At 67.2% G+C, this 108,032-nt stretch carries 121 protein-coding genes, 3 tRNA genes and 1 pseudogene (2 of these 125 only partly in view); 63 read left to right on the top strand and 62 right to left on the bottom strand.

Features of this window, described 5'->3' with window-relative positions; genetic code table 11:
• Positions 1–780: the 3' portion of a sulfatase family protein gene (locus NDI56_RS05700; RefSeq protein WP_310918453.1), read on the top strand. The gene continues 663 nt to the left of window position 1, outside the view; the window shows 780 of its 1,443 coding nt (coding positions 664–1,443); the start codon falls outside the window, past its left edge; its stop codon occupies positions 778–780.
• Between the two features lie 16 nt (positions 781–796).
• Here NDI56_RS05700 and NDI56_RS05695 read toward each other — a convergent pair whose 3' ends face one another.
• Together NDI56_RS05695 and glyA are read right to left on the bottom strand one after the other, a co-directional pair.
• The gene (locus NDI56_RS05695) at positions 797–2,029 is read right to left on the bottom strand and encodes a glycosyltransferase family 2 protein (protein ID WP_310918451.1); all 1,233 of its coding nucleotides are present in this window, start codon (positions 2,027–2,029) and stop codon (positions 797–799) included.
• Positions 2,030–2,176: 147 nt separating this feature from the next.
• Positions 2,177–3,424 (bottom strand): serine hydroxymethyltransferase, encoded by a 1,248-nt coding sequence (glyA, locus tag NDI56_RS05690; RefSeq protein WP_310918450.1) that lies wholly within the window; start codon positions 3,422–3,424, stop codon positions 2,177–2,179.
• Between the two features lie 161 nt (positions 3,425–3,585).
• On the opposite strand from glyA, the gene NDI56_RS05685 reads away from it, so the two are divergent.
• The 3 genes from NDI56_RS05685 (at position 3,586) to NDI56_RS05675 (ending at position 8,426) form a co-directional block, all read left to right on the top strand.
• Positions 3,586–5,661, top strand: a complete 2,076-nt coding sequence (locus NDI56_RS05685) for a CHAT domain-containing protein (protein WP_310918449.1) — start codon at positions 3,586–3,588, stop codon at positions 5,659–5,661.
• 208 nt (positions 5,662–5,869) lie between these two features.
• On the top strand, positions 5,870–6,688 hold the full coding sequence (tbsP, locus tag NDI56_RS05680) for a transcriptional regulator TbsP (RefSeq protein WP_310918448.1): 819 nt from the start codon (positions 5,870–5,872) through the stop codon (positions 6,686–6,688).
• A gap of 31 nt (positions 6,689–6,719) precedes the next feature.
• Positions 6,720–8,426, top strand: a complete 1,707-nt coding sequence (locus NDI56_RS05675) for a YcaO-like family protein (protein WP_310918447.1) — start codon at positions 6,720–6,722, stop codon at positions 8,424–8,426.
• A gap of 7 nt (positions 8,427–8,433) precedes the next feature.
• Here NDI56_RS05675 and NDI56_RS05670 read toward each other — a convergent pair whose 3' ends face one another.
• The 4 genes from NDI56_RS05670 to NDI56_RS05655 all read right to left on the bottom strand — a co-directional run bounded on the left by NDI56_RS05670 (position 8,434) and on the right by NDI56_RS05655 (position 11,256).
• Positions 8,434–9,582, bottom strand: coding sequence for a DUF63 family protein (locus NDI56_RS05670; protein ID WP_310918446.1), 1,149 nt, complete (start codon positions 9,580–9,582; stop codon positions 8,434–8,436).
• An 87-nt stretch (positions 9,583–9,669) separates the two neighbouring features.
• The gene (locus tag NDI56_RS05665; RefSeq protein WP_310918445.1) at positions 9,670–10,506 is read right to left on the bottom strand and encodes an inositol monophosphatase family protein; all 837 of its coding nucleotides are present in this window, start codon (positions 10,504–10,506) and stop codon (positions 9,670–9,672) included.
• Between the two features lie 59 nt (positions 10,507–10,565).
• Positions 10,566–10,757, bottom strand: coding sequence for a hypothetical protein (locus NDI56_RS05660; protein WP_310918444.1), 192 nt, complete (start codon positions 10,755–10,757; stop codon positions 10,566–10,568).
• Between the two features lie 415 nt (positions 10,758–11,172).
• Positions 11,173–11,256 (bottom strand) — tRNA-Leu (locus tag NDI56_RS05655).
• Positions 11,257–11,362: 106 nt separating this feature from the next.
• On the opposite strand from NDI56_RS05655, the gene NDI56_RS05650 reads away from it, so the two are divergent.
• Positions 11,363–11,839: a DUF309 domain-containing protein gene (locus NDI56_RS05650; protein WP_310918443.1), complete on the top strand. Its 477-nt coding sequence runs from the start codon at positions 11,363–11,365 to the stop codon at positions 11,837–11,839.
• A gap of 10 nt (positions 11,840–11,849) precedes the next feature.
• Here NDI56_RS05650 and NDI56_RS05645 read toward each other — a convergent pair whose 3' ends face one another.
• Entirely contained in the window at positions 11,850–12,641 is a 792-nt protein-coding gene (locus tag NDI56_RS05645) for a hypothetical protein (RefSeq protein ID WP_310918442.1), read from the bottom strand.
• A 129-nt stretch (positions 12,642–12,770) separates the two neighbouring features.
• Between NDI56_RS05645 and NDI56_RS05640 the strand changes: the two genes are divergently transcribed.
• A complete protein-coding gene (locus tag NDI56_RS05640) occupies positions 12,771–13,559 on the top strand; it encodes a M14 family metallopeptidase (protein WP_310918441.1) in 789 nt (262 codons plus the stop codon).
• Positions 13,560–13,622: 63 nt separating this feature from the next.
• Here NDI56_RS05640 and NDI56_RS05635 read toward each other — a convergent pair whose 3' ends face one another.
• On the bottom strand, positions 13,623–14,075 hold the full coding sequence (locus NDI56_RS05635) for a UPF0179 family protein (protein WP_310918439.1): 453 nt from the start codon (positions 14,073–14,075) through the stop codon (positions 13,623–13,625).
• A 32-nt stretch (positions 14,076–14,107) separates the two neighbouring features.
• Entirely contained in the window at positions 14,108–14,485 is a 378-nt protein-coding gene (locus NDI56_RS05630; RefSeq protein WP_310918438.1) for a DUF5820 family protein, read from the bottom strand.
• A 439-nt stretch (positions 14,486–14,924) separates the two neighbouring features.
• Between NDI56_RS05630 and NDI56_RS05625 the strand changes: the two genes are divergently transcribed.
• The 7 genes from NDI56_RS05625 to hisD all read left to right on the top strand — a co-directional run bounded on the left by NDI56_RS05625 (position 14,925) and on the right by hisD (position 26,038).
• On the top strand, positions 14,925–16,997 hold the full coding sequence (locus tag NDI56_RS05625; protein ID WP_310918437.1) for a PrkA family serine protein kinase: 2,073 nt from the start codon (positions 14,925–14,927) through the stop codon (positions 16,995–16,997).
• On the top strand, positions 16,998–19,280 hold the full coding sequence (locus NDI56_RS05620) for a PrkA family serine protein kinase (RefSeq protein WP_310918436.1): 2,283 nt from the start codon (positions 16,998–17,000) through the stop codon (positions 19,278–19,280).
• A complete protein-coding gene (locus NDI56_RS05615) occupies positions 19,271–20,590 on the top strand; it encodes a YeaH/YhbH family protein (RefSeq protein ID WP_310918435.1) in 1,320 nt (439 codons plus the stop codon). Before NDI56_RS05620 ends, NDI56_RS05615 begins: the two co-directional genes overlap by 10 nt.
• Positions 20,587–22,620, top strand: coding sequence for a SpoVR family protein (locus NDI56_RS05610; RefSeq protein ID WP_310918434.1), 2,034 nt, complete (start codon positions 20,587–20,589; stop codon positions 22,618–22,620). Before NDI56_RS05615 ends, NDI56_RS05610 begins: the two co-directional genes overlap by 4 nt.
• 78 nt (positions 22,621–22,698) lie before the next feature.
• Positions 22,699–23,988 carry an outer membrane protein assembly factor BamB family protein gene (locus NDI56_RS05605; protein ID WP_310918433.1) on the top strand — a complete coding sequence of 430 codons (1,290 nt, stop codon included), beginning with the start codon at positions 22,699–22,701 and terminating at the stop codon, positions 23,986–23,988.
• Positions 23,989–24,058: 70 nt separating this feature from the next.
• Complete coding sequence (locus tag NDI56_RS05600) at positions 24,059–24,727, top strand: J domain-containing protein (RefSeq protein WP_310918432.1); 669 nt, start codon at positions 24,059–24,061, stop codon at positions 24,725–24,727.
• Positions 24,728–24,772: 45 nt separating this feature from the next.
• Complete coding sequence (hisD, locus tag NDI56_RS05595; protein ID WP_310918431.1) at positions 24,773–26,038, top strand: histidinol dehydrogenase; 1,266 nt, start codon at positions 24,773–24,775, stop codon at positions 26,036–26,038.
• Here hisD and NDI56_RS05590 read toward each other — a convergent pair.
• Positions 26,035–26,202, bottom strand: coding sequence for a hypothetical protein (locus tag NDI56_RS05590; protein ID WP_310918430.1), 168 nt, complete (start codon positions 26,200–26,202; stop codon positions 26,035–26,037). The two genes, hisD and NDI56_RS05590, sit on opposite strands and share 4 nt — an antisense overlap.
• Complete coding sequence (locus NDI56_RS05585) at positions 26,202–26,684, bottom strand: DUF2243 domain-containing protein (protein WP_310918429.1); 483 nt, start codon at positions 26,682–26,684, stop codon at positions 26,202–26,204. The genes NDI56_RS05590 and NDI56_RS05585 overlap by 1 nt, the downstream gene beginning before the upstream one ends.
• Before the next feature lie 227 nt (positions 26,685–26,911).
• Between NDI56_RS05585 and NDI56_RS05580 the strand changes: the two genes are divergently transcribed.
• Positions 26,912–29,137 carry an alkaline phosphatase D family protein gene (locus NDI56_RS05580; RefSeq protein ID WP_310918427.1) on the top strand — a complete coding sequence of 742 codons (2,226 nt, stop codon included), beginning with the start codon at positions 26,912–26,914 and terminating at the stop codon, positions 29,135–29,137.
• 72 nt (positions 29,138–29,209) lie between these two features.
• The gene (locus tag NDI56_RS05575; protein WP_310918426.1) at positions 29,210–29,581 is read left to right on the top strand and encodes a HesB/IscA family protein; all 372 of its coding nucleotides are present in this window, start codon (positions 29,210–29,212) and stop codon (positions 29,579–29,581) included.
• 69 nt (positions 29,582–29,650) lie between these two features.
• Here NDI56_RS05575 and NDI56_RS05570 read toward each other — a convergent pair whose 3' ends face one another.
• Positions 29,651–29,851: a dodecin gene (locus NDI56_RS05570; RefSeq protein WP_310918424.1), complete on the bottom strand. Its 201-nt coding sequence runs from the start codon at positions 29,849–29,851 to the stop codon at positions 29,651–29,653.
• A 193-nt stretch (positions 29,852–30,044) separates the two neighbouring features.
• Here NDI56_RS05570 and NDI56_RS05565 point away from each other — a divergent pair, with 193 nt between their 5' ends.
• Positions 30,045–31,205, top strand: coding sequence for an outer membrane protein assembly factor BamB family protein (locus tag NDI56_RS05565; protein WP_310918423.1), 1,161 nt, complete (start codon positions 30,045–30,047; stop codon positions 31,203–31,205).
• A 43-nt stretch (positions 31,206–31,248) separates the two neighbouring features.
• Here the strand turns inward: NDI56_RS05565 and NDI56_RS05560 are convergent, their stop codons facing one another.
• The 5 genes from NDI56_RS05560 to NDI56_RS05540 all read right to left on the bottom strand — a co-directional run bounded on the left by NDI56_RS05560 (position 31,249) and on the right by NDI56_RS05540 (position 34,248).
• Positions 31,249–31,908, bottom strand: a complete 660-nt coding sequence (locus tag NDI56_RS05560; protein WP_310918422.1) for a DUF2238 domain-containing protein — start codon at positions 31,906–31,908, stop codon at positions 31,249–31,251.
• Positions 31,905–32,519: a hypothetical protein gene (locus tag NDI56_RS05555; protein ID WP_310918421.1), complete on the bottom strand. Its 615-nt coding sequence runs from the start codon at positions 32,517–32,519 to the stop codon at positions 31,905–31,907. Before NDI56_RS05555 ends, NDI56_RS05560 begins: the two co-directional genes overlap by 4 nt.
• 42 nt (positions 32,520–32,561) lie before the next feature.
• Positions 32,562–33,476: a metal-dependent hydrolase gene (locus NDI56_RS05550; protein ID WP_310918420.1), complete on the bottom strand. Its 915-nt coding sequence runs from the start codon at positions 33,474–33,476 to the stop codon at positions 32,562–32,564.
• 166 nt (positions 33,477–33,642) lie between these two features.
• Entirely contained in the window at positions 33,643–33,936 is a 294-nt protein-coding gene (locus tag NDI56_RS05545; protein WP_310918419.1) for a DUF7116 family protein, read from the bottom strand.
• A gap of 72 nt (positions 33,937–34,008) precedes the next feature.
• A complete protein-coding gene (locus NDI56_RS05540) occupies positions 34,009–34,248 on the bottom strand; it encodes a DUF5816 domain-containing protein (protein WP_310918418.1) in 240 nt (79 codons plus the stop codon).
• 272 nt (positions 34,249–34,520) lie between these two features.
• Between NDI56_RS05540 and rpl7ae the strand changes: the two genes are divergently transcribed.
• From rpl7ae to NDI56_RS05515, 5 genes are read left to right on the top strand one after another with little or no spacing between them, the layout of a single operon-like run.
• Positions 34,521–34,883, top strand: coding sequence for a 50S ribosomal protein L7Ae (gene rpl7ae, locus NDI56_RS05535; protein ID WP_220587525.1), 363 nt, complete (start codon positions 34,521–34,523; stop codon positions 34,881–34,883).
• An 11-nt stretch (positions 34,884–34,894) separates the two neighbouring features.
• Positions 34,895–35,122: a 30S ribosomal protein S28e gene (locus tag NDI56_RS05530; RefSeq protein WP_310918417.1), complete on the top strand. Its 228-nt coding sequence runs from the start codon at positions 34,895–34,897 to the stop codon at positions 35,120–35,122.
• A gap of 2 nt (positions 35,123–35,124) precedes the next feature.
• Positions 35,125–35,502 (top strand): 50S ribosomal protein L24e, encoded by a 378-nt coding sequence (locus tag NDI56_RS05525; RefSeq protein WP_310918415.1) that lies wholly within the window; start codon positions 35,125–35,127, stop codon positions 35,500–35,502.
• A gap of 29 nt (positions 35,503–35,531) precedes the next feature.
• Positions 35,532–35,996 (top strand): nucleoside-diphosphate kinase, encoded by a 465-nt coding sequence (gene ndk, locus NDI56_RS05520; protein ID WP_310918414.1) that lies wholly within the window; start codon positions 35,532–35,534, stop codon positions 35,994–35,996.
• Between the two features lie 47 nt (positions 35,997–36,043).
• Positions 36,044–36,283 (top strand): glutaredoxin family protein, encoded by a 240-nt coding sequence (locus tag NDI56_RS05515; RefSeq protein ID WP_310918413.1) that lies wholly within the window; start codon positions 36,044–36,046, stop codon positions 36,281–36,283.
• Between the two features lie 9 nt (positions 36,284–36,292).
• Here the strand turns inward: NDI56_RS05515 and msrB are convergent, their stop codons facing one another.
• Positions 36,293–36,700 (bottom strand): peptide-methionine (R)-S-oxide reductase MsrB, encoded by a 408-nt coding sequence (msrB, locus tag NDI56_RS05510; protein WP_310918412.1) that lies wholly within the window; start codon positions 36,698–36,700, stop codon positions 36,293–36,295.
• A gap of 119 nt (positions 36,701–36,819) precedes the next feature.
• On the opposite strand from msrB, the gene NDI56_RS05505 reads away from it, so the two are divergent.
• Entirely contained in the window at positions 36,820–37,854 is a 1,035-nt protein-coding gene (locus NDI56_RS05505) for a YihY/virulence factor BrkB family protein (protein WP_310918411.1), read from the top strand.
• Between the two features lie 193 nt (positions 37,855–38,047).
• Here the strand turns inward: NDI56_RS05505 and NDI56_RS05500 are convergent, their stop codons facing one another.
• On the bottom strand, positions 38,048–38,617 hold the full coding sequence (locus tag NDI56_RS05500) for a YbhB/YbcL family Raf kinase inhibitor-like protein (RefSeq protein ID WP_310918410.1): 570 nt from the start codon (positions 38,615–38,617) through the stop codon (positions 38,048–38,050).
• Between the two features lie 193 nt (positions 38,618–38,810).
• Here NDI56_RS05500 and NDI56_RS05495 point away from each other — a divergent pair, with 193 nt between their 5' ends.
• A complete protein-coding gene (locus NDI56_RS05495) occupies positions 38,811–41,396 on the top strand; it encodes a heavy metal translocating P-type ATPase (protein WP_310918409.1) in 2,586 nt (861 codons plus the stop codon).
• Here NDI56_RS05495 and NDI56_RS05490 read toward each other — a convergent pair whose 3' ends face one another.
• On the bottom strand, positions 41,397–41,723 hold the full coding sequence (locus tag NDI56_RS05490; protein WP_310918407.1) for a cupin domain-containing protein: 327 nt from the start codon (positions 41,721–41,723) through the stop codon (positions 41,397–41,399).
• A 76-nt stretch (positions 41,724–41,799) separates the two neighbouring features.
• Between NDI56_RS05490 and NDI56_RS05485 the strand changes: the two genes are divergently transcribed.
• The 3 genes and pseudogenes from NDI56_RS05485 (at position 41,800) to NDI56_RS05475 (ending at position 43,621) form a co-directional block, all read left to right on the top strand.
• Positions 41,800–42,243, top strand: a complete 444-nt coding sequence (locus tag NDI56_RS05485) for a universal stress protein (RefSeq protein WP_310918406.1) — start codon at positions 41,800–41,802, stop codon at positions 42,241–42,243.
• A 116-nt stretch (positions 42,244–42,359) separates the two neighbouring features.
• Positions 42,360–42,983: pseudogene (locus NDI56_RS05480) on the top strand (GAF domain-containing protein); the annotation flags it as partial.
• A 464-nt stretch (positions 42,984–43,447) separates the two neighbouring features.
• On the top strand, positions 43,448–43,621 hold the full coding sequence (locus tag NDI56_RS05475; protein WP_310918405.1) for an ATP-binding protein: 174 nt from the start codon (positions 43,448–43,450) through the stop codon (positions 43,619–43,621).
• Positions 43,622–43,825: 204 nt separating this feature from the next.
• Here the strand turns inward: NDI56_RS05475 and NDI56_RS05470 are convergent, their stop codons facing one another.
• From NDI56_RS05470 to NDI56_RS05460, 3 genes are all read right to left on the bottom strand, one after another.
• Positions 43,826–44,869 (bottom strand): hypothetical protein, encoded by a 1,044-nt coding sequence (locus NDI56_RS05470; protein ID WP_310918404.1) that lies wholly within the window; start codon positions 44,867–44,869, stop codon positions 43,826–43,828.
• Positions 44,870–45,097: 228 nt separating this feature from the next.
• A tRNA-Thr gene (locus NDI56_RS05465) sits at positions 45,098–45,171 on the bottom strand.
• A 28-nt stretch (positions 45,172–45,199) separates the two neighbouring features.
• On the bottom strand, positions 45,200–45,667 hold the full coding sequence (locus NDI56_RS05460; RefSeq protein ID WP_310918403.1) for a GNAT family N-acetyltransferase: 468 nt from the start codon (positions 45,665–45,667) through the stop codon (positions 45,200–45,202).
• Between the two features lie 46 nt (positions 45,668–45,713).
• Between NDI56_RS05460 and NDI56_RS05455 the strand changes: the two genes are divergently transcribed.
• Positions 45,714–45,896, top strand: a complete 183-nt coding sequence (locus tag NDI56_RS05455) for a hypothetical protein (protein ID WP_310918402.1) — start codon at positions 45,714–45,716, stop codon at positions 45,894–45,896.
• Positions 45,897–45,898: 2 nt separating this feature from the next.
• Here the strand turns inward: NDI56_RS05455 and NDI56_RS05450 are convergent, their stop codons facing one another.
• The 8 genes from NDI56_RS05450 to NDI56_RS05420 form a co-directional block, all read right to left on the bottom strand.
• Entirely contained in the window at positions 45,899–46,474 is a 576-nt protein-coding gene (locus NDI56_RS05450; RefSeq protein ID WP_310918401.1) for a CBS domain-containing protein, read from the bottom strand.
• A gap of 152 nt (positions 46,475–46,626) precedes the next feature.
• The gene (locus NDI56_RS05445) at positions 46,627–47,388 is read right to left on the bottom strand and encodes a GTP cyclohydrolase III (RefSeq protein ID WP_310918400.1); all 762 of its coding nucleotides are present in this window, start codon (positions 47,386–47,388) and stop codon (positions 46,627–46,629) included.
• A 45-nt stretch (positions 47,389–47,433) separates the two neighbouring features.
• A complete protein-coding gene (locus NDI56_RS05440; protein WP_310918399.1) occupies positions 47,434–47,769 on the bottom strand; it encodes a DUF7344 domain-containing protein in 336 nt (111 codons plus the stop codon).
• A gap of 68 nt (positions 47,770–47,837) precedes the next feature.
• On the bottom strand, positions 47,838–48,137 hold the full coding sequence (locus NDI56_RS05435; RefSeq protein WP_310918398.1) for a DUF5785 family protein: 300 nt from the start codon (positions 48,135–48,137) through the stop codon (positions 47,838–47,840).
• A 51-nt stretch (positions 48,138–48,188) separates the two neighbouring features.
• Complete coding sequence (locus tag NDI56_RS05430; protein WP_310918396.1) at positions 48,189–49,586, bottom strand: PGF-pre-PGF domain-containing protein; 1,398 nt, start codon at positions 49,584–49,586, stop codon at positions 48,189–48,191.
• 91 nt (positions 49,587–49,677) lie between these two features.
• A complete protein-coding gene (locus NDI56_RS21715) occupies positions 49,678–49,887 on the bottom strand; it encodes a hypothetical protein (protein ID WP_417935943.1) in 210 nt (69 codons plus the stop codon).
• A gap of 310 nt (positions 49,888–50,197) precedes the next feature.
• Positions 50,198–50,281 (bottom strand) — tRNA-Ser (locus NDI56_RS05425).
• A 40-nt stretch (positions 50,282–50,321) separates the two neighbouring features.
• The gene (locus NDI56_RS05420) at positions 50,322–51,053 is read right to left on the bottom strand and encodes a hypothetical protein (RefSeq protein ID WP_310918395.1); all 732 of its coding nucleotides are present in this window, start codon (positions 51,051–51,053) and stop codon (positions 50,322–50,324) included.
• Positions 51,054–51,380: 327 nt separating this feature from the next.
• On the opposite strand from NDI56_RS05420, the gene NDI56_RS05415 reads away from it, so the two are divergent.
• A complete protein-coding gene (locus NDI56_RS05415; RefSeq protein ID WP_310918394.1) occupies positions 51,381–51,893 on the top strand; it encodes a hypothetical protein in 513 nt (170 codons plus the stop codon).
• Between the two features lie 150 nt (positions 51,894–52,043).
• Here the strand turns inward: NDI56_RS05415 and NDI56_RS05410 are convergent, their stop codons facing one another.
• The 11 genes from NDI56_RS05410 to NDI56_RS05360 all read right to left on the bottom strand — a co-directional run bounded on the left by NDI56_RS05410 (position 52,044) and on the right by NDI56_RS05360 (position 60,074).
• The gene (locus NDI56_RS05410) at positions 52,044–52,670 is read right to left on the bottom strand and encodes a uracil-DNA glycosylase (RefSeq protein ID WP_310918393.1); all 627 of its coding nucleotides are present in this window, start codon (positions 52,668–52,670) and stop codon (positions 52,044–52,046) included.
• Position 52,671: 1 nt separating this feature from the next.
• Positions 52,672–53,871: a chorismate synthase gene (gene aroC / locus NDI56_RS05405; RefSeq protein WP_310918392.1), complete on the bottom strand. Its 1,200-nt coding sequence runs from the start codon at positions 53,869–53,871 to the stop codon at positions 52,672–52,674.
• Positions 53,872–54,074: 203 nt separating this feature from the next.
• On the bottom strand, positions 54,075–55,361 hold the full coding sequence (gene aroA / locus NDI56_RS05400) for a 3-phosphoshikimate 1-carboxyvinyltransferase (RefSeq protein ID WP_310918391.1): 1,287 nt from the start codon (positions 55,359–55,361) through the stop codon (positions 54,075–54,077).
• A 66-nt stretch (positions 55,362–55,427) separates the two neighbouring features.
• Positions 55,428–55,856 (bottom strand): DUF6069 family protein, encoded by a 429-nt coding sequence (locus tag NDI56_RS05395; RefSeq protein WP_310918390.1) that lies wholly within the window; start codon positions 55,854–55,856, stop codon positions 55,428–55,430.
• 151 nt (positions 55,857–56,007) lie between these two features.
• Positions 56,008–56,886: an ABC transporter permease gene (locus tag NDI56_RS05390; RefSeq protein ID WP_310918389.1), complete on the bottom strand. Its 879-nt coding sequence runs from the start codon at positions 56,884–56,886 to the stop codon at positions 56,008–56,010.
• On the bottom strand, positions 56,883–57,974 hold the full coding sequence (locus NDI56_RS05385; protein WP_417935942.1) for an ABC transporter ATP-binding protein: 1,092 nt from the start codon (positions 57,972–57,974) through the stop codon (positions 56,883–56,885). Before NDI56_RS05385 ends, NDI56_RS05390 begins: the two co-directional genes overlap by 4 nt.
• 22 nt (positions 57,975–57,996) lie before the next feature.
• Positions 57,997–58,362 (bottom strand): ArsR/SmtB family transcription factor, encoded by a 366-nt coding sequence (locus tag NDI56_RS05380; protein WP_310918387.1) that lies wholly within the window; start codon positions 58,360–58,362, stop codon positions 57,997–57,999.
• Positions 58,359–59,021 carry a sensor domain-containing protein gene (locus tag NDI56_RS05375; RefSeq protein WP_310918386.1) on the bottom strand — a complete coding sequence of 221 codons (663 nt, stop codon included), beginning with the start codon at positions 59,019–59,021 and terminating at the stop codon, positions 58,359–58,361. Before NDI56_RS05375 ends, NDI56_RS05380 begins: the two co-directional genes overlap by 4 nt.
• A 77-nt stretch (positions 59,022–59,098) precedes the next feature.
• Entirely contained in the window at positions 59,099–59,377 is a 279-nt protein-coding gene (locus tag NDI56_RS05370; RefSeq protein WP_310918385.1) for a DUF7521 family protein, read from the bottom strand.
• On the bottom strand, positions 59,374–59,727 hold the full coding sequence (locus NDI56_RS05365; RefSeq protein WP_310918384.1) for a hypothetical protein: 354 nt from the start codon (positions 59,725–59,727) through the stop codon (positions 59,374–59,376). The genes NDI56_RS05370 and NDI56_RS05365 overlap by 4 nt, the downstream gene beginning before the upstream one ends.
• A complete protein-coding gene (locus NDI56_RS05360) occupies positions 59,724–60,074 on the bottom strand; it encodes an ArsR family transcriptional regulator (protein WP_310918383.1) in 351 nt (116 codons plus the stop codon). Before NDI56_RS05360 ends, NDI56_RS05365 begins: the two co-directional genes overlap by 4 nt.
• Before the next feature lie 109 nt (positions 60,075–60,183).
• Here NDI56_RS05360 and NDI56_RS05355 point away from each other — a divergent pair, with 109 nt between their 5' ends.
• The 4 genes from NDI56_RS05355 (at position 60,184) to NDI56_RS05340 (ending at position 62,744) form a co-directional block, all read left to right on the top strand.
• The gene (locus NDI56_RS05355; protein ID WP_310918382.1) at positions 60,184–60,915 is read left to right on the top strand and encodes a sensor domain-containing protein; all 732 of its coding nucleotides are present in this window, start codon (positions 60,184–60,186) and stop codon (positions 60,913–60,915) included.
• A gap of 54 nt (positions 60,916–60,969) precedes the next feature.
• Entirely contained in the window at positions 60,970–62,145 is a 1,176-nt protein-coding gene (locus NDI56_RS05350; protein WP_310918381.1) for a M24 family metallopeptidase, read from the top strand.
• A gap of 162 nt (positions 62,146–62,307) precedes the next feature.
• Positions 62,308–62,463, top strand: a complete 156-nt coding sequence (locus NDI56_RS05345; protein ID WP_310918380.1) for a hypothetical protein — start codon at positions 62,308–62,310, stop codon at positions 62,461–62,463.
• A gap of 71 nt (positions 62,464–62,534) precedes the next feature.
• The gene (locus tag NDI56_RS05340) at positions 62,535–62,744 is read left to right on the top strand and encodes a ribbon-helix-helix domain-containing protein (protein WP_004593281.1); all 210 of its coding nucleotides are present in this window, start codon (positions 62,535–62,537) and stop codon (positions 62,742–62,744) included.
• Between the two features lie 14 nt (positions 62,745–62,758).
• Here the strand turns inward: NDI56_RS05340 and NDI56_RS05335 are convergent, their stop codons facing one another.
• The 3 genes from NDI56_RS05335 to NDI56_RS05325 all read right to left on the bottom strand — a co-directional run bounded on the left by NDI56_RS05335 (position 62,759) and on the right by NDI56_RS05325 (position 66,180).
• Positions 62,759–63,169 (bottom strand): JAB/MPN domain protein-containing protein, encoded by a 411-nt coding sequence (locus tag NDI56_RS05335; RefSeq protein WP_310918378.1) that lies wholly within the window; start codon positions 63,167–63,169, stop codon positions 62,759–62,761.
• Positions 63,170–63,209: 40 nt separating this feature from the next.
• Positions 63,210–63,884 carry a hypothetical protein gene (locus NDI56_RS05330; RefSeq protein ID WP_417935950.1) on the bottom strand — a complete coding sequence of 225 codons (675 nt, stop codon included), beginning with the start codon at positions 63,882–63,884 and terminating at the stop codon, positions 63,210–63,212.
• 88 nt (positions 63,885–63,972) lie between these two features.
• On the bottom strand, positions 63,973–66,180 hold the full coding sequence (locus NDI56_RS05325) for a beta propeller repeat protein (RefSeq protein WP_310918376.1): 2,208 nt from the start codon (positions 66,178–66,180) through the stop codon (positions 63,973–63,975).
• Between the two features lie 155 nt (positions 66,181–66,335).
• Between NDI56_RS05325 and NDI56_RS05320 the strand changes: the two genes are divergently transcribed.
• Positions 66,336–67,022 (top strand): VOC family protein, encoded by a 687-nt coding sequence (locus NDI56_RS05320; protein ID WP_310918375.1) that lies wholly within the window; start codon positions 66,336–66,338, stop codon positions 67,020–67,022.
• A 50-nt stretch (positions 67,023–67,072) separates the two neighbouring features.
• On the opposite strand, the gene NDI56_RS05315 is transcribed toward NDI56_RS05320, so the two are convergent.
• The gene (locus NDI56_RS05315) at positions 67,073–67,378 is read right to left on the bottom strand and encodes a DUF5779 family protein (RefSeq protein ID WP_310918373.1); all 306 of its coding nucleotides are present in this window, start codon (positions 67,376–67,378) and stop codon (positions 67,073–67,075) included.
• 438 nt (positions 67,379–67,816) lie between these two features.
• Between NDI56_RS05315 and NDI56_RS05310 the strand changes: the two genes are divergently transcribed.
• The 14 genes from NDI56_RS05310 (at position 67,817) to NDI56_RS05245 (ending at position 82,179) form a co-directional block, all read left to right on the top strand.
• Positions 67,817–69,049, top strand: a complete 1,233-nt coding sequence (locus NDI56_RS05310) for an orc1/cdc6 family replication initiation protein (protein ID WP_310918372.1) — start codon at positions 67,817–67,819, stop codon at positions 69,047–69,049.
• Positions 69,050–69,374: 325 nt separating this feature from the next.
• Positions 69,375–70,586, top strand: coding sequence for a LeuA family protein (locus tag NDI56_RS05305; RefSeq protein WP_310918371.1), 1,212 nt, complete (start codon positions 69,375–69,377; stop codon positions 70,584–70,586).
• A 339-nt stretch (positions 70,587–70,925) separates the two neighbouring features.
• Positions 70,926–72,689 carry a biosynthetic-type acetolactate synthase large subunit gene (gene ilvB, locus NDI56_RS05300; RefSeq protein ID WP_310918370.1) on the top strand — a complete coding sequence of 588 codons (1,764 nt, stop codon included), beginning with the start codon at positions 70,926–70,928 and terminating at the stop codon, positions 72,687–72,689.
• 14 nt (positions 72,690–72,703) lie between these two features.
• Positions 72,704–73,291 carry an acetolactate synthase small subunit gene (gene ilvN, locus NDI56_RS05295; protein ID WP_310918923.1) on the top strand — a complete coding sequence of 196 codons (588 nt, stop codon included), beginning with the start codon at positions 72,704–72,706 and terminating at the stop codon, positions 73,289–73,291.
• Positions 73,284–74,306 (top strand): ketol-acid reductoisomerase, encoded by a 1,023-nt coding sequence (ilvC, locus tag NDI56_RS05290; RefSeq protein ID WP_310918369.1) that lies wholly within the window; start codon positions 73,284–73,286, stop codon positions 74,304–74,306. Before ilvN ends, ilvC begins: the two co-directional genes overlap by 8 nt.
• Before the next feature lie 4 nt (positions 74,307–74,310).
• On the top strand, positions 74,311–74,526 hold the full coding sequence (locus tag NDI56_RS05285; protein WP_310918368.1) for a DUF7989 family protein: 216 nt from the start codon (positions 74,311–74,313) through the stop codon (positions 74,524–74,526).
• Positions 74,523–75,944, top strand: a complete 1,422-nt coding sequence (gene leuC / locus NDI56_RS05280; protein ID WP_310918367.1) for a 3-isopropylmalate dehydratase large subunit — start codon at positions 74,523–74,525, stop codon at positions 75,942–75,944. The genes NDI56_RS05285 and leuC overlap by 4 nt, the downstream gene beginning before the upstream one ends.
• Positions 75,941–76,585 (top strand): 3-isopropylmalate dehydratase small subunit, encoded by a 645-nt coding sequence (leuD, locus tag NDI56_RS05275; RefSeq protein WP_310918366.1) that lies wholly within the window; start codon positions 75,941–75,943, stop codon positions 76,583–76,585. The genes leuC and leuD overlap by 4 nt, the downstream gene beginning before the upstream one ends.
• Positions 76,586–76,823: 238 nt before the next feature.
• Positions 76,824–77,468, top strand: a complete 645-nt coding sequence (locus tag NDI56_RS05270) for a hypothetical protein (RefSeq protein WP_310918364.1) — start codon at positions 76,824–76,826, stop codon at positions 77,466–77,468.
• A 173-nt stretch (positions 77,469–77,641) separates the two neighbouring features.
• On the top strand, positions 77,642–78,889 hold the full coding sequence (locus NDI56_RS05265; protein WP_310918363.1) for an outer membrane protein assembly factor BamB family protein: 1,248 nt from the start codon (positions 77,642–77,644) through the stop codon (positions 78,887–78,889).
• A 64-nt stretch (positions 78,890–78,953) separates the two neighbouring features.
• Positions 78,954–79,937: an isocitrate/isopropylmalate dehydrogenase family protein gene (locus NDI56_RS05260; RefSeq protein ID WP_310918362.1), complete on the top strand. Its 984-nt coding sequence runs from the start codon at positions 78,954–78,956 to the stop codon at positions 79,935–79,937.
• Positions 79,938–79,999: 62 nt separating this feature from the next.
• The gene (gene glpR, locus NDI56_RS05255; RefSeq protein WP_310918361.1) at positions 80,000–80,758 is read left to right on the top strand and encodes an HTH-type transcriptional regulator GlpR; all 759 of its coding nucleotides are present in this window, start codon (positions 80,000–80,002) and stop codon (positions 80,756–80,758) included.
• Positions 80,758–81,690, top strand: a complete 933-nt coding sequence (gene pfkB / locus NDI56_RS05250; RefSeq protein WP_310918360.1) for a 1-phosphofructokinase — start codon at positions 80,758–80,760, stop codon at positions 81,688–81,690. Before glpR ends, pfkB begins: the two co-directional genes overlap by 1 nt.
• Before the next feature lie 45 nt (positions 81,691–81,735).
• On the top strand, positions 81,736–82,179 hold the full coding sequence (locus NDI56_RS05245) for a type IV pilin N-terminal domain-containing protein (RefSeq protein WP_310918359.1): 444 nt from the start codon (positions 81,736–81,738) through the stop codon (positions 82,177–82,179).
• 30 nt (positions 82,180–82,209) lie between these two features.
• Here NDI56_RS05245 and NDI56_RS05240 read toward each other — a convergent pair whose 3' ends face one another.
• Both NDI56_RS05240 and NDI56_RS05235 read right to left on the bottom strand, forming a co-directional pair.
• Positions 82,210–83,301, bottom strand: a complete 1,092-nt coding sequence (locus NDI56_RS05240; protein WP_310918358.1) for a DoxX family protein — start codon at positions 83,299–83,301, stop codon at positions 82,210–82,212.
• Positions 83,302–83,325: 24 nt separating this feature from the next.
• A complete protein-coding gene (locus tag NDI56_RS05235) occupies positions 83,326–84,417 on the bottom strand; it encodes a DUF502 domain-containing protein (protein WP_310918356.1) in 1,092 nt (363 codons plus the stop codon).
• Positions 84,418–84,506: 89 nt separating this feature from the next.
• Here NDI56_RS05235 and NDI56_RS05230 point away from each other — a divergent pair, with 89 nt between their 5' ends.
• The 5 genes from NDI56_RS05230 to NDI56_RS05210 all read left to right on the top strand — a co-directional run bounded on the left by NDI56_RS05230 (position 84,507) and on the right by NDI56_RS05210 (position 87,978).
• Entirely contained in the window at positions 84,507–84,986 is a 480-nt protein-coding gene (locus tag NDI56_RS05230; protein ID WP_310918355.1) for a GNAT family N-acetyltransferase, read from the top strand.
• Between the two features lie 76 nt (positions 84,987–85,062).
• A complete protein-coding gene (gene priS, locus NDI56_RS05225; protein ID WP_310918354.1) occupies positions 85,063–86,256 on the top strand; it encodes a DNA primase small subunit PriS in 1,194 nt (397 codons plus the stop codon).
• Positions 86,253–87,188: a DNA replication complex subunit Gins51 gene (locus tag NDI56_RS05220; RefSeq protein WP_310918353.1), complete on the top strand. Its 936-nt coding sequence runs from the start codon at positions 86,253–86,255 to the stop codon at positions 87,186–87,188. The genes priS and NDI56_RS05220 overlap by 4 nt, the downstream gene beginning before the upstream one ends.
• A gap of 49 nt (positions 87,189–87,237) precedes the next feature.
• A complete protein-coding gene (locus tag NDI56_RS05215) occupies positions 87,238–87,435 on the top strand; it encodes a hypothetical protein (protein WP_310918352.1) in 198 nt (65 codons plus the stop codon).
• A 57-nt stretch (positions 87,436–87,492) separates the two neighbouring features.
• Positions 87,493–87,978, top strand: coding sequence for a TspO/MBR family protein (locus NDI56_RS05210; RefSeq protein WP_310918351.1), 486 nt, complete (start codon positions 87,493–87,495; stop codon positions 87,976–87,978).
• Between the two features lie 12 nt (positions 87,979–87,990).
• Here NDI56_RS05210 and NDI56_RS05205 read toward each other — a convergent pair whose 3' ends face one another.
• The gene (locus NDI56_RS05205; protein WP_310918350.1) at positions 87,991–89,103 is read right to left on the bottom strand and encodes a S1C family serine protease; all 1,113 of its coding nucleotides are present in this window, start codon (positions 89,101–89,103) and stop codon (positions 87,991–87,993) included.
• Between the two features lie 87 nt (positions 89,104–89,190).
• On the opposite strand from NDI56_RS05205, the gene NDI56_RS05200 reads away from it, so the two are divergent.
• Entirely contained in the window at positions 89,191–89,454 is a 264-nt protein-coding gene (locus NDI56_RS05200) for a hypothetical protein (RefSeq protein WP_310918349.1), read from the top strand.
• 53 nt (positions 89,455–89,507) lie between these two features.
• Entirely contained in the window at positions 89,508–90,218 is a 711-nt protein-coding gene (locus tag NDI56_RS05195; RefSeq protein WP_310918348.1) for a metal-dependent hydrolase, read from the top strand.
• Here the strand turns inward: NDI56_RS05195 and NDI56_RS05190 are convergent, their stop codons facing one another.
• The gene (locus NDI56_RS05190; RefSeq protein ID WP_310918347.1) at positions 90,219–91,109 is read right to left on the bottom strand and encodes an NAD(P)-dependent oxidoreductase; all 891 of its coding nucleotides are present in this window, start codon (positions 91,107–91,109) and stop codon (positions 90,219–90,221) included.
• Between the two features lie 157 nt (positions 91,110–91,266).
• Here NDI56_RS05190 and NDI56_RS05185 point away from each other — a divergent pair, with 157 nt between their 5' ends.
• A complete protein-coding gene (locus NDI56_RS05185) occupies positions 91,267–91,662 on the top strand; it encodes an OsmC family protein (protein WP_310918346.1) in 396 nt (131 codons plus the stop codon).
• A 105-nt stretch (positions 91,663–91,767) separates the two neighbouring features.
• A complete protein-coding gene (locus NDI56_RS05180) occupies positions 91,768–92,211 on the top strand; it encodes a DUF5799 family protein (protein ID WP_310918345.1) in 444 nt (147 codons plus the stop codon).
• A 78-nt stretch (positions 92,212–92,289) separates the two neighbouring features.
• Here the strand turns inward: NDI56_RS05180 and NDI56_RS05175 are convergent, their stop codons facing one another.
• The gene (locus tag NDI56_RS05175; RefSeq protein ID WP_310918344.1) at positions 92,290–92,439 is read right to left on the bottom strand and encodes a DUF7557 family protein; all 150 of its coding nucleotides are present in this window, start codon (positions 92,437–92,439) and stop codon (positions 92,290–92,292) included.
• A 118-nt stretch (positions 92,440–92,557) separates the two neighbouring features.
• Between NDI56_RS05175 and NDI56_RS05170 the strand changes: the two genes are divergently transcribed.
• The 3 genes from NDI56_RS05170 (at position 92,558) to NDI56_RS05160 (ending at position 95,474) form a co-directional block, all read left to right on the top strand.
• On the top strand, positions 92,558–93,340 hold the full coding sequence (locus NDI56_RS05170) for a class I fructose-bisphosphate aldolase (protein ID WP_310918343.1): 783 nt from the start codon (positions 92,558–92,560) through the stop codon (positions 93,338–93,340).
• Positions 93,341–94,456 carry a hypothetical protein gene (locus NDI56_RS05165; protein ID WP_310918342.1) on the top strand — a complete coding sequence of 372 codons (1,116 nt, stop codon included), beginning with the start codon at positions 93,341–93,343 and terminating at the stop codon, positions 94,454–94,456. It begins immediately after the preceding gene.
• Positions 94,457–94,622: 166 nt separating this feature from the next.
• Entirely contained in the window at positions 94,623–95,474 is an 852-nt protein-coding gene (locus tag NDI56_RS05160; protein ID WP_310918341.1) for an eIF2B alpha/beta/delta subunit family protein, read from the top strand.
• A gap of 5 nt (positions 95,475–95,479) precedes the next feature.
• Here the strand turns inward: NDI56_RS05160 and NDI56_RS05155 are convergent, their stop codons facing one another.
• Positions 95,480–95,686, bottom strand: a complete 207-nt coding sequence (locus tag NDI56_RS05155) for a DUF8106 domain-containing protein (RefSeq protein WP_310918340.1) — start codon at positions 95,684–95,686, stop codon at positions 95,480–95,482.
• A 114-nt stretch (positions 95,687–95,800) separates the two neighbouring features.
• Entirely contained in the window at positions 95,801–96,547 is a 747-nt protein-coding gene (locus NDI56_RS05150) for a proteasome assembly chaperone family protein (protein WP_310918339.1), read from the bottom strand.
• 77 nt (positions 96,548–96,624) lie between these two features.
• On the opposite strand from NDI56_RS05150, the gene NDI56_RS05145 reads away from it, so the two are divergent.
• Complete coding sequence (locus tag NDI56_RS05145; protein ID WP_310918338.1) at positions 96,625–97,671, top strand: mechanosensitive ion channel family protein; 1,047 nt, start codon at positions 96,625–96,627, stop codon at positions 97,669–97,671.
• On the opposite strand, the gene NDI56_RS05140 is transcribed toward NDI56_RS05145, so the two are convergent.
• A complete protein-coding gene (locus tag NDI56_RS05140; protein WP_310918337.1) occupies positions 97,644–98,087 on the bottom strand; it encodes a universal stress protein in 444 nt (147 codons plus the stop codon). The genes NDI56_RS05145 and NDI56_RS05140 overlap by 28 nt on opposite strands.
• Positions 98,088–98,208: 121 nt before the next feature.
• Here NDI56_RS05140 and tmcA point away from each other — a divergent pair, with 121 nt between their 5' ends.
• Genes tmcA through NDI56_RS05125 form a run of 3 tightly spaced genes read left to right on the top strand, consistent with a single transcriptional unit; the run spans position 98,209 to position 101,139 of the window.
• A complete protein-coding gene (gene tmcA / locus NDI56_RS05135) occupies positions 98,209–100,485 on the top strand; it encodes a tRNA(Met) cytidine acetyltransferase TmcA (RefSeq protein ID WP_310918336.1) in 2,277 nt (758 codons plus the stop codon).
• Between the two features lie 7 nt (positions 100,486–100,492).
• Positions 100,493–100,981: a DUF456 domain-containing protein gene (locus NDI56_RS05130; protein WP_310918335.1), complete on the top strand. Its 489-nt coding sequence runs from the start codon at positions 100,493–100,495 to the stop codon at positions 100,979–100,981.
• Positions 100,978–101,139 (top strand): DUF8014 family protein, encoded by a 162-nt coding sequence (locus NDI56_RS05125; RefSeq protein ID WP_310918334.1) that lies wholly within the window; start codon positions 100,978–100,980, stop codon positions 101,137–101,139. Before NDI56_RS05130 ends, NDI56_RS05125 begins: the two co-directional genes overlap by 4 nt.
• Here NDI56_RS05125 and NDI56_RS05120 read toward each other — a convergent pair.
• The 8 genes from NDI56_RS05120 to NDI56_RS05085 form a co-directional block, all read right to left on the bottom strand.
• A complete protein-coding gene (locus NDI56_RS05120; protein WP_310918333.1) occupies positions 101,136–101,867 on the bottom strand; it encodes a GNAT family N-acetyltransferase in 732 nt (243 codons plus the stop codon). The two genes, NDI56_RS05125 and NDI56_RS05120, sit on opposite strands and share 4 nt — an antisense overlap.
• A 73-nt stretch (positions 101,868–101,940) precedes the next feature.
• Complete coding sequence (locus NDI56_RS05115; RefSeq protein WP_310918332.1) at positions 101,941–102,300, bottom strand: DUF8055 family protein; 360 nt, start codon at positions 102,298–102,300, stop codon at positions 101,941–101,943.
• Positions 102,301–102,305: 5 nt separating this feature from the next.
• Positions 102,306–103,958: an FAD-dependent monooxygenase gene (locus NDI56_RS05110; RefSeq protein WP_310918331.1), complete on the bottom strand. Its 1,653-nt coding sequence runs from the start codon at positions 103,956–103,958 to the stop codon at positions 102,306–102,308.
• Entirely contained in the window at positions 103,951–105,603 is a 1,653-nt protein-coding gene (locus tag NDI56_RS05105) for an electron transfer flavoprotein subunit alpha/FixB family protein (RefSeq protein ID WP_310918330.1), read from the bottom strand. Before NDI56_RS05105 ends, NDI56_RS05110 begins: the two co-directional genes overlap by 8 nt.
• Positions 105,604–105,605: 2 nt before the next feature.
• Positions 105,606–106,460 carry an electron transfer flavoprotein subunit beta/FixA family protein gene (locus NDI56_RS05100; RefSeq protein ID WP_310918329.1) on the bottom strand — a complete coding sequence of 285 codons (855 nt, stop codon included), beginning with the start codon at positions 106,458–106,460 and terminating at the stop codon, positions 105,606–105,608.
• A gap of 101 nt (positions 106,461–106,561) precedes the next feature.
• Positions 106,562–106,891, bottom strand: a complete 330-nt coding sequence (locus NDI56_RS05095; protein ID WP_310918328.1) for a 4Fe-4S dicluster domain-containing protein — start codon at positions 106,889–106,891, stop codon at positions 106,562–106,564.
• 108 nt (positions 106,892–106,999) lie between these two features.
• Entirely contained in the window at positions 107,000–107,464 is a 465-nt protein-coding gene (locus tag NDI56_RS05090; protein WP_310918327.1) for a pyridoxamine 5'-phosphate oxidase family protein, read from the bottom strand.
• Positions 107,465–107,525: 61 nt separating this feature from the next.
• Positions 107,526–108,032: the 3' portion of a DUF5803 family protein gene (locus tag NDI56_RS05085; RefSeq protein ID WP_310918326.1), read on the bottom strand. It continues 285 nt past the right edge of the window; 507 of the gene's 792 nt are visible here — the last part of the coding sequence; its start codon lies off the right edge, out of view; it ends in the stop codon at positions 107,526–107,528.

The following is a 108,032-nucleotide window of genomic DNA, read 5'->3' as shown; positions in this document are numbered from 1 at the left end:
GTCCCGGAGCCCTACGCCTCGATGTACGACCCCGAGGAGCTGGGGGCCTGGCCCTCCTACGCGGAGACTTTCGACGGGAAGCCACAGGTGCAGGAGAACTACCGGTCCTACCGCGGCGTCGAGGACCTGACGTGGGAGGACTGGGCGACGCTCCGCGCGTTGTACATGGGGTTCATGCACCACATCGACGACCAGATCGGTCGCATCCTCGACGCGCTCGAAGAGTTCGGCGTGGCCGACGACACGGTGGTCGTCCACGCCTCCGACCACGGCGATTTCACCGGCGGCCATCGGCAGTGGAACAAGGGCCCGTTCATGTACGACGACACCTACCGCATCCCGCTTGTCGTGCGCGGTCCCGGTGTCGCCGGTCGGGGTCGGCTCTGTGACGACCTCGTCTCGCTCATGGACCTGATGCCGACGTTCCTCGAACTCGCCGACGCGCCGGTACCCGAGGACATCGACGCCCGCAGTCTCTGGCCGACGCTGCGCGGCGAGGAGACCGACGCCCGCGAGGCCGTCTTCGCCGAGTACCACGGCGACGAGATGGGGTTTCACTCTCAGCGGATGATCCGGACCGAGCGGTACAAGTACGTCTTCAACGCGCCCGACGTCGACGAGCTGTACGACCTCGACGCGGACCCCCACGAGCTGCAGAACCTCGTCGACCACCCGGACTACCGCGACGTGCGGGCCCGGTTGCGCGACCGGCTGGCCGAGTGGATGCGCGAGACCGAGGACCCCATCGCGGAGTTCACGACGCGGCATCTCGGCGAGTGACCGAGACAGCGCCAGCTCAGTCGTCGAAGAGATAGGAGTCGTAGGCGCTGGAGGAGTTGCGGACCAGGCGGCCGGTCCCCTCGTGGTCGGCCAGGTCACCGTCTTCCAACCCGTCGTTGACGGCCTCGATAGTCTCCGGCAGGACCTTCTCGGTGACTTCGAACTCCGCGATGGGGCTGAGCAGCCCCCACGCCGCGCCCAGAGCGTGCAACACGACTGCGACCGGCGTCAACAGGAGGAAGACGGGCCACAGTAGCGGGTGCTTGCGGTAGCCGACGACCCCGTACGTCATGTACAGAAAGAGGATTCCGAGTAACGCGGTCGAGAAGAGCTCGAAGAGTCGGAGGCCGACCCCGGCTCCGGGAACGAGACCGGCGCCCACGACCACGAGCGGAATCACCGGCGAGAACCCCCAGGTCACCGCGCGGGTAAAGGCGATGGGCTGGTAGCCAAGCGGCAGGATGTGGTTGTCCGTGAGCGTCCCCGACATCCAGCGCCGTCGCTGCTTGAACATCGCCCGGAGCGACGGCGGCGCCTGATTCCGGAAGCGAGCGTCGACGAGCCGGTAGTCGAGGTCGAACCGGTCGGCCGCCCGCCAGACGAGGTTCGTGTCCTCCGTTATCGTCGCCACGTCCCACGTGAGTTCGTTCTCGACCGACTGCCGGATGGCGAAGCCGCCGCCCCAGGCGTACAGCGGATAGGACAGCCGGTGGAAGGCCCGCTGTTCGTACTGGTAGCCGACCCGGAACACCTCACAGAGATAGGCCAACCGGGAGCCGGTGTAGATGGGTTTCTCGCTGAACTGGACGAAGTCGGCGTCGGGGAGACCGGTCAGGTCAGTGACGATGGTGTCCTCGTCCAGATAGAGCACGTACTCGACGTCAGAGGGAACGTTTCTGCGCGCCCACTCGACGGCTCGGCCCTTGTTGGTCGCCTCGCACTCGAAGGACTCCGGCACGACGTGTACGGACGCGCCGTCGACGTCGATATCGCGCTCGGCGATCACTTCGACGCTCGCGACCGCGTCCGGAATCGCGTTGACCGTTCCCTGCACGACGCCCGCGGCGTCGACCGTGAGGACGCGAACCTGGATGTCGGGCAGGTCCCAGGCGTCTCCGTCACTCGATTCCCAGCCGTATCCCATGACGAACACTTCGAGGAGCCACCACAGCGCGGAGCACCCGTAGACGAGCGCGACCCACACCAGAAGGGTGACCGTGGCGAACAACAGCGTCGTATCGAGGACCATGTGTACAGTGCCCGCGCGGAGGAGCTATTGAAACTGGTGGTGGCGCGACACCGTCCACTCGGCGCACGAAACAGGCGTTCGGCGAACAGAAGTCGCGACGGGACAGACGGCGAAGTCGTCGAGGAGAACCGAGAGCCGCGGGAACCCCTACTCGTACAGCGGGTACTCGTCGGTGAGTTCGTCGACGCGCTCGCCGACTTCGGCGACGACGTCGTCGTCGTGGGGCGCCTCGACGACGTCGTAGATGAGGTCCGCGACCTCGCGGCAGTCGTCCTCGTCGAAGCCACGCGTCGTCAGGCCGGGCGTGCCCGCGCGGATGCCCGAGGGGTTGAACGCCGAGCGGGTCTCGCCGGGGACGGTGTTGGCGTTCAGCACGATGCCCGCGTCCTCCAGTGCGGCCTCCACGTCCTTGCCGGTCGTGTCGGGATGGGACGGCCGGAGGTCGACGAGCACGAGGTGGTTGTCGGTGCCGTCGGAGACCAGGTCGAGGCCGTGCTCCTTGAGCCGGTCGCCGAGCGCGACGGCGTTGTCGACGGTCTGCTGGGCGTACGCCTCGAACTCGGGTTCGAGGGCCTCCTTGAAGCCGACGGCCTTGCCGGCGACGTTGTGCATCAGCGGACCGCCCTGCGAGCCGGGGAAGACGGCGGCGTCGATGTCGTCGGCGTACTCGTCGTCGCACATGATGATGCCACCGCGGCCGGCGCGGATCGTCTTGTGCGTCGAACCGGTGACGAAGTCGGCGACGCCGACCGGCGACTCGTGGACGCCGGCGGCGACGAGTCCGGTGATGTGAGCGATGTCGGCGAGGTGGTAGGCGTCGACGGCGTCGGCCGCCTCCTGAATGCGCGCGAAGTCGACTTCCCGGGGGTACGCCGAGTAGCCCGAGACGATGATGTCCGGCTCGTACTCCTCGGCGTGTTCGTGCAGGCCCTCGTAGTCGACGTAGCCCGTCTCCTCGTCGACCTCGTACTGCTCGACCTCGTACACCTGCCCGGCGAAGTTCGCCGGGTGACCGTGAGAGAGATGACCGCCGTGGGTCAGGTCCAGCGAGAGAATCTTGTCACCGGGTTCGAGCACACCGAGGTAGACCCCCATGTTCGCCTGCGAGCCCGAATGCGGCTGGACGTTGATGTGGTCGGCGCCCCACAGCTCTTTGGCGCGGTCGATGGCCAGTTGCTCTACGTCGTCGGCGTACTCACAGCCGCCGTAGTAGCGCTCGCCGGGGTAGCCCTCGGCGTACTTGTTCGTGAGTTCGGAGCTCTGGGCCTCCATGACGGCCTCGGAGACGTGGTTCTCCGAGGCGATCATCGCCAGCGTGTCGTTCTGGCGAGCCCGCTCACCTTCGAGCGCGTCTGCAACAGCAGGGTCCGTCTCGCGGACGGTGTCGTAGCTCATATGGTGTGGTCAGCACGCGCCCGTCAATAATCTACCCTTTGCCCGCAGGCGTGTGAGCAACTGGCAGATACGGGGCACTTACGAGGAGGTTACCTGTCGGAAAGAAATGCATACTATGTTATCAGTACGTATATAATGCATAAGCCCACAGTTGTTACCACATGGTCACTTGGGGGGTGGCAGACGCGGCCGCGGACCGGGGACCCGCGACCGGAACTGCACGGCAGGGTCGCTCGGGGCTGTCGACAGTGCTCGCGCAACTCGACGAGCGCCGCGAGTGTTCGCCGGAGTCCGTGCCACGGGCCACGACCAACTGTTTCAGCGGCCGGACCGCGCGGCTGCGCGTACCGGGGGCCGCGCCCACGGTCGCGGCGCTGGACTGTGACGCCCAGTACACACTGACTACCGCGTCCGAACTGCCCGAAGGGTCCTATCTCCTCTCGACGACCGTCGAGACGACAGAGGGGGCAGGTGCCCGCAGTCCCCTCGCCGCGGAACAGGGGCGCGTCCACATTCGGTTCGACGGGCCCGCCTCGCTGCGGCCGACCGATAGCGACACCGTGCTGTCGATGTGGGACCAACAGCGGGTCGTCGTCGGCGTCGGCGAGTCCACGTCTATCGGGCCGGCCCACGTTCAGGTCCGGGAGAGCCCGGCGGGACTCGCGACCGGGCTCTCGCATCTGAGCGCGGCACACCACACGCTCACACCCTCGCGCTCACATCCCGGACAGCGGGGTCACCCGCCCCTGTTGACGACCGGCGAGTCGACGTCGATTCCGACTGAGCTCGCCAACACGAAGCCCGAGACGGGAATCGAGCTCAGGTCGCCACCCTGCGTGGAGTCGCTGTTCGTCGTCGCGCCGCTCGCGTACTATCTCGGCGCGGACGTGACAGTCGGGGACCGCAAGCGGGTGGTGCTCACGGCCGAGGGGACAGACGTCCACCACGAGTTCGGCCAGTTCCCCGATTTCCAGAACGAGGTGGCCGAGATGCTCCAGCGACAGTTCTATCTGGACTGTCTGGTCAGGCGGATGAACCCCGAATCGGACCCCGAACTCCTGGACCGGTGTTCGATGGACCCCGAGACCGTCCGCTCGCTATCGCCGGCCGACCGCCTCGAACGGTACATGCAGGCGCCGACAGCGGCCGTCGACGAGGCAGTCCCGGAGTGGCACCTCTCGACGCACACGGACCCGTCGCTCGCTCGCGCTCGCTGTCTCCCCTTCCTGCTCGACAAACTGAGTCTCATCTGTCTCTCCGACGGGTCGGAGCTGGACCGGCGTGACCTCCTCGAAAAGACCCTCTCTGACACCTATACGCGCGGGGCCGCCGAGCCGACGGCGATGGTGGAACCACAGGGCGGTGTCGGCCGGGTCACCGGCTGGCTGGCGCCGGGCACGCCTATCGACGCGTTCAAGACGACGCCGTCGGCCTACGAGAACCGGTACCGCTACCGGAAAAAGGAGACCGACCACCTCCAGCTCTCCGTGGTGTTGAACGATATGGAGATGTCGGACGAACGCCACGCCGTCTCCGAGATATACCGGGCGGCCGACCTCCCGATGGACGTCACCGTCTCCGACCAGTTGACCACTGGTGCCCTCGCGGACGTGTTCGAGTCGGAGAACGACTTCGTCCACTTCATCGGTCACTGCGAGGACGACGGCCTCCGCTGTCCCGACGGGAACCTCTCGATGGAGTCGCTCTCGGAGTCCCGCACCCGGACGTTCTTCCTGAACGCCTGTGGCTCCTACGAACAGGGGTTGGCGCTCATCGAACAGGGCTCGGTCGCGGGGGCCGTGACCTTCGCGGACGTGCTCGACAGCCACGCCGCGATGGTCGGGACGGCCTTCGCCCGGCTGCTCTCGAACGGGTTCAGCATCCAGCGCGCGCTCCAGCTGGCGCGGCGTCGCATCATGATGAGCAAGGACTACGCGGTGGTCGGCGACGGGACCTACGCGCTGTTACCGGGCCCGACCGACCCCGTTGTCGTCCAGGTCAGCAACGGCGACCGCGGCTACAACCTCACCTGCGAGGTCATGACGCCACAGGGGGCCGGTGAGAGCTACGACCTCCCCTTCGACGGCCAGATGGCGCTCAACGGGACCGAAACCGAACTCTCGGTGTCGGCGGAGACGCTGGTCGAGACGCTGGAGTCGGCTTCGCTGCCGGTCATCTTCGAGGGCGAGTTCCACTGGTCCGAGGACCTCGCTGCGAGATTGGACCCAAACTTTTAGCAAGTTACGTACCAACTGGCCGGTAGCTACTGCGTATCAAATTATTGTGTTCAGCCATTGTTATTATCAAGAATACCTGCATAATATTGGTATCTGATAGATATATTTGTACTGATTTGATGGTCGATATGACACAATCAGCGACGAATTCAATCGGTTGCGGCCGATGAAATTAAATGTTTCACGCGTCAATAGACATAATAGGTCAATGAGTACCACCCTACTGCAAGATGACATCGGTTCGATGCTATCCTCGGTGTTCGACGAGACAGACACGCCGATTTACGTGGTCAACCCCTCGCAGGAGACGATTTCGTCGCTGATGTCGACGCTGGAGCGACAGGACGGTGCCCCCGAAGTCCGCGTGCTCGCGGACGAGCGAACGCTGAAAGACGTGATGGACGACTTCCTCGTCGCGAGTACGGCGGCCGACCTCGTCGAGGCCGGCACACTGTCGATGCGACTGCTCGATACGGTGCCGAACCACTCGGTCGCCGTGACGGCCGACGGCGTCTACGCGCTCGTCACCATCGGCGACATCGTCGGCGGACTCGGCACCGACGACGACGAGTTCGTCGACGACGCGGCGGAGTACTACGAGAGCACGTGGGAGAACGCGGCGGAGTACACGCTCCGGACCCCCGCCATCTCTCGCGTCCGCTCGACGCTGGAGACGGAGATCGGCCCGGAGACCGCCGAGGACTTCGACAGCGTGCTCGGCTCGCTGGCGACCGCCCGCGGCGACGGCGACGGTCTCGACGAGGTGACCATCAGCCTGCTCGTCGCTGCCCGCAACAACGAACTGCTGTACGACATCAGCAAGTGGGGCGAGGACGTCGGGCTCGCGAGCAAGGCGACCTTCTCGCGGACGAAGACGAAGCTGGAGGACATGGGCCTCATCGACACCGAGAAAGTCCCCATCGACGTGGGCCGACCGCGACTGCGTCTGATGCTGGGCGACGAGCGCCTCGAAGACGCCGACGGCGACGAGCTGGCGACGGTCGCACAGAGCATCCTGGCAGCCTAGGTTTTTCTCCCCCTGTCGTCTTTTTGCGGTCATGACTACTGTCGAAGTCGTCGGGAGCGGCCCGGCGGTCGAGTCTCTCGTCGCGGCGCTGGGCGATAGCCCCGCCACCGTTCGCCGGGCGGACGACCCGCTCGTAACGCCCGCCGACCTCGCGGTCGTGGTCGACCAGGTCACCTCGGAGCGGTTCGAGACCGCCGGCGACCGGGCGCGCGAACTGGCGACGCCGTGGGTCGCCGTGGAACTCGGGGGTATCGGGGGCGTCCCGGTCGCCGACGCCTCCGTCGCGGGCTTTGGCCCGGGGACCGGCTGTTACCGCTGTCTCACCGAGCGAGTACGCGCGAACGTCGACCAGCGACAGCCGCCCGCCGAGGCGCCCGCGAGCGGGACCCAGCGGTTCGCGGGCGCGGTCGCCGGCCGACGAATCGAGCAGGCGCTCGCGGGGACCGGCGCCCTCGCCGGAACGGTCGTCGAGCTGCCACACACCGAACGGCAGTTCCTCCCCGTTCCGGGGTGTTCCTGTGGCGGGTCCCGGACGTGGACGCTCCGGCACGGCGGGGACCCCGAGTACGAACGCGAGGCCCTCGACAGAGCCGAGGGCGGGCTGGACGAGCGCGTGGGTATCGTCAGCGAGGTCGGCGAAGCCGAGTCCTTTCCGGCGCCGTACTACCTCGCGACGGTGGCCGACACCGACCGCTTCAGCGACGTGACGGCGCCCCAGCAGGCCGCCGGCGTGGCAAGCGACTGGGACACGGCCTTCATGAAGGCGCTCGGCGAGAGCTACGAGCGCTACGCGGCGGGCGTCTACCGCGCCGACGGCCTCCCGCGGGGCGCGGCCGAGCAGGTCGCCGACGCCGTCCGACCGTCGGCCTTTGTCAGGCCCGACGACTGGCCCGTCGACGCGGAGCTACACTGGCTGCCCGCGGAGCATCTGGGGACTACACGGGAGGTCGACGTCCCCGCCGAGACGGTCCTCTATCCGCCGCCGACCCGGATGGTCCGGCCTCCGGTGACGACCGGGCTGGGGCTGGGCGGTTCGGAGACCGACGCGCTCCTGTCGGGGCTGTACGAGGTCGTCGAGCGCGACGCCGCGATGCTGTCGTGGTACTCGACGTACGAGCCACTGGAGATCGTCGTGGAGAACGCCGACGGGTTCGACACGCTCCGCCGTCGCGCCCGCTCGGAGGGGCTGGACGCGACGGCGCTGTTGCTGACACAGGACGTGGACGTGCCGGTCGTCGCCGTGGCCCTGCACGGCGAGGCGTGGCCCGAGTTCGCCATCGGCTCGTCGGCGGGGCTGGACCCGGAGGCCGCCGCTGTCGGCGCGCTGGAGGAGGCGCTACAGAACTGGCTCGAACTACGCGGGATGGGGCGCGACGGTGCGAGCGACGCCTCCGGGGCTATCGGCCACTACGCCGGCCGGCCCGACGCCGTGTCGTCGCTCACCGACGCGGCGACCGCGGTTCCGCTCTCCAGTATCGGTCCGGACACCGTCCCGGAGGGAGCGGCCGAGCTGTCGACGCTCGTCGAGCGGGTGACCGAGGCCGGACTCGACCCGTACGCGACTCGGCTCACGACCCCGGACCTCGAACAGCTGGGGTTCGAGGCCGTTCGAGTGCTGTGTCCCAGCGCCCAGCCGCTGTTCTTCGAGGACGCGTACTTCGGCGAGCGAGCCGAGCGGGTCCCGGAAGAGCTGGGCTTCGAACCGCGGCTGGACCGGGCGCACCACCCGTTCCCGTAGCCGGCCCTCAGATACCGAACGTGGCCCGCAGCATGTCCCTCGTGCCGGGGCCGAGTCCGACGGCGGTGACGGCGATGAGCAGGAGTAGCGCGTAGCGCGGACTCTCGTCGAGGAACTCCTCGTTGAACAGCCAGACGACCAGCGAGGCGACGGCGAGTTTCACGACGAGGAAGGGCCAGGAGGTGCCGATGGCGGCGGTGAGGCCGGCCGGCTGGAGCGCTTCAGTCGTCGAGATGATGAACGCGTTGGCGGGGTGTTTCGGGTAGTAGGTCAGCGGGACGTTCAGGAGGTCGAGCCAGTCGGCCAGCAGGACGTTGGCGACGCCGTCGATGGCGTGGCCCCAGATGACCAGCAGGCCGATGTAGCCGGTGCCGCTGTTGACCTCGGGGGCGTAGTTCGCGAACAGCCAGTAGAGCCCGTAGGAGAGCCCCGACGCGATAGCCACCGTCGAGACGAGCACGGACGGGTACAGCGTCGAGTACCCCGTCGTCAGCGCGCCCGCGGTGAGGTAGGCGAGCGTGAACACGACCAGTGCGACGCCCACGCCGGCGGTGGCTCGGTAGTAGCTGTCGACGACGCCGCGGCGGTCGAGTTCCAGACAGGCCAGCAACGACATCAGCGTCACGAGGAAGACGGTGCCGTAGATGACCGGGCTGATGATGAGCGAGCTCAGGGGGTACTGGACGAGGGGCTCCATGCCGACTTCCACGGCGCGGTCAGTGCCGTCCTCGACGACGCGTAGCGCGCCACCGAGCAGCATGAACGGGACGAACGCGAAGTAGAGGTTTGGGTCCTCGGCGACGTCGAGGCGTTCGAGCAGGAGGTAGACGCCGACGAGCATGTACACCAGGATGAGCATGTACCCCACCTCGGAGACGATGGTGTAGCCGGGTTCGGCGACGACACGACCGCCCGCGGCGGCGGCCTCACACCCCTGGTAGAGCGGCTCGGGGCCGCTGTCGGTCATCACCGCACAGCCCGCTGACTTCGCGTCGGCGTACACCGGGCCCCAGAAGAAGTGCCAGAGGAAGCGGTCCCAGACGCGTGTCGGCATCGCGACCGCCGCGGCCGCGGTGCCGACCACGATGGCGACGAAGGAGGCGACCCAGAGCCGGGCGGGCCCGTACTCCTCGCTGAGTCGCTCGTACGTGTTCATGGCCGTGTGACCGGCGGGCGTCGATTTCAGGCTTCCGGTCGCGTGTGCGCGGTCCGCCGAACCCCGCCGGTGCACTGCTGTCCCGCGTCAGTCCAGCGCGGCGTTGGCCGCTGCGACCAGTTCGTCGTGGGCCTGGCCGTTCGAGGCGACCAGCCCGACGCTGTCGTGGCGCCAGCGCTCGCCCTCCAGGTCGGTGACGGTGCCGCCGGCCTGTCGGACCATGTAGACACCGGCCAAGGTGTCCCACGGGTTCGTCCGCGTCGGACAGACGGCCCCGTCGAGTGCGCCGTCGGCGATGAACGCGAGGGTCGCCTGGAAGCTGCCGATGCGTCGCATGTCGCCAAAGCGCTCGGCGACGGCCGTACACAGCCGGCCGAACTCGGCGCGGTCGTCCATCTCCCACCAGCCGACGGGGGTGACGACGAACGTCTCCGGGTCGGTGCGCTCGCTCACCGACAGCGTCGCGCCGTCCCGGGTCGCGCTCTCCGGACCCACCGCGTAGAGGTCGCCCATCGACGGCATGTACGTCGCGGCCCCGACCGTCTCCCCGTCGGAGAGCGCGGCCACGCTCGTCGCCCACGTCCGGAGCCCCCGCACGAAGTTCGTGGTCCCGTCGATGGGGTCGACGACCCACGCGGCGCCGGTCTCGGGCACCGAATCGACGCCCGTCGGCGGCGTCTCGGCCGTCTCGGGACCGGACCGCGTGACCAGTTCCTCCTCACAGAGAAACCGGTCGCCGGGGAACTCCTCTCGCACGGTCGCGACGACCTGTGCCTGGGCGTCGCGGTCGGTCTCGGTCACGAAGTCGTTCTTGCTCGTTTTGGTCTCGACCGCGACGTCGCCACGGAACTGTTGGCGAGCGACGACGCCCCCGGCTCTGGCGGCCCGCTCTGCGACTGCGGCACGGTGGTGTGCATCAGGCATGGGTGCCACTGGCAGCGGGTCGGCTTTAGGACCTCGGTATCCCGCAAACGACGGTGTGGTTACTGGGCGTCGTCGGCGGCCCGCAGGATGGCGTCGGCGATGTCGCGCGCCTCGGACGGCGTGTAGCGCACCTGGTTGCCCAGCGACTGCTCGATTCGAACGTAGTCGTCGTCCGCTTCGATGGCGAAAAAGGCCGTGTTCTCCAGCTCAGGGACCGGAATACCGGAACTATCGGACTGTTCAGTAGCCATGGCTGTGAATAACTACCGAGAACGTATAAAGCTAGTTATTATTCGTTGGATATTACCACTTGTTACTGGCCAGCATCCCCTCCGCTTGGCCCTCACCGGACAGGGACACCACACAGAGAGGTCCGAGCGACGTGTGGCTCCCGGAACTTGCATCCGTCCGACACAGACCACCACCGGGGTCGGACAGCGAACCGCGGTTACAGCGGGCGCTGGCCGAACACCGTTCCAGAAGTTTGCGAGGGAAGACCGCTCCACGCGGACTTCCGCATCGTTCGGCACCGGTCTATGGCGCCTGTGCGATGCGAGGGAAGGGATTTGAACAACGTCCAGACGGTCCGGGGGGTCCGGACTGCGACTGGCCTCGTTCAAAGCCCTTCCGTTGCACTTTGCTCGGCGCGTCTGCGCCTCGCTGCAGTGCGAGGGAAGGGATTTGAACCCTTGGACCTCTACAGGAGCGGATCTTGAGTCCGCCGCCGTTTCCTGGCTTGGCTACCCTCGCACGCGGTCTTTGCATGTCTCACAAACACGCAGGGGTATAAATGTCGTACGGATGCCGGAACGGCCGGACCGCTAGATTGACCCTTCGGGCGACCGACAGTCACTGTATGGACGACCACACGCGCGACGACAGCGTCGGCCCGCCGGCGGGGAGCCCGACGGGGTGGCGAGCGGACGGGCAGTGGGAGCACGCCACGCTCAGGCGGGCCGTCGTCCACGGGATCCGCCTGTACAACGACGGCGACTTCCACGAATCGCACGACTGCTTCGAGGACGAGTGGTACAACTACGGCCGCGGCAGCACCGAGAGCAAGTTCCTCCACGGGATGGTGCAGGTGGCCGCCGGCGCGTACAAGCACTTCGACTTCGAGAACGACGACGGGATGCGGTCGCTGTTTCGGACGTCGCTGCAATACTTCCGGGGCGTACCAAACGATTATTACGGAGTAGACGTGCTCGACGTGCGAACGGTGGTCACGAACGCGCTCGACGACCCGACGGTGTTACACGGCTGGAAGATCCGCCTCGACGACGGCTACCCGGTCGCCGACGAGACTGATTACGCGTACGCAGCGAAGCTATAAGTTGAGAGGGTCAGGCGCCGGGACCGTCGTAGGTCGCGAGCGTCGCAGTCGACCCCTCGGCCTCCCAGACGAGTCGGACCGCACAGTCGACCGTCACGCCCACGGTTATCTCCGTGCCGGCGGTGATATCGCTGACGCCGGTCGCGCCGCCCCAGTCGGTGTCCGGGGCCGTGATATCGGGGGACGCGCCGGCGGTCTCCACGATGCCCGTCCCGCGGACGTAGAGCCGGTCGGCGTCGATAGTGTCGCCGCCCGAATGCGTGATACCCAGGACGGCCGTTTCGGTGTCGTCCGTCGCCGCCTCGTCGAACTCGAAGGTGAACGCCGCCTGCGGTGCCACCGGCTCCGAGGAGCCGTCGCTCTCCGACTCGTACGACCACACCTTCCACTCCCCCTCGTGGCGGCGCAACTCGAATATCTGCGTCGCGGACTCGTTGAGTTCCCCGGAAATGCTGGCTTCGGCCTCGGCTGTAGCGCTGTCCCCGGACCGCGAGACGACTGTCGTGCTCTCGACAGTCACCGTTCCCTGGAAGACGACGTCCGATTCCCCCGGGGCGCTCGGTGAGTCGGGGTGGTACGTCGTGACGAGGGCCGCGGCGTCCTCGTCGTTGTAGGCGCTCCAGAGCTCGTAAATCGGGTCCGTCACCGCCGCGTCGGGTTCTGGCGTCCCTGTCGGGGACTCGGTCGGGGTGCTCGACTCCCCAGTCTCCGTCCCCGGCTCCCCGCCGCCGGAGTCCAGACAGCCGGCGACCGCGGTCGTGAGCGCGGTGCCTGTCAGTCCCAGCAAGTGGCGTCGTCGCATACCGTTCGATTGGTCCGGGATAGAATAAAAGCCTGACTACCAAAGCGATTTGCCGTGAGGACGAGCCTACCCCTACCCCGACATCAAACCCACACATATACTACGACCCGGCTAGTGACCTACAAACAGATGCGAGTGGTCCAACTGGGTGACGGGGAGCCCTCGATAGCCGTCGTCGGCAGTATCCACGGCGACGAACCGTGTGGCCGCGACGGCATCGAAGCGGTGCTGTCTGACCCGCCGGCGCTGAGTCAGCCCGTGAAGTTCATCGTCGTCAACGAGGCGGCCCTCGCCGAGGGCGAGCGGTACCTCGAAACCGACCTGAATCGGGTGTTCCCGGGCGACGCCGAGAGCGACGTCCACGAGATGCGGCTGGCCGCGGCGCTGACCGAGGAGCTGCGTGGCTGTACGGTCCTCTCGCTGCACTCCACGCAGTCCTACGACGGCATGTTCGCGCTGGTCGACGACGTGACACAGCTGGCCCGCGACGTCTGTCCGAAACTCTCCGTCGACGCCGTGGTCAGGACAAAGGGCGCAAACGAGGGGCGCCTGTTCTCGGTCGCCCCCTCGACGATAGAAATCGAGTGTGGCTATCAGGGCTCACCGGAAGCCGCGGCCAACGCCGAGCGGGTCATCCGCGAGTTCCTCGCGGCCCTCGGCGTCACCGACGAGGCGGCCCCCGTCAGGAACGAGTCGCTCCCGGTGTTCCAGCTCGGCGGTCCGATTCCGAAAGACCCCGCCACGGAGTACGAGGTGTTCGTGCGGAACTTCGAGCCGGTGGCCGCGGGCGACCCTGTCGCCGCGGCCGACGACGAGACGGTGTACGCCGAGGAGGCGTTCCATCCCGTGTTGCTCTCCGCGGAGGGGTACGAGGACGTGTTCGGCTACATGGGCACCCACGTCGGGACGCTGGAGTAGCTACGGGCGGTGCTCGGATAGCCGGCGAGTCGACTGACCGGGGCAAAGTGGTCCGTGCGGCGCTCAGGCGTCGTCCGGCGCCTCGAACTCCACCATCGTGAGGTCGCGGTCGAGCATACAGTAGTCGTGTGGCGGGTCGCCGAGGACTTCCGTAACGCGGTACTCTCTGTCGAAGTCGGCGCCGTGTGGCTCGCAGTAGGGGTGGCTCGGACACTCCGTGTGCGGGCAGGGACCGGCCAGTGAGGCCTTGCTGCCGGCGAAGGCGCCTTTGGTGGGGACGTTGACGCGTATCGAGGCCGGTTCGACCTCGACGGCCCGGACGCCGCTGTCGTGGACGGCGCAGTCGAGCGTCTGGCCGCTCTCCCGGACCTCGGTGATGCGGTACCGGCGACCGGGCGTGAGATTGAGACACTGGTCCCGGTAGGGACAGCCGGCACACCCCCCCGCTTCGCCGTGGTAGACGAACTCCTCGCCGGCTTCGGCGAGCCGAGTGCCGACGAGCGTAACGGTAGTCATACCCGTCCCTAGACGGGGGGCGAACGTAAGTGTCAGGCCCGGCCGGTCAGCTCGTCGAGTTCGTCCAGATAGTCGTCGCGCGGGACCTGATACATGGCGCGGAAGTCGAACTCGCCGGCCGCGAACTCGTTGGCGAGGTCGACGGCGGCCGCGACGGCCGCGTCCCGGTCCGGGACTGAGTCGGCCCGGTGGTCGACCTCCGGTTCCAGATACAGCGTCACGTACCAGCCCTCACCGGTTCGGTCGGCCCCCGGTCGGCGCGTTCGCTTGCCCTGCGTGAGATAGATTGTCGGCAGGCAGGGGGCGGGGAAGTTCTCGCTGTCGAAGACGTCGGGGCGGTACGCGAGGATGAGCTTCGCCTCGGTCTGGTTCCACACCGTCCAGTCCTCGGCCAGCGCATCGAGGTCCATACCGACGGCTGTGGCTCGGCGGGCAATACGCTGTCGGCTGGCTGTGACTCCGTTTACTTATAAATTACATACCAGAATACTGCCGTGGTATACCATACCGACGCGTTGCTGTCTCCGGGTTCTCCTATAAATATCGGGGTGAAAGACCCGGTGGTTTATGTACTCTGGCACAAGGCTCTTATTGTTGAAGCACTCATGTAATAAATAGTATCGGAATACAGTCGAAGGCTGTCACCCGTTACCGAATGGGTGGAGCGGTCCCCGCACCCACCCTACCAACACTACCCATGGTATGGTATATCGACCGACCCGAACGGACGGGTCCTGCCGCGGCCACCGGTGACCAACACACGGAGCGGCAGTTGTTACAGTCGAACTGTACCGGAGACGGTGGTATCGAGTCGCCGACACCGTCGCGTGCAGCACTACCCGAGATAGCATGAGCCAGAACAAAGAGACACTCGAAGCACTGAGTCAGGAGTATCAAGACACGATACCAGCGGACCTGCGGACCACGCGGACGTTCGACTGGTATCTCGACAAACTGTACGCCGACCCGCGAATCGCCCGCAACGCCCACCAGCGCGTGGCGGACATGTTCGACTATTACGGGACGGAGTACGACGAAGACGCCGGGGTCGTAGAGTACAAGATAGCGAGCGAGGACCCCATCCACGACGGCGAGAACACGTTCTACGGCCGCGAGGTCCACGAGGCGATTCACGAGTTCGTCAACAAGGTCAAGTCCGGCGCCCGCGGGCTCGGTCCCGAGAAACGCATCAAGCTACTGCTCGGTCCCGTCGGGTCGGGGAAATCCGACTTCGACCGGCAGGTCCGACGGTATTACGAGGACTACACGCGCGGCGACGAGGGACGGATGTACACCTTCCGCTGGACGAACCTCTGTGACGTGGTCCACGACCAGGACCCGGCCGACGACGTGGTCCGCTCGCCGATGAACCAGGACCCGCTCGTCTTGCTTCCCCAAGACCAGCGCGCCCGGGTCATCGAGGACATCAACGAGGAGCTCGACGCCCCCTACACCATCCGCAACGAACAGGACCTCGACCCGGCCTCGGAGTTCTACATGGACCGGCTGCTGGCGTACTACGACGACAACCTCCAGGAAGTGCTGGAGAACCACGTCGAAATCGTCCGCTTCGTCGCCGACGAGAACCAGCGCCAGGGTATCGAGACCTTCGAGCCGAAAGACAAGAAAAACCAGGACGAGACCGAACTCACGGGCGACGTCAACTACTCGAAGATCGCTATCTACGGGGAGAGCGACCCCCGAGCCTTCGACTACTCGGGCGCGTTCTGTAACGCCAACCGCGGCATCTTCTCCGGCGAGGAGCTACTGAAACTCCAGCGGGAGTTCCTCTATGACTTCCTCCACGCCAGTCAGGAACAGACCATCAAACCGAAGAACAACCCCCGTATCGACATCGACCAGGTCATCGTCGGCCGGACGAACATGCCCGAGTACCGGGACAAGAAAGGCGACGAGAAGATGGAGGCGTTCAACGACCGGACGAAACGCATCGACTTCCCGTACGTCCTCCAGTACGAGGAAGAGTCCAAGATATACCGGAAGATGCTCCGGAACGCCGACCTCCCGGACATCCAGGTCGAGCCCCACACGCTGGAGATGGCCGGCCTCTTCGGCGTTCTGACGCGAATCGAGGAGCCCGACACCGAGTCCGTCGAGCTCGTCCAGAAGGCGAAAGCGTACAACGGCGAAATCGACGAGGCCGACGATATCGACGTCAAGAAGCTCCGCGAGGAGGCCGAGAAGGCCGCCGACATCCGCGAGGGGATGGACGGCGTCTCGCCACGCTTCATCGGCGACGAGATAGCCGAGGCCATCATGGACTCGATGCACCGCTCGCGGACCTTCCTCTCGCCGCTGACGACGTTCAACCACCTGGAGGGGAACCTGGAGAACCACGGCTCCATCGACTCCGAGTCCTTCGACGAGTACTACCGGTTCCTCGAACTCGTCCGCGAGGAGTACAAGGAGCGGGCCATCGAGGACGTGCGCCACGCGCTGGCCTACGACATGGACGAGATACAGCGCCAGGGCGAGAAGTACATGGACCACGTGATGGCCTACATCGACGACGACACCGTCGAGGACGAGCTGACCGGCCGGGAGCAGGAGCCCGACGAGCAGTTCCTCCGTTCGGTCGAGGAGAAGCTAAATCTCCCCGAGGACCGCAAGGACGACTTCCGTCAAGAGGTCAGCAACTGGGTCTCCCGTCGTGCACGCGAAGGCGATACGTTCAACCCACAGGACAACGACCGCCTGCGCCGCGCGCTGGAACGCAAGCTCTGGGAGGACAAGAAACACAACATCAACTTCTCCGCGCTGGTCTCGTCGGGGGAGATGGACGACGACGAGCGCAACCAGTGGATAGACGCCCTCATCGAGCAGGGCTACTCCGAAGAGGGCGCACGTGAAGTGCTCGAGTTCGCCGGCGCGGAGGTCGCCAAAAGCGAGATGGAGGAGTAGATGAGCGGCGAGGAGTACATCGACCGCGCCGACGACTCGCTCGACGCCACCTACGAGGAGCCGATGGCCCTCGGGGAGTACGTCGATACCGTTCTGGAGACGCCCGAAATCGCCGCCCACGCCTCGAAATACTTGCTGGCGGCCATCGAGGCCGCGGGCACCCGGACCGTCATCGAGGAGGGCGACGAGAAGGAGCGCTACCGCTTCTTCGACGACCCGCACAACGACGGCGAGCACGCCATCTTGGGCAACACCGAGGTACTGAACGCGTTCGTCGACGACCTCCGGTCGATCGCGGCGGGGCGGGGCAAAGACGAGAAGATCGTCTGGCTCGAAGGCCCGACCGCGACGGGCAAGTCGGAGCTCAAGCGCTGTCTCATCAACGGGCTCAGGGAGTACTCCCGGACCCCCGAGGGCCGGCGCTACACCGTCGAGTGGAACGTCGCCGGCGCTGGCGGCAGCGACAGCGCCCTGACCTACGGCGATACGCCCATCGAGGACGAGGACGACTGGTACGAGAGCCCGGTGCAGGTCCACCCGCTGACAGTGTTCCCGAAGGACGTGCGCGAGGACCTGCTGGCCGAAGTGAACGACCGGCTGGACGACCACATCGATATCCGCATCGAGGGCGAACTGGACCCGTTCTCCCGGGAGGCGTACAACTATCTGGAGGAACAGTACCGCCGCAACGGGGAGGAACAGCTGTTCTCGGCGGTCACCGACCCCGGCCACCTCCGGGTGAAGAACTTCGTCGTCGACGTGGGTCGGGGCATCGGCATCCTCCATTCGGAGGACGAAGGAACGCCGAAAGAGCGGCTGGTCGGCTCGTGGATGCACGGGATGCTCCGCGAGCTCGACTCGCGGGGCCGGAAGAACCCGCAGGCGTTCTCCTACGACGGCGTGCTCTCGCAGGGCAACGGGCTGCTGACGGTGGTCGAGGACGCCGCCCAGCACGCCGACCTACTGCAGAAGCTGCTGAACGTCCCCGACGAGAGCCGCGTCAAGCTGGACAAGGGCATCGGGATGGACGTCGACACCCAGCTGGTCATCATCTCGAACCCCGACCTCGAAGCGCAGCTCAATCAGCACGCCGACCGGGAGGGACAGGACCCGCTGAAGGCGCTCAAGCGGCGGCTGGACAAACACGAGTTTACCTACCTGACGAACCTCTCGCTGGAGTCACAGCTGCTGCGCCGCGAGCTCACGAACGAGACCACCGTCTGGGACCCCGACTCCTGGGAGGAGCTGGAGACGTGGATTCAGGAGCCCGTCACCGTCGATGTCAGGGACGACCTCGACAGCGCGACCGAGAAGGACATCGCGCCCCACACCGTCGAGGCGGCGGCGCTCTACGCCGTGGTCTCCCGGCTGGACAGCTCGAACGTCCCGGCCGGGCTGGATCTGGTCGAGAAGGCGCTGCTGTTCGACCGCGGCTACCTGATGGAGGGCGACGAGCGGGTCGACATCGACGACTACGACGTCGAGACCACGGACCGGGACGGCGACCACGGTATCCCCGTCACCTACGTCCGGGACATCGTTGCCGACCTGCTCCACGAGGCGCAGGACCGCCACCACCCGGACCTGCCGGTCGAACACGTCATCATGCCCCGAGACGTCCTCAACGCCATCGCGGAGGGGCTCCACGACGCGCCGGTGTTCTCGCCCGGCGAGGCGACCGAGTACGAGGAGCGGGTGGTGCCAGTGAAAAACTACGTCTTCGGGGAACAGGAACGGGACGTGCTGGCGGCCATGATGCGGGACAAACGCGTCGACGAGGCCACCGTCGAGGAGTACATCGAGCAGGTGTACGCCTGGGCCTCCGACGACCAGATAGAGAACGAGCGCGGGGAGTACGTCGACCCGGACCCGCTGAAGATGAAGGTGTTCGAGATAGAGCATCTGGGCCGCTTCGACGAGAAGAACTACGACGGCGACGAGCCCGACCACGCGGTCCAGAAGTTCAGGACCGACAAGATAATCACGGCCCTGAACCGCCACGCGTGGCAGCGACGCGACGAGGAGTTCCGCGTCGGTGACGTCTCACCGAAGGAGATTCCGGTCATCAAGACCGTGCTCGGCAGCCACGACTGGGACGACGTCAGGCGGACCTACGAGGACTTCGAGCCACAGCAGTGGGACAACCCGCCGTCGGGCACGGAGACGGCCACGCTCAAGGAGACGACTATTCAGAACATGATGGAACTGCACGGCTACAGCGAGGCCGCCGCGGAGCTGACCAGCCGACACGTGATGAACCAGGTGAGCTACCGATGGGACTGAAAGACGACCTCGAACGGTACCGCGAAGTGGGCGAGGAGCGCCGACAGGACCTGGCGGAGTTCATCCAGTACGGCGACCTGGGCCAGTCCCGCGGCGACGAGGTCCAGATACCCATCAAGATCGTCAACTTACCCGAGTTCGCCTACGACCAGCGGGACAAGGGCGGCGTCGGGCAGGGCGAGGGCGCCGAGGAGGGCGACCCCGTCGGCCAGCCACAGCCCCAGCCCGGCGACGGCGAGGACGGCGAAGACGGCGAGCCCGGCGAGGAGGGCGGCGAGCACGAGTACTACGAGATGGACCCCGAGGAGTTCGCCGCGGAGCTCGACGAGCAGCTCGGCCTCGACCTCGACCCCAAGGGGAAGAAGGTCATCGAGGAGAAGGAGGGCGATTTCACCGACATCACCCGGACCGGCCCCTCCTCGACGCTCGACTTCGAGCGGCTGTTCAAGAAGGGGCTCAAGCGCAAGCTCGCGATGGACTTCGACGAGGAGTACGTCCGCGAGGCGCTGCGAGTCGACGGCTGGGGACCGGCCTCGGTGTTCGAGTGGGCGCGAGAACAGAACGTGCCCGTCTCGAAGGCCTGGATAGAGGACGCCTACGACGACATGACGGCCGAGGAGAAGTCGACCTGGAGCACAATCGAGGAGATGGAGGCCGAGGTCGACCAGGTCGACACCTCGACGCGAATCCGCCGGGAGGGCGTCGACCAGATCCCCTTCCGCCGGGAGGACGAGCGCTACCGCTACCCCGAAATCGTCGAGGAGCGCGAGAAGAACGTCGTCGTGGTCAACATCCGCGACGTGTCGGGCTCGATGCGCCAGAAGAAACGCGAGCTCGTCGAGCGCACCTTCACGCCGCTGGACTGGTATCTCCAGGGCAAGTACGATAACGCCGAGTTCGTCTACATCGCCCACGACGCCGACGCCTGGGAGGTCGACCGCCAGGAGTTCTTCGGCATCCGCTCCGGTGGTGGGACCCGCATCTCCAGCGCGTACGAACTGGCGGCTGCCGTGCTGGAAGAGGAGTACCCCTGGAGTGAGTGGAACCGCTACGTCTTCGCGGCCGGCGACAGCGAGAACTCCTCGAACGACACCGAGGAGCGGGTCATCCCGATGATGGAGGAGATTCCGGCGAACCTCCACGCCTACGTCGAGACCCAGCCCTCGGGCAACGCCATCAACGCGACCCACGCCGAGGAGGTCGAACGCAGCTTCCGCGAGTCGGACAACGTGGCCGTGGCCTACGTCACCTCGCCGGAGGACGTCGTCGACGCCATCTACGAAATCCTCAGCACGGAGGCCGAAGAATGAACGACGACAGATTCGAGAAACAGCGCATCGCAGAGGGACTGTCCGAGCCGGTCAGGGAGGCGAGCAACCTCGCCGAGCGACTGGGACTGACCCCGTACCCGGTGAACTACTGGGTCGTCGACTACGACGAGATGAACGAGCTCATTGCCTACGGCGGGTTCCAGCAGCGGTACCCGCACTGGCGCTGGGGGATGCAGTACGACCGCCAGCAGAAACAGGGGCAGTTCCTCGGCGGGAAGGCCTTCGAGATAGTCAACAACGACGATCCCTCCCACGCGTTCCTGCAGGAGTCTAACACGCTGGCCGACCAGAAGGCGGTCATCACGCACGTCGAGGCCCACGCGGATTTCTTCGCGAACAACGAGTGGTTCGGGCTGTTCAGCGACGGCGCGCCGCCCCGGGCGGCGGGCGGCGAGGACGACGGTCGCGGCCCGGACGCCGCCGGCATGCTCGCGCGCCACGCCGACACGATTCGGGAGCACATGCAGGACCCCGACATCGACCGCAGCGAGGTCGAGCGCTTTATCGATCACGTGCTCTGTCTGGAGGACAACATCGACCAGCACCAGCCCTACCGGCCCGTCGAGACCGCCCGGGACCGGCTGGAGGAGATAGACGGCGTCGACGTGAGCGAGCAGCTGGACGAACTGGACCTCTCCGACGAGGTCAAGCGACAGGTGTTCGACGAGGAGTGGCTCGACGCCCAATCAGACGAGGACAACGGCGCCACCTTCCCGGCCCAGCCGGAGAAGGACGTGCTGGGGTTCATCCGCAAGCACGGCATGGCCTACGACGAGGACGCCGAGAAGGCGGTCGAGATGGCGGACTGGCAAAAGGAGGTGCTGGAGCTCCTGCGGCGGGAGGCGTACTACTTCGCCCCGCAGAAGATGACGAAGGTGATGAACGAGGGGTGGGCCGCCTACTGGGAGTCCACGATGATGACCGGCGAGCGCTTCGCCGGTGACGACGAGTTCATCCTCTACTCGGACCACATGGCACAGGTCCTGGGCTCGCCGGGGCTGAACCCGTACTCGCTCGGCATGGAGATATGGGAGTACGTCGAGAACACGGAGAACCGCCGGGAGGTCGTCGAGCGGCTCCTCCGCGTCGACGATATCACCTGGCGGACGTTCCACGACGTGGTCGATTTCGAGGCGGTCCAGGACCACCTCGAACCGCCGGCGTGGCTGACCGACGTGCCGGGCCGTCTGGCCGAACTCGACCCCGAGGACCCGCGCGTCGACGCCGACGCGCTCGAACGGGCCCGTGCCGGCGAGTTCGACGTCGACAAGTACCCCTGGAAGGTGCTGACCTACGAGGGGCTGGCCCAGCGCCACTACTCGCTGCTCAAGCCCCAGTACCGCGGCTTCGTCTCCCGGGTCGGGCAGGCCGAACTGGAGCGGGTCTCGCGGTACATGTTCGACGACGCGCGCTACGACAGCGTCGAGGCGGCGCTGGACGACGTGGCGTACGCCCGCGGCTGGGACCGGATGCGCGAGATACGGGAGAGCCACAACGACGTGACCTTCCTCGACGAGTTCCTCACTCAGGAGTTCGTCGACGACAACGACTACTTCACCTACGAGTACACCCACGCCTCGGGCGACTACCGGGTCACCTCCACCGACCACGAGGACGTCAAGAAGAAGCTGATGTTGCAGTTCACCAACTTCGGCAAGCCCACGGTCGTCGTGCAGGACGGGAACTACGACAACCGCAACGAGCTCCTGCTCGCCCACCAGTACAACGGCATCATGCTGGACCGGAAGCAGGCCACCGAAGTCATGAAACGGGTGTTCGAGCTGTGGGGTCGCCCGGTGAACCTCCTGACCATCGTCAAGGAGTTCGACGACCACGACATCGAGGTGGCGAAGCGACGCGACCGCGAGCCCGAACCCGAGGAGGTCGGCAAGCGGCTGCGCTACGACGGCGAGGAGGTGACCGTCGAGGACGTCCCCTGGACCGAGGTCGAGCATCTCGCCGCGACGGACATCGACTACAACACCAAGCCCGACGAGTGGCTGGCCTGAGCGGCGCTTCTCCCCGTCGCTCAAACGGCCGTTGTACCGACCAGAAGGGCTGTACCGCTCCCCCGGGGAGTGGTCAGTATGCGAACTCGACGGGCGTTTCTCGCCGCCGCGGCGACCGCCGCCGTCGCGGGCTGTCAGGGGGAACGAGACGGGGAGCCAAGCGGGACGGCGACCGAACAGGGGACAGCGACTGCAACCGGGACCGACCGGCCGAGCACGGGCGACACCCCCGAACACGTCGCGTGGCGCCAGTCCGTTCCGGGCGTGGTGACGTTCCCGCCGACCGTCGACGGTGACCGGCTGTTCGTCGGCACCGAGATGGGGACGGTCGCGTCACTGTCGTCGGCGGCCGGCGACCTCGACTGGACCCGGACGCCGGACGAGCGGATAGCCGGCTCCCCGGTCGCCGGGAACGGCACCGTTCTGGCTATCGGTAGGGCCGACGAGCCGTTCGGGACCGAGACGCTGTACGCCTTCGAAGCCGCCAGCGGGACGCCCCGATGGGAGTTCCCCTCGACGAACTGGTGGCTGGACGTCGTCGGTATCGACGGCGACACCGCCTACGTCGCCACGAACGACGACGCGCTCGGTCCCACCGGCGAGACGCTGTACGCGCTCGCGCTGTCCGACGGCACCCAGCGGTGGTCGGCCGAGATAGGCGATCCCTCCGAGAGTCTCCGCACCGCGGAGCGGCTCTTCGTCAGGGCACCCGCCGCGGTGTACGCTATCGACCGCGACGGCAGGCGGGCGTGGCGCTACCGACCGGAGTCGTACGAACTCCGGTCCCTCTCGGCGGTCGGCGACGCCCTCGCGTTCGTCACGGTCGACGCGTCGGGTCGGGACGTGGTTCGGGGGCTGGACGCCGCGACCGGCGGCGTGTCGTGGACCGTCGGCGAACTCGACCCCACCACGACGGCCGCCGTCGACGGCCAGTTGCTGGTGGGCGGCGAGTCGGTCGCCAGCCTCGACCCGGCGACGGGCGAGCCACAGTGGGACGCCGACGTGAGTGCCCCTCTGAACGACCCGCCACACGCTGACGGGACGGTGTACGTCGCCGGCGACGAGGTGGCCGCCGTCTCGCTCGCCGACGGCACCGTCGAGTGGCGAACAGCCGTCGACGTGTCGCTGGAGGAGGCGTCCGACGGGACCGAAATCACGGCCAGCCCGGCCGGCCTGCTGGGCGACCGCCTGCTGCTCCGGCGCTCGGTCGGCGAGGACGACCGGCGGTATCAGGCGCTCGCGCTCGACGCGGCCAGCGGGGACCCGGCGTGGACAGTCGACGGCGAGTCCGACCTCACGCAGTTCGCCGTCGCGGACGCAGTCGCGTCCGCCGGCGACGGGGAGCGCGTGGTCGCGTTCGACCCCTGAACTCGGCGCGCGTAACCGTCGGTAGTTTCATGTAGGGTATCGGCCAATAACTTTATCAAGAACCTCCAAAATGCAAACGCTCTACGGCGTGCTCGGCGTCGAACCCACCGCTGACGAGCAGCGAATCGTCAGCGCGTATCGGGAGCGGGTGAAGACCCACCACCCGGACGTCACCGACGCGCCCGACGCCCGGACGCAGTTCAGACGGCTCACCACGGCCAGGGAGGTGCTCACGGACGAGACCGAGCGGCGTCGCTACGACCGACTCGGTCACGAGCGGTACGTGCGGCGCCACCTCGACGGCGGGGAGTGGACCGCAACGGCCGGCGGAGGGACCGCGAACGGTTCCAGAGCACCGGACGGGGAGACCGTCAGCGAGGCCGCCCAGCGGATGGCGGACCGAACGGCCCGGACGACCACGGAGCCCCGAACCACCCAGCGGGCGGACGGGAGCGACGGCTACGGGACCGCGGCGGAGTACTACCGGCCGGGCCAGCGCGTCGGCGTCGAGTCCCGGAGCGGGTTCGGACGGACCCTCGACGCTCTCAGCGACGTGCTTCCGTGGCTCCTTGCCCATTTCCTCCTGCTCGGGGCTGCGGTCACGGTTGCGACGGTGTTGCTGACGGGCACCAGTACGGGCGGGCTCCCGCCGGTCACCAGCATCTTCGTGGCCGCGACGATGGTCGGCGTGACCGCGGGCGTTTCGATACTCCACCTCACCTCGACCGTCTATCGCTGACCGACGAAGGGAAACCCGTTTTTCCGCCCGTCTCGAAGCCGACCCATGAACGTACGCACTGTCGCCGACCTCGGACCGGACGAGCGGGCGGCGCTGTTCGACCGGGATTCGGGCGTCGAGGCGGTCAGAGACGACGTGGCCGACATCGTATCGCAGGTGGACGAGGAGGGCGACGTGGCGCTGCGGCGCTTCGCCAGCGAGTTCGACGACGTCGAGGTGGGCAACATCGACATCACAGACGCCGCCGAGCGCGCCTACGAAGAGATCGACGACCACGTCCGGGCGGCCATTGAGGACGCCGCCGACAACATCCGCGCGTTCCACGAGCGCCAGCGGCCCGAGGACTGGCGCGAAGCGTTCGAGGGCCGCGAGCTGGGCCGGCGCTTCCGCCCGCTCGCGAGCGCCGGCGTCTACACCCCCGGCGGCACCGCCGCCTACCCCTCCAGCGCCCTGATGGGCGTCATCCCCGCGAAGGTGGCCGGCGTCGAGCACGTCGCTGTCGCCACCCCGCCGGCCGAGAAGGTCAACCCGGTCACGCTCGCGGCCATCCACGCGGCCGGCGCCGACGCGGTGTATCAGGTCGGTGGCGCACAGGCCATCGCCGCGCTGGCTTACGGCACCGAGACGGTGACGAGTACCGACATCGTCGTCGGTCCCGGCAACCGCTGGGTCACCGCGGCGAAAGCCGAGGTTCGGGGCGACGTAGCCATCGACTTCCTCGCGGGACCGTCGGAGATCATGGTGGTCGCCGACGGCGAGGCCGACCCCGAACTCGTCGCGGCGGACGTGGTCGCCCAGGCCGAACACGACGAGAACGCCTCCGTCGTCGCGGTCACCGACGACGAGGAGCTGGCCGGGGCCATCGCCGACGCCGTCGAGGCGCAAGCCGGCGAGCGCGAGCGCGAGGCAGTCATCCGCGCGGCGCTGGACAACGACGCCTCCGGCGTCTTCCACGCCCGGTCGATGAGCGAGGCCGTCCTCTTCGCCGAGGAGTACGCCGCCGAACACCTCTCGATTCAGGCCGACGACGACGAGGCGCTGCTCGACAGGATTCCGTCGGCCGGCTCGGTCTTCCTCGGCCCGTACAGCCCCGTCGCGGCCGGTGACTACGCCACGGGGACCAACCACGTGCTCCCGACGGGGGGCGCGGCGCGAGTCACCGGCGGCCTCTCGGTAGATACGTTCGTCCGCTCGACGACGGTCCAGCGCCTCTCCGAGGAGGCGCTGGGCGAGCTTCGCGAGACGATTACCACGCTGGCCGAGGCCGAAGGGCTGGAAGCCCACGCCGAGAGCGTGGACAGGCGGTTCTAGCGAGCAATCGACCACAGGAGTCGGTCGAGCGCTATCACGACCCCGCCGATGACAAGCCACAGCAGGGGCACCGCGACGACCAGCACGGCCCAGTGGGGGACCAGTGGCGAGGCGGGCGCGCTGTGAATCACCGCACCGAAGACCGGGGTCGTCCACAGAACCATCACTCGGTCCCCGTGTCCGCCGTACGGTAGACGTAGTAGCCGGCGGCGACGAACAGCAGGCTCACGACGAGCCAGTGCGGGTTGAATCGGCCGCCCCGGGACAGCGGCTGGTGGAGGCCAAGCAGCATGTGGTCGACGACCGCGTCGAAGACGTCGAAGACGCCCAGTCCGATGATGGCCGTGCCGGCCAGCGGTCGGAGCGCCAGTGGTGCGTCCGTTCGCCGCTCTGCCCGCCAGAGGAGACCGGCCCCGGCGGCCATGACGAGGAGCATCCCCAGTGAGAACAGCCCGTCCGCGAGGAGGTTCCGCCGGAGGCCGGCGAGGGTGTCCATCGGATAGATACCCGAGAGGAGGTGGTGCCACTGCAGTACGTGGTGGAGGAGCAACACGTCGACGAGGCCGCTGAAACCGAAGCCGAACACCCCGGTAGCGAACAGCGCCCGCCCGGATACCCGTCCGGGCCCCTCGTCCGGTGCGGTCATACGTCCACTTGCCGACGGCTGGTCTTGCCAGTAGGGCTTGCAGACGCGGCGCCCGCCATCGTGCCACCCTTCTCATTCAGGTGCCTTAGATGACAGGTATCCATCCCTATGGAGGCGGATGTGCGGGCAATTCCCATCCCTGCTCCCGGTAGTTTCACTCGATACGACCCTAATATAACGTATCAATATTATAAAACTACTACACCGGACTGACGGAACTCCCGCCCGTGAGGCCCACTGACCTCCCCGACATCGACACGACGGCACAGGACAGACGGACGTTTCTGCAGCGGACCGGCGGCGTCTCGTTGGCGGCGATACTCGGCGCCTCCGGCGGCGCGGCCGCGATGGTGGACGACGACGGCAACTTCGAGTCGGACCCCTACACGCTCGGGGTCGCCTCGGGTGACCCGCTCCCCGACTCGGTCATCCTCTGGACCCGGCTGGCACCGAACCCGCTCGACGCCGGCGGCGGGATGCCCGACGAGGAGTTCGATATCGAGTGGACCGTCGCGACCGACGAAGCGATGACCGACGTGGTGACCTCCGGGACCGCGACCGCCGAACCCGACCACGCCCACACCGTCCACGTCGACGCCGACGGGCTGGCGCCCGACTCGGCGTACTACTACCGGTTCGAGTGTCGCGGCGAGACGAGCCCAGTGGGCCGGACCAAGACCGCACCGGCGGCCGGCGCCTCCGTCGAGGAGTTCCAGTTCGGCTTCGCCTCCTGTAACCGGTGGGTCGACGGCTACTACACGGCGTTCGAGCACATGGCCGAGGACGAACTCGACCTCGTCGTCCACCTCGGCGACTACATCTACGAGTACGGCATCGACGTGTCGGAGTCGCCCCGCGAGCAGTCGCTCCCACAGGCGTACAAGCAGGAGACGACCGACCTCGACACGTACCGGCTGCGCTACGGGTTGTACAAGTCCGACCCGGACATGCGAGCCGCCCACGCCAGCGCGCCGTGGCTCGTCACGCGGGACGACCACGAGGTCGACAACAACTGGGCCGGCGACGTGCCACAGGACCCGGACGAACAGTCCACCGAGGCGTTTATCGAGCGCCGTGCAGCGGCGCTCAAGGCCTACTACGAGCACATGCCCTTCCGCATGGCCCAGAAGCCCGACGACGCCAGCCAGAAGCTCTACCGCTACTACGCCTTCGGCGACCTGCTCGACTTCAACGTCCTCGACACCCGCCTCTACCGCTCCGACCAGGCCTGTGACGACGTGTTCGACAAGGTCGACTGCGAGGAGCGCTTCGAGGCGGACCGCACCATCCTCGGGGACAGTCAGGAGCAGTGGCTGCTGGACAACCTCGAAGCCACGGAGACGACGTGGAACGTGCTGGCGAACCAGCTCCCCTTCGCGAAGATGGACTTCAAAGCGGGTGAGCAGGAAGGGTTCCGAACCGAGCAGTGGGACGGCTACGTCCCGGAGCAGCGCCTCGTCAAGACCGCGTTCGAGGAGGACGCTAACAACCCCGTGGTCATCACCGGCGACTTTCACTCCCACTGGGCGAACACCCTCGTCAGCGCCAAGGACGGGTCCAGCGAGCCCGTGGGTGCCGAGTTCGTGGGCACCTCCATCTCCTCGGGCGGGAACGGGACCGACATGGACGAGTTCGGTCGGCAGGTCGTCTCCGAGAACGACAACGTGGAGTACTACAACAACCAGCGGGGCTACGTCCGCTGTACGGTCACGCCGGAGACGTGGACCACGGAGTTCCGTGTCCTCGACTACGTGGACGAACCCGGCTCGCGAATAGAGACCGACGCGACCGTCGAGCTCACGGCGGGCCAGCCCGGCATCCCGGCCGAGCGGCCGCTCGTGCTCGCCGACGCCGTCGCCGTCGGCAACGGCAAGACGGCCACGGCCGAACTGACCGGTCGCTGGCTGGACGAGGGGCTCTCGGGCGGAACCATCTCAGTCTCGCTCGCGGACCCCGAGGTCGCGACCATCACCGGAGCGACCGTCGACGACGCCTTCGGCATCGCCGAGACCGAGGTGGCCAGCGACGGCGCCGCCGCCACCGTCCGCTTTGCCGACATCGAGGAGAACGCACAGGGCGCGGTGCCCGGCACCGACACCACCCTCGCCACACTCGACATCCGCGGGACGGGCACGGGGACGACCGATATCGAGGTCACCGTCGACCGGCTGGACGACGACAGCGGGACCAGTCTGGAAGCGACGACCGAGATGGGGCTCGTCATCGTCGGCCCGCCGCCGGCCACCGGCGGCGACGAGCCGACCGACCCGGACGGCGACGGACTGTTCGAGGACGTCAACGGCAACGGGCGGCTGGACTACGCCGACATCGAGACGCTGTTCGACAGCTTCGAGGACGACAGCGTCCGGCTCAACAAGACCGCCTACGACTTCAACGAGAACGGCCAGCTCGACTACGACGACATCGTGACGCTGTACAGCGAGGTCAACTGAAGGCGGCCCCGCTCGCGCTCGACCGTTCGGACCAGCGTCAGGGTTAACACGACCGGGGCCGCACCTACCTGTATGAGCAGCACCGTAGACGGCGAACCCCAACTCGGCGGGGAGGACGTCGGGGTCACCGAGGACGCCGCCGAAGAAGCACTGGCCCTCCTGGAAGGAGAGGGAATGGACACTGACATCGCCGGCCTTCGCCTGTTCGTCCAGCAGGGCGGCTGTGCCGGGCTCTCCTACGGGATGCGCTTCGAGCACGAACCGGAAGACGGGGACACCGTCTACGAGCGCAACGGTCTACGCGTGTTCGTCGACGGCGCGAGCATCGACTACATCGAAGGCTCCGTCCTGGCCTACGAGGGGGGACTGCAGGGCGCGGGGTTCCACGTCGAGAACCCCAACGTGGTCAGCGAGTGCGGCTGTGGCGAGTCGTTCCGGACGTAAACGACTCCTACGCGGGTCGCCGTCGCTCCCGCCTCCAGATTGAGGTGTCTCGCGATGCGAGATACCTCGCTACTCTTCGAGCTCGAACGCGACTGTCACCTCAGCCTGATACTCGCGGTTCTCGACGCTGGCGATTTCGACGCCCAGTTCGTCGACTTCGACCCACATCAGATTGTCCAGCGTGCGCTCGGCGCGCTCGATCGCGTCGTCGGCCGCGTCGTCGAAGCTCTCGGGACTCGTGCCGATGAGCGTGATCTTCTTGAACACCATAGCGTTTTGAACTGTCGCTCGGTTGAAGTATAAAACTACGGTCCTCTGGGGCAGTTCCGTCCCGCGGGGCTGTGAACTGCTGCCGAGAGCGGCGGGCGGCTCCCTGTCACCGGTGTGGCCCGCCCCGGAACTGCCGTGAGATATTTTTCCGCGCGACCGAAACTTGTATTATCATGTGGGGAACGGCATACTTATGACACGAACTCGGCGAGAACTGCTTCGAATCGGTGGGGCCGCGTGTTCGATCGGACTTGCGGGCTGTCTGGGCGTGCTCGACGGGGGCAACGCTGGGACGCCGACAGCGGCGGACGCTGCGGGGCCAGATGCGTGGCGAATGGTCGGTGCCGGGCCGACCGGCACGCGGTCGCTGTCCGTCAGCGGGCCACGCGGGAACGCCACCGAGGACTGGACGGCGACCGTGGGCGACTTCACTGGGAGTCCCGTGGTCGCCGATGGCCGGCTCTTCGTCGTCGGCGGGGACTCCGATGAGCGGACGGGCACGCTCGCCGCCTTCGACGCGGAGAACGGCGACGAGCTGTGGCGCACCGACCTCGAACAGATAAACCCACAGACCCCCGCGGTGACCGGTGGCGTCGTCTACATCGGCGACGAAGAGACGGCGTACGCCTTCGACGCCGAAACCGGCGAGGAGCTGTGGACGGTGGACGCCGGGCGGCTAGTGGAGGGCGATGCGACGGTGGCGAACGGGCTCCTCGTGCTCCCGGACGCAGACGGGGCCGGTCTCACAGCTATCGACACCGAGAACGAGAGCGTCCGCTGGTCGGCGGACCCCGGTGGGAATATGACCGCCGCAGCTATCGCCGGCGGGACGGTGTACGTCGGCGCCGGCGATACGCTGTATGCGTACGCGGCGGATTCCGGCGAGGAGCGCTGGGCGGAGAGGTTCCTCGGACAGGTCACGTCCGCTCCGGCGGTCGCCGACGGCACGGTGTACGCGGGCGTCGAACAGGAAGTGCTCGCGATGGATCCGGACACCGGCGAGACGTTGCTGGACACCGACGGCGGGCGCGGCAACTTCAGGCACATCGCCGTCTCTGACGGGACTATCTACGTCGGTGGGGACGACGGCACGTACGCCTTCTCCAGCGAAGACGGCTCACAGCAGTGGAGTCGGAGCAGCAACGCGAGCAACCCGCCGATACCGGTGGTGGCCGAGGAGACCGTCTACGTGAGGGAACTCTCGGGAGCCGTCGTCGCGCTCGACCAGTCGAACGGAGGCGTGCGCTGGACGTACGACACCGAGCGCCAGACCAGACAGACGCCGGCCCTCGCCGAGGGCGTCGTATACGTGGCGACGAACTCCGGCACTATCGAGGCGCTCCGCGAGTCCTGAAGCTGTACAGGGAGGGGGGCTCCGCCGATAAGCAAGCCGTGTGTCACCCGGCTCGCCCGTCCAGCCACCCCTCGACGAGACCGACGATGTCGGTCAGATGGGCCGTCCCCCAGACGGCCACTACGACGGCGCCGATGGTGTCGAAGACGAGGTCGAGCATCGTGTCGCCGAGTCCGAACTGCGTGAGGACGGTGTCGTTGCCCGTCGCTTCCGCCGCGAGCGTGATACTGAACTCCAAGACCTCCCACGCGACGCCGAAGGCCAGCACGAACAGGAGGATGAACACGAACATGAACCGCGGCGGGACGTAGATGTCCTCGGAGTGACGGTCGAGTGCCCGGACGGTGGTGTAGCCGATGGCGGCGACGATAGAGGAGGAGAGCGCGTGGGTGAGGTGGTCCCACCACCAGATGCTCTTGTAGAAGTTCACGTCCGACCACGGGAGCCCGATGACGCCGACGGCGTGGAGAAACACCGCCGTGGTTATCCACAGCGTCAGCGCCGGGTCGAGCGCGATGCCGTAGTCCCGTTCGAGGAGCGCCGGGAGCTGTGTGACCAGCAACCCGACACCGGTGTTGACGATGACGCCGGTGCTCCCCGTGGCGAGACCGATGGCGAGGATACCGACCAGCAGCAGTTCCATCACGTAGGTCGCCTGTCGCTGCCGGCGGTCGCCGATGCCGACGTAGTCACGGACTCTCACTGGCCGACCTCCTCCGGGAGCCGCGCCACTGCCACCTGCCGGCCGACGTACCACGCGAAGAAGACGCCGGCACCGATACCCGCCACCGTCGAGGCGACGAACTGCCACATCAGCGCCTCCTCGATGGCGTGTTCGGAGAGCGCGGGGTCGAGGATGAACGTCGTTCCGAGCGTCCGGTCGACCGCCCAGCGGGCGACGGCCCAGATGCCGGCGGCCGCCATCGTCGTCACGCCGACGAAGACGACCGCAAAGCGCGGGGTCATCTTCACCGCCGTGAACAGTTGCAGTTCGACCGAGACGATGAGCGCGACGGCGGCGACCGAGAGGTACGTCGCGAGATTGCCGGTGACTGGCACCGTCGTGAAGAGCCGACCGACGACAGGCAGCGCCGCCAGCAGGACGATTTCCCAGGGGAGCATCGCCTGGCTGTTCCGGTACGCGAGCGGCGGGAAGAGGACGATGCACGCGAGCGCGCCCGTGAATCCGGCCCACAGGAGTTCTCCCTGAACGACGCTTCCGGCGGCGACTGCCAGTATCAGTGCGACGACAAGCCACGCGAGCACGGCGTTGACTCGCCGGTCGCGCAACAGGTCTGTCACGTCACCGCTCATGCCACCCACGACTGGTCGCCCGTGCAAAACACTGTCGCCCCGCTACAGGACGCCGTAGGTCGTGGCGTAAGCGACGGCCGCGACGGTGACGGCGGCCAGCCCGGTCACGACGACCCGGAGCGGGTCGACACCGCTGCTGAACGGGCGGACCGGCGCACCGACGACACCGATGGCGAGGACGCTGAAGACGAAGTGGGCGGACCGTTCCATCGTCGGCGCCGGCAACAGCAGGGCGGCCGCGGCGTAGCCCGCGCCCAGCGAGGCCCGGGGACTGACGAGGTCCGTGAGCCGCCGGTCCGTCAGATGGGCGTACGTCCAGACGGCCAGCCATATCGCGCCGAGTTCGACCGCGAAGGCCGCGAGCAACTGCCCCGTCGGGTCGGGGTGTAGCGCCACGCGCTCTGCGACCAGCACTACGTCGAACGGGTACAGGAACGGCGGTGGCGACCCGGTAAAGAGGTCGCCAAAGGGGTGCGACCAGAGGCCGACGAGCGCGGCGGCAAGCAGCGGTCGCGGCGCGAGGCCCTCGCGGGCGGCCAGTTCGCCGACCGCAAAGCCCGAGCCGACGAACACCAGCACGACGACCCCGCCGACGGCACCGCTGAACAGCGCCCCGACGGCGACCAGTGCCGCGGCGAGTGAGAGCGAGAGCGCTCGCGCTCCGCGCGTCCCGACGGCCCACAGGAAGACGGCCAGTGCGAGTGTGCCGGCCATCACCAGCGAGTGCGTCGGGCCCCGATGAATGACGTTTGCCGTCTCCCAGAACACGTCCGGTCCGACCGTCTCGGCCGACTGCATGAGGAGCCCGACGGGGGCGTACACGACGTCGACGTCCGGTATCGCGGCGAACAGAGCCGCGAGGACGCCGAATCGCAGCGCACGCTCGCGTGGGACCGAGAGACGCTCGGCCCCGCGCACGGCGAGAGCGAACGCCAGCAGTGCGTGACCGATGAACATAGCCCGTCTTCGCCCTCGACAGCTATAAATTCCCCGTGACAACGGCTGTAACACTAATTCAGGGCCGCTGGGTCTCATGAGGAGTCGACGAAACACTGTTCGAGAGGCGAACTCCGAGAGCCGGCAGTGCGAAAAGAGGGGAACCCAGTGTCTCCGTGTTCCGGCGCTATCTGACGACGTCGTAGCCGCCGTCCTCGCGGACACCGATGACCGCCCAGTCGTAGGCGACGTTCATCCGCGAGAGGCGGTCACCGAGGTCCTCGGCCTCCGGCGCGCGAGTGACGAAACAGTGCATCTCGCCCGATTCGGGAATCGGTGTGTCCTCGTCGAGGACCGTGACGCCGACCTCGCGCCACTTGTGTGCCGCCCGTAGTCCGTTGTCAGTGCGCGACACGGTGTACCCGATGTCGTCGAATATCGACCGAGCCTGCTCGTCGAGTGATGTGCTAACGGCACCCATCTGTCAATCCATACCAGTGGGTGGGTGATAAACGTTCCTACTAGACAGACGAACAACAGGTGTCAGGGGCCGTTACTCGTGGGCCGCGTCCCACTCCTCGGCCTTCCTGAGGTTGCTACAGTCGTTACAGCGGATTCGGCCCATCGAGTCCATCGCGTTGTTGAACGTCTCGCAGTTGCCACAGAAGTAGCCCCAGCGGCGCTCCCTGTCGGTGTCGAGATAGACGACGTAAAAGGGGCCTTTCGTGCCGATGTCTCCGTCCTCCCGGTCGACGTAGAGGGTCTCGCCCTCCGGACCAGTGCGTTCGTGCATACAGGCGTGTGGTGAGCCACGGGGTAAAGCGTGTGGGACCGGTGTAGCCGCGGTGTCACCGGCCGACCCTGAAGCGCCTGTGTGGCGCGCTGGCATGCGCTTGAGGCTTCGAAAGCGCTTTTAGGGCCCGTAGCACACAGACGATTACAGCCTGCACCGGGTTGATGATGCTCCCAGCCTTCTCAGGACTACGCGCACCGACGGGGTGTGCCGCGGGATTTCCCGCGAACGGCGGGGGAGCCTGAGCCCGCGTGCAGGAGGTGAACATCCAAATGCCAGTATACGTAGATTTCGACGTTCCGGCCGACCTCGAGGACGACGCCCTCGAAGCGCTGGAAGTCGCACGAGACACAGGGACAGTGAAGAAAGGAACCAACGAGACGACCAAGGCCGTCGAGCGCGGCTCCGCCGAGCTCGTCTTCGTCGCCGAGGACGTCCAGCCCGAGGAGATCGTCATGCACATCCCCGAGCTGGCCGACGAGAAGGGCGTCCCCTTCATCTTCGTCGAGCAGCAGGACGACCTCGGCCACGCGGCCGGGCTCGAAGTCGGCTCCGCCGCCGCCGCCATCACCGATGCCGGCGAGGCCGAGGCCGACGTCGAGGATATCGCCGACAAAGTCGAGGAGCTCCGCTGAGGTGATTACGGATGAGCGCTGAGGAATCCGAAAGTAGCGGCTCCACGTCGGCCGAGGTCATCGAGATCGTCGGCAAGACTGGAATGCACGGCGAGGCCATGCAGGTCAAGTGCCGAATCCGCGAGGGCGAGAACCAGGGCCGTATCATCACCCGGAACGTCCTCGGTCCCGTCCGCGAGGGCGATATCCTGCAGCTCCGCGAGACGGCCCGCGAAGCCGACTCCATCGGAGGACAGTAACGATGCCCCGAACCCGAGAATGTGACTACTGTGGCGCTGACATCGAGCCCGGCACGGGCACGATGCTCGTCCACAACGACGGCTCGACCACGCACTTCTGTTCCTCGAAGTGCGAGAACAACGCCGACCTGGGCCGGGAAGCCCGGAACCTCGGCTGGACCGACGCCGGTCGCACGACCACAGCCGCCCAGCAGCAGGAAGCAAAAGAGCAGGCCGAAGCCGCCGAGGCTGCCGAAGAAGCGGAAGAAGCCAAAGCAGACGACACTGCGGACGCTGACGACGAAGAGGCGGGCGACGCCGACGACGAGGACACGGCGGACGCCGACGACGCTGAAGCCGACGACACCGAGGACGAAGAAGCGGAAGAAGCCGAAGCGTAAAAGCCCTCGGCGTCCGAGCGTTTTTCTAGATGACGGAAACCGAACGTACATTCGTGATGGTCAAACCCGACGGTGTCCAGCGCGGGCTCGTCAGTGACATCCTCGACCGGTTCGAGAACCGCGGGCTGAAAATCGTCGGCGCGAAGTTCATGCGGCTCGACCGCGAGCTGGCGGAGGCCCACTACGCCGAACACGAGGACAAGGAGTTCTTCGAGGGCCTCGTCGACTTCATCACCTCGGGCCCGGTGTTCGCGATGGTGCTCGACGGGCAGGACGCGACCCGACAGGTCCGGCGGATGATGGGCGCGACCGACCCCGCCGAGGCCGAGCCCGGCACTATCCGCGGCGACTTCGGGCTGGACCTCGGGCGGAACGTCATCCACGGCTCCGACCACGAGGACGAGGGCGCGAACGCCCGCGAAATCGAGCTCTTCTTCGACGACGACGAGCTCGTCGACTGGGACAAGATAGACGGCTCCTGGCTGTACGAGTAGTCCGGGAAGCCGAACCGATTTTGGGGCGGGCGTCCCTACGTCGGGATATGAGTCGCACACTCTACCAGCTCGACGGCTGTCCGTACTGCGAGAAGGTGGCAGACAGGCTGGACGAACTCGGGGTCGACTACGAGACGATCTGGGTCGAGGCCCTGCACTCGGAGCGCAACGAAGTCAAGGAGGTCTCCGGCCAGCGAGCGGTCCCGGTGCTCGTCGACGAGGACCACGGGGTCACGATGGCCGAGTCCGACCGCATTCTGGAGTTCGTCGAACGCTCCTACGCCTGACGGGCAGTGTTACTCGCCGCTCTCGAACTCTAAGGCCGCACCGTTGATACAGTAGCGCTTGCCAGTCGGTTCGGGACCGTCGTCGAAGACGTGGCCCAGGTGGCCCTCGCAGTTGGCACAGACGACCTCCGTCCGGCGCATGCCGTGGCTCTCGTCGACACGGGTCTCGACGGTGCCCTCGTCGAGGACGTCCCAGAAACTGGGCCAGCCGGTCCCCGACTCGAACTTCTCCTCGCTGTCGAACAGCGCCGTTCCGCAGGCGGCACAGGTGAACACGCCGTCGTCTTTGACATCCAGCAGGTCGCTGCTGAAGCGCGGCTCGGTCCCCGCCTCGCGGAGGATACGGTACTCCTCGTCGGTGAGTAGTTCGCGCCATTCCTCGTCGTTCTCCGGCAGACTATCGGCTTGTTCGCTCATACCCCGCTTACGTGCTGGAGGATGATAAGCCCACGTCGAGCGTGTGGCGTGACGGCCACGTCGGACGGGTGGCCCGGCGGTGACGCTGCCTATTTCAGGGGTGCTCGACAACCCCGGGTATGCGCGAGAGATTTGGTCGGGTCGAGGAGGTGGGACGCGCCGTGGTCCACGAGGCGCGAACCGAGCAGATAACGTTCATGGCGGGGTCGATCGCCTACCACGCGTTCCTCTCGATTCTGCCGCTGTTACTGCTGGTGCTTACCGTCCTCCAGCGAACCCGGAACGACGCGGTCCGCGAGTCCGTCGTCGGCATCATCGAGTCGGTGTTGACCGAGCAGGCGGGCGTGCTCATCCAGCAGGGGCTGACCGACGCCGACGCCTCCGTCTCCCTCCTCGGCGCTGTCTTCCTCGTCTGGGGTGCGCTGCGCATCTTCCGCGGACTCGATACGGCCTTCTCGGACATCTACGAGACCGGGGCGAACAACTCATTTGCCGACCAGCTCGGCGACGGACTCCTGATGCTCGTGACCGTCGCCGTGGCGCTGCTGGGTGTCAGCGCTTTCGGCAACGCCGTCTCGGTGTCGGTCGGCGGGACGCTCGGACAGCTGCTGCGGGCGACGGCGACGACAGTCGGTCTCTTCGTCGTCTTCTACCCGATGTACTACGTCTTCCCGGACACGGACGTCACGCCGGTCGAAGTGGTGCCGGGGACCGCCTTCGCCGCGCTCGGTCTCACCGTCGCACAGGTCGTCTTCACCGCGTTCAACGCCGGTAGCGCGGGGACGAACCTCGTCGCGAGCGTCCTCCTCTTGCTCACGTGGCTCTACATCATCGGGCTCGTGATTCTGCTGGGCGCGGTGCTCAACGCGGTGCTCTCGAACCGGTCGGCGGACGTCGACATCGCACCGGTCCTCGACGGCGTCGAACGACGTGGCCGGCCCGGACAGCGCAGCGTCAGCCGGCAGGCCGTTCTCGGGGGGCTCGACGGGCTCTCGGCGGCACTCGACGGGGCCGAGGAGCTGACCGTGACCGTGGGTGACCGCGAAATCAGGCTCGCCGCGCCACAGTCAGCGACCGTGGACCGCGAGAGCAGCGTCTTCGGACTGGACGACTCGGTCGCGGTGACCCTCCGTTGGTGGCCCGACGAGGAGTGAGTCAGGCGTTCGGCCCCCGCCACTCGCCGAGCTGGCCCGTCCGGTCGCCAGAGTGGGCCGTCCACACTATCCGGGCCGTCGACTGGTTCGGGCTATCGGCGGCGTCGCCGACGAGGCGGAGTTGCCGGCGACTCGGGCCGTCTCTCGATAGGACCCCGTGTCAGCGTTCACATCTTCCGAGGAGCACGCCGGGTCACGCAGGGGCGGGCGTCCGCTCGTAGTCCACGGTAAAGCGCGCGCTGGCGAGCACCGCGTCGCCGATGGCCTCGCCGGCAGTGTCGTGGTCAGTGCCGCCGGCGACGTCTACCGTCTCGCCGAGCGCGTACACCTGGAATCGGTGTTCGTACGGCTGGCCGGTCGGCGGACACGGCGGTTCGTACCCGACTTCGCCGCCCTCGGGGCGGCCCTGTCGGGCGCCGCCGAGCGATTCTACTGTCCCCGTTCGGGGGAGTCCCGCCGGAATCCGCTCGGTCTCCGGGGGGACGTTCCACAGCGTCCAGAACACCGGTTCGTTGATGATTCCGCGGTCGTACTCGGCGATGACGGCGAGTCCCGCCGTCGGCTCGGGGACCCGGTCGAGCACGAACGGCGGCGACCGGCCGGCACCGTCACAGGTGAACCGAGCAGGTAGTTTCCCACCGGATTCGAGCGCCGGGCTCGACACCCTGAACGCCCCGGGCGTGCTCTGTGCCGACTCGCCACAGCCGGCCACCCCGCCGGCCACGGCCGTTCCCAGCGTTCCCAGCAGCTGACGGCGTCGCATACGCGCTCTCAGGGGTGACACTACTTCGCCGCTTTGATATCGGCACGCGCGGGCCGGCGTCGCAGTAACCGAGAGAGCGACGGTGACCCATCCGCTAGTTAATAAATAAGGCGCCGTTATTTATTAACATGCGGCATCAGAACCCGTATTTATAACAGATGAATTAATAACTCGTCGCCGGCTAGGGCCGATAATGAGTTCCGAGAACCCGAGCCCGCCCGACGACGGTTCGGCGACGCCCACAGCGGGCGAGCGGGCCGTCAGTCAGTTCACCGTCCCGGAGATGGACTGTCCGTCGTGTGCCGGCAAGGTCGAGTCCAGTGTCCGCACGCTCGACGGTATCGAGGGCGTCGACCCGCAGGTGACCACCGGGACGCTGACGGTTACCTACGACAGCGACGCGACCACGGAGGCGGCCATCGCCGACCGGATACGGAGCGCGGGCTACGCCGTCGAGGAGACCGCCGAGACGCTGCGGCTCTCGGTCCCGGAGATGGACTGTGCGTCCTGTGCCGGCAAGGTCGAGTCCGCGCTCTCGACGCTCGACGGGCTGGACGGGTACGAGACCCGGCCGACGACGGGGACGGTCGTCGTCACGAAGGGCGCGACCGGTCCCACCGACGAGGCGGTCGTCGACGCGATAGAGCGCGCCGGCTACCCGGTCGCGGACGCGAGGGACGGTGCGGCCGATGCCGGCACCGACGACGACCTCTGGACGAGCCCACGGGCCCTGAAAACGTGGGCCAGCGGGGTCGTGCTGGCGGTCGGTCTGGTGCTCGAATTCCTCCTCACCGGCGGGAACGTACAGGTCGGTGTCCTCTTGGGAAGCGAGCTCTACGTCGCGGACCTGCTCTTTCTCGTGGCGGTCGGCGTCGGCGGACAGGCGATTCTGCGGAACGGCTACTACTCGGCGCGCAACCTGAGTCTGGACATCGACCTGCTGATGTCCATCGCCATCCTCGGAGCGCTGACGGCGAGTCTGGCCTTCGGTGAGGCGCTGTACTTCGAGGCCGCGACGCTCGCCGTGCTGTTCAGCATCGCCGAACTCCTGGAGCGGTACTCGATGGACCGCGCGCGGAACTCGCTGGAGGAACTGATGGACCTCTCGCCGGCGGAGGCGACGGTCCGACGGGACGGCGAAGAGCTGGTCGTCCCCGTCGAGGACGTCGACGTCGGGGAGGTCGTGGTCGTCCGGCCCGGCGAGAAGATTCCGCTCGACGGCGACGTCCTCGACGGGGAGAGCGCGGTCAATCAGGCACCTATCACCGGCGAGAGCGTCCCGGTCGACAAGACCGTCGGCGACGAGCTGTACGCCGGGACTATCAACGAGGAGGGCTACCTCGAACTGCAGGTCACCTCCCTGGCGGACGACAACACGCTCTCGCGCATCGTCGAGATGGTGGAGGACGCCCAGTCGAACAAGACCGAGCGCGAGCAGTTCGTCGAGCGGTTCTCGGCGTACTACACGCCCGTCGTCGTCGCCTTCGCCGTGCTGGTCACGGTCGCGACCCCGTTCGTGCTGGGGGTCAGCGTCTCGACGGCCATCGTCTACGGACTGACGCTTCTGGTGCTCGCCTGTCCCTGCGCCTTCGTCATCTCGACGCCCGTCTCCGTCGTCTCGGGCATCACGAGCGCCGCGAACAACGGCGTGCTCATCAAAGGCGGCAACCACCTCGAAGCGATGGGACAGGTCGACGTGGTCGCCTTCGACAAGACCGGGACACTCACCAAGGGCGAACTCACCGTGACCGATGTCATCCCGTTGAACGGCAACAGCGAGGCGGACGTGCTCCGCTGTGCCCGCGGGCTGGAGGCCCGCAGCGAACACCCGATCGGCGAGGCTATCGTCGCCGAAGCGGGCGAGGGGACCGACCGGGACATCGACGGGTTCGAGAGCATCACCGGCAAGGGCGTCCGGGCCGAACTCGGTGGGATTCCGCATTACGCCGGCAAACCGGGGCTGTTCGAGGAGCTCGATTTCGACCTCACGCACGTCCACGCGACGACCGACGGCGGGCTGGTCACGAAGACCGCCCAGCAGCTGTGTGAGCGCAACAACTGTCTGGACCTGCTCGACGGGACGGTGCCACAGCTTCAGGCGGAGGGGAAGACGGTCGTGCTGGTCGGCACCGAAGACGAACTGGAGGGCGTCATCGCGGTGGCCGACGAGGTCCGGCCGGAGGCCCGCGCGACTATCCAGCGGCTGAAGTCACTGGGCGTCGAGCGGACCGTGATGCTCACCGGCGACAACGAGCGGACCGCCGGAGCCATCGCCGAACGGGTCGGCGTCGACGAGTACGAGGCCGAGCTGCTGCCCGACGAGAAGGTGGCCCACATCGAGTCGCTGGTCGCTGGCACCGACGGCGTCCGTGAGTCACACTCGCGGGCTCGCCGGACGAAGTCCGGCGGCGTGGCGATGGTCGGGGACGGCATCAACGACGCGCCGGCGCTGGCGACGGCGACGGTCGGCGTGGCGATGGGTGCGGCCGGCACCGATACGGCGCTCGAAACCGCCGACATCGCGCTGATGAGCGACGACCTCTCGAAGCTCCCGTACCTCTACGACCTGGCCGACCGGGCAAACGGCGTCATCCGGCAGAACGTCTGGGCGAGCCTCGGGGTCAAGGCCGGGCTGGCGGTCGCGGTACCGTTTGGCTACGTCCCCATCTGGCTGGCCGTGTTGGCGGGCGACGCCGGGATGACGACTGCGGTCACCGGGAACGCGATGCGGCTCTCGAAGGTCAGCCCCGTCGCCGTCTCGACGGAAGAGCCGGAGTAGTCACTGCCCGGGAAGCGGGCAGAGACTCGCCGTCAGGACCGCGACTTCGTCGGTCTCGTTGTGCGCGCCGTGGACCTGGCCGCGCTCGTTGAGGACTACGCCGGGGGCCGAGACAGTCTCCGTCTCCCCGTCGCGTTCGACGGCGACGGTCCCGCGGAGCACGTGAAACACGTTCGTCGCGTCGCCGTGTTCGTGTGGCGGGATACTCGCGTCCGGGCCGAGCGCGAACGCTTTCACCAGCACGTCGTCTGTGACGGCCAGTTCACCGCTTTCGACGGCCCCCGCTTCGGGCGTCGCCTCGAACTCTGAGAGCAGGTCGAACACCATACCAGCCCGTCACGCCGCGCCGTCTTATCGGTGATGGACGCAAGCGGTTAGTCGGTAGAAATATTAGTTTCTCTATATGTATGGCGCAGTACTCGTTCCGACCGACGGCAGCGCAGGCACGCGCGGCGCTGTCGACCACGCGATCGACCTCGCAACGCGGTACGACGCCTCGCTCCACGTGCTGTACGTTGTCGATGCCCGCATCGGGCTCGCCAGGGAATCGACGCCCGAGGATGTCTTCGAGGAGCTCGAGGAACAGGGCCAGCGGGCTATCGACGACGTGACCTCCCAGGCCAAAGCCGCCGACCTGGAGACCATCGAGGGCGTCGTGGCCCGTGGCGACCCCCACCGTGCGATTCTCGACTACGTTTCGCGGGAAGATATCGACCTCGTCGTCATGGGGACCCACGGTCGCACAGGCCTCGACCACTATCTGCTGGGGAGCGTCACAGAAAAGATCGTTCGACTCTCCGACGTCCCGGTTCTCACTGTTCCCCTCGCGGCTGCCCGGGGAAGCTGACCAGTGGCTGAGACCGACAGTGCGTCGAGAGACCGCTCCGACGACCGACCGGTGCCGTCGTCTCCCTGCGAGGGCGCTGCCCCACGTTTATATTTGAAGCCGAGAAAGAATCCCTGATGCATAGTGCGGACAACGCTGAGTCGGAACTCGACGCGCTCTATACGGTCACCCAGCGGCTCGTTGACGCCGAAGCCGAAGGGGAGATATGCGAGGTCGCAGTCTCCGCAATCCCGGACGTCTTCGGCGTCGTCTTCGGCGGCCTGTGGCTCTACGACGCGGAGGCGACCGAACTCCAGTTGACCGCGGAAACGGAGGGGTCGAAACGGCTGCTCGACGGGGACGTGGTGTACCGCCCCGGCAACAGCATCTCGTGGGAGGCCTTCGAGGCCGGTGAGATGCGGCAGTACCCGGGCACGAACGCCGCCGGGAACGAATACAACGCCGACTCCCGTATCAACAGCGAGCTCATCCTGCCACTGGGCGACCACGGCGTGTTGAACATCGCCTCTGAGGCGGCCGACGCGTTCACACAGCGGCAGGTCCGGGTCGCGCGCATTCTGGCGGCCAATATCGAGTCGGCCCTCTCAAGAGCCCAGCGGGAACACGCGCTCAGAGTCCAGAACGACCGGCTGGAGGAGTTCGTCGGCATGGTCTCACACGACCTCCGGAACCCGCTGACGGTCGCCGATGGCCACCTCGAACTGGCGCGGGAAACCGATAGCGACGGCCATCTGGACAGCGCCGCAGACGCGCTGAACCGAATCGACACGCTCATCGAGGAGCTCCTGACGCTGGCCGAACAGGGGTACGTCGTCGAGAGCCGGACCAGGCTCGACCTCCGGAGCCTCGCCGAGACGGCTTGGTCGAACGTCCACACGCCGGACGCGACGCTGCAGACCGACGGGACGGTCGATATCTTCGGCGACGAGTCGCGGCTGCTTCAGGTGTTCGAGAACCTCTTTCGGAACAGCGTCGAGCACGGGACGACGGACACTCGGCCGGACGCCGACGACGCCGTCACGCACGGGCCGACGAACGGCCGGCCGGAAGCCGGGGACACCGGCGAACACGCCGACAGCGACGTGACGATACGCTCGGCCCGCTCGAATCGCTGCACACCTCGACACGCGTCTCCGCGGCGGAGTACAGCGACGGGTTCTACGTCGCCGACGACGGCCCCGGCATCCCCGACACCGACCAGTCGGTGGTGTTCGAGTCCGGCCACTCGACGGCGGGCACCGGCCTCGGGCTCGCCATCGTCCAGCGCATCGTGGACGCCCACGGGTGGGATATCACGGCCGGCGAGAGCGTCCAGCGAGGCGCTCGGTTCGAGGTCCACGGCGAGGCGAAACCCGTGACGCCGTTCGAGAACGGCTGATGTCGTCCCGGAACCGTCGATGGTCGCGACAGTGGCGCCGTCGTGCTCGCGCGTTCCGTCCGACGTGGCTCCACGGGCTCGGGTCGCGTTCACACTCCTGGTTTCGGCGACAACCGCTCTGGTGACGCTGAGACCGGATACCGAAGAGCCCTGATTGACTGAACCGAACCCCCAGCTGCGGAATCGGTCCCGGCACGGCCGAACTCAGACGATCTCGATGTAAATCGCGTCGTCGACGACTTTGCAGCGGTCGAACTCCTCCTGGGCCTCTTCACGGAGGATTTCCGTCCGCTCGGTGTCGGTTGTCTGCTGGGCCTCATCGAGCAGTGCACAGCCCTCCGCCATCGCTTTCGAGGCACAGAGGGCGTCCGCAGCGAGCCTGTCGTAGAACGGTCGCCAGTCGGTTGCCTGCAGTTGTTCCGCCGAGTCCTGAAACTGCTGTTCGGCCCGGAGATAGTCGTGTTCCCCACCCGCGTCGTAGCGCCGAAACGCATCGGCCATCGTCGTCAGCGCCGCCCCGAGGTCCTCACTATCGGCCAAGAGCCCCTCCAACTGGTGGACCGTCTCCCGGTAGTCCGAGGGGTCGAGACGGTCGAGACCGTTCATATCTGTCGCCTCGGAATCGTTTCGGAGCTTCGAGAGGGCGTCGTCGCCGTCGCTCGTCTTACCGCTCACTGCCCTCCAGTCTGACAGGGCGCTGTCCCAGTCTTGGGCGAGGAGGCTGTCCCACCCCTTCTGGAGCCGACTGTGGGCGTTGTACAGCGCTAGCTGTACCGACGGGAGCCACCAGGCGAACCAGAACGCGCCCTCTAACTGGTCGTACCTCGTCCGTTCCGCCGCGGGCAACGCCTCGCGGCGAACGTCGGTGCGGGTCTCACGCGCGCCGTACAGGCTAGCGTGCACGGTACTCCTGTTGACGAGGTCGTCCGGCATCACGTCCGTCGGCACATCGCCATCCCCGGCCTCGGTGTAGCTGTCGATGGCCGCAGCCACGTCGGCCGCGATGGCCGCGAGCGCCGGATTGGGCTCGTCTATCGCATCGGTCTGTCGTTCCGATTCGGTAGGCTGTGGTTGACTCTCGGTCTGCCGTGCAGTCTCCCCCCGTTTCCCAGTCGGCGTCGACGGTGTGGACGGAGCGGTGGATTCCATCGCTGACGCAGGCGGCGTGGCCGTCGGCCCCGTTCCGGAGCCACCGCATCCAGCGAACAGTGCCGAGGCGACGACGCCGAGATAGGTTCGTCGGTCCATGCGAATGAACTGCAAGTGCCGTATGAAGAGTATAGACATCGTAACAGGTCGCACGTGGACTGCTCGAACTGGTAACGACGTGGCCGGTATCCCGTAACCGAGTTCCAGACAGGGTACAACAGCAGGAACGTCCGCCACCGGTGACGCTCGACCGATAGTACCCGACAGCGACGCTGGGCTATTCGGCTCAGAGCTCTACACTGCGTTCACAGCCGCCAGAACAGCGCAAGCCAGGGGTGGGATTTGAACCCACGAACTCTCGATTACAAGTCGAGTGCTTGGACCACCCAAGCTCCCCTGGCACGCGTCCGTCAGTTGTGGGGGGACGTTTTAAGCGGTGTCGTTTTCCGTCGACTTCTCGAGTTCGAGTCGGTGGGGGGTGTAGCCGTGGGCGGCGTAGAACTGCCGGGCAGCGTCGTTGTCGGCCATCGCTTCGAGCTGGATTACCGTCGCACCGTCGGCGGCGAGTCGCTCCTCGGCGGCTCGCAGTAGCGCGCTACCGATACCGGCCCGGCGAGCAGCCGGCACTACGTAGAGGTTCTCCACGAGCCCGGGAGAGATGTCCTGTTCGTAGCGGCCGTGTTCGACCGTGAACATGACAAAGCCCACAAGGGCCCCGTTTCGGCGGGCGACGAGGAGGTTCTCGGTGATGATCCGCTGGACGACCGTCTCACGGATTGCGGCCCGGTTTTCGGGCCCCAGGAGGTGTGAGCCGTACGTCCGCTGGTCGCGGGCGAGTTCGACCCACATGTCGGTGAGCCGGTCGGTCAGCTCCGTCGACGGGGTCGTGAGTTCCACGGCCGAAATGCGTCCCACGGGCGCAAAACTGTTGGCCCTTGTGACAGTGTCCCACGCAGCGTCGGTTTCGACGGGAACAGCGCAGCGCAGTCCCGGAGTCGGAGACGATACGGACGCGTTCGGGAACGGTGCCGAACTGTCGGGCGACGGGCTACGCGCAGTCGCTGGCGCAGCGGTCGAGGCAGACGGCGACCGCGAGGGGTCGGGCGCGGTGTACGTCGTCGAGTAGGGTCACACGTCCCGGCAGTCGGCACAGAGCAACTGGCCGTTCAGCGAGGCCAGCGACCGCGTGAGCGTCCCGCAGGCCGAGCAGATCCCCTGTTCCTCGAAGGAGTCCTCCGCCGCCGTCGTCGTCCCGTCGGTCGTTGCGGCCTGTCCCGTCGTCGCCATCTCGGTACCGTCGTCGACCGCAGCCGTCACCTCGCTCTCCAGCCGGACCGTCGAGAGGATGTCGTGGCCGGTCAGCGTGCCCAGCGGCTGGCCGTCCTCGACGACGAGCACCCACTCTGTCGAGTAGGCCGCCATCCGGTCGCGCGCTTCGGGCAACCGCGCGTCGGGCGATATCGACGGGAAGGAATCGGTCATCACGTCCCCCACTGTCGCGGTGTCGGGGGCCCCCTCCGAGACGAGATGGCCGAGGATATCAGCTCTCGTGACGACACCGACCGGTTCGTTGCCCTGCAGGACCAGCGCCGTCGGTTCCCCTTCGCGAACGAGCAGTTCGGTCGTCTCGAGCAGGTCGTCCGACGCGCTGGCACCCACGTACTCACGGTTCATCACCTCCCGAACGGACACCGGGTCTCTCATGTGTGAACGTATCACACGTCTCGGTCTAAAAGCTACCTCCACTACGCTTATGTCCAGTGGTACCCAATCACAAAGGCGACTTTCGCCGCGGTGGCCACCGCTTCGGTCTCCGTTCGCCTTTTCCGGGAGTCCGACCGCAGGGAGGAGTCCCGCTACTCCTCGAACCTGACCGTCGCACCGTCCGCACGGCAGTGTTCCAGTGCGTGCTTGGCGTCCATCCCGGCGTCCGCGGGCGTCCGTCCGCGACCGACGCCGACCTTGAGTTCGACGTCCACGGCCTCGCGAACGTGGTCACAGGCGTCGCGGTAGGCCGCTTCGTCGAGGTCGGGACAGACGGCGATGACGTTGTCGCCGCCGACGAAGAACGACAGCGAGTCGTGGGCCTCGCGCATGTACTTCATCAGCGCCGCGTACCCCTGTTCGATCCGGATGAACGTGTCGAACTCGTTCAACTGGTCGGTGTACTTCCCGGTCGCGTCGTCGACGTCGAAATGCGCCAGCTGTACGTCGGCGGGGGTCCGGAAGGACTCCTCGATGGTCTGCCCGCGCAACACCTCGCGTCGGCCGTCGTCCTGCGCGCTCCCGGCCTCCTGGAGTTGCTCGGTGGCCGTCCCCAGCGCCGAGACGGGCGTGGTGCCCGTGGCGACCGAGAGGCTCATCGTCACCGGGTAACGGTTCCCCACGGACTCCTGGATGAGCGCGTGGTCCGCCTCGTCGAGGCCGTTCGTCACGGCGATCATGTTGTCGAACCGCGAGAAGAAGATGTAGCCGTCGCGGTTGCCAAACAGCTGTGCGAGGTCGGCGTACAGACGGGACTGGAGCGTCTGGAGGTCGACTTCGCGGCGTGGCTCCGGGGTGACCGTCCACGGCCCGTAGTTGTCGATCTGGATGTGGGTAACCTGCGTGTTCGTCACTACCGGCGGTTCGGCGTCGACGGATATTGATTTATCGGAAGCCGGTCAGGTCGAATCAGTCGGCGCGATACCCTCCCGTTCGAGTTCGACCGTTCCGAGCATCGAGTTGTATGAGAGGACGTCGGTCGCGGTCAGCTTCGGTAGGTGTTCGGTGAACAGTTCGTCCACCATGGCCGCCCGTTCGGACGCCGGGACCGTCGACGCCGCACAGCCTTCCCGGTCCGCGACGACGGCCGCCGCGAGGTCCTCGACGATCATCGGTTCGTCACTGGCCGCGAGAATCGAGAGCGCTCGGCGGCGACTGTCGACTGACAGCAGGTCCTCGACGACGGCGTCTGGCAGCCCGCCTCCCCTGTCGGTGTCAGCGTTCCGTGTCGCCATGGTGGGAGATACGACGGCCCACCACAAGTATGTGTCGTGCACACACGCACCACGCCTGCCGCGGACGCTCAGGCGTGTTCAAGCCGGTACGGCCAGAGGTCCTCGCCTCGAAGGGCCTCACCCAGGGCCTTGTGGAACTCGGGGAAATCGGCGAACTCCGACTCTTCGACGTGCTCGAAGATATCCGCGACGCTGACGACTGTCTCGTAGTCGATTCGGACGGGATGGTCCCCGTACGCCGAGACGTACTCCTCGGCCGTCAGCGGAAAGTCCTCGCCCTCGTCGATTTTCTTCGCGAGGACGGCGTGTCCGTACTTGCGCCGGCCCTCGCTTCCCTCTTCACCATCCGGGTCGTGTGGCCACTCCATATCCGCCCCTCGGGACACCGACACAAAAAGGGTTGCTCTCCGCGGCCGCGGCTAGAACTGGTCGAAGCTGTCGGGCCTGCCGCCACCACCGCCGCCGCCGCCGTTCCGGCGCAACACTGCCAGAATTGCGATGAACGCACCCAGCGCGATAGCGATGCCGCCACCGAGGTACAGGGTCTTGATGCCAAACACCGTCGCCGGGATGGCCCCTGTCAGCGCTCCCCCGCCGTCACCGCCCGACATCTCGGTCGGGGTCGCCGTAGGCGCCGCAGTCGGTTCCGCATCGGCCGACTCCGAGTCCGATTGCGAGGACGCGACGTCTCCCGGGGAGAGAATTAGCCGGCCGGCGCTCTCGTTGTTGAGCGCGAAGTCGTAGGTCCCGGACTCGGTGATGTCGTGCGTGAGCCTGAGGCCGGTTTCCCCGCCCCCGGCAACCGTCAGCGTCGTCTCGTTCACCGTCTCACCGTTGACTCGCAAAGCACCGGTGTACGTTCCAGTGACCGGGCCCGTGTTCTCGACGACGGCGTTGAGAATCACCCGCTCCCCCGACGCTATCGACTCTGTCTGTATGGTCGTGCTCGCGACGGATATCGAGGGGTTGATCAGCCCCACGGCGTAGGTCGACCCCCGCGTCGCAGTCGCCTCGTAGACCATCCGGTCCGTCCGCTCCTCGACGACGGTCGTCTCGAGTGCGTCCCAGGAGGACTCGTTGCGCTGGTACACCGCCACCTGGTCCTGCCGCAGCGACGTGTTCGCGATTGCGGACTTGTTGACCGCGAACCGCATCGTGGTCTGCTCGAAGGAACTGTTGCTCTCGTAGGTCACGACGCCGAGTAACGACGACTGTTCGGTGGTCGGTAACTCTCCGGGCACGGCCGAGCGGTTCGTGTACTCGGTGAGGTTCTGCTGGAACGCGGACTGGCCGGTCGTCGTCGACCACCGTTCGAGCGCGAAGCTCCGGTTCGACGCCGGGATAGCTAGCTCGGTCGGCGCGCTGTCCGAGACGCTGTTCGCTCTGATATTGACTCGGCGCTGCGAATCGCTTTCCGAGGTGACGCGGGCTCTGGCGCGTTTCACCGTCACGTAGCCGGCCCGGTTGTCGTTGACGCTTATCTTGTACGTTCCCGGTTGGTCGAACTGGACGCTGACGTTGACCGTCCGGTCCTCGTTGGAGGGGACCTTCACCCGTCGCTCGGCGAACGGGGTCCGATTTCTCGTGAACTCCATGGTGTAACCGCCACCGGAGCTACCGACGTTCACGACTGTCCCGCTCACGGTTACGTTCTCTCCCACGGCGACCGTCGTCGCCGAGACGTCTGCACCCCGAAATCCCATCGCGGGGACCGCTGCCGCCACCGAAGCGAACATCGACCCGACGACGAGAACGACGAGACCGAGGGCTATGATGCGACTCCCCCATTCGTTCTGTGACCCGTTAGTTAGCTGCATCTGATTGTGCTGAACCGGACCAGTAATATAAAACCTCCCGGTACGTGGAAAGTAGTACCTTATCTGACAGGGGACAATATCTGATGGGGTTTCAAAAATACGCCTCTCGAATCACAAACAGGAGCCAGACTGTCGGTACGAGCGCGAGTATTAGGCCCAATATGCCGATCACGTAGTTCCCCTCCACAAGTCCCCGCGCCAACCCCCTTCCGAGATGAAAAAGTAGCAGGGAAAGGACAACTAAAACCACATTGCGGAGCGAAAAACTCGGTCTTTCCGTATTAGAATCGTTCGGCGACATCTCGTAGTCTCCTCTCGCCGTGTGGTAACTGGTTTCCCGTTACGTTCGCGTTCGTATCGAGCGGCTTTTTCAACCCGATCGGGACGAACGGGATAATTTTGACCCTTTCTCTGAAACTCACTCTCCTCAATCTATATGTTCGATGACTTAAAATTGGCGAGCGTTAGTAATCAAGTCAGCCCGGATTAGCCCCGAGGCTATCTCGCGGGAGTTTCGAGACATCGAGCCGAGTGAATTGGGCGTAGATATCGGTGTCGAAGCTCCTGACCTACCGAAAATCACCACACTGGAAGCTGTTTGTCGTAAAAAGCGGTGGGGCTGGGATTTGAACCCAGGAATCCGTGAGGATACCTGCTTTCAAGGCAGGCGCAATAGGCCGCTCTGCCACCCCACCGCACGAGTGGGTAGCGGCGGTTTCCCCTAAGGCCTGTCGATTACTCCCGGACCAGTTCGTTGTCGGTCGTCACGCGGAGTCCGAACTCGTTGAGGAGCGTGGTCGTGCGGGGTGGCACTACCCGTTCGGCCTGGTGGCGTGCGCGAAGTATCGGGACGACAGTGCGGAGGTCCGCGGGCGTCTCGACGACCGGCACCGACGGCAGGAAATCGACCCCGAGGTCGGCGTCCATCGCCCGGTCCGTGAGCGTCTCGACCGTCGGCGTCGCGTAGGCGTCCTCGAAATCCACTGGCTCGGCGAAGCCGGCGTAGAACACGCGCCCCTCGCTCGCCGGGCCGAGCACCACGCCGGAGGAGCGCAGTTTCATCGCGGCGCTGTCGATGAGCTGTCGGGTCAGGAGCCCGGCGGTCGGTTCGACGGCCGCGGCGGTCTTGACGCCCTCCCGCTCCAGTAGATGGGTGACAGTGTTGCCGACGCGGGCGGACAGCGAAGAGCCGACCTGTACCTCGTACCGGGCGTCCGCGGGGGCGTCGAGGGCCGCCTCCAGGGGCTCCCTGATTTCCGCCTCCGGGTCCACGCCGTCGGGGACCTGGTCGGCGGGTCGGTAGTTGACGAGCAGCTCCGCGCCGCTCGCCTCGACGGCGCGACAGACGTCTGTGAGCATCGCCGTGTAGAGGGCCGTCGCCTCCGATTCTTCGAGCGGACCGCCGGAAAGCTCCGGGAGGACGAACCCGTCTACCGGCGGGTCCGCCACCACAGCAACCGTTGTCATACGGTACCTTCGGGGCGACGACGGTTAGTCGGTTCCGGACTCGCCGGGCGAACTATGCCACTCGCTGTCGTGGCTGTCGCGGGTCCCGTATGGAAGCTCGGAACTAATGTCGACCGACACCGGTCACAGCTCGGTGGTCACGGCGGGGCCATCGACCGCAGTCAGGACTTTTACCCGGCCGATGACCGTCGAGGGCGTCGAGAAGTCCCGTTGACTCCCGGCAGTCGGTCCCAGTGTGCCAACTGAGCGAGGTCGTGGGAGCTAGTGACAAAACTGATTTATAGATTGTACGTCGAGTTCAGTGTAACCAACGCTTGGTGGGGACCAATGCAAACGGACGAAATATACCGCTGTGATGGGTGTGGGACGGAGTACCGCGTCGCCGGGGACGGGCGTCCGACAGTGCTGTGTTCGGAGTGCAAGCAGGTCGCGTCGCCGCGTGGCGACCCCGTCGCAGTGCGGGAGTACCGCGTCGGACACGTGACCTATCTCGAAGGCCGCCGACGGACGACCGAGGCACTGGGTCGGTTCGAGTCCGGCCATCTGACGCTCGCACGAGGCGGCTTCAACGACGCCGCGGGTGAGTTCGAGACCAGCGTGGACCACTTCACGACGGCCGTGAAACGGGCCGAAGGCGACGGCGTTGCCGACGCCTGCGAGCGGGCCAGAAAGAAGGCGACGTGTCTCTGGCAGGCCGTCGAGTGGCTCGGCGGGTCGACCTACGCCAGCGAGCAGGGGGATATGACACGAGCGACCCAGTACCGGAACGACGCCCAGCAGCGATTGCGGTCCGCGAAGGAGTACGGCGACCTCCCCGACCCCGAGGCGCTGCTCGACTGAACTGAGTCCGCCAAACGGTCTGACCGCTGCCGTCGGTCCTCAACGACCCCGACGCCTGCACCGCTGCCGTCGGTCCTCAACGACCCCGACGCCTGCACCGCTGCCGTCGGTCCTCAACGACCCCGACGCCTGCACCGCTGCCGTCGGTCCTCAACGACCCCGTCGACCCTTCGTCTGGCGGTAGTCCTGTCCCAGCACGTCGCTGAAGTGGTCGAGAAACGCCGTCCGTTCGTCGTCGGTCTGTTCGGCCGGCGGAATCATCGGCAGAATCTCGAAGCCACGTCCGCGGATGGTGGTGGCGTGGCGCTCCTCGATGTCCAAGTCGTCCTCACTGAGCGTTGTGTACTCGAAGGCCAGTTCTTCGAGGGAGCGCTGGCCGACCGGCAGCAGAATCTCGGGGTTTATCATCCGTATCTCGCTGTTGAGGTACGGTTCGCAGTTCATCACTTCCTCCTCCGTCGCCGCTCGGTCGGGGTGGCGACAGCGGGTGACGTACGTGAGGAAGGTGTTTTTCAGCTCCGGTCGGTCGGCGTCGGGGTCCTCTACCATGTCGACGGCCGCGAGGATGTCGAGCAGTTCCCGCTCGCGCTCGTCGGTGAAAGGGAGCCCGGACTCGTCGGAGCCGGCCCCGGGCGACTCGCCCAGCACGATGAACTCCGCGCCGACGTCCCCGTAGCCGTGGACGACGTTCTCGCGCGTGTCACACAGCTCGGGGCAGTTCTGGCACTGTTCGTCCATGCCGAACGGGTTCTGCTTCGACTCCTGATTGGCGTCCATACTAGTCCTCGTCGATGGTCCGTGCGTGGGTACCGGCGTCCTCCGGGTCGTTCTGTGGACTCGACGGATGGTACTCGGTCTCGTATGCGCCCGTCCGACCGTCGAGCCGGTCGGGGTTGATACGCCCGCCAAGCAGCATGAAGTCCAGCACGGTGCAGTAGAGCATGGCCTCGACGACCGGGACGGCCCGCGGCGGGAGTACGGGGTCGTGGCGGCCCGTGACCGTGATTTCTTTCTCCTCGCCGGTCTCCCAGTCGACGGTCTTCTGTGTCTTCGGGAAGGAGACGGGCGCGTGCCAGGAGACCTCGCCGTAGATGGGGTCGCCGGTGGTGATACCGCCCTGCAGGCCGCCGTGGTCGTTGCCGGTCGGCACCGGCTCGCCGTCGCCGTCGAACTCCCAGTCTTCGGTGTAGTCCGACCCTCTCGCCGTCCGGGCCTCCCGGCCGAGGCCGAGCTCGAAGTCCGTCACGGCGGGGATGGAGTACATCGCTTGTCCGAGGCGGGAGGGGACTGAGTCGAACCGCGGCGCACCGAGACCGCGGGGGACGCCGCGACACTCGAAGTAGATGCCGCCGCCGATGGAGTCGCCCTCTTTCTGGTATTTGTCGGCCAGGTCGCGCATCTCCTCGGCTTTCTCCGGGTCGCCACAGCGGACCTCGTTGGCCTCGCTGTGTTCGAGCATCTCCTCGAAGCTCACGTCGTCGGCGACCACGTCGCCGATCTGGCAGACGTGGGCCTTGATACGCACGTCGTAGTCGGACTGTTCCAGCACTTGCTTGGCGACGCCGCCGGCGGCCACCCAGTTGACTGTCTCCCGGGCCGAGGAGCGGCCGCCGCCGCCCCAGTTGCGGGTCCCGAACTTCGCCGAGTAGGTGAAATCGCCGTGCGAGGGCCGCGGGGCAGTGATGAAGGGCTCGTACTTCCCCGAGCGGGCGTCCTTGTTCTGGATGACCATCCCGATAGGCGTCCCCGTGGTGTAGCCGTCCTGAATCCCCGAGTTGAGCTTCACCTTGTCCGGTTCGCCGCGGGAAGTGGTTATCATCGACTGGCCGGGTTTGCGCCGGTCGAGGTCTTTCTGTATCTCCTCCTCGGAGAGTTCGACGCCCGCGGGGACGCCCGACACCGTACAGCCCATCGCCTCCCCGTGGGATTCGCCGTAGGTGGTCAACCGGAAGAGCCGACCGAACTCGTTGCCGTTCATTACGCACGTCTGGGGGTCCGGGGCATTTCAAGCTTACAGTCGGGACCGTGGGTTCAAATAGCGACACGCGGGCAGACCCGGTCGTGCGCTGATACACCACGATGCACCGTCCCGCGGGAGTGCAACACAGCGGTGCATCGGCGGTCTGTGTTGCCTGCTAGCCACTGCACGCGAGCGGTTGCGAGGAACGGCCAGACGGGAATCTACCGGCTCACCGAGGCACCGAGCGATTCGAGCAGGTCGAAGAAGTTCGGGAAGGAGACGTCGACGTGTTCGGCGCCGGTGACCGTGGTCTCGCCGTCGGCGACGAGGCCCGCGACCGCTAGGGACATGATGATGCGGTGGTCGGCCTTGCCGTCGACAGTGGCGCCGCGTAGCTCGGAGTCCTCGCCGTAGACGACGAGTTCGTCCTGCTTCTCCTCGACTCTGGCGCCCAGCTTCGTCAGCTCCTCGGCCATCGCGCTGACGCGGTCGGTCTCCTTGTACCGGACGTGTTCGGCGTCGGTGATTCGGGTGACGCCGTCGGCGGCCGCGCCGAGCGTCGCGATGGTCGGCAGGAGGTCGGGAGTGTCCTCAACGGCGACCTCGATGCCGGAGAGCTCGCTCTGCTCGACGGTAATCTCGCCGTCTTCGCGGTCCCAGGAGAGCGTCGCGCCCATCCGGTCGAGGATGTCGACGATGGCGGTGTCGCCCTGTGCGCTCGGAACGGCCGAGGTGACGGTCATCCCTTCTGGGGCGGCCAGCGCCCCCATCGCCAGCAGGTAGCTGATAGAGGAGAAGTCGCCGGGGACGTGGTAGCTCCCGCCCGACGGCTCGTAGGACTGCCCGCCGGCGACGGTGAACCCGTCGGCGGTCCGCTCGGCCGTGACGCCGAACTCGGCGAGCACTTCCAGCGTGATATCGACGTACGGCGAGGACTTGAGTTCGGTCGTCAGCTCGATGTCGACGCCCCCGTCGGTCACCGCACCGGCCATCAGCAAGGCGGTGATGTACTGTGAGGACACGTCGCCGGGGATAGCCACGGTACCGCCCTCGATGCCGCCGCCGACGACCAGCGGGGCCTGTCCGTTCTCGCGCGTGCTCTCGGCGCGGCCGCCGAGCTGGCCGACGGCGTCCAGCAGCGGCCCCTGCGGTCGTGAGCGTAGCGAGTCGTCGCCCGTCAGGACCGTCAGTTTGTCCTGCAGGGCGGCCGTCGCCGTCACCAGCCGCATCGTCGTGCCGCTGTTGGCACAGTCGATGACGGTGTCCGGTGTCTCGGGGCGGCCGTCGAAGCCGGAGACCTCGATGGCCGACTCGTCGCTGCGGTCGACGCTGCCGCCGTAGGCGTCGACAGCGCGCATCGTCGCCTTCGTGTCGGCGCTCACGAGCGGCGCCCGGACGGTCGCGCCGTCGGCGTAGCCGGCCGCGAGGACGGCCCGGTGGGTGTAGCTCTTCGACGGCGGGGCCTGCGCGCGGCCCTCGACCGTCGAGTTGCCGATGGTGATATCCATGGTCGGGCGATTGCGGGCGGGCGACAAGAGGCTACCGCTCTCGGAAGTCGACGGGAAAAACGGTGTCTACAGCTGGACCGCACCGACGACGAAGGCCACCAGGGGCACCGCGACGACGGCGTGTATCACGACGAGGGTGAGCTGGCCGACGGCGCTTAGACCCAGGGAGGGCGCGGCGGCGAAGACGGGAACGAGCATCACGACGAAGACGGCCACCGCGAGCGCGGTGAAGTTGCGGACGGGCCGGTCAGTGAAACGGGCCGTGGCCGCATAGACCACGGCGGCGCCGACGCCGGCGACGACGGTCGACGTGACGATGGGGACGGCGCCGAACGGGCTCGCGGGGCCGCTGACGCCGAGTTCGAGTCCGAGAGCACCGGCGATACCCGCGACGACGAGAGCCGAGACGACGGCGACGAGCACACCGCCGGCCGTTCTACGGGCGAGTTCGCCGCCGCTGGTCGCGACTGGATAGCGTGACGTTACAGTTGACATAGCCGTAGCTACGGGCGCAGAGGGTATAAAGCAGTAGTACCGGTGTCAGACCCGCTCGCAGCGCCGTGGCCGACGAGAACGGTTCGGAGCGGCGGCGGGAGACGACGTCGAGCAGCTCCCGTCCGAGAGCGTGGCCCCGCGCGAGCCGTTCCTACTGCACGTTCGCGCTGGAGGCCCGCTGGAGCATGTAGACGGCGACGCTCCCGAAGGCGACGGCGAGTGCCAGCAACACAGCGATAGCGGGCACGAGCGTATCGTAGATACCGCCGAAGGCGGTAACCTCGACGACGGTCATCACGTCGCGGCCGAGCATGATGGCCCGGGCGGCGTCGACGCCGTAGGTGACCGGGTTGAACCGGGCGACGACCTGAATCCACCCCGGCAGGACCGAGAGCGGGAGGAAGGCCGTCGAGACGAAGAGAAGCGGGAACTGCAGCAGGTTCGCGCCGATGATGGTCGACTCCTGGTCTTTCGTGAGGACGGCGATGGTGTTCGAGAGTGCGGTGAACCAGAACGAAAAGAGAATCCCGACGGCCATGATGCCCAGCGCGCCCGCGACACCGGTCGCGACTTCGGCGCCCAGCAGGACACCCAGTCCGATGATGATGCCGATCTGGGCTGCGATGCGGACCACCTCGGCGGCGGTCTTGCCCAGAAAGACCGCGGTCCGGTTCATCGGACTGACGAGCACCTTCTCGAACATCCCGTTCTCGATGTCGTTGACGAGGCCGACGCCGCTGGTCGCCGCGGCCGCCAGCGCCACCTGCATACAGATAGCGGGCACGAGGTAGGTCTCGTAGCTGATGTCGGCGGCCCCCTGATTCACCGCGCCGGTCGCCACCTGCCCGAAAACCTGCGTGAACAGGACGAGGAAGATGATGGGCTGGACCAGGGAGACGACCAGCACGAACGGGTTCCGGACCGCTTTGATGTTCCAGCGGACGAAGTTCACCCAGAGGTCGCCCACGAAGGAGTTGCCCGACCGCGAGACGCCCTCGGTCGTCGCCGAGTCGCCGGGCCCGGAACTCATGCGTCCTCACTTCCCTCGGAGTGGTGGCCCGACGGGGCTTGCCCTCTCCCGGACTGCCCGCCCCCATCGGCGGCGAGGCTGTCCGTCGGTTCGGGACCCTCGTCGGTGTCGACGTGTTCGCCCGTGATGGCGAGGAACACGTCGTCCAGCGTGGGCGCGCGGACGTTGAACCCGGTCACGGTGATGTCGGCGTCCCGGAGCGCCACGAGGAGGTCGGTCCCCCGAGAGCGGGCGCGTTCGGAGGTCACAGTGATACCGTCCGGCGTGACCTCCACCGTGGCGCTTTCCTCGAAGAGGTCGGTCGACCGGGCGATGTCGGCGGCCCCGGCTCTGGTCGACTCGTCGCCCTCGACGTTCACGTCCAGTATCTCGCCGCCGACCTCGCGTTTGAGTTCCGCCGGCGAGCCCTCGGAGACGATTTCGCCGTCGAGGATGACCGCCAGTCGCTCACAGAGGGCGTCGGCCTCTTCCAGATACTGCGTCGTCAGAAAGATGGTCGTGCCCCGCTCGTTTATCCGCCGGAAGTACTCCCAGAGGCGGTTGCGGGCCTTGGGGTCCAGCCCGGTCGTCGGTTCGTCGAGAAAGACCAGCGGCGGGCGGTGGACCAGCGCCGTCGCGGCGTCGAGGCGCTTCTTCATCCCGCCCGAGAAATCGTCGGCCCGTTTGCCGGCCACGTCGGCGAGGTCGACGAGGTCCAGCAGTTCGTCGATTCGCTCGGCCCGTTCGCTCCGCGGGACGCCGTAGGAGTCACAGGCGAACCGCAGGTTCTCGCGGGCGGTGAGCTCGGGGTCGATACTGGTCTCCTGGGCCATGTAGCCGACCGTCTCGCGGACCGCGCGCCCCTCGCTGAGCGCGTCGAAGCCGTTGACCCGAATCTCACCGGCCGTCGGGCGAAGCAGCGTCACGAGCGTCTTGATAGTCGTCGTCTTCCCGGCCCCGTTCGGACCGAGGAAACCGAAGAACTCCCCGCGCGGGACCGTCAGGTCGATACCCCGGACCGCCTGTGTCCCGTCCGCGTAGGTGAGCTCCACACCCGAGGCGTCGATTGCGTCGTCTGTCACGGTCGGAGGGAGGGGCGCCAGCAGCATATATGCCAGTCTCTCGACCCCGTCACCGACCGACCGTGTCGACCCTGACCGACCACCCGCCGTCGGAGAGCTCGACGGCGACGCTGTCCAGCCGGCGGCGGAACAGCTTGCGGTGGTGCCCGTCTTCGTCGTACTGCATCGAGCTATCGACCAGCCCGGCGTCGTTCAGCCGTTCCAGCCGGCGGTACACCGTCGGCCGTGAGCAGCTACAGGCGCTCACGATGTCGCGAGCCGACTTCGGCTCGCCGACGAGCGCGACGAGTATCTCACGAGCGTGGGCGTCGTCGAGCAGGTCGAGCAGGTCGGCCGTCGTAGTCTCGGTGAGCGCGGCGTTCCCGCTGTCGGCTGAGCCGGACGGTCCGCTGCCCGCCTCGGCGCTCGCAGTCACGTCGTCTCACGCTCCCGACCGACCGACAACAGCGCGTCCGTCACGACGCCGCCGGCCGTCGCCAGCGCGTTCCAGACGTTGCAGACGACCAGGAGACCGACCAGCCCCAGCCCCGCGAGCGCCAGCGCCTCGGGCAGGCTGGTGACGACGTAGCTCCCGGCCCGGTAACTGAACTCGGGGTCGTCGTACAGCAGCGGCGCGGAGAGGAGCGCGACCACGGTCACCCCGCCCGCCGTCAGCACGAAGAACGCTATCTGGCCGAAGACGAACTTCACCAGCACGACTGCGACGCTCGTCCACGTCGTCGGCTCCGCGACGAACTGCCGCACGCTGGCGACGTAGCTGTCGACGGTGTCCCACTCGCTGGGCAGGGAGAGCAGCGGTGGTACGGGCGTCTCCCGGTCGAGCAGTACCCGCGAGAGCTTCGCTTCGAGGCCCGCCGCTGCCGTCGTCGCTGCGAGGGTCGCCAGCAGTATCGGTACCCCGACCAGCGTGACCAGCAGCGAGACCCCCGTCGAGGAGCCCACGGTGAACCCGACGAAATACAGCATCCCGAGCGGGAAGGCGAGCAGGAGGTAGAGGAATCGCTTGTAGGTCTGGACGCGCAGCGGGGCGGTGACGAACCGTCGCAGGCCGTCACCTGGAGTCGTTGTCTCCATCACAGTCGGAGTGAGTCGCCCGGAGACGGTATACATAGACCAGCGCTTGTGAACGACACAGCTGAGGGAAAATTTTATCAACCGGAACGGAACGTCCGGTAGATAGCGAGCAGTCCGAAAGTGTGGGAGAGCGTCACACCGAGCAGCGTCTGTGCGTCCGAAAGCGAGAGCGCGGGCCCGACGAGCTCGGTGAGGAGGAACGGGACGACGGCGATGGCGACGACACCCAGCGCCAGCCCTCGCATCACCGTGCTGTCGTTGCGCCGGTAGCCCCGGAAAGCGAGCCACGCGACGAGCGCCCCCAGGGTCGCCGTGAGTGCCGCCCCGACGGTCGCGACCAGTTCCACCGTCGTCATGGTCGCCCCCTGTAGACGACGGCGAGGATGACGAGCAGCCCGGCGGCCTCGACCGCGGTCGCCGCGACGATTCTGACCGGCCCGGCCACCGGGAGGTTCCCGGCGACGATGCGGACGAACATCGGCGCCGGCGCCAGCAGGAACATCCCGACGGCGAGCCCCAGTATCGGTTTCGACCGCGAGCGCAGGTAGCCGCGGACGAACCGGTAGGTAACGAGGACGGACAGTGTCAGCGCGGCGAAAAACGTTACCACGGCGAGCAGCCCGGTGACTGTGGTCCCGCCCTCGACGGACACCTGCATCGCTTCCGGGCCGGGCAGGCTCGTCCGGAACGGCTGGGGTGGTCTCATCCGGTGAACTCCTCGTACAGTCGGGTGAATCGGTCGGCGGGCGGTTCGCGTCTGTCGACCTCGATACGGACGCCGTCGTCGGTGAACTGGATCTCGACGCGCTCCAGTCGCGCGGCGTAGGTCTTGTAGTGGTTCCCGTCGGGGTCGAGCTCCTGGTGTTCGGTCAGCAGCTCCCGGTCCTGCAGCCGGTCGACGAGGCGGTAGATGGTCGAGTCGTCGGCGCCACAGCGGTCGCTCAGGCTGTCGACGGACCGCGCCTGCTCGCGGGTCTCCACGAGTATCGTCCGGGCGTTCTCGTCGTCGAGCAACGTGAGCAGCTCCTCGTCCACGTCGCCGGCCGACTGCATCTGCCCGGCAGTTGCGCCGACTGGTATATTAATTACGGCCCCGTGTCTCCGGCTCCGCAGTCCGACAGCAGTTTTACGGGTCGGGGTCGAGACACAACGGGTAGACGGTATGTCCTCCCTCCCGCCTCGACCGTCCGTCCGGTCGGTTTGCGCTGCACCCGTCCGTCTGCAGACCTACCGCCACCTCTGTTATCTGGCGCTGGTGTTTCCGCTCGGATTCATCTACTTCAACGTCCTCGTGACCGGTTTCTCGCTCGCGATACCGCTCTCCGTCATGCTCGTCGGTGTGCCGCTGTTCCTGCTGACGCTCCTGGTGGCACGCGGGTTCGCCGCGGTCGAACGACGGCTCACCGGCTACCTGCTCGACGCCGACCTCGCCGATCCGTCGTACCCGTTTCTGGACGGGAGCCCCGTCGAGCGGACGAAAGCGCTGCTGTTGGACGGGACCACCTGGCGCGAGTGCCTGTATCTACTGTTGCATTTCCCGGTCGGCATCGTGGCGTTTACGTTCCTCACCACGGGGCTGACGGTCGCGCTGACCCTCGTCGCCACACCGCTGCTATACGACGCGCCGGGCGTCCGCATCGGTTTCTTCCCCGGGGGGTCGGTCACGGTCTCGCAGTCCCTGTCCGTTCCGTGGGGTGACCTGCTGGTCGGTGTCGACGTCGTGACCACGGTCAGCCAGTGGGCCGTCGATTCCTTCGCGGACGCGCTCCTGTTCTCGCTGCTCGGGCTGGTCGGGCTGGTTCTGACCCTGAACCTCGTCAACGCGGCGGCGTGGCTGCTGGCACAGTCCGCGGCGTTCTTCCTCGGCGACGGGACGGCCCGGGACGCGTCCTGACGGAGCTCAGCCACCAGCGGTAGCCCTTTGCCGCCGCCGCCCCGATTGCCAGCCATGGACCCCGATTTCGCGAAACTCGACGCCTATCTCGACGAGACGGACGCCGACGGCTACCTCATCGACGCCGACTCGACGGATTCGGACCAGTACTACCTCGCGGGCTTCGACGCGCCCGACCCGTTCCTGACGCTGTACGACGGGGAGACCCACCTCCTCTTCCCCCGGAGTCTGGAGTTCGGGCGGGCAAAGCGCGAGTCCCGCGCCGACAGCGTCGAGCGCTACGTCGATTTCGACCACGCCGAACTCGTCGAAGAGCACGGGACCGAGGGAGCAGTCTCGCACGTCCTCGCCGGCTTTCTCGACTCCTACGGCGTCCATAGCGTGGCGGTTCCGCCGCGGTTTCCGTTGCGGACCGCCGACGGCCTCCGCGACCGCGGCGTCGAGGTGACGCCCGACACCGACGGCGTCATCACCGAGATTCGCGCGACGAAGACGGACGAGGAAATCGAGCACGTGCGGGCCGCCCAGCGGGCGAACGAGGCGGCGATGGCCGCCGCCGAAGAACTGCTCCGGACGGCCTCGGTCGCCGACGAGGGCCACCTGTGGTTCGACGCGGCGCCGCTGACCAGCGAGCGCGTCAAGGAGGAGATAGAGGTGACGCTCCTGCGTCACGGCTGCTCGCTGGACGAGACGATCGTCGCGTGCGGGAGCGACGCCGCCGACCCGCACGACCGCGGGAGCGGCCCGCTGACCGCCGGCGAGCCCGTCATCGTCGATATCTTCCCGCGGGACAAGACGACGAAGTACCACGCGGACATGACCCGGACCTTCTGCAAGGGTGAACCGACGGAGACCGTCGCGGAGTGGTACGATCTGACCGAGCGGGCGATGGATGCGGCCTTCGAGGCGCTGGAACCCGGTGCGACGGGCGAGGACGTCCACGACGCGGTCTGTGACGTGTACGAGGCGGCCGGCGAGCCGACGCTCCGGAGCGACGACCGCGCCGAGACGGGCTTCATCCACTCGACGGGCCACGGGGTCGGCCTCGACGTCCACGAGCTCCCGCGGCTCTCGCCGTCGGGCGGGGAACTCGAACCGGGCCACGTCGTCACCATCGAGCCGGGACTGTACGACCCCGAGGTCGGCGGCATCCGAATCGAGGACATCGCCGTCGTCACCGAAGACGGCTACGAGAACCTCACGGACTACGAGGTCAGTCTGGTCGTCTGAGACGGGCGTGACCGGCATCGGCGTTCGTTTCCGAGTAAATCATGAACTTTTATTATAGATGGGGTGAAAGCAGGTGGTATCCGATGCTTGTACGCGTGCTTCACTCGCCACGACCCGACGACTCGACCGACGACCACCGCAGCACACCCACACGACCCCCGGATGACAACCACAATCACGACACCCGCTGACGACGAATCGTATCCGACACCGGATTTCGAAGCGCACTCGCGAAACACCGGCGCGCCGCTGATGTTCTCACCGACGAGCACGGCGACCGCCGGCCAGTTCGACACCGAGGCCGACCGGCCTCGCTGAGGGAGTCACCAGCGGCGCTGTCGCTGCCGCCGTGACACAATCGTTTTCCGCGCCCGAGGCATGCCTCAGATATGGCCGATTACACCACGGTCTCGATACCGAAAGACCTCGCCGAACGCGTCGAGGAGACCATCGAGGGGACCAGCTTTTCGAGCACGTCGGACCTCGTCCGGTTCCTGTTGCGGAGTATCGTCGTCGAGCACCAGCGAGAGGGGGAGCTGACTGAGGCCCAGTTCCAGGACATCACGGACCAGCTCCGTGACCTCGGCTATCTGGAGTAGTTACGGAACGGTAGCTACGCGATAGACTCCTCGGGCGGTTCGATGTCCAGCACCGTCACCTCCTGTTTCCGCCCGGAGCGGTCGAAGGCGCCGAAGGAGTCCGTGTCCCAGGGCGGGATGGCGACGAAGACGACCTCGTGGAGGTCGTCGAGTTCGCTGACGCCCATGTAGCCGTCGGAGTGGGAGACGAAGCGACCGTGTGTCTGGCCGGCCGGCGTCCCCAGGTCCATCCCGAAGACGGCGTTGACCGAGCCGCCGGCCGAGGGGAGATAGAAGTCCGTGAACACCGGCGTCTCGGGCTCTAAGTCCGCTTCTGGGAGCTCCTCGGCCGGGGTGACAGCGAGCGAGATGGTCACGTCGTCGGGCTCGGCTTCCCGGGCCATCCGCAGCAACGTCTCGACGAGACCGCGTGTAACGTACACCACGACTGACGTTCGCAGGGTGGCCGTATAATCCCGTCGCCGGTCAGCCCAGCACGAACGATTTGAGGTTTTTGACGTACAGCCCGGGCATGCGCCCACGAGAGCCCCTGACCGCGTCAGACAGGGCCGCGCTGGCGCCGTCCATGATACCGTGGCCGTGCCCCACAAGCAGTCGCTCGGGCTCCAGCCGCTGTAGCTTCCTCGGCGGCGTCAACCGCAACATCGGGTGGACGCCGAGCCGCTCGTCGCCCGCCAGGAAGTAGTCGGCCGTCCCGACGGCTTCCGGGACGACCAGCGTGTCGTCTTCGTCGCCATACAGCGCCGCTTCCTTCCACGCCGGGTTGCTGGTGAGCTCGTGAATCCCGTAGTCCGTACCGGGAATCTGTCGACGGACTCGTTCTGTCGGCGCGTCGATGTCGTCCTCGACGCCGGCGAGGGCGTCGGGGACGTACACCGGCACGTCGTGGCGCGTCGCGATTTCGGCGCAGTCGCGCTTGTGGCGGTTCAGCAGAACGATGACGCCGGCGACCTCCCCGAACTCGGTGAAGAGGTCGTCGATGCCCTCGGCGTCGACCGGGTCGACCACGATGGCACCGGCGTCCGTCCCCAGCACGTGGCTCGCCCGCTGCATCGTCTCGTCGGGGTAGGCGAGCCAGCTGGCGCCACGGTCCCAGCGGTTCGTCTCCGACCAGCCCGTCGCCGTCCCGGTTTCTTTCATCGGCATGGTCGGTCGTAGGGACTCGGCGTGGATAAATGGTCCAACTCGGACGAACAGGCGACGGTCCCGGACCGGTGGGGTCGCCGACCTATAGCGGGTCGTCGAACGTCTGTCTGAGGGCGGTACCGTTACCGCCGACGGCATACTTGCCGGTCCCGCCGTCGGTACGGACGACGATGGTGCTGTACAGCGTCACGTCGGAGCGGCCGTCGTAGGTCTCGGTCCACCCCTCGATTTCACGCTCGAACAGCTCCGTGCTCCCGCCGACGGCGACGCCGCGGTCGGCCAGCCGGTCGACGGCGACGCGGCTGTTGCCGCCGAGCTTCGTCAGCGTCCAGACCGCACCGTTGTACCGGAAGAGCCGGCCGCTGCCGCCGACGACCGTGATATCGTCACGCGCGACCGCGGCCACGTCGTAGAGTGTCACACCGGCCCAGTCGACGCCGATGTCGGTCCAGCTCGCACCGCCGTCGCGGGTCTCGTACACAGTCGAGTTGCCATCACAGACGTAGGCGACCGATTCGTCGATAGTCGTGACACCACGGATAGAGGAGCCGTTGCCCGGTTTGACGGGGTCGTTTAGGGTCAGCGTTCCGTCGTCGTACTCCCCCGTGACGACCTCGCCCGAACCGTTGACGAGGTACACCGACTCGGCGCCCGCGGAACCGGCGACGGCGACGTCGGTCCAGGTCGTGGTGTAGACGTTCGGTTTCGAGTAGTCGGTTACCTCCTCGGTCGCCGGGTCTATCCGGCCGACGACACCGCTGCCGCCGGCGACCCACACAGCCGCCCGGTCGTCGGTGACCCCCGCGCCATAGAGGGTGTTCCCCCCGCCTCTGACGCCGGTTTTCGTGACGATACGCCACGTTCCATCCGAGCCTGTCCTGACCATGCGACCGCTCTCACCGGCGGCGTAGAACCCATCGCTCGTCTCGACTATCTCGTACAGCGTCACGTCCACGGGAGTCGACACGCGCTCCCATGTCCGGTCGGTCAGCCGTTCGACGGAGACCTCGGTACCGCTGCGAACGGTCGTCAGGTCGGCCACGGAGCCGTCGGTCACCGCCAGTCCCGAGACGTTCCCGCCGTACCGGTAGCGGTCGGTCGAGTCACCGTCTCTCAGGAAGTTATCGACCGAGTCACCGCCCCGCAGTGTACCATCGACCGTGAACCCCGTCGTGGTCTCCGTCACGTCGTCGTCGGGTTCGTTCCGGTTCGTGCCCGTCGTCGGGCCGGAGACCTCGAACGCGTAGTCGAGCGAGCGACCGTCGGCGACGTCGAGCCGAAGCTCGTCGGGATAGGCGCTGTAGCCACCGCGTTCGAGTATCCGACCGCTGTTGCCCCCGACCGAGTCGGGGTAGTCGCCGGTGGTGTCGAGTGCGACCCCGCGGAGCGTCTTCGAGCTGTCGAGGTCCGTGGCGCTCCATCCGCTCGATGTCCGGGTGTAGACGACGCCGCCGGCGCCGACCGCGACCTGGTGGTCGGTCGTGCGGTCGACGCCCCGGATCGCGCTGGAGCCCGGGGTGTACTCGGTCCAGCTCCCGCCGTCGTACTCGTAGACGACGCCGTCGCTACCGACGGCGGTGACGGCGTCACGGGCGGAGGCAGCGACGTCGTACAGCGGCACGCTGACATCGTCGATACCGATTTCGCTCCAGGTCGACCCGCCGTCGACAGTCTCGTACACCGACCCCGTCGAGTCACAGCAGTACCCCTCGTTCTCCTCGACCAGCGCGGCGCCGTAGATTGTGTTCCCGCCGTTGAACACGACGGCGTCCGTCCAGTCCATCCCTGGGCCGTCGCGTGTCCCCACGATGACTTCGCCACCGCTGCCAAAGAGGTAGACCCGGTCGTCGCCGGCCGCTTCGCCGACGACCACGTCGCGCCAGGTGGTCGAGCGGCCGTTGGGGTTCGAGTAGTCGACGAACTGCTCGTCGACCGCGTCGTAGTAGCCGACCCGGCCGCTTTCGCCGGCGAGCCAGACGTTCCGACCGTCGGCCGTCGAGTCGGTTCCGTAGAAGGTCTTGTCCCCGGCCCGCAGTCCCGCGTCGAGGACCTGTTCGTAGTCGGTGTCGTCGGAGTCCGTGGTCGCCCGACGCGCGAGCACGTCCCCGTTCGCGGCGACCATATACGGCCCCTCGCGGGACTGGGTCACGTCGTAGATGGATTTCTGAATCGGAGACTCCGTTCGAGTGAACTCGGTCGTCGAGCCCAGTGCGAGCCCCGAACCGAGCGTCGTCCACAGGCCAACTGTGCCGATCGCGGACAGTGCTTCACGTCGGGTGTGTCTGAACACGCATTATATTCACACCGACTGTCACAAAAAACGAGTACACAACGTGTTAATACTGTTCTGTTCTTATTGGAATATTCATGGGCTCGGTCACGAGCTCCGCTGGAACGGGTTCCGCTCGGGCCGACAGTTTTCACTCCCGCCGACCAAGCTTCGGTATGCTCTCTGCCCCCGAGTGGCTCACGCTGGAGGTGAAAGACGTCGACCGTATGACCGTCTTCTACGACGCCTTCCTCGAACTCGACATCGTCGAGGAAGGCGAGTCCGAGGCCGTTCTCGCGGCCGGTGACACCGAACTCCGACTCCGCGCGCCCGGAGCGGTCCCCCGGGGCGGACTCCACACCCACTACGCGCTCACGGTGCCCGAGCGCGAGTACGACGACTGGTACGACCGGCTGGGGGAGCGCTTCGACCTCGTCGAGCAGACCTTCGGCGAGGCCCGCTCGCTGTACTTCTACGACCCGGCGGGCAACTGCGTCGAACTGGGCGAGCGGGACGTCGACGGCAGCGGCGTCACCGGGCTGTTCGAGTTCGTGCTGGAGGTCGAGGAGCTCGACGCCGCAGTCGACCTGTACGAACGGCTCGGCTTCGAGACCGTCGACGACGGCCGCGAGGAGGGGCGCGTTCGCCTCACCACCGGCGAGTTCGACCTCGAACTCTGGTCGCCCCGGCTGGGTATCGCCGACGCCCGCGGCGGCGTCCACGTCGATTTCGGCGTCGTGGCCGACGACCCGAGCGACGTCGCCCGCGAGGTGGCCGACGACGCCCTGGCAGTCACGTCAGTCGAGGAGGGCGTCCGCATTCGGGACCCCGACGGTCACTACGTGACGCTCGTCAGCGAGTGATATCGCTCGGGTGTCCAGTCAGTCGCTGTTCGTTGGCTACTCAGTTCTCCTCAGGTGTCCAGTCGGTTCTTGTCGATAGTGACGCCCGCGGGGGTGACGATGAGAAAGCCCCGGAAGTGCATCAGGTCGCCGCCGGCGTCTTTCACCGGCCGCGCAAAGCCCGAGGCGAGCGCGTTCATGTCGCCGTCGACGTTCAACACGAGGACGGCGCCCTCCTCGATGGCCTCGACCCACTCCGCGTCGTCGGTCGTTCCGTCCAGTACCCCGAGGACGACCCGGTGGCTCCCGCCGGTCTCCTCGTCGGCCGCCATCTGGTCCTCGACCGCCTGCAGGTCCAGCCCCTCGAAATCACTCATGGTGGATACGCACGCGTGCGACCAGCAAAAATCTGCTCCCCGCGTCTGACGCCTGGCGTGCGCGATGCAGTACCGTCGAGAGGGACGCTGTGGGGATACCCGCAGCCACCCACCCCACGTTTCCGACGTAGAGACAGAGGGAACGGGGAGATACTCACGTGGAGTCCGCCCGTGGAGTAGTCACCGAGCTGTGAGCCGACAGGGAGGGGAAAAATACGTCGGAAACGTGGGGTGCGCCATCTCTCTCCGACGGGTCGGCATCGTATCGCGGTACCGTGTTTCCGGCCAGCTACGTCGGAAACACGGCAAAAGTATAAGAATAAGTATATTAGGATTTCACGCCTTTTGGGGCCCGTAATATCGACTCTAACGTCGGAAAGACGGTGACTTGAAATCCGCGGGTTTTATGTCCCCTGTTCCCACACGTCTCGACGCTAGATGACATCCGATTCCTCGTCAGGCCCTATCGACGACCCGCTCTTTACCTCCGGACACCGGATTTTCAAGAACAAAGACCTCCTGAAAATCGGGCACGTCCCGGAGGCGGACCGTATCGTCGGGCGCGACGAGGAGATCTCGAAGCTGGCAAAGCGCTTGAACGGGGCCGTTCACGGCTACTCCCCCGAGAACGTGATGATCTACGGAAAGACGGGTGCGGGGAAGTCACTCGTTTCGAGACACCTCTGTCAGCGAGCGAAGAACGCTGCCGGCGACGACGTGGATATCGGAACGGCGTATATCGACTGCGCCGAGGACACGACGGAAACACAGGTCGTCTCGTCGCTCGCGATGAAACTGAACGACGAGGGCGTCACGGATATCGCGGTGCCACACACCGGTCTCAGTACCTCGAAGTACTACAAACTGCTCTGGCGGATTCTGGACATGCGGTTCGATTCGGTCATCGTCATCCTCGACGAGATCGACCTGATGGACGAAGACAGTCTGCTGATGAAGCTCTCCCGTGCGGAAGAAGCCGGAAAGATAACGTGTAGCATCGGCATCATCGCTATCAGCAACAAAGTCCAGTACATCGACCAGCTCAACGAGCGGGTCAAAAGCAGCTTTCAGCACAAGGAGCTCTTCTTCAAACCCTACGATGCGAACCAGCTCCGCGAAATCATGCACAATCGGACGGACGCGTTTCAAGACGACGTGTTGACGGACGACGTCATCCCGCTGGCTGCCGCGTTTGCCGCCCAGGAACACGGCGACGCTCGGAAGGCGATCGATATCCTCCGTCACGCTGGTGAGGTCGCGAGTGAGAGTGACGCCGATACTGTCCGTGAAGCGCACGTCCGACAGGCACAGCAACACGCCGAGAAGGACCGGTTCCGGGAGCTCGTCAGCGGGTCGCCGACACAGGCGAAGACCGCGCTGCTGGCACTGACCGAACTCAGCCTCAACTCCGCCGAGGACTCGTTCCTGACGAGCCAGGTGTACGACCAGTACGAGCGCATCTGTGCACACGTCGAGCTAGATATTCTGTCGGTCCGCCGGTTCCGTGATCTGCTGAAAGAGCAGGCGTTTCTCGGTATCGTCGAAATCGAGAAGATCAACAAGGGCAGCGCGGGTGGCATCCATCTGCAGAACCGTCTCATCGAGGACGCACATATCGTCCGGGAGACTATCCTCGAAGACACTCGCATGCAGGAGTGGTCCACGGAGTAACCCTACCCAGCATCGGGACCATTGAGTAGCCCCACGGGGCACTGGGAACTACGACGGAAACGTGGGGTGGGTGTGCGACCTGTTCGCAACGTCGGAAACGTGGGGTGGGCTACAGATATCCGAGACCAGCGCAAACGTAGGGCCGGCTACGGATAGCCCCAAACGTCGGAAACGTGGGGTGTGTCTCCCGAACAGCGCCCGACGAATCGTCCACACTCCGGGGCCCAGCGCTGTATCGCCTTGTCACGGGTCGCTGCCGCCACGCCGTGCCGATGAACAACTATAAGTACCGGAAGTGACCAGTATCACCTGCTTATGTCCAACAATGAGGGCACGTCGGGATCCCCGGCGGATCGAGTTCTTCCAGGGCACACTGGATTCCACGTCTGAGATAACAGACGCACGTATTTTCGACACCACACTGCGCGACGGTGAGCAGTCGCCACGCACGTCGTTCAACTACGAGGACAAACGCGAGATAGCGGCCGTACTCGACGAGATGGGGACCCACGTCATCGAGGCCGGGTTCCCCGTCAACTCCGACGCGGAGTTCGAGGCGGTCCGCGACATCGCCGAGTCCACCCACGTGACGACGTGCGGACTGGCGCGTGTGGTCGAGAAGGATATCGAGGCAGCCCTGGATTCGGGTGTGGACATGGTCCACACCTTCGTCTCGACGTCCGACGTACAGTTACAAGACTCCATGCACGCGACCCGCCAAGAGGCGCTCGACTCGGCCGTCGAGTCGGTAGAGCGCATCACGGAGGCGGGCGCCGAGTGCATGTTCTCGCCGATGGACGCCACCCGAACGTCGGAGGACTTCCTCATCGAAGTCATCGAGGCGACATCGGACGCGGGCGCCGATTGGATCAACATCCCCGACACCTGCGGGGTCGCGACGCCGCGTCGGTTCTACGACCTCATCGAAATCGTCGACTCGCACACGGACGCGAGAATCGACGTCCACACCCACGACGACTTCGGGTTCGCTTCGGCGAACGCCGTCTCCGGGTTCGAGGCCGGCGCGAGCCAGGCCCAGGTGTCGGTCAACGGCATCGGCGAGCGGGCGGGCAACGCGGCCTACGAAGAGGTCGTGATGGCGCTGGAGGCGCTGTACGACGTGAACACGGGTATCGACACGACCCGTATCACGGAGCTGTCGCGACTGGTCGAGGAGAAATCCGACATCCCGGTCCCGGCGAACAAGCCCATCGTCGGGCGCAACGCCTTCTCCCACGAGAGCGGCATCCACGCCGCGGGCGTCATCGAGAACTCCGACACGTTCGAGCCCGGCGTCATGACCCCCGAGATGGTCGGCGCCGAGCGCGAGCTCGTGCTGGGCAAACACACCGGCGCACACTCGGTGCGGGAGCGTCTGGTCGATTCGGGGTACGCCCCGACGGACGCCGAAGTCCGCGAAGTGACCCGCCGCGTCAAGGAGTTCGGCGCGGAGAAACAGCAGGTCACGATGAGCGAACTGGAGCGGTTCGCTCAGGAGGTCGGCGTCGACGAGGAGAGCGAGGAGGTCCGGGCGTAGGCCGATGACGCCGGCTTCGGTCGCGACGACTCGCCACCAGCCGTGCGCAGTCTCGCGCGGCGGGAACGGCCCCGTTCGCCAGCGTCTATCACAGAACGTTTATTATCCAGCAACGTGGAAGAATCCACGTGATGACAGCGCGCACTGGCAGTGGGGCTCGACCGGCCGCCAGCGACGCGCTCCTTCTTCGCGACCTGGGTATTGTAGGGGCCGTCTAGCCCCACACTATCCACCTTCGTCCCGACCCGTACCGTTCACCGACCATTCACGACCAACTCCAGTCATGCACACACCACACACACGACGACCGTATCGACCGACCACCAGCGGAGGGGAGAGATGAGCGAACGCGCATCAGTCCCCGCCGACGAGGAGGGCGACGAACAGACGGAGACGAGCGACCAGGCGCCGGTCACCACCGGCGCCCAGTCCGTCGTCCGCGCGCTCGAAAACGCCGGCGCGGAGTACATTTTCGGCGTTCAGGGCGGCGCTATCATGCCCGTCTACGACGCGCTGTACGACTCCGATATCAACCACGTGACGATGGCCCACGAGCAGGGGGCCTCACACGCCGCCGACGCCTACGGCATCGTCACCGGCGACCCCGGCGTCTGTTTCGCTACCTCGGGGCCGGGCGCGACGAACCTCGTGACCGGCATCGCCGACGCCAACATGGACTCGGACCCGATGATAGCGCTGACGGGTCAGGTCCCGACGGAGTTCGTCGGCAACGACGCCTTCCAGGAGACCGACACCGTCGGCATCACCCAGCCGGTCACCAAGGAGAGCTACTTCGCCGCGGACTCGGACACCGTCGGTGACAACGTCAGCGAGGCCTTCGCCCTCGCCGACGCCGGCCGACAGGGGCCGACGCTCGTCGACCTCCCGAAAGACGTCACGCAGGGCGAGACCGACATCGAGCCCGCCGCACCGAAGACGCCGGACACCTACGACGTGCAGGAAGAGGCCGACGACGCGGCCGTTCAGGAAGCCGCCGAGGCGCTCGCGGCCGCGGACCGGCCGGTCATCCTCTCCGGTGGCGGCGTCATCAAGGCCGACGCCTCGTCGGCGCTGCGGGAGTTCGCCATCGAGTACGAGATCCCGGTCATCACGACGATGCCCGGTATCGGCTCCTTCCCGGAGGACCACGAGCTCTCGCTGGAATGGGCCGGGATGCACGGCACCGGTTACGCCAACATGGCCATCTCGAACACGGATTGCCTGCTGGCAATCGGGACCCGCTTCGACGACCGCCTGACCGGCGGCGTCGACTCCTTTGCCCCGGACGCCGAGGTCATCCACGTCGACATCGACCCCGCCGAGATATCGAAGAACATCTTCGCGGAGTATCCGCTCATCGGCGACGCGCGGAAGGTCCTGCGCCAGCTGTTCGACGCGATGCCGCGGGTCCCCGACGTGGACGAGTGGCGCGAGCAGTGCCAGACCTGGAAGTCGGAGTACCCGATGACCTACGAAACGCCCGACGACGAGCCGCTGAAGCCCCAGTACGTCGTCGAGACGTTCAGCGACCTGACGCCGGACGACACCATCGTCTGTACCGGCGTCGGGCAACACCAGATGTGGGCCTCCCAGTTCTGGGAGTACACCGAGCCCCGGACCTGGGTCTCTTCCCACGGGCTGGGGACGATGGGCTACGGCGTCCCCGCCGCCATCGGCGCAAAGCTCGCCGCCCCGGACCAGGAGGTCGTCTGCTTCGACGGCGACGGCTCGTTCCTGATGACGGTTCAGGGCCTCTCCGTCGCGGTCCGCGAACAGCTCGATATCACCTACGTCGTCCTGAACAACGAGGCGGTCGGGATGGTCCGCCAGTGGCAGGACGGCTTCTACGAGGGCCGACGGATGGCCTCGGAGTACCCGTGGATACCCCAGTTCGACAAGCTCGCCGAGGCCTTCGGGGCCCGCGGGTTCCGACTGGAGGCACAGGAAGACGTCGAGGAGACGATTCAGGCCGCTCGCGAGTACGATGGCCCGTCGGTCATCGACGCGCACATCGACCCCGGGGAGAACGTCTTCCCGATGGTGCCAAGCGGCGGCGACAACGGCCAGTTCGCACTGGAAGAAGACCACCTGGAGATGCTCTAATCATGACTGGAGGAATGCCCGGACCCGCGCCGCCGGAACGGATGCGCCCGAAAGGCCGACGCAACTCGCAGGGAATCCGCGTCGACCCCGAGGCCGAAGTGACCCACGAGCCCCGACAGGCTGTCCTGTCGGCGCTCGTCAAACACAAGCCCGGCGTGCTCTCGGAGGTCTCGGCCCTCTTCTCGCGCCGGCAGTTCAACATCGAAAGCCTGACCGTCGGCCCGACGGTCGATTCGGATACGGCCCGGATGACCATCCTCATCGAGGAGCCCGAGCCCGGCATCGACCAGGCGAAAAAGCAGCTCCGGAAGCTGGTCCCCGTCATCGAGGTGACGGAGCTGGACCCGACTGCGGTCCGCCGGGAGCTCGCCTTGATCAAGGTCGGTGGGGAGAAACCGGACGACGTGAACGCCGTGGCGGAGATGTACGACGGACAGGCCGTCGACGCCTCCACGGACTCCGTGACCGTCGAGATAACGGGCAGCAAACAGAAAATCGACGCTGCCGTCGAGGCGTTCAAACAGTTCGACGTGCAGGAAGTCGTGCGGACGGGGGCCGCCGCGCTGGAACGAGGCCCGACGACACTGAACAAACATGACTGACGAACTCAACACAACAGTCTACTACGACGACGACGCCGACGTATCGCACGTGACCGACGAGACAGTTGCCGTACTCGGATACGGCTCGCAGGGCCACGCTCACGCCCTGAATCTCCACGACTCCGGTGTCGACGTCATCGTCGGCCTCCGCGAGGGGTCGTCCTCCCGCGACGACGCCGAGGCCTCGGGCCTGACGGTCGAGACGCCCGACGTGGCGGCCGCCGAGGCCGACCGCGTTGTCATGCTGGTCCCCGACACGGTCCAGCCGGCCGTCTACGAGGCCATTCAGGACGGACTGGAGCCCGGTGACACGCTGCAGTTCGCCCACGGGCTGAACATCCACTACGGCCAGATAGAGCCCCAAGAGGGCGTCGACGTGACCATGGTCGCGCCGAAGTCGCCCGGCCACCTCGTCCGCCGGACCTACGACCGCGGCGAGGGGACTCCCGGACTGATCGCCGTCTACCAGGACGCGAGCGGCGACGCCAAGGCGGGCGCGCTCTCCTACGCGAAGGCCATCGGCTGCACGCGAGCGGGCGTCATCGAGACGACCTTCAAGGAAGAGGTCGAGACGGACCTCTTCGGCGAGCAGGCCGTCCTCTGTGGCGGCGTCACCGAGATGGTGAAGGTCGGCTTCGAGACGCTCGTCGACGCGGGTTACTCCCCGGAGATGGCCTACTTCGAGTGTCTGAACGAGCTCAAGCTCATCGTCGACCTGATGTACGAGGGCGGCCACATGGAGATGTGGAACTCGGTCTCGGACACCGCCGAGTACGGCGGTCTCACCCGCGGTGAGGAAGTCATCAACCGCGAGGGGATGGAGAAGATCCTCGAGGAGATTCAGAACGGCGAGTTCACTCGCGAGTGGATTCTCGAGAACCAGGCCGGCCGGCCGAGCTACCGGCAGTACCGACAGGCCGAACAGGACCACGAGATAGAGCAGGTCGGTAACGAGCTGCGCTCGCTGTTCTCGTGGGGCGAACAGGAAGAAGCCGAGGCACCAGCGGACGACTGAGAGTATGACAGAGCAGATGAAAGACGTGGATCACACGCATCCACACACGAACGACACGTTCGGCGACGCCTTCGCGCGGGGCCCGGCAGTCGCGGCCGACGGAGGACAGGATGCCGACGAGACGACGGAGACGATGGCGGACGTCGACCACGAGTCGGCGGACGAAGGCGTCGACCGCGCCTACGAGCGCGGCACCGAAGGACGGACGGATACAGTATGAGCAAGAACACGCTGTACGACAAGGTATGGGACCAGCACAAGGTAACGACGCTGCCGAACGGGCAGGACCAGCTGTTCGTCGGGCTCCACCTCATCCACGAGGTCACCAGCCCGCAGGCGTTCGGGATGCTTCAGGAGCGCGGCCTCGAAGTCGCCCGCCCCGACCTGACCCACGCCACGGTCGACCACATCGTCCCGACGGCGAACCAGGACCGGCCCTACTCCGACGACGCGGCCGAGCGGATGATGGCCGAACTTGAGGAGAACGTCCGCGACGCGGGCATCCAGTTCTCCGACCCGACGACGGGGGACCAGGGTATCGTCCACGTCATCGGTCCGGAGCAGGGCATCACCCAGCCCGGCAAGACCATCGTCTGTGGCGACAGCCACACTTCCACGCACGGCGCCTTCGGCGCCCTGGCGTTCGGTATCGGGACCAGCCAGATTCGCGACGTGCTGGCGACCCAGACCATCGCGATGGAGAAACAGAAGGTCCGCAAGATCGAGGTCACCGGCGAGCTAGACGAGGGCGTCGAGGCCAAGGACATCATCCTCGAAATCATCCGCCGTCTGGGCACCGAGGGCGGTGTCGGCTACGTCTACGAGTACGCCGGCGAGACCATCGAGAACCTCGACATGGAGGGGCGGATGTCCATCTGTAACATGTCCATCGAGGGCGGCGCTCGCGCGGGCTACGTCAACCCCGACGAGACCACCTACGAGTGGCTGGAACAGACGGACTACTTCCAGGAGCACCCCGGGAAGTTCGAGGAACTGAAGCCGTACTGGGAGTCCATCCGCAGCGACGCGGACGCCGAGTACGACGACGTCGTCGAAATCGACGCCGGCGAGCTGGACCCGGTCGTCACCTGGGGGACCACTCCGGGTCAGGGTATCGGCATCGACGACCCGATTCCGGAGCCCGAATCGCTGGCCGACGACAAGGTGGACACGGCCCGGCGCGCCCAGAAGCACATGCGCGTCGAGCCCGGCCAGTCCATGGAGGGGTACGACATCGACGTCGCTTTCCTGGGTTCCTGTACCAACGCCCGACTGCCGGACCTCCGACGGGCCGCCCGCATCGTGAAGGGGCGGCAGGTCGACGACAGCGTCCGTGCCTTCGTCGTCCCCGGCAGCCAGCGCGTCCAGCACGCCGCCGAGGAAGAAGGGCTCAAAGACATCTTCGAGGAGGCCGGCTTCGAGTGGCGCAACGCCGGCTGTTCGATGTGTCTGGGCATGAACGAGGACCAGCTGGAGGGCGACGAGGCCTGTGCCAGCTCCTCGAACCGGAACTTCGTCGGCCGCCAGGGCAGCAAGGACGGCCGCACCGTGCTGATGAACCCCCGAATGGTCGCCGCCGCGGCCATCAACGGGACGGTGTCTGACGTGCGCGACATCAAGGAGGTGACCTTGGCGTGACCGACGCGACCGAGGACATCCCGGAGGTCGACTACGTCGAGGGCACCGGTGTGCCCATCCGCGGTAACGACATCGACACGGACCAGATTATCCCGGCGCGGTTCATGAAGGTCGTCACCTTCGATGGGCTGGGCGAGTTCGCCTTCTTCGACCTGCGGTTCGACGACGACGACAACGAGAAGGAGCACCCGCTCAACGAGGCGCGCTTCCAGGACGCCAACGTCATGGTCGTCAACAACAACTTCGGCTGTGGCTCCTCCCGCGAGCACGCCCCGCAGGCGCTGATGCGCTGGGGCATCGACGCCATCATCGGCGAGGGCTTCGCCGAGATTTTCGCGGGGAACTGCCTCGCGCTCGGCATCCCGACGCTGACCGCCGACCACGAGACCATCAACGCGCTCCAGCAGTGGGTCGACGACAACCCCGACGGCGACATCGAGGTCGACGTGGCCGCCGAAACGGTCCGCTACGGCGGGCAGGAGATCAGCGTCTCCGTCGACGACGCCCAGCGGAAGGCCCTCGTCGAGGGCATCTGGGACACGACGGCGCTGATGAAGGCGAACCGCAACGCCATCGAGGAGACGGCCGCGAACCTCCCGTATCTGGACCAGACGCGGTCGGACGTCGAAGCGGACGATTAGCCGCGAGGCGTTTCATCGCTGAGCAGTGAGCGTGCGCTTCGCAGAGGCGGACGATTAGCCGCGAGGCGTTTCATCGCTGAGCAGTACGCGGCCGGCTCGCAGACGAGTGATCGCGAGACGTCTTTTCCCTGGACGGAGTTCGCCGCGTTGCACAGTCGATACCGAGCGACCGCAGACCGGAGCCCCCCGGCCGGAGTAATCACAGCGTAACTAACGCCCGGGAGCCGCCAGCGCGACCATGGCCACTATCGACTCCGGCGAGCGCTCGTCGCTCGCGGGGTTGCGGGTGACGGGACAGACACTGCTGATGCTCGCGTTCACGCTTGTCGAGACGCTCGCGCTCGGGCTCTGGCTGACGCTCGTCGAGAGCGCCCCGGTGATATCCGCGACTTCGGCTATCGGTCTGGGCGTGCTCTCTCTCGGGCTCGTGCTCGAACACGTGCTCACCGACGCGACGGTCAACGGGGTCTCCGCGTCGGTCCTGCCGGACGGGCAGGTCGTCGGTGTCAGCGTCTCCGAAGCGCTGCTGTGGGTGCTGTGGCTCGGCGTGGCCGAGCGAGTCGGCGGCGTCGACGGCGTCCTCGTCGCCGGGGGGCTGCTCGCGGTGTTGCTGGTGCCCCAGCACACCGTCGAGGACAACGTCCTGCGCGACGTCGACCCGCTCCAGTCCGTCGTCGACCTCGGCACAGTCGGGTTCAGCGTCGTCGAGGCCGCTGGCGCGACGGTGTGGCTCCTGCTGGTCTTCGAGGGCGGCCAGTTCGCCGGGCCGCTCGCGACGGTGGGGCTGGGCGGGGTCGACCCGGCGGCCGTCGGCCTGGGGGCGCTGGCAGTCGTTCTCTTCATCGAACACGATATCGGCGTCGCGCTGGCGAGAAAGGGGTAGGACCGACCGGCGTTCCTCACGCACTGTCGGACGGCGTCTCGCCGCGACCCTCACCGCGGCAGATTCGGTCCTCGTCGGCGACGGCGAAATCGCCTAGAGCGGGCCATAACTGTACATTCGCTTGCATTTTCGGCTACCAAGGTATTTGACACCGCGGGTCATTGATGCCAGCTATGCGAACGAGACGGAGTCTATTGCGAACGGTCGGCGGCGTCACTGTCGTGGGCCTGGCGGGCTGTAGTGGGGGCGACTCGACCGACGGCGGGTCGCCGACTAACGGTTCGACGCCGACTGAGAGTTCGACACCGACTGACGGTTCGACGCCGGGAGAAACAACCGAAGACGGGGACGGGAGCGCCGGCTCACCGGGCACGTGGCGGTCGCTCGACGCCGACGCGGGCAACACCAGCTCGAACCCGGACGCGTCGGGCCCGGAACGCAGTCCGACGCTCGGGACCGTCTACGAGCAGACCACTGTCGAGAACATCCTGACCGCGCCCGTCGTGGCGGGCGAGACGGTGGCGTTCCTCGACGAGTCCGCCATCAGGGCGGTGTCGCTGTCCGGCGACCAGCGCTGGCAGTTCGGCTGGGGCGGCGACCAGTCGCCCCCGCCGACGCCGGCACTCCGGGACGGGACGGTGTACTTTCCGACGACGGACGCGCTCGTCGCCGTCACGGACGGGGGTGGCGAGTGGTCGACCGACCTCCCGGGACAGCCAGCGTCGAGCCCGATAGTGACGGCCGACGGGGTGTATCTCCTGACCGAGGGGGAGGAGTACACCATCGTCGCCTACGACCACGACGGCGGGAAACGGTTCGAGCTACCCGCCGAAGAGGCGCTGTCGGCCCCGGCCGTCGACGGGTCGACGTTCTACCACTACCGGGAGCGGGAGTTCGACGAGACGCAGGTGGTCGCACGCAGTACGGCCGACGGCGGCGTCCGCTGGACGAACAGCGACTTCGACAGCAGTTCGGCCCCCGTGGCCGCCGACGGGACCGTCTACTGCATCCGCCCGGACCGGTACGGGGCCGTCGTCGTCGCGCTCTCGTCGGTCGACGGCACCGCCGAGTGGGTGTCCGACGTCGTTACCGACGAAATCGTCGGCGCGCCCGCCGCCACCGGCGAGACGCTGTACGTCGCGACGACCGAGGGCGTTCGGGCGTTCGAGACAGCCGACGGGAGCCCGGCCTGGGACGAGCCCTACGCCGCCGATTCGTCAATCACGGGCCAGCCCCGCGTCGACGGACACTCCGTCTACATGGCCGACGGGGACACGGCCGTGGCCGTCGACCGGGAGACGGGCGAGCGGCGCTGGTCGACCAGCTTCGGGACCGACGGTGACCCCGGCGTCCTCGGCGTCTGTCCGGTCGGTGACCGGGTGTACGCGACCCTCCAGCGCCGCGTCGTCGCGCTGGAGTGACCGGGACACTGGGGGCCGACACCGAACCGAACCACTTTCACCGGACGCCCGCATCTCCGCGCACATGACACACGAGATCGCGGTCATCCCCGGTGACGGCATCGGACAGGAGGTCACGCCCGCCGCCGTCGAGGTGCTGGAGGCCATAGACAGCGTCGACTTCGAGTTCGTCGAGGCCGACGCCGGCGACGCAGTGCTCGAAGCGACCGGCGAGGCGCTCCCACAGGAGACCCGGTCGATTGCCGCCGACGCCGACGCGACGCTCTTTGGCGCGGCCGGCGAGACGGCCGCAGACGTCATCCTCCCGCTGCGGGAGGTCGTCGGCTCCTTCGCCAACGTCCGGCCGGCCCGCTCGTACCCCGGGCTCGACGCCGTCCAGCCCGACACCGATATCGTCTTCATCCGGGAGAACACGGAGGGGGTCTACTCGGGCATCGAGAGCGAGGTAACCGAGGGCGTGACGACGCTGACCCGCGTCATCACGGAGTCCGCCTCGCGAGAAATCGCCGAGTTCGGCTTCGACTACGCGAAACAGAACGACTACGACGATATCACCATCGCGCACAAGGCCAACGTCATGCGCGAGACCGACGGGATGTTCCTCGATGCGGTGTCGGCGGTCGGTGACAGTCGCGGCGCGGACTACGACACCGCGCTGATGGACGCGCTGGCGATGCATCTCGTGATGACCCCTGAGCAGTACGACGTCATCATCTGCCCGAACCTCGCCGGCGACGTGCTCTCGGACCTCGCCGCCGGGCTCGTCGGCGGGCTGGGCCTGCTCCCGTCGGCGAACGTCGGCGAGGAGAACGCGCTGTTCGAGCCGGTGCACGGCTCCGCGCCGGATATCGCCGGCGAGGGCATCGCGAACCCCTCGGCGATGGTTCTCTCCGCGGCCATGTTGCTCGACCACCTGGACTACGACGAGGAGGGCGACCGGGTCCGGACGGCCGTCGAATCGGTCCTCGAATCCGGCCCGAAGACGCCCGACCTGGGCGGCGACGCGGGCACCGAGGCCGTCACCGCCGCTATCGTCGACGAGCTGTAGCACACAGAAACGCGCAGAAGCGATAGGAACTGCTAAGCCCGGTGCGCGAAAAGTGGGGACAGATGCTCCCCGCAGAGCGAAAACGCACAATCGTTCAGCTAGTGACCGAACAGGACGGCTGTTCGGTCGCCACGCTGGCCGACGAACTTAACTTCTCGAAAGCGACGATACGCCGCGACCTGCAGGACCTGGAGACGGAGGGCCGTATCGAACGGTCCCACGGCGGTGCGGTGCCTGTCTCGTCGGTCGGCCACGAGCGGTCCTACGACCAGCGGGAGGTCGACCGACTGGCGGCCAAACAGGCCATCGCCGGCCGGGCGAGCGAGGAGGTCCGCGACGGACACGTCGTCTGTTTCGACGCCGGGACGACCACGACGGAGGTCGCGCGGGCCGCGCCCGACAGCGGCTACATCGGCGTGACGAACATGCCCGAACTCGCGCTGGAACTGGCCGACAGCGAGGTCGATGTGAAGATGACCGGTGGGACGATGCGCCCGCGGAGTCACGCGCTGGTGGGCCCCGCCGCCGAGTCGTTCCTGGACCAGCGTCACTTCGACCTGCTCTTTCTGGGGACCAACGGCGTCACGGCCGATACGGGACTGACGACCCCCGACGAGGACGAGGCGGCCGTCAAGCGGCGGATGGTCGCGAACGCGACCCGTGTCGTGCTCGTCGCCGACAGCTCGAAGTTCGGTGAACGGAGTTTCGTCTCGGTCGCCGACCCGACCGAAATCGACCTGTTCGTCACCGACGTCCCGCTACCGGGCGAACTCGCGGACGCCTTCGCCGAGACGGACGTGGTCGTGACGGGGGCCGACTGATGCACGTCACCGTGACGTTCAACCCGGCGGTCGACCAGACGCTGGCGTTCGACGAGCCGATGGCCCCCGACCGGGTCATGCGCGCCTCGTCGGCCCGCTTCGACGCCGCCGGCAAGGGAATCAACGTGGCCCAGTTCCTCGCCGCGATGGGTCGAGACGCCGTCGCGACCGGCGTGCTGGGCGGGTTCACCGGCCAGTTCATCCGGGAGCGGCTGACCGCGGACGGCGTCGCGACGGCGTTCGTCGAGGCGCCCGAGCCGACCCGGCTGAACACGACCGCGCTGGCGGCCGACGGCGAGTACAAACTCAACCACGACGGGCCGACGGTCGACGCCGACGCCGTCGATGCCATCCTCGATGCCGTCCGCGAGCGCGAGCCCGACACCGTCGTGGTCAGCGGGAGCCTGCCGCCGGGGGTGACGACGGAGACCGTCGACGAGCTCGCGACCGCCGGTGCGTGGGACACCGTCGTCGACATGGGCGGCGACGCGCTGCAGGCGCTCGACGCGCAGTACGCGCTCTGTAAACCGAACCGTCCGGAGCTCGGCGCGGCGACCGGGGCGGACGTCTCGACCGTCGAAGGGTGTGCCCGCGCGGCGGCGGCGTTCCGCGAGCGCGGGTTCGACCGCGTGCTCGCCTCGCTGGGCGGCGACGGCGTCGTGCTGGTCACCGGGTCGACGGCCCTGCACGCCGACGCGCTCGACGCCGACGTGGTGGACACGGTCGGCGCCGGAGACGGGCTCCTCGCCGGGGCGCTGGGCGCGTGGGCCGACGGGGCCGACGACGAGACGGCGCTGCGCACCGGCGTCGCCGTCGCGACCCGAATGGTCGAGCGACCGGGTACTGCCCCGCCCTCGATGGCCGGGCTCGACGAACTCCGGAGCGGCGTCGCCGTACGGGAACTGACCGTCGAGCCGGGTCACAGCGGGTAGCCGGCCGAACAGCCTTTATATTCATCTACCCTTGTGTGGACACTGATGGGCGCTCCCAGCCTCGACGACGACACGGTCGCGATGTCCGAATCCATCGGTATCGGGCTGCTCGTTGGAATGACAGTCGTCGTCACGGCCATCGTCGGCCTGAACGTCATGGTCGTCACCGAGGACCGCGCCGGCGGAGTCCCGCAGGCGAACTTCACCTACGACTACGCCGAGGACAGCAGCCTGTTACTGGTGACCCACAGCCGCGGCGACCCGATTCAGGCCGGTCGCCTGGAGTTCGAGGGGCCCAGAGGCGACGCGAAAGCGAACTGGTCGCAGCTGGCGAACAAGAACCGGACCGAGATGGTCGAGAACGGCGATATCGCACAGCTGAGCCAGAACAACGCCTACGGGCAGCGAGTCGGCTCGGGCGACGCCATCACCGTCTACTACAACGAGAGTGGTAATCGAACCCAGCTGGACCAGTGGCCGGGTGCCTGAAAACGGCGGGAGCGCCGGTTCCGGGACGGCTCAGTCCGCGGGGACGACCGACTCGTCCTCGCCGACGGCGGGGCGACCGAACCAGCGGTCGAACGAGAGCGGGCCGGAACCGAGCGTGAAGACGGCGGAGGCCATCCCGAACAGGGTGACGTGGGCCAGCACCGGGTCGTCCGGCAGCCCGAAGAGCGTCACGGTAAACAGGAGAAACGAGGTTGCGGCCGCGCCGCGGGTGAAGAAGCCGGCGATGAGCGCGACACCGACGGCGATTTCCGTGACGCCGGCGCCGACCACCCACAGGCCGGGGTCGACGGGGACGACGGCGGTGAGGTTGTACTTCTCGACGACGAGGAGTCCGCTGCCGGGCTGGGCCAGCTTCTGGATGAGACCGAGATAGATGAACGAGGCACCCATCCCGACGCGGAGAATCACCGGGACGTACTGACGGAGCGGCCGCGTCCGGTCGTCCAGATAGCTCTTGAGGAGGTGGACCGGGTCGACGCGCCCGTAGTACGTGCCATCGGTGCTCGCGACTTCGAGCAGCATGTCGTCGGCGCTGGGGCGGCCACCGCCCAGGAGGAACAGCGCGAGAAAGATGGGGACGTACTCGATGGCGAGGAAGACGCTGGGGTCGGTCGCCAGCGCCCACACGTAGGTCAGCAGGCCGAGCGTGGCGACGATGCGCGTCGCCAGCCCGAACAGGACGAAGAAGCCGAGGCCGATGAACAGCACCCGGAGGAACGGGTTCGCTCCCACGTTGAACGTCACCGTCGGCGCGAACAGATAGCCCTCGAAGCCCGCCCCGATGAGCGGGAGCCCGGCGGCGAGTCTGAGCATCCACGGGACGAGGTCGCCGTAGCTGGCGAGCTTCTCGCGCAGAATGACGATATCGGTGATGGTCGGTCGGACCCGGAGATAGCCCGCGACGCCGACGCCGACGAGGAGCCCGGAAACGCCAAAGAGCGCGGCGTTAAACGGGTCCGACAGCACATCTACCGTGAACGCGACGGCGTCCATAGGTTCGCCGGGACCGTCGGTGACGTAGTCGACGTGTGCACTCACCGGGCGAGTGGCGACGGCCACGAGGAGAGCGAACAGCGCCGCGACGGCCGGTCGGGAAGTCATACCTGAATATACTGGCGAGGGCTACTAATTCTGTTCCTCTCCGCCCGTTTCGATATCTGACGGGGTCCCGGTCTCCGAGCCGACCGACCCCCCGGACTGGTCGAACTCCTCCGGGCGGTCGGTGTCGTCGCCGATAGTGTCCTCGGACCGCTCGAACTCCTCCGGGCGGTCGGTGTCGTCGCCGATGGTTCCCGACGCCTGGTTCAGGTCGTTCACCCTGTCAGCGTCGGTGGCGACAGTGTCCGCCCGTCGGCTCCGGGCGACCGCGTCCGGTGTCTCCGCGTGCTCGGGGTCGATGTCGTCGCTGTAGGCCGCCTCCCGCTCCCCGGTCCCCGTTCGAGGCGTCGGCTCGCGGTGACTGCCGCCAGCCTGATGGCCGCCCTGTGGCGGGTAGGACGGTCCGCTCGGCGACCCGGACTCGGCAAGCGTCGTCTGGACGCCGCTCTCACCGATAGCGACGCCGCTGGTGACGATAGAGCGGATGCCTTCCTCGACGGTCATATCGACGTCGTACACCCGTTCGACCGGGACGTGGACGACGTGGCCGCCCATCACCGGGTTCGGTGCCATCGGCATGAACAGCGTCAGCATCTCCCCGTTGCCGGTCGCGCGCTCGATGGAGTCGGGCGTGCTCGCCGTGACGAACGCCACCGTGTAGGATTCGGCCGTCGGATGCTCGACGAGAACGACCTCCTGAAAGGACTGCGTGTCGCTGTCGAGCAGCATCTCGCTCATCTCGTCGAAGCTGGTGTAGATAGAGCCGACGCCGGGGATGCGTTCCATCGTCGCGCTGAACACCGATTCGATTCGGCCCGGTCCCGACCGCCGCTCGGCGACGAAGCCGATACAGAAGATAGCCGAGAGCAACACGACAACCGCGACCAGTTTCACCAGATAGGCCGGCGTCTGGCCGGACTGCAACCGCGAGCCAGAAAGGCGGAAGGCGAAGAGAACGACGGGGTCGAGTACGTTCGAGAGGGTGTTGACCACGAACCCGATGACCAGCAGCGTCACGAACAGCGGGACCGTCAGTGCAATCCCCGTGAGGAGCGCCTGCCGGACCGTCGTCCGGAGCCGGGTGGGTGACAGCTGCCTGCTCCCGCTCGGTTCAACCATGGTCCCGTAATCGTGAGGCTACTGTAAAAACGACTCGGCGACCCAGCGGGCGGTGGAATTATATTCGCGCCCCTGTTATTCTTCCGCCAGTGAGCGTTCACATCGAGACAACGGTCGTCGACCGGGGCAGCGACGAGTACGTCGACGAGGCTTGGCGACTCAAGGAGGACATCCGCCGCTCCGAGGGTGTGCTCCGCCAGCGGCGCGGCTTCTTCCGCAGCGCCTACCGGCGGTCGACGGTGTATCTCTACGTCGACCGCGCGGCCGAGCAACTCGTCGGTTTCGCGGCGGTCCGGCGCGACGGCTACATCCTCTTTCTGGCGGTCGACGCGGACTACCGCGGCCACGGCTTCGGCAAGCGCCTCATCGCCCGCGTCACCGAGGACTACGGCAGCGTCACCTGCCACGCCCGTTCGACCAACGAAGCGGCCATCAGCTTCTACCAGCACATCGGCTTCGAGATACGGCGTCGCATCGACAACTACTACGAGGACGGCGGCGACGCCTTCTACCTCAAACTGGGCGACGAGTCGATCACGGAGAAGCTCTCGAAGTTTCTGCGGAGCTAAAGCCGACGGTACCGACTACCCCAGCTAGCGGCCAGACGAGAACCCTTTTGAGGTGCTCTCTCCAACCAGTGAGTCGATGGACGAGCGGACTCGCGAGTATCTGCGCGGACGCTTTGGCGACCACTACCGCCGGTCGTCGATAACGCCGCCACCCGCCGCGAACGAACGCGAATGGGGCTTCATCCCGTGGACCGACGGCCCCGGTGAGACGATGGTCCGCCACCGGTCGCTGCTGGACCTGGGCGATATCGAGGACTTCCTGGGCCGGAAGAAACCCCGCCACGTCTACTTCTCGGCGGGCCGGTACGACGACCCCAGCGCCTCGACGATGAGCGACAAGGGGTGGCGCAGCTCCGACCTCGTCTTCGACCTGGACGCCGACCACCTCCCGTCGGTCGTGCTCGGCGAGGACAGCTACGCCGAGATGCTCGAAAAGTGCAAGGGCGCCCTCATGCGGCTGCTCGACTTTCTGGACGACGACTTCGGCTTCGAGGACACGACGGTCGTGTTCTCCGGGGGCCGGGGGTACCACGTCCACGTCCGCGACGAGCGCATCCGCGGACTGGAGCGGGACGCCCGCCGGGAAGTCGTCGACTACGTTCGCGGCATCGGGCTGGAGTTCGACGAACTCGTCGAAGTCGAGACGGTGGCCGGCACCGCCGGCCGGTCCAGCCCCGCCGAGAAGCGGACGCTGCCGACGGACGGCGGCTGGGGCGCCCGCGCACACCGGCACGTTCTGGCGCAGTTCGACGAGTGGCTGGCGATGGAGGAGGACGACGCCATCGAGGCACTCCAGCGGTACGACCGCATCGGTGCGGGCAAAGCGACCGCGGCGCTGAACGCCGCGCGGACCAACTACGACCGGCTCGAAGCGGGCAACATCGACGTCCACTCGGCGGTGTACCAGATCGCACAGGTGCTCGCTCAGGAGGTCGTCGCGGCCGACAACGCGCCCATCGACGAGCCGGTGACGACGGACACGAACCGGCTCATCAGGCTGCCGGGGTCGCTCCACGGCGGCAGCGGGCTGGAGGTCCAGCGCCTGGAGCGGGACGAACTGGCCGACTTCGACCCGCTCTCCGACGCCGTCCCGGACACCTTCCGGGGCCACGAGATTGCCGTGGAAGTCACCGACGGCGGGCTGGTGGAGCTCGACACCGAGGAACACCGTGGGGATAGCTTTACGGTGGAGGCGGGTAATCAGACAGTACCAGAGCACGTGGGCGTGTTCCTCATGGCCCGCGGGCGCGCACGGAAGGCACAGGAATGAAACTCGACGAACTCCAGTCGGTCCAGTCACGCGAACGCCAGACTGACCAGCTCCAGCAGTTGCGCGCGACGTTTTACGAGGAGGCCGGCCAGTTCGTCGCCCAGCTTCGCGAGGAGCGCGAGCGCGCGGCCGAGCGCGCCGACGACCCCTTCGACGCGCCGGAGGTCAACCGGCTGACCGACGATATCAAGACCGCCGAACAGACCGTCGAGGCCGTCTACGAGCGCCGTGTCGGCAAAATCGTCAAGATGGCGTCGCTCGCGGCCGCCGACATTCCGACCGAGGACGACGGGCTCACACAGGAGGAGCGGACCCTCTTCGAGACGATGGTCGAAGCTATCGAACAGAACCGCGAGCACGTCCTCGACGTCGTCGCCGGTGAGGCCCCGACCGGCGCCGTCGGGGGCGGGGAGTCCTCGACGACGCCGTCGGAACCGACCGACAACGCGGCGAGCGAACCGGCGGACCCCACTTCGACACCGACGGGGACAGAGCCGGAAGTCGACGCCGCGGACATCATGGGCGGGGGCGACGGCTCCACCGCACCGGGCGAGGAGCCGCCTCCGTCACCGGCCGACGACACGTCGCCGTCGGGGACTGACGAGCAGACCCCACCGGCACCGCCCGGGCCGTCCGATGACGACGCCGGGGCGTCGCCCGACCGGCCGGCCGACGAGGCGCTCTCGGCCGTCGACGCGGACGGGACGGCCGACGAAACGCTTTCGGCCGACGATTCGGACGGGCCGCCCGCCGACGATTCGGGGACGACCCCGGAGATCGACCGGAAGACGGTGCGTATCACGGACGATGTCGGCGAGATATTCGGCGTCGACCAGCGTGAGTACGACCTCTCGGCGGACGACGTGGTGACGCTGCCGGCCGACAACGCCGACCCGCTGGTCGAGCGCGACGCGGCCGAACCACTGGAGTAAGTCGCTCCGTGACGGCCGGTTTTTTCCCGCCAGACGTTGACCACACTTTATGTCGTCCGACCCCTCCAACGGCTGGACAGACCCGGAGTACGTCGCCACTGTCGTCGGTGTCCTCGCCGTCGGCGCACTGGTGTTCTACGCCGAACTCGTCAGCCCCACGCTTACGGCCCGGACCGTCGTGTTCGTCGTCCTGTGGGTCACACTTCCGATGACCGTCGCACGCACCGTGGCCCGACGGTGGCTGTGAGTTCCGGCCGGCGGGACCGGGCGTAGCTATTCCCCGGAAGCGGTCCAAGTACTCGGTATGACCGCGTCCGTTTCACTCGATAGAGAATCCCTCCCCGGCGTCCTCGCCGCCGTCGTCCTCGTCAACGTCGTCGGGAGCGCCCCGGCCGCACTGGGCGGTCCGGACAGCCCGTGGTTCCAGTCGCTCGTCAAGCCCGCTCTCTACCCGCCGCCGTGGCTCTTCGGCGTCGTCTGGCCGCTGCTGTTCTCGCTGCTGGGCGTCGCGCTGTATATAGTCTGGCGCGCGGACGACCCGGGACGGCGGCTCGCACTCGGCCTCTTCGTCACCCAGATGGCCTTCAACGTCGCCTGGACGCCCGTCTTCTTCCGGGCGCGCAACCTCGCGCTGGCGCTCGGCGTCATCGCCACGTTGCTGGTGCTTCTCGTCCCCACGGCGGTCGCGTTCTGGCGAGTCGACCGCCGAGCCGGCCTCTTGCTGGGACCGTACCTGCTCTGGGTGACCTTCGCCGCCGTGTTGAACTACCGCTTTCTCGCGGTCAACTGACCCGGCGCCCGCTCACTGCCCGGGGGGTGCGGGTCGGGTGCCGAGGGTGAGGTCGACGGTCTGTGTGGTGCCCCCTCGCTGGACAGTGACTGTCAGCACATCGCCCGGGCTGGTTTCCAGTGCGAGATAGGTCGCCAGGTCCTGTCTGGTCGGCGTCGGCGTGTCGTCGAGCCGGCGGACGACGTCTCCGCCGACGCCGACCTCGACGCCGTCGACCACTTCGGTGCGCGAACTCCCTTCGAGAACGCCGTCGGCGGGGCCGTCCGGCACGACCGTGTTGATGTAGACGCCGGAGGCCTGTTCGAGGTCGTTGGCCGCCGCGATAGTGGGCGAGACGCTGGAGAGCCCCACGCCCATGTAGGAGTGGTCGTAGGAGCCGTCGGCGATGAGCGCCGGAATCACGCGCTGGGCCAGCTGTGCCGAGATAGCGAAGCCGACGTTGTCACCCCCGCCGGAGTTGATGACCCCGAGCACGTCGCCGTTCAGGTCGACGAGCGGGCCGCCGCTGTTGCCGGGGTTGACCGCCGCGTCGGTCTGGATGCCGGCGGCGATGGAGAAGTTGTTCGCGCCCCGCAGCGTCCGGTCGACGCCGCTGACGATACCCTCCGACACCGAGCCGGAGAGGCCGAAGGGGTTGCCGATGGCGACGACGCGAGTCCCGATAGCCGGGCGGCCACTGGCGAAAGACAGCGGCTCGCTCGTCTGCGGGGTGTTCTCCGTGTCGATGACTGCGAGGTCGCTGTAGACGTCCGTCCCGCCGACGGTGACCTCTCGCCAGTCAGTGCCGGCAAAGCGGACGTAGACGGTCTCACCGGTCCCGACGACGTGCTCGTTGGTGACGATGTGCCGGTCGTCGAGCAGGAAGCCGCTGCCCTGTGCGGGGCTGCCCGTCCCGGGGTAGACCTGGATGGAGACGACGGCGTCGGCCACCTGCTCGTACACGTCGGTGTAGACGCTGTCCTCGCTGCCCCGTGGCACGGCGCCGTCGGACTGGGGGCCCGCCGATGACTCTGTCCCGGTCGATTGCGGCGAATCCGTGACCAGCGACTGACAGCCCGCGGTCCCGGTCGCTGCGACGCCGAGCGCGGCCAGCAACCGACGACGCGACAGCCCATCTGAACTCATATCGCGGGCTAGGGAGAGGGGGCGAATAAACCCACGGCCGGCCAGTTGGGCGGTAATCGCTAAGTACGTCGACGCCAAACGGTGTCCATGGCCGGCGATACGTCGGACGATTCGCTCCCCTCTCCCGGGTTCGTCCTCCCGGGACTCCGCACAGCGCTGGAGATGGCGCTCGTCGGAACCATCGTCGCGCTGGTCGGGCTGCCGGCGGAGGACCCGCTCGTTCTCGGGGTCGTGTTGCTGACTGCGCTGGTCGGGATGGTCATCGTCCTCTTCTGGGCCGTGAACCGACACGTCCGCCGGTGGATACGCTACGCGCAGGGCAAGCCGACGACGCTGGGGATGTTCGACTGACGGGCTGTCGGTACAGTCGTTAAGTGCGAGGGCCCAGTAGCTTCGACCGAACTATGGAGCTTACCTGGCACGGACATTCCACCTGGCACGTCGCCGTCGACGGGACGGAGCTACTCATCGACCCCTTCTTCGGGAATCCCAAGACGGACACCGACCCCGGGGAACTCGACCCGGACTACGTCCTGCTGACACACGGGCACGCCGACCACATCGGCGACGTCGGCGAGTTCGGTGACGCGACGGTCGTGGGGACACCGGAGGTCGTCGGCTACTGCGCGGACAACTACGGCGTCGGGGACACTATCGGTATGAACCTCGGCGGGACAGTCGAACTCGGCGACGCCTTCGTGACGATGCACCGGGCCGACCACACCAACGGGATGGACACCCACTACGAGGACACCGGCGGGATGCCAGCCGGCTTCGTCGTCTCCGATACGAAGCCGACACAGGTCAGCGACGAGGAGTCGACGACGTTCTACCACGCCGGCGACACCGGGCTGATGACCGAGATGCGCGAGGTCATCGGGCCGTATCTCGAACCGGACGCGGCGGCGCTCCCGGCCGGCGACCACTTCACGATGGGACCGATGCAGGCGGCCATCGCCGCCGACTGGCTCGACGTCGACTACGCCTTCCCGATGCACTACGACACGATGGAGGTCATCGAAATCGACACGGACGACTTCGTCCGCGAACTGAAGGCGACCGGCAGCGACGCCGAGGCCGTCGTCCTGGAGGGCGACGAGACCTTCGAGCTGTAACTACTCCTCTCGGGCCTCGACGCCCGCCGTCTCTTCCATCGGTTGTATCACCGCGGCCATGTCCTCGCCGCCGTGGCCGCGGGCGCGCGCCGCGCTGAACGATTCGCGAGCGGCGGCCGTCTGGGAGAGCGGGGCACCGACCTCGCCGGCCCGGTCGAGGGCCAGCGAGAGGTCCTTGAACTGGTAGTCCACGGGGAACCGCGGGGCGAAATCGCCGTCGGCGATGGTCCCGCCCTTGCTATCGAACAGCGGGCAGTCGAGCGCGCCGTTCGAGACGACCGTTCGCATGGTCTCGACGTCGAGCCCGCTGGCCCGGCCGAAGACGAGCGCCTCCGCGAACGCGGCCATCGCGTCGCCCAGCAGGAGGTTGACGAACAGCTTCATGTTCGTCCCCTGGCCTACCTCGCCGCAGTGGACGACCGGCTCACACATCGCGTCGAGAATCGGGCGAACGTCCTCGACTACCTCCGTTTCGCCACCCGCGAGACCGACCAAGGTGCCGTCCTCGGCGGGCCCCACGGTGCCCGAGACGGGCGCGTCGACGAACCGCCCGCCCGCCTCGGTCACGAGGTCGGCGGCCGCCATCGTCTCCGCGTAGCCGATGGTGCTCATCTGGACCACCGTGGTGTCCTGGTCTACCCCTTCGAGCACGCCGAGGTCGCGTTCGAGCAGTTCGGCCACGGCGTCGCCGTCGCTGACGATGCAACAGACCACGTCGGCCCGTTTGGTGAGGTGTTTCGGCGAGTCGGCGACCGAGACGCCCGCCTCGGCGAAGGGCTGTTCGCGGTCGGTCGTCCGGTTGTAGACGACGAGGTCGAAGCCCGCGTCGTCGAGGTTCCACGCCATCGGTGCTCCCATCGCACCCAGTCCGATGAAACCGACTGTCGTCATGCCGCTGGGTTCGTCGGCGAGCGTCTTGAATCCCCGGCGAGTTCCGACTGAACGAACGGACTGACCCGCCGAACATCGCGAACCCGGGGGTTTTGCACAACCCCGACGGGCGCGTATCAATCAAGTTTATACCCTGGGAATCCACCCACTGTACGTCATGGCAGACATCGAAGTCACCAGCGCGTGCGAGGACGGGTACACGGTCGAGAGTGTCATCAACGGCGAGTGGGAGCTCATCGTGGACGCGCTCTCCAACGACGGTCCCTCGCCCAACGAGGTCCTGGCGGCCGACTACGCCTCCTGTTACATTCCGGCGCTGCGCGTCGCCGCGGGGAAGTACAACTACGACGACATCGGCGAGGTCGAGATCGAGGTCGCCGCCGACCTCGACGAGGACGACGACCTGGAGAGTATCGCCTTCGACGTCGAGGTCGAGGCGTCGCTGGGCGACGAGGAACAGGACATCGTCGAACTCGCCGAGGACATCTGTCACGTCCACTCCGCGCTGACCGAGGAACTGCACGCCGACATCAGCATCGAGAGCGGCGTCTGAAAGGCTACTGCGTGGCGGTGGGACCGGGCGCCGGCGGGACGGACGTGGCCGAGGCCCGTGTCTGCGGTCGGAAACGCTCTTTTGCACGGCCTTCGAACTCGACGTATGACCGACGACTGGACCGGCCGCATCGCCGGCGAGCGGATGACGGTCGACAGGCAGTTTACGGACCGTGTCGAGGCCTCCTCCTTCTCGAACCAGCAGTGGGGGCTCGTAATGACCGCCGTCGAGTTAGAGATAGACGGGCCGGACGACCCCGAGACGGCACAGCTGGTCGCCGACACGTCGAAGCTGCCGTCGATTATGCCGGAGCTAGACAAGGTCGGCAAGGGCGCGCCGATGGGCGGCCAGCCCGCGGCCGACTCCGGGGAGTCCAGTGGCGGCTTCCTCGACGGGGTGAAAGCGGCGCTGGGGCTGGCCGGCGGTGACGGGTCGGACGACCGGACGGCGGAGGCGGCACAGCTCGCACAGGCGTACGCCGACGAGCTACAGGCGGAACTCGAATCGAACGGGCGCTGGGAGAGCGTCTGCACACAGGCGAGCGGCTAACGGCCGGTCGTAACGGTTACCACACCGACCGCACGCTCGCGGTGGGGTTCGAGTGTGCAGACGGGGTCGCCGGCGTCGTCAGTACTCGTCGCCGCCGTGGAACAGCGTCAGCTCCTCGGCCTCGTAGATGTTGATGAGTTCGGTGACGAGTTCGTCGTAGGACTCCTCTTCCTCCCGGAGCCCATCGAGACGGCGAACAGTCTCCTCGTCGAGTTCTACTGTCGGCATGAAATCACCTTGGCTCCCCAGCTACATAACCCCGCTGGAGCGGGCAGAAACGAACACGGATGCGAGTAAAAAATCAAAACCGAAATCTGTTAATGTGCCTTCTGGGTAGTTCCTCCCCATGCGACCTCTTGGAGATTCACCCCTCGTTCGTAACGACAAGACGCTCGTTCTGGCACACGACCACGGAGTCGAACACGGCCCCAAGCAGTTCGCGGGGGTCGAGGAGCGACTGGACCCCAACACGATATTCGAGATGGCGACCCACGACGCCGTCACCGCGCTCGCAGTGGGGAAGGGGCTGACCGAGACGTACTACCCGAGCTACAAAGACGACGTGAACCTCCTCGCGAAACTCAACGGCGGCTCCGACCTCTGGATGGGCGACCCGTACTCCGCCCACAACTGGACGGTCGACTACGCCGCCGAGCTCGACGTCGACGCCATCGGCTACACTATCTACCCCGGCGTCAACAAGGAGCCGGAGATGTTCGAGGACTTCCGCCCGGTCCAGGAGTCGGCCCGCGACCACGACCTCCCCATCGCCTTGTGGGCCTACCCGCGCGGGCAGGCGGTCAAGGAGCACCGCAGCAAGGAGATAATCGCCTACGCCGCCCGACTCGGCCTCGAACTGGGCTCTGACTTCACGAAGGTGAAGTACCCGCGCAGCAAGGAGAACATGGAGTACGCCGTCAAGTCGGCCGCCGACAACCGCGTGCTGCTTTCGGGCGGGTCGAAAGCGTCGGACCGCGAGTTCCTCGAACTCGTCGAGGACTGCATGGACGTCGGCGTCGCCGGCCTCGCCGTCGGCCGCAACGTCTGGCAGCGCGAGAACCCCTACGAGATGCTCGACATGCTCGAAGCGGTCGTCTTCGAGGGCGCGAGCGCCGACGACGTGCTGTAGATGGACGACGCGACGCGGCGGGCCGTAACCGCCGCCCGCGAGCAGTTCCCGGGGCCCGAGGCGGTCGAGACGGGGAGAGTCGTCTTCGGCTTCGACGGCTATCTCGACCGCGTCCGCGAGGTCGTCGCCGACCGGACGGACCCGACCAGCCACGAGCGACTGCCGACGCTGTCGGGCTTTCGCGACCGCGTCGACCGGTCCGTCGAGGAGGAGAGTTCCCTCTCCTTCGAGTGGCTGGAAAACGGCCGCCGGACCGGCGGCCACACCTGCCACCTGGCCCGGGCGTTCGGAACGTGGGCGTTCGAACCGACGCTCGTCGGCATGTACGGGGACCCAGTCCACGAGAGCTTCGAGGTCGAGTTCGGCGAGTACGACCTCGTGACGCTGGGCGAACCCGGCGTCACCGACGCCGTCGAGTTCGACGACGGGAAGCTGATGCTGACCGAAATCGGCGACACGATGACCCTCGACTGGGCCGGGCTGGCGGACCGTCTGGGCCACGAGCGACTGCTCGACCGACTGGAGGGCGCGGCGCTGCTGGGCGTCGGTTACTGGTCGGAGACCCCGTTCCTCCCGGACGTGCTGGACGGGCTCGCGGCCCGCTGGGACGACATCGAGGCTCCGCCCGAGACGGTGCTCGTCGATCCCGGCGACGTGCGCAAACTCGACCGCGACCGGCTGCGTGCGGGCCGGGAAGCCATCGGCCGACTGGACGAGGTGACCGACGTCGTGGTGTCGGCGAACCGCGCCGAAACCGGCGTCCTCGCCGACGCCTACGACGAAGCGGCCGACCGCTCCTTCGAGGCCGCGGCCGAGGAGGTCTACGGTGCGCTCGCACCCACGTGGTTCGTCGGCCACGGCGTCGACCGCTCGGTCGTCGTCACCGGAGCCGGCACCGACAGCGTGGCCGTGCCCGCCGTCGACGAGCCCGAGATGACGACCAGTTCGGGCGACCACTTCAACGCCGGGCTGGCGCTCGGCGTCATCTCGGGACTCGGCCCGTCGGCCGCGGTCGTCCTCGGTAACAGCGTCGCCGGCCACTTCGTCCGCACCGCCGACCAGCCCTCCCTCGACGAGGTCAGCGCCTTCGTCGGCGACTACCTGTCGAAGTTCTGAGCGGGGCCGTCGGTCCACCTCTCGGCCGGACCGTAACCGGCCGCCGATGGCGGGAACTCCGGTCGGCTGTCACGCGCCGGTAGACCGCGCTCGCGTCACCCACCGCGTTAAATTTTGCCGGCCGACGAGGGGAAAACACATATCCGTCGGCGTTCCAGCCTCGTGTATGATCGACGAGACTGTCGCGGAGATAGAGGACATGCAGACACACAGTTCCTCTGTCGTCGCGGTGAAGGCGGCGACGGCGTTACGGGAACTGACCGACAGGGAGTTCCACACCGTCGAGGAGTACGTCCGTACGTTGGAGCGCAACAGCCGCGCTCTGCGGCGGGCGAACCGGTCCCACGCGTCGCTACACACCACACAGCGGGAAATCGTGGAGACCGTCGCCGACGGCGACCCGGCGGACGTCTCGGCGGCGAAGGGGCTGACCGTCGAAGCCATAGAGCGCGTGGTAAGCGAGGTGGAGGCGGCGAAAGACCGGGCCGCCTCCCGCGGAGCGAGACAGCTGGCCGACGACGACGTGCTCTTCACCCACGACTTCTCCTCGACGGTGCTCGCGGCGATAGCGGAGGCAGTCGAGGACGGCGCGACCTTCGACGTGTACGTCTCCGAGTCGCGGCCCCGCTATCTGGGGCGGAAGATGGCGCGAAAGCTCGGCGGCTACGACGGCGTCGATGTGACGCTACTCGTCGACGCCGCGTCCGGCCACTACCTCGAGGAGTGCGACCGCGTCGTCGTCGGGATGGACTGTATCGTCGACGAGACGCTGTACAACAGAATCGGGACGTATCCGCTCGCGACGGCGGCGGCCGACCAGGGCGTCCCGATGACGGTCATCGGGGCGGACTCGAAGTTCGTCGACGGGGCCTTCGCCTTCGAGAACGAGGTCCGCTCGCCCTCGGAGGTCCACCGCGAACCGGCCGACGAGTTCACGGTCGGGAACCCGGCCTACGACGCGACACCGCTGTCACTGCTCGACTCGATAGTCACGGACAGAGAGACACACGACCTGTAGCGACGTCAGTTCTCGTCGGGGCGGCTACTGATAACTGTGTGACACCACGGACAGCTGTAGGTGCGCTCACCGTCGGTCTGTTCGACGTCCCAGTCGCCGGTGACCGGGCTCTCGTGCCCACAGGACGGGCAGAAGAGCATCGCTTTCTGTCGGGTTTCCGGGGGTGGCGTCGTGGCAGTCGCGTGCGCGGGGAGCGTCTTGATGGAGGTCATCACCCGAAACGAGGTTCCGGAAGGTAAAATAAGTGTTGGCAAACTGTTTGATTATTCACGCACAACCCCTACGTCTTGCAGTAATAATCGGTAAAGATACAGTGACAACCGTACTCACATGTACATTCGGTCGTCCGGCATCGCCCGCTCGTCCGTCGATTCGATGCGTTCCGCGAGCGCCCGATACTGGGCCTCGACGGTGGCGGCGAAGGTCTCCAGGGGTCCGGTGTCGACGTCGATGTCGTGGGTCTCGGTCAGCGCCCGCAGCAGTCGAATCGCCGCCGCCGCGTCGGGCGCCTGCGGATGGGCCGGCGTCGTGAACACCCCGACCGGGCGTTCGTCGTCGCCGATGCCGTCGGCCACCAGCTCGGCCGTGACGCCGTCGAGAAAGCCGTTGCCCATCGGGCGGATATCGCTGTCGGCGAGATACCGGTCGCGGTAGTCCTCGGTCGCGATGTAGAACGGCACGTGGTCCTCCGGCCCGTGCGCGACCGGAACGCCCGAGAGCACGGTGAGGCTCTCCGGCCCGAGGGCGTCGTACAGCGCTCCGACGGCGTCGGCGACCGTCTCGGCCGAATCGACGGGGACGATTCGCTCGCCGACCACGACGCCCAGTGACCGTGCTTCGTCCACGTACAGCCGCGTGTGGTGGCGCGGGACGCCCGCCTCGAACGGCGTGATGAACGGCGGCCCGGACGCGACGAGATGGCCCGCCTGCGTCATCGAGAGCTGGTCCGAGAGGTAGTCGACGGCGGTCAATCCGGCCAGTCCGTACTCGGTGAAGCCGACGACGAGCGTGTCGATATCGGCAGTTCCGTCGGTCAGTTCGAACCGCGGTTCCGGACCGCTAGCAGTGGTCATGGATACCACTTTGCCACCGGCGGCCAAGCCTTTTTCGAGGGGGAACGCTTTTCTCGCGTGACCAACCACTGTGTTCCATGCATTCCGGTCGCGTCTTGCTTTTGCAGACGACGCCAACTGCGACACCGGCCGGAGCCGCTCGGACATCGGAGGTGACCCAGACGCTCCTGTCGTGGCTGCCGTTTGTTGTCGACCTGTGGGTGGCCCGCCTGCTCAGTACGGCCATCATCGTCGCGCTGGCGTGGGGCGTCTCCCGCCTCGTCGTCCAGCTGTTCGGGCGGCGTATCGCCCAGTGGTTCCGCCGTCCGAGCCTCACTCGGATGGCGCTTCGGGGCATCCGTGTCGCCATCTACGCCTTCGGGTTCCTGTCGATACTGGGCGTCTGGGGCGTCAAAATCACCGACATCGGGCTGTCGGTGGCCGTCTTCTCGGCCGTGGTCGGTGTCGTCGTCGCCCCCATCGTCGGGAGCTTCATCTCCGGCGTGTTCCTGCTCGCCGACCAGCCCTACGAGATCGGCGACATGATAGAGCTCGCCGACCGGGACCAGCGCGGGTTCGTCGAGGATATCACGCTGCGCCACACGAAGATTTTCACGCTCGACAACTCGTTTCTGGTCATCCCCAACGGGACGATGCGCGAACGGGACGTCATCAACTACTCCGCGGAGGACCCGCGGATGCGGCTCTCGCTCGACGTGCTGGTCACCTACGAGAGCGACATCGCGGAGGCCCGGAGCATCGTCGAACGGGCGGCCCGGGAGGTCGACAACGTCATCGGCGGCGGGCCGGACATCCGCGTCGGCGCGGCCCGCTATCCCGCCGCACCGACGGCCTACATCAACAACTACGCCGACCACGGGGTCCTGTTGACCCTCCGGTACTGGGTCACCGAGCCCTACAAGCTGCTGGCCGCACGCTCGAAGGTCCAGACGAACCTCTGGACGCTGATGGACGACGCCGACGTCGAAATCGCGTACCCGCACTCCCATCTGTACTTCGACGACACCAGCGGGTCGATGCAGGTGTCGATGGCGGAGCAAGCGGGCCAGACGGCGGACGCGCCGCGGGGCGAACCGGCCCGTGGCCCGGTGTCGCCTCAGTCCTCGGACGCCGACGGGGAGTGACGCGCCGGCTGACCCGACGGGCTCACGGTGACGATGTCGCAGTCGAGTTCCTCCCGCAGGAAGTGCTCGATGTCTGGGTCGTCGACGAGTCTGCGGACCATCTCCCGCCAGCGGCTGGCCTGTTTCGTCCCGATGACGACCACGTCGGCACCGCTCGCGGCGACCTCGTCGAGGATAGTCTCCTCGACGAGCATCCCCGAACGGACGATGTAGCGGCTCCGCGGGACGTGACCGAACTTCTCCTCGACGGCCCGTTTGAGGGCCGCCCGCGACACGCGAGAGCTGTTCTGATAGAGATTGACGTGGAGGACGGTGAGGTCGGCGTCCTCCTCGTCTGCGAGCTTGATTGCCTCGGCCAGCGTCCGACTGGAGTCTTTCGTCAGTGGGTAGCGGACCGGGACCACGACCTGTGGCATTACTTTTGCTTCGATATCGGGGGGTAAAACCCTAGCGGCAGGAGGAACCTCGGTCCGCCGGGCTCGCGAGCCCGGCGTGGGGTTCCGTCAGTTCCATACGGACTCGTCGCGGAGAGCCGGTATGGAACTGGCCGGGGAGCTCCGCGCCGAGGCCCGCCGGACCGGCGAACGCCGGGTGCTCGTACTGGCCGGCGAGCCAGAGCGGACGCGCGACCGGGCCGTCGACGCGCTCGCCGAAACGGATATCCCGCTGACCGAGACGAGACTGCTCGGCCCGGCGTCGTTTCTCGACTGCGAACGCCACGAGCAGTCCCGCGCGTCCGAGCTGCTGGGCCGGACCCTGAGCGCCGTCGTCCTCGACGCCCACGCCGAACTCAGACCGAACGCGCTGGGGACGGCGGTCGGCGCCGTCGACGGCGGCGGGCTGGTCGTCCTGTTGACGCCGCCGCTGTCGGCGTGGCCCGACCGCCGCGACGCCTTCGACGGCGCGCTCGCGGTACCGCCCTTCGACCGGGACGACGTGACCGGACACTTCCGCCGTCGGCTGGTCGAGACGCTGCGGGCCCATCGCGGCGTCGCTATCGTCGCCGTGGACGCCCGTGGCGACACCGTCGAGCAGCGCGGCCTCACCGACCCGGCGCCGCGACTGCCCCGGCCACCGCCCCGGCCGCCGGCCGACCACGCCTTCGACGCCGCGACGTACGAGGCCTGCCGGACCGACGACCAGCGGGACGCGGTCCGTGCCTTCGAGGCGCTCACCGAGCCCGGCCGGGCGGTCGTCGTCGAGGCGGACCGCGGCCGCGGGAAGTCGAGCGCCGCGGGGCTGGCCGCCGCGAACCTCGCGCTCCGGGGCCGCGACGTGCTCGTGACCGCGCCCCAGTACCGGAGCGCGGCCGAGCTGTTCGCCCGCGCGAGCGAGCTGTTCGAGACGCGGGGTGTCGCCGTCGACGCGGAGCCGGCGGCCGAGCCACAACGCCTGACGGTCGCGGCCGAGGGCGGTGGGCGGCTCCGGTATCTGCCGCCCGGACGGGCGGTGGACCTCCCGGACGAGCCCGACGTCGTCGTGGTCGACGAGGCCGCTGCGCTGCCGGTCCGGCGGCTCGAAGCGATGCTCGACGCGCCCTCGGTGGCCTTTACCACCACCGTACACGGGTACGAGGGCGCGGGACGGGGGTTCTCGGTGCGCTTCCGGGACCGCCTCGCCGAGAGCGACCACGCCGTAACCGAACTGACGATGACGACGCCGATACGGTACGCCGACGCCGACCCGGTGGAGGTGTGGGCGTTCCGGGCGCTGCTGCTCGACGCCCGCCCGCCCGTCGAGCCGCTCGTCGCCGACACGACGCCCGAGTCGGTCACGTATCGGCGCCTCTCGGCGACGGACCTGCTCGCCGACGAGCACCTGCTACGGGAGGTCTTCGGCCTGCTCGTCCTGGCCCACTACCGGACCGAACCCACGGACCTCGCGCGGCTGCTCGACGCCCCGAACCTCGAAGTTCGAGCGCTGACCCACGACGTCGAGCCGAGCACCGCGAGGCGATGGTCGCCAGAATCTCGTTCTGACGGCGGCCACGTCGTCGCGGTGGCGCTCCTCGCCCGCGAGGGCGCTCTCGACGCCGAGACGCGCCGCCGGATGTACGACGGCGAGCGGGTCCGCGGGAACATGCTCCCGGACGTGCTCTCGACGCAGTTGCGCGACGAGGCCGCGGGCGTGCCGGTCGGCCGGCGCGTCCTCCGTATCGCGACCCACGACGCCGTCCGCTCGCGGGGGCTGGGCTCGCACCTGTTGAGCGAGGTCCGCGCGGAGTTCGCCGACGCCGTCGACTGGCTGGGCGTCGGGTTCGGGGCGACGCCCCGGCTCGCGCGGTTCTGGCGCCGGAACGGCTACCGGACGCTCCACCTCTCGACCTCCCGGAACGACCGGAGCGGGGAGTACTCCGCCGTCATGCTCGACCCCTGCTCGGCGGCGGGCCGGGAGCTCGCGACCCGACACACCGGCTGGTTCTGTGACCGTATCGTCGCCACCCTCACCGACGCGCTCTCCGACGCGGACCCTGACGTCGTTCGGGCGGTCCTGCGGGCCGTCGACGCCGCGCCCGACCCCGACCTGTCGCCGTGGGAGCGGCGCCTCGTCGCGGGCGTCCCCACCGGCGCGGCCATCCTCGACACCGACCCGGACCCGTTCCGGCGGCTGACGCTGGCGCATCTGGTCGCGCCCGCGGACCCGGCCGCCCTGTCTGACCGCGAGGAGCGCCTGCTGGTCCGGAAGGTGCTGCAGGCCCGCCCCTGGGGCGAGGTGGCCGACGAGCTGGCGTTCGTCTCACAGCGCGAGTGCAAACGGGCGTTCGCTTCGGCTGTCGAAACGTTGACACGGCTCTACTGCGAACGGGGGACATAGTCTCAGTATGTTGGTCACGCTCGATTCGGCGCTGGTCGTCGTCGCCTTCCTCCTGCTCGTCGGCGGCGTCGTCGGCAGTCTGGTCCCGCAGGTCCCCGGCGCGCTCCTCTCGCTCGCCGGTGTGTACAGCTACTGGTACGCGACCGGCGAGCCCGGCATCTGGCTCCTCGTCGGACTCACGCTCGTCGGCGTCCTGACGTGGGTCGTCGACTTCTTCGGCGGCGCCATCGCCGCCCGCGCCGGCGGGGCCTCGACCACGACGGCCGTCCTCGCGGGCGTGGTCGGGCTGGTGCTTTTCTTCTTCACCGGCCCGCTGGGCATCATCCTCGGCGTCGCCGGCACCGTCTTCGCAGTCGAGTTCTACCGCCAGCAGGACGCCCGGAAAGGGCTGAAAGCCGCGCTGGTCACGACCGCCGGGATGCTGGCCTCCAGCGTCGCGCAGGCCGTCCTGACCGGGTCGATGCTGCTGGCGATGCTCGGCGTCGCACTGTTGTGACCGCCTGTGAGGCGCCCGACTGCGAGCGGACCGCGGCGGTCGAACTACACATCCCCTGGCGGGAGAACATGCTCGCCTGTCCGGCCCACGCCCGCGGTTGGGCCGCCAGAGACGGCGTCGTTCCGGAGCCGCTCGACGGCGCCGACGGGGAGCGCTAGAGCTCCCGGGCCAGCATCACCTCGTCGGCGTAGTCGTCCCCGAGCCTGTAGTGGTCCTCCCTGACGGCCTCGGTCTCCCAGCCGTGGGCCTCGAGGAAGTCGATAGCCGACTCGTTCGTCGAGGGAACGGAGTTGTACAGCTTCTCGTACCCCTTCTCGGCGGCCCACTCGGTCCCCCGTTCGAGCAGGCGGCCGCCGATGCCCTGCCCGCGGTACTGCGCGAGGACGCCGACGGTGAGCTCGGCGGTGTGGCTGAGCTTCGCCGTCTCGGGGTGTTTGAGGTGGACCCAGCCGACCACGTCGTCGTCCACGCAGGCGACGAAGAAGATGCGCGACTCCACGTCGTTGTGCCGCAGGATGACCCCCTCGCTGTCGATGACGTCCGCGACCGTTTCGGCGTCGACGTACTCCCCGCTGCCGATGGCCGCGCGAATCGCGCCCACCAGCCCCTTCAGGTCCTCCTGGCGCGCCTGTCGGATGATGACCGCGACCTCCTCGGCCTCGTAGGACTGCGTCTCGGTGTCCTCGTAGGCGATGCGAAGCTCGTCGTCGACCCGAGTTATCATCCCGCCGCGTTGCAGGATGACGAGGTGGTGGCCGAAGGGCCGGGGTTCCATGCCGAGGGCCCGGCGGGCCTTCTCGGCCGAGACGGTCCCGCGCGACTCGACGTACTCGTAGATGTCCCGCCGGTCGGCGTGGTCGAACTGCAGTGGCTCCGTGAGTTCCATGTCCCTCGGTACCACGCCCCACTACGTCAATGGTTGTCGCGGACAGCGTTCGAGGTGGTTTCCAGATGGGGACCTACCGCTCGGGGACGCCCGTAAGCACCGCCGCCACGTCCCGGATGTCGCGCGTGTCCACGAGCAGTTCCGCGGCCGTGCGCACCGGGTAGCTCCCCTCCAGGTCGACGCCGTAGCAGGCCCCGTAGAGGCGGAGCCACCGGTCCAGCGTCGCTTCGAGGCGCTCGAACTCGGCGTCGTCGAACCGGTGCCACGACCCGCCGGTCCGGGCCTCGCAGTAGACCGACACCGTCGGGCCGACACCGGTCCGGAGCAGTTCGAGCGCGCGGGAGTCGTCGGGCGGTTCCGGTTCGAAGCCGTCGGCGACCGCCTCGGCCCGGCGCTCCAGGCGCCGGATGCGCTCGGGGTAGCTCTTCGCCACCCGCCTCACCCCTGCTCGAAGTCGACGCCCTTCCCGCCGGCGGGGTGTTCCCACTCGGTGTCGGCGACGATAGCGCAGGTCCCGCACTCGACGCAGGGCTGGGTGTCGAGGCTGACGAGGCGCTCCTGCTCACCGTTCGTCCGGACCAGTTCGTCGCGGTAGCAGCCGCCGCCGAAGGCCTCGGCGCTGACCGGACAGGCGGTGACCGCCGTCCCCGAGGCGGCGTAGGTGTTGTCGACCAGCCGGATGTGTGGCTCGCCCACGTCGTAAGTGAGGTCACCGATGCGCTCGTCGAGGCCGGGCGGGTCGACGCGGTTCTCGGCGTCGATTTCCTCCCCCAGCTCCGCCGCGATGACCGTCGGCAGGGTGACGTAGGGCAGTGCGGTGTCGGGTATCATCGCGACGAGCCGGGGGGAGTTGTAGGCCCGTTCGAGGAGCCCGCCGGCCGCGCGGACGCCGAGGCGACCCACGGGCGAGTCGGCGAGCGCGGTCGCCACCTCGTCTACCACGTCGAGTTCGCCGAGCCGACCGACCACGCCGTAGCTGCGCGGCCGCAGCTTCGCCATGACGCCCTCTTCGCGGAGTTTCCGCTCGTAGAGCTCGCCCGCCCGGTGGGGGTCTCCCCGGGAGCGGGCGTCGGCGAACGCTTCGGCGGCCAGCGCGCCCGCCGTGACGGCGTGGTTCATCCCCTTGATGATGGGGCCCTGGGCCTGCATCTGGCCGGCGGCGTCGCCGACGAGGACGAGGCGGTCTTCGTGGGGCGACTCGTGAGCGACCTTCTTCGAGTCGGGGACGAGCTTGGCGCTGTACTCGCGCTCGTGATACTCGTCGCCGAGCCACTGGGCGAGCAGCGGGTGGGTCAACAGGTTGTCCAGCAGCTCCTGTGGTTCGGCCCGCTCGTCGGCGATGGAGTCCAGGTGGAACACCGTCCCGACAGAGAGCGACGCCTCGTTGGTGTAGAGGAACCCGCCGCCCCTGACGCCGTCGAAGAGGTCGCCCGAGAACAGGTGGGCCTGTCCCTCGTCGTCGTCGATACCGAACCGCTCGTCGACGACGTCAGGCTCCATCTCCACGACGGCTTTGACGCCCTGGAACCACTCCTCGGCGTCGTCCCAGTCCATCAGCCCGGCGTCGCGGGCGAGTTCGGAGTTGACGCCGTCGGCCGCGACGACGACGTCGGCCGCTATCGGTTCGAGCTCTTCCGTGGTGACACCGACGATTTCGCCGTTCTCGCGGAGCAGCCCCGTCACGTGTATCTCCGTCAGCAGTCCGCCGCCGGTCTCGCGGGTCAGTTCGTGGACCCGGTCGGCGAGCCACGAGTCCATCGGCCGGCGGAGCACCGAATCCGCCCACGCCGTGTCGTGGTGGTGGAGGTCGCCGATGTCGAACGTCTTCACCCGGTTGCCGGCGACGTTGTGGATGTAGTTCTCGGTGACGGGCCGCTCGGTGGCCGCCTCGCGGAAGCCGGGGAACAGGCCGTCGATGGTGTAGGGGGCGGACGCCTCGGCGTAGAGCACGCCCCCCGAGACGTTCTTCGAGCCGGCGTCGACACCGCGTTCCAGCACGAGCGTCTCGACGCCGTTCCGGGCGAGGGCGGCAGCCGCCGCGGCGCCGCCCGGGCCACAGCCGACGACGACGGCCTCGTACTTCTCAGTCATCGCTGGCCTCCGCCACCGGGGCCAGTCGCCCGGCCTCGACGGCCTCGGTCAGCCGCGGCAACACCTCGAAGAGGTCGCCCTCGACGAAGTAGTCCGAGAACTCCCTGATATCGGCCTCGGGGTCCGTGTTGACCGCGACTATCGTGTCCGACTCGTCGCAGCCGACCTTGTGCTGGATGGCTCCGGAGATGCCCGCCGCGACGTATATCTCCGGTTCGACGACCTGCCCGGACTCCCCGATCTGGCGCTCCTCGGCGACGTAGTCCTCGACGTGGCTGTCGAAGGCATAGGAGGAGGTGATGACGCCCCGCGAGAGGCCCAGGTCGGCGTCCTCGAAGGCGTCCACGAGGTCAAGCGCCAGCTCGATACCACGGGTCGGGTCGTCACCGATGCCCCGCCCGACGGCGACGACCACGTCGTGGCCCGACAGGTCGACGCCGCCGTCGAGCCGTTCGGCGTCCGTCACCTCGACCTCGAACCAGTCCGCGTCCAGCGACATCTCGTACTCGACGACCGCCGCCTCGCGCCCGGGCTCCGGCTCGGGGACGTCGAAACTGCCCGGAATGACGCTCGCGCCCTGCGGGTGGAAGTCCCGGTCGGGCTTGTCGATACAGAGGATAGTCGAGTACTCGAACCCCGAGAAGTCCGGCCGCTTCATGTGCATGACGCGCTCGAACTCCGTCTTGTCGCCCGCCGTCCCGACCTTCGCCGGGTTCGATATCATCTCGCTCTCGATGTACAGCCCCGAGCAGTCGGAGGCCAGTCCGGAGTCGAGCGCGCCCTGGACCAGCGCCGAGAGGTCCCGACCGTTGTTCGTCGCCGGGAACAGCGTGTAGCGGGGCTCGTGGTACGCCTTCCAGTCGACGGACGCGTGGCCTTCGCTCGCGAGTCCGCCGCCCGCTCGCATCATGTCGACGACGATTTCGGTGTACGGTGTGTGGCGGAACCGCTCCAGCCGCTCGTCCTCGTGGTAGACCACGAGGTCCGCGCCGTGGGCGACGACCGCCTCGACGTGGTCGCTGGCGTCGGCGCCGACGAGGACGGCGACGACCCGTTCGTCGCTCTCGTAGCGCCGATTGTACTCGTCCATCAGTTCGCGTGCCTTCCCGAGCATCTCGCGGGAGACGTCGACCAGTTCGCCGGCCTGCGTCTCGCAGTACACCCACATGTCGCGGTACTCGCCGTCGACGGTCCCCTCGACCCACTGTTTCTCGTTGGTCGGATGGTCGAGTTCGGGGTGTTTCTCCTCGGGCGGAACGGTCTCGACGGGTTCGTCGCGTTCTTCGCTGCCCTCGACCGACTCGATTCGGTTCGCTATCTGCGTGACGGCGCTGTCGCGGTCCCGTCCCTCGCGCTCGCGTTCGAGGAGGGTCCGCAGCGTCTCCGCGTCGTCGATGTCCCGGACCATGTTGGCCACGTCCGCGACGGACAGCTCGGTGAGGTCGGCCGCTTCGGGGCGGCTCTCGCCCTCCTCGACGGTCTCGGCTTTCTCGATGCGGTCCTCGATGAGGCGAATCACCGGCGCCCGGTCCAGCCCGCCGGCCTCGGCGGCCAGCAGCTCCCGCAGCACCTCGGGGTCTTCGATGTCCTTCAGCATCGGTCCCAGCTCGGCTATCTCGTGGTCGGAGAGGTCGATATCCGGCATCGTCAGTCACCCGCCGCGTGTGGGAGGAGCTCGTCCACGACCGGTTCGAGCGCGCCGGGGTCCGCGCCGTCGACCACCGTGGCCTCGCGCTCGGCGGGCGCCTTCGGGATTGGGTCGACGCCGGCGACGATGGTCGGGGAGCCGTCCAGCCCGATGTAGTCGGGGTCCAGATTCAGCTCCTCGTGGTCCCACACCGTCAGGTGGTCCTCGAACTCGTCGGCCCGCGCCCGTGTCGCGGCCCGGCGGTCCTTGTGTTCGAGCCGATGGCCCGCCGTGCGATAGGTGGGCTCGAACTCGGGGTCGGCCATGACGAAACAGGGCAGCGGCGCCTCGACGGTCTCTATCTCGGTCACGTCGCCGTCGACGAGCCGTTCGGCGGTGAGCCGCCCCGCGTCCTCGTCCACCGACAGCGAGACGACGTGGGTCACCATCGGCCAGTCCAGACAGTAGGCGGTCTGGGGCCCGGTGTGACCGGTCTCCCCGTCGGCGGTCTTGAACCCCGCGAAGACGAGGTCCGGCGGTTCCGCCAGATGCTGGAGGCCCGTCGCGACGGTCATGGCCGTCGCCCAGGTGTCCGCCGCCCCCATCTCCCGGTCGGAGAGGAGATAGCAGTCGTCGGCGTAGACGTCGCGCATTCCCTCCCGCAACACGTCCTCGTACCCCGGCGGACCCATGCTCATCAGCGAGACGGTCCCGCCGTTGCGGACGGTCGTCTGGAGCGCCGCCCGCAGCGCGTGTCGGTCGTTCGGGTTCATCACCGTGGGCGTCTTGCCGCGTTCGAGGTGCCCGTCCTCGTCGAAGGAGACCTGCCCTTCGCGGAAGTCGGGGACCCCTTTGGTCAGAACTACCGTGTGCATAGATATCACGCCTCTCGGTAGATACGTCGCCCCGTAATGTTAATAAATCTACATGCGAGTTACGTACCGAAACGGACGAGGAGAGCGGAGAGAGCGAGCGATTAGAGACGGCCCGCGCGACCGGGGTCGACGTCGATGGCGTCGACCGGACAGACGTCGACACACAGCATACAGTCGATACACTGGTCCTCGTGGGTCGGGTCCGCCTTGATCTCGCTCTCGGGGTGGTCCGGCGTGTCCACCCACTCGAACACGTCGACGGGACAGTCCTCCAGACAGGCGCCGTCGGCCAGACAGATGTCGAAGTCGACGGCGACGTGGGTCCCGTGGATACCGAGTGTCTCCGGTTCCTCGACGGGTCCCCAGACGTTGTGACCCTCGTGTTGTTCGACTACCTCGCGACTCGTCTCGAACTCCGGGTCGATGGCCATGGTGCTAGACACTCCATCTGGCACGCACTTAACTCTTCGAACGCGGGACTGCGAGCCGCTGGTTCACATCGGGGCCCCACGCTGTCGGTGGGTACCGACCACCGCGTTTCAGTTCTCGTCTTCCCGCACTTCCAGCCCCCGGACCTCGTCGGGAGCGAGGCGCCACACAGTTATCTCTTCGATGCCCTCGGCCCGCTCGAAATCCGTCGAGAACCAGGCGTTGTCGTCCAGCGTCTCGACGGCGCCGTCCCACTCGCTGCCGTCCCGGTCGAGCGCACGGACGGACCCCGTCACAGCGATCGACTGCCAGTCGAAGCGGCCGCCGATGTCGGTCACGAGCAGGCGCGCCCGCTGGCCGTCCTCGACGAACTCGAACTTCGTGTTCGCCGGGCTATCGCGTATGAGCGCGAGGAACACGTCCGCGCCGTCGTAGCCGAAGGAGACGGGAATGCTGTAGGGCTCGTCGCCCTCGGCCAGCGAGAGGACGCCCCAGCCGGCGTCTGTCAGCAGTCGGTCGATGTCCCGCTCGTCCATCGGCGTCCCCATCCACTGCCCGTATGTCTCTGTCGGCATACGTCACTGTACTAACTGGAACGGCATAACGTGTCGCCAGCCGACCGTGGACGGCCCCCTCTCAGCGCATGCCCGGTGGCGGGCCGTCGTCGCCGAAGTCGTCGTCGTCGTACTCCTCTTCGAGGTCGATACCGGCCTCCTGTCGCCGCCGTCTGACCGCCTGCAGCTGGCGCCAGTAGTACACCGTCCCCACGCCGCCGACGACGACGGCGATGGCGGCGAGCCCGCCGAAGATGTAGAGGTCACGTTCGAGGTAGAACCGGAGCCGTATCGCCCGCGCGTCCACGGGTTCGTCCCACGTGACGGTCATCCGATTGGTCGTGGCGTTCGTCTCCGTCTCGTAGCCGCCGGGCGTGACCTGCGAGAGCAGCGGAATCCCCACGCGTCGGCCCGGCGGAAGCGTCACCGAGTAGTTGTAGCCGGACGCGTAGGTCGGCGTGGAGAAGGACTTGCCCTGACGCGGCGCGCTGTAGGCGACCTGCCCGCTGCTGTTGTTGGGCAGTCGGATGATAGTAGAGCGGCCGGTTCGGTCGGCAGTGAGCGAGGAGTTAGCCGGGCTGATGACGGT

Origin of the sequence: Halomicroarcula saliterrae (assembly GCF_031624395.1) — an archaeon.
GTDB lineage: Archaea > Halobacteriota > Halobacteria > Halobacteriales > Haloarculaceae > Haloarcula > Haloarcula saliterrae.
The sequence above is the reverse complement of the archived record's forward strand: the minus strand, read 5'-3'. Positions and strand labels throughout refer to the sequence as shown.

What these genes read in the sequence shown, in the direction of transcription:
- NDI56_RS05220 (WP_310918353.1), top strand. Translation starts at nt 86,253, where the DNA reads ATGAAACTCGACGAACTCCAGTCGGTCCAGTCACGCGAACGCCAGACT.
- NDI56_RS05105 (WP_310918330.1), bottom strand. Translation starts at nt 105,603, where the DNA reads ATGCCGGATATCGACCTCTCCGACCACGAGATAGCCGAGCTGGGACCG.
- NDI56_RS05670 (WP_310918446.1), bottom strand. Translation starts at nt 9,582, where the DNA reads ATGAACACGTACGAGCGACTCAGCGAGGAGTACGGGCCCGCCCGGCTC.
- NDI56_RS05195 (WP_310918348.1), top strand. Translation starts at nt 89,508, where the DNA reads ATGGAGCTTACCTGGCACGGACATTCCACCTGGCACGTCGCCGTCGAC.
- NDI56_RS05385 (WP_417935942.1), bottom strand. Translation starts at nt 57,974, where the DNA reads ATGCTGCTGGCGCCCCTCCCTCCGACCGTGACAGACGACGCAATCGAC.
- ndk (WP_310918414.1), top strand. Translation starts at nt 35,532, where the DNA reads ATGACGGAAACCGAACGTACATTCGTGATGGTCAAACCCGACGGTGTC.
- NDI56_RS05245 (WP_310918359.1), top strand. Translation starts at nt 81,736, where the DNA reads ATGGGCGCTCCCAGCCTCGACGACGACACGGTCGCGATGTCCGAATCC.
- NDI56_RS05550 (WP_310918420.1), bottom strand. Translation starts at nt 33,476, where the DNA reads ATGTTCATCGGTCACGCACTGCTGGCGTTCGCTCTCGCCGTGCGCGGG.
- NDI56_RS05145 (WP_310918338.1), top strand. Translation starts at nt 96,625, where the DNA reads ATGCATTCCGGTCGCGTCTTGCTTTTGCAGACGACGCCAACTGCGACA.
- NDI56_RS05305 (WP_310918371.1), top strand. Translation starts at nt 69,375, where the DNA reads ATGAGGGCACGTCGGGATCCCCGGCGGATCGAGTTCTTCCAGGGCACA.
- ilvB (WP_310918370.1), top strand. Translation starts at nt 70,926, where the DNA reads ATGAGCGAACGCGCATCAGTCCCCGCCGACGAGGAGGGCGACGAACAG.
- NDI56_RS05270 (WP_310918364.1), top strand. Translation starts at nt 76,824, where the DNA reads ATGGCCACTATCGACTCCGGCGAGCGCTCGTCGCTCGCGGGGTTGCGG.
- NDI56_RS05350 (WP_310918381.1), top strand. Translation starts at nt 60,970, where the DNA reads ATGGACCCCGATTTCGCGAAACTCGACGCCTATCTCGACGAGACGGAC.
- NDI56_RS05565 (WP_310918423.1), top strand. Translation starts at nt 30,045, where the DNA reads ATGACACGAACTCGGCGAGAACTGCTTCGAATCGGTGGGGCCGCGTGT.
- glpR (WP_310918361.1), top strand. Translation starts at nt 80,000, where the DNA reads ATGCTCCCCGCAGAGCGAAAACGCACAATCGTTCAGCTAGTGACCGAA.
- NDI56_RS05100 (WP_310918329.1), bottom strand. Translation starts at nt 106,460, where the DNA reads ATGCACACGGTAGTTCTGACCAAAGGGGTCCCCGACTTCCGCGAAGGG.
- tbsP (WP_310918448.1), top strand. Translation starts at nt 5,870, where the DNA reads ATGAGTACCACCCTACTGCAAGATGACATCGGTTCGATGCTATCCTCG.
- NDI56_RS05470 (WP_310918404.1), bottom strand. Translation starts at nt 44,869, where the DNA reads ATGGACCGACGAACCTATCTCGGCGTCGTCGCCTCGGCACTGTTCGCT.
- NDI56_RS05505 (WP_310918411.1), top strand. Translation starts at nt 36,820, where the DNA reads ATGCGCGAGAGATTTGGTCGGGTCGAGGAGGTGGGACGCGCCGTGGTC.
- NDI56_RS05490 (WP_310918407.1), bottom strand. Translation starts at nt 41,723, where the DNA reads ATGGTGTTCGACCTGCTCTCAGAGTTCGAGGCGACGCCCGAAGCGGGG.
- NDI56_RS05285 (WP_310918368.1), top strand. Translation starts at nt 74,311, where the DNA reads ATGACAGAGCAGATGAAAGACGTGGATCACACGCATCCACACACGAAC.
- NDI56_RS05190 (WP_310918347.1), bottom strand. Translation starts at nt 91,109, where the DNA reads ATGACGACAGTCGGTTTCATCGGACTGGGTGCGATGGGAGCACCGATG.
- NDI56_RS05415 (WP_310918394.1), top strand. Translation starts at nt 51,381, where the DNA reads ATGCAAACGGACGAAATATACCGCTGTGATGGGTGTGGGACGGAGTAC.
- NDI56_RS05605 (WP_310918433.1), top strand. Translation starts at nt 22,699, where the DNA reads ATGCGAACTCGACGGGCGTTTCTCGCCGCCGCGGCGACCGCCGCCGTC.
- leuC (WP_310918367.1), top strand. Translation starts at nt 74,523, where the DNA reads ATGAGCAAGAACACGCTGTACGACAAGGTATGGGACCAGCACAAGGTA.
- NDI56_RS05170 (WP_310918343.1), top strand. Translation starts at nt 92,558, where the DNA reads ATGCGACCTCTTGGAGATTCACCCCTCGTTCGTAACGACAAGACGCTC.
- NDI56_RS05165 (WP_310918342.1), top strand. Translation starts at nt 93,341, where the DNA reads ATGGACGACGCGACGCGGCGGGCCGTAACCGCCGCCCGCGAGCAGTTC.
- NDI56_RS05345 (WP_310918380.1), top strand. Translation starts at nt 62,308, where the DNA reads ATGACAACCACAATCACGACACCCGCTGACGACGAATCGTATCCGACA.
- NDI56_RS05155 (WP_310918340.1), bottom strand. Translation starts at nt 95,686, where the DNA reads ATGACCTCCATCAAGACGCTCCCCGCGCACGCGACTGCCACGACGCCA.
- NDI56_RS05625 (WP_310918437.1), top strand. Translation starts at nt 14,925, where the DNA reads ATGAGCCAGAACAAAGAGACACTCGAAGCACTGAGTCAGGAGTATCAA.
- NDI56_RS05150 (WP_310918339.1), bottom strand. Translation starts at nt 96,547, where the DNA reads ATGACCACTGCTAGCGGTCCGGAACCGCGGTTCGAACTGACCGACGGA.
- NDI56_RS21715 (WP_417935943.1), bottom strand. Translation starts at nt 49,887, where the DNA reads ATGTCGCCGAACGATTCTAATACGGAAAGACCGAGTTTTTCGCTCCGC.
- NDI56_RS05140 (WP_310918337.1), bottom strand. Translation starts at nt 98,087, where the DNA reads ATGCCACAGGTCGTGGTCCCGGTCCGCTACCCACTGACGAAAGACTCC.
- NDI56_RS05390 (WP_310918389.1), bottom strand. Translation starts at nt 56,886, where the DNA reads ATGAGTTCCGGGCCCGGCGACTCGGCGACGACCGAGGGCGTCTCGCGG.
- NDI56_RS05130 (WP_310918335.1), top strand. Translation starts at nt 100,493, where the DNA reads ATGTTGGTCACGCTCGATTCGGCGCTGGTCGTCGTCGCCTTCCTCCTG.
- rpl7ae (WP_220587525.1), top strand. Translation starts at nt 34,521, where the DNA reads ATGCCAGTATACGTAGATTTCGACGTTCCGGCCGACCTCGAGGACGAC.
- NDI56_RS05635 (WP_310918439.1), bottom strand. Translation starts at nt 14,075, where the DNA reads ATGACTACCGTTACGCTCGTCGGCACTCGGCTCGCCGAAGCCGGCGAG.
- NDI56_RS05215 (WP_310918352.1), top strand. Translation starts at nt 87,238, where the DNA reads ATGTCGTCCGACCCCTCCAACGGCTGGACAGACCCGGAGTACGTCGCC.
- NDI56_RS05240 (WP_310918358.1), bottom strand. Translation starts at nt 83,301, where the DNA reads ATGACTTCCCGACCGGCCGTCGCGGCGCTGTTCGCTCTCCTCGTGGCC.
- NDI56_RS05320 (WP_310918375.1), top strand. Translation starts at nt 66,336, where the DNA reads ATGCTCTCTGCCCCCGAGTGGCTCACGCTGGAGGTGAAAGACGTCGAC.
- NDI56_RS05675 (WP_310918447.1), top strand. Translation starts at nt 6,720, where the DNA reads ATGACTACTGTCGAAGTCGTCGGGAGCGGCCCGGCGGTCGAGTCTCTC.
- NDI56_RS05570 (WP_310918424.1), bottom strand. Translation starts at nt 29,851, where the DNA reads ATGGTGTTCAAGAAGATCACGCTCATCGGCACGAGTCCCGAGAGCTTC.
- NDI56_RS05340 (WP_004593281.1), top strand. Translation starts at nt 62,535, where the DNA reads ATGGCCGATTACACCACGGTCTCGATACCGAAAGACCTCGCCGAACGC.
- NDI56_RS05090 (WP_310918327.1), bottom strand. Translation starts at nt 107,464, where the DNA reads ATGCCGACAGAGACATACGGGCAGTGGATGGGGACGCCGATGGACGAG.
- NDI56_RS05095 (WP_310918328.1), bottom strand. Translation starts at nt 106,891, where the DNA reads ATGGCCATCGACCCGGAGTTCGAGACGAGTCGCGAGGTAGTCGAACAA.
- NDI56_RS05630 (WP_310918438.1), bottom strand. Translation starts at nt 14,485, where the DNA reads ATGGACCTCGATGCGCTGGCCGAGGACTGGACGGTGTGGAACCAGACC.
- NDI56_RS05620 (WP_310918436.1), top strand. Translation starts at nt 16,998, where the DNA reads ATGAGCGGCGAGGAGTACATCGACCGCGCCGACGACTCGCTCGACGCC.
- NDI56_RS05110 (WP_310918331.1), bottom strand. Translation starts at nt 103,958, where the DNA reads ATGACTGAGAAGTACGAGGCCGTCGTCGTCGGCTGTGGCCCGGGCGGC.
- NDI56_RS05440 (WP_310918399.1), bottom strand. Translation starts at nt 47,769, where the DNA reads ATGGCGACACGGAACGCTGACACCGACAGGGGAGGCGGGCTGCCAGAC.
- NDI56_RS05310 (WP_310918372.1), top strand. Translation starts at nt 67,817, where the DNA reads ATGACATCCGATTCCTCGTCAGGCCCTATCGACGACCCGCTCTTTACC.
- NDI56_RS05435 (WP_310918398.1), bottom strand. Translation starts at nt 48,137, where the DNA reads ATGGAGTGGCCACACGACCCGGATGGTGAAGAGGGAAGCGAGGGCCGG.
- NDI56_RS05360 (WP_310918383.1), bottom strand. Translation starts at nt 60,074, where the DNA reads ATGCAGTCGGCCGGCGACGTGGACGAGGAGCTGCTCACGTTGCTCGAC.
- NDI56_RS05645 (WP_310918442.1), bottom strand. Translation starts at nt 12,641, where the DNA reads ATGCGACGACGCCACTTGCTGGGACTGACAGGCACCGCGCTCACGACC.
- tmcA (WP_310918336.1), top strand. Translation starts at nt 98,209, where the DNA reads ATGGAACTGGCCGGGGAGCTCCGCGCCGAGGCCCGCCGGACCGGCGAA.
- NDI56_RS05330 (WP_417935950.1), bottom strand. Translation starts at nt 63,884, where the DNA reads ATGAAAGAAACCGGGACGGCGACGGGCTGGTCGGAGACGAACCGCTGG.
- NDI56_RS05210 (WP_310918351.1), top strand. Translation starts at nt 87,493, where the DNA reads ATGACCGCGTCCGTTTCACTCGATAGAGAATCCCTCCCCGGCGTCCTC.
- NDI56_RS05695 (WP_310918451.1), bottom strand. Translation starts at nt 2,029, where the DNA reads ATGGTCCTCGATACGACGCTGTTGTTCGCCACGGTCACCCTTCTGGTG.
- pfkB (WP_310918360.1), top strand. Translation starts at nt 80,758, where the DNA reads ATGCACGTCACCGTGACGTTCAACCCGGCGGTCGACCAGACGCTGGCG.
- NDI56_RS05265 (WP_310918363.1), top strand. Translation starts at nt 77,642, where the DNA reads ATGCGAACGAGACGGAGTCTATTGCGAACGGTCGGCGGCGTCACTGTC.
- NDI56_RS05665 (WP_310918445.1), bottom strand. Translation starts at nt 10,506, where the DNA reads ATGCCTGATGCACACCACCGTGCCGCAGTCGCAGAGCGGGCCGCCAGA.
- NDI56_RS05205 (WP_310918350.1), bottom strand. Translation starts at nt 89,103, where the DNA reads ATGAGTTCAGATGGGCTGTCGCGTCGTCGGTTGCTGGCCGCGCTCGGC.
- NDI56_RS05610 (WP_310918434.1), top strand. Translation starts at nt 20,587, where the DNA reads ATGAACGACGACAGATTCGAGAAACAGCGCATCGCAGAGGGACTGTCC.
- NDI56_RS05545 (WP_310918419.1), bottom strand. Translation starts at nt 33,936, where the DNA reads ATGGGTGCCGTTAGCACATCACTCGACGAGCAGGCTCGGTCGATATTC.
- NDI56_RS05495 (WP_310918409.1), top strand. Translation starts at nt 38,811, where the DNA reads ATGAGTTCCGAGAACCCGAGCCCGCCCGACGACGGTTCGGCGACGCCC.
- NDI56_RS05185 (WP_310918346.1), top strand. Translation starts at nt 91,267, where the DNA reads ATGGCAGACATCGAAGTCACCAGCGCGTGCGAGGACGGGTACACGGTC.
- NDI56_RS05530 (WP_310918417.1), top strand. Translation starts at nt 34,895, where the DNA reads ATGAGCGCTGAGGAATCCGAAAGTAGCGGCTCCACGTCGGCCGAGGTC.
- NDI56_RS05260 (WP_310918362.1), top strand. Translation starts at nt 78,954, where the DNA reads ATGACACACGAGATCGCGGTCATCCCCGGTGACGGCATCGGACAGGAG.
- NDI56_RS05315 (WP_310918373.1), bottom strand. Translation starts at nt 67,378, where the DNA reads ATGAGTGATTTCGAGGGGCTGGACCTGCAGGCGGTCGAGGACCAGATG.
- NDI56_RS05685 (WP_310918449.1), top strand. Translation starts at nt 3,586, where the DNA reads ATGGTCACTTGGGGGGTGGCAGACGCGGCCGCGGACCGGGGACCCGCG.
- NDI56_RS05600 (WP_310918432.1), top strand. Translation starts at nt 24,059, where the DNA reads ATGCAAACGCTCTACGGCGTGCTCGGCGTCGAACCCACCGCTGACGAG.
- msrB (WP_310918412.1), bottom strand. Translation starts at nt 36,700, where the DNA reads ATGAGCGAACAAGCCGATAGTCTGCCGGAGAACGACGAGGAATGGCGC.
- NDI56_RS05410 (WP_310918393.1), bottom strand. Translation starts at nt 52,670, where the DNA reads ATGGACGCCAATCAGGAGTCGAAGCAGAACCCGTTCGGCATGGACGAA.
- NDI56_RS05555 (WP_310918421.1), bottom strand. Translation starts at nt 32,519, where the DNA reads ATGAGCGGTGACGTGACAGACCTGTTGCGCGACCGGCGAGTCAACGCC.
- NDI56_RS05590 (WP_310918430.1), bottom strand. Translation starts at nt 26,202, where the DNA reads ATGGTTCTGTGGACGACCCCGGTCTTCGGTGCGGTGATTCACAGCGCG.
- NDI56_RS05120 (WP_310918333.1), bottom strand. Translation starts at nt 101,867, where the DNA reads ATGGAACTCACGGAGCCACTGCAGTTCGACCACGCCGACCGGCGGGAC.
- priS (WP_310918354.1), top strand. Translation starts at nt 85,063, where the DNA reads ATGGACGAGCGGACTCGCGAGTATCTGCGCGGACGCTTTGGCGACCAC.
- ilvN (WP_310918923.1), top strand. Translation starts at nt 72,704, where the DNA reads ATGCCCGGACCCGCGCCGCCGGAACGGATGCGCCCGAAAGGCCGACGC.
- NDI56_RS05485 (WP_310918406.1), top strand. Translation starts at nt 41,800, where the DNA reads ATGTATGGCGCAGTACTCGTTCCGACCGACGGCAGCGCAGGCACGCGC.
- NDI56_RS05160 (WP_310918341.1), top strand. Translation starts at nt 94,623, where the DNA reads ATGATCGACGAGACTGTCGCGGAGATAGAGGACATGCAGACACACAGT.
- NDI56_RS05650 (WP_310918443.1), top strand. Translation starts at nt 11,363, where the DNA reads ATGGACGACCACACGCGCGACGACAGCGTCGGCCCGCCGGCGGGGAGC.
- NDI56_RS05375 (WP_310918386.1), bottom strand. Translation starts at nt 59,021, where the DNA reads ATGGAGACAACGACTCCAGGTGACGGCCTGCGACGGTTCGTCACCGCC.
- NDI56_RS05175 (WP_310918344.1), bottom strand. Translation starts at nt 92,439, where the DNA reads ATGCCGACAGTAGAACTCGACGAGGAGACTGTTCGCCGTCTCGATGGG.
- NDI56_RS05540 (WP_310918418.1), bottom strand. Translation starts at nt 34,248, where the DNA reads ATGCACGAACGCACTGGTCCGGAGGGCGAGACCCTCTACGTCGACCGG.
- NDI56_RS05585 (WP_310918429.1), bottom strand. Translation starts at nt 26,684, where the DNA reads ATGACCGCACCGGACGAGGGGCCCGGACGGGTATCCGGGCGGGCGCTG.
- NDI56_RS05515 (WP_310918413.1), top strand. Translation starts at nt 36,044, where the DNA reads ATGAGTCGCACACTCTACCAGCTCGACGGCTGTCCGTACTGCGAGAAG.
- aroA (WP_310918391.1), bottom strand. Translation starts at nt 55,361, where the DNA reads ATGGATATCACCATCGGCAACTCGACGGTCGAGGGCCGCGCGCAGGCC.
- NDI56_RS05200 (WP_310918349.1), top strand. Translation starts at nt 89,191, where the DNA reads ATGGCCGGCGATACGTCGGACGATTCGCTCCCCTCTCCCGGGTTCGTC.
- glyA (WP_310918450.1), bottom strand. Translation starts at nt 3,424, where the DNA reads ATGAGCTACGACACCGTCCGCGAGACGGACCCTGCTGTTGCAGACGCG.
- NDI56_RS05500 (WP_310918410.1), bottom strand. Translation starts at nt 38,617, where the DNA reads ATGCGACGCCGTCAGCTGCTGGGAACGCTGGGAACGGCCGTGGCCGGC.
- hisD (WP_310918431.1), top strand. Translation starts at nt 24,773, where the DNA reads ATGAACGTACGCACTGTCGCCGACCTCGGACCGGACGAGCGGGCGGCG.
- aroC (WP_310918392.1), bottom strand. Translation starts at nt 53,871, where the DNA reads ATGAACGGCAACGAGTTCGGTCGGCTCTTCCGGTTGACCACCTACGGC.
- NDI56_RS05575 (WP_310918426.1), top strand. Translation starts at nt 29,210, where the DNA reads ATGAGCAGCACCGTAGACGGCGAACCCCAACTCGGCGGGGAGGACGTC.
- NDI56_RS05420 (WP_310918395.1), bottom strand. Translation starts at nt 51,053, where the DNA reads ATGACAACGGTTGCTGTGGTGGCGGACCCGCCGGTAGACGGGTTCGTC.
- NDI56_RS05235 (WP_310918356.1), bottom strand. Translation starts at nt 84,417, where the DNA reads ATGGTTGAACCGAGCGGGAGCAGGCAGCTGTCACCCACCCGGCTCCGG.
- NDI56_RS05395 (WP_310918390.1), bottom strand. Translation starts at nt 55,856, where the DNA reads ATGTCAACTGTAACGTCACGCTATCCAGTCGCGACCAGCGGCGGCGAA.
- NDI56_RS05430 (WP_310918396.1), bottom strand. Translation starts at nt 49,586, where the DNA reads ATGCAGCTAACTAACGGGTCACAGAACGAATGGGGGAGTCGCATCATA.
- NDI56_RS05660 (WP_310918444.1), bottom strand. Translation starts at nt 10,757, where the DNA reads ATGGCTACTGAACAGTCCGATAGTTCCGGTATTCCGGTCCCTGAGCTG.
- NDI56_RS05525 (WP_310918415.1), top strand. Translation starts at nt 35,125, where the DNA reads ATGCCCCGAACCCGAGAATGTGACTACTGTGGCGCTGACATCGAGCCC.
- NDI56_RS05640 (WP_310918441.1), top strand. Translation starts at nt 12,771, where the DNA reads ATGCGAGTGGTCCAACTGGGTGACGGGGAGCCCTCGATAGCCGTCGTC.
- NDI56_RS05370 (WP_310918385.1), bottom strand. Translation starts at nt 59,377, where the DNA reads ATGACGACGGTGGAACTGGTCGCGACCGTCGGGGCGGCACTCACGGCG.
- NDI56_RS05355 (WP_310918382.1), top strand. Translation starts at nt 60,184, where the DNA reads ATGTCCTCCCTCCCGCCTCGACCGTCCGTCCGGTCGGTTTGCGCTGCA.
- NDI56_RS05450 (WP_310918401.1), bottom strand. Translation starts at nt 46,474, where the DNA reads ATGAGAGACCCGGTGTCCGTTCGGGAGGTGATGAACCGTGAGTACGTG.
- NDI56_RS05180 (WP_310918345.1), top strand. Translation starts at nt 91,768, where the DNA reads ATGACCGACGACTGGACCGGCCGCATCGCCGGCGAGCGGATGACGGTC.
- ilvC (WP_310918369.1), top strand. Translation starts at nt 73,284, where the DNA reads ATGACTGACGAACTCAACACAACAGTCTACTACGACGACGACGCCGAC.
- NDI56_RS05365 (WP_310918384.1), bottom strand. Translation starts at nt 59,727, where the DNA reads ATGAGACCACCCCAGCCGTTCCGGACGAGCCTGCCCGGCCCGGAAGCG.
- NDI56_RS05615 (WP_310918435.1), top strand. Translation starts at nt 19,271, where the DNA reads ATGGGACTGAAAGACGACCTCGAACGGTACCGCGAAGTGGGCGAGGAG.